Below are 109826 nucleotides of genomic sequence, written 5' to 3' on the forward strand. Positions count from 1 at the left end.
GCGTTCTTCACCGGCAGCGCCGCTGTCTTCTACCTGATCGGCCACGAATACCCGAAGGCCCAGGCGGACATGAAACGGATCCCCCGCAGATTCGTGCCGGTCCTCGGGTCGCTGCTGGCGGCCGGCACGATAGGACTGCTGGCCGGTTTCGCCGTACCCCTGCTCGGGACCCTGGCCGCTGCCGGCCTCTTCCTGTATTTCACCGGCGCCCTCGTCGCCCATCTGCGGGTCGGCTCCCGCAACCTGGTCGGATGGGCGATCTTCTACGTCACCGTGATCACCGACCTGGCGATAAACGTGCTGCATCACCACTGACCGCGGCCTACGCTGCCCGGTGATGCCGAACCTCGTGCACATCACCCCGCACCGCCACGCGGCCCGTCTGCTACGTGGCGGTGTCGCCGCACGCAGCCGCGGATGGGACGGTGGCCGCGGCGTCTACACGATGGCGGTGCTGCCCGACTTCACGCTCACCCACCAGTGGGTGCGGGAGCTGCGCCGCTGGCAGCCGGGCGTCCTGGTCGCCGTCGACCTGCGCGTCCCCGACGACGAGCCGGTCACCGTCGGCCGCTACGGCCGCGAGCCGCTCCGGCTCACCGCAGCGAGGGCCGCCGGCCATCTGCGGGAGCTGGCCGATCCGCGCGGCTACGAGATCTTCGTCCCGCGATCGATCACACCCGCGGAGGTACGCCGGGTCCGCGCTCTACCGCAGGGCGTGGGCTGGCGGCACGTTCCCGGCGCACACGGCCCGCGCCCCTGCACCTGCCCGGGTTGCCTGCAGCCCGGCACGCCGGGTTCCGCCAGGCTCCGCCGTCGTTTCCCCTACGACGACCCGCCGATGACGAAACCACAGCTCATGGCCGAGCTCCGCGCGGCCGTCACGTCCGAGCAGATCATCGACGCGCTGCTGGCTCTCTCCGGCCCCCGCCGCGGCGGCGCCGAGGAACTCGCCCACCTAGCCGATCACCCCGACCCGGAGGTCCGCAGCACCCTCGCCGACCTGCTGCTCCACTACCGCGGCCGGGCCGCCCGCGACCTCCGGGCCCGCCTCGCCGCTGCGCCGTAGCCGATGCCCTCCGCACCCACGCGGGCGCCCGATCGACGGCTCACGCTCACGCGCTGACGCAGAAGCGGTTGCCCTCCGGGTCGGCGAGCACCACGAACGGCAGCTCGTCCGGATGCCGCTCCCCCGCCGCCGGGTAGAACGGCCAGTCCACGCGGGTCGCGCCGAGAGTGAGCAGCCGTTCCACCTCGGCCTCCAGACCGGCGTCGCCGGCGGCGAGGTCGATGTGGACGCGGGGGAACTCCTCGGCGGGGCTCTCGCTGTCGTCCATCGCGATCGGCGCGCCCGGCTGTCCCGGCGGCGGGTCGAGGACGATCCAATCGTCGCCGTCCCAGCGGGTTGGCCGCCGGATCCAGCCGAGCGCCGCCGCCCAGAAGGCGCCCGCGCGCTCGCAGTCGTGCACACCGAGGGAGAGTTGGGCGAAGACGGCCATCCGCCGATCCTAGGCCGGGCCGTGGGCGCCGTCCGCGAGCACGTTCTCCTATGCTGCGACGGTGGCCCACACGCCACCCGTACCGGCCCTGCACCGACTCTCCGCAAGGGATCAGCCGTGGCGCACACCGACGTGTTCGACGATCTGGAAGCCGAGCAGCAGCAGCTGGAGACGGTTCTGGCCGCGCTCACACGGGACGACTGGGCGACACCGTCGGCGGCGGCCGGCTGGACGGTCGCCGATGTCCTGCTGCACCTGGCGCAGACCGAGGAGGCGGTGACCGCGACCGTCGGCGAGCACGGCGACCCGGTCCGCTGGCACGAGCTCGGCGCCACCGTGGACGAGGCGATGGCGGCTCTCGTCGAGACCGAGCGCGGCGACGGCCCGCAGATCCTCGACCGGTGGCGGGCGGCCCGGCGCGATGCGGTCGCTGCGCTGCGGTCCGCCGACCCCCACCAGGCCGTACGGTGGGTCGCCACCCCGTTGAAGCCGCGCACACTGGCCACCACCCGGCTGGCCGAGCACTGGGCGCACGCCCTCGACATCACCGTCCCGCTCGGCCTCGACTATCCCGACACGGCCCGCCTGCGGCACGTCGCCTGGCTCGGGCTGAGCACCCTGCCGTACGCGTTCCGCCTGGCCGGCCTGCCACCGGCGCCGGTGCGTGCCGAGCTGACCGCACCGGACGGCGCCTCCTGGCAGCTCGGCGACCCGGCCGCGGAGAACGTCGTCACCGGTCCGGCCGGCGACTTCTGCCGTGTCGGAGCCCAGCGTCTCGCTCCCGCCGACACGAGACTGCGGACCACCGGCCCGCAGGCGGCGACGGCCCTGCGGCTGCTGCGCAACTACGCCGTCAGCTGACCGCGTCTAAGATCGGCCGGATGACGACGGCGCGGTGGGCCCGGGACTGGGCGGCGACGTGGCGGACCGGCTGGCCGGCCCAGGGCGTGGAGGCGCTCGCGGCGCTGCACGCCCCGCACGGCGACCACCGGGCCGGGATCGGGCGGCACTTCCGGGGCCGCGACGGGCTCCGCGCGTACCTCGAAGAGTGTTTCGCCGAGGAGACCCGGCCGGCCGAGGTGTGGTTCGCGGAGCCGGTCGTCACCGGATCGACCGCGAGCGTCGAGTATTGGGCGATCACCTGGCCGGGCGGGGCGCCGCTGACCATCGCCGGGTGCACGATTCTGCTGTTCGGGCCGGACGGCCTGGTCGTCGAGGCCCGCGACTACTCACACGCCGAGGCGGGTGAGATCCGCCCGCACAGCGGGATGTTCCTGCCCGAACACCTGCGTTCCGCCCTCGAGGACCTGCGCCGGGCGTACCCTGACGGGCTGCCGCAGGCCGACTACCTGCCGCTGCTGGCCGCCGTCGAGGACGATCTCAGCGACCGCAACCGGGCCGCGGTGGTCGCCGCGCTGATCGGCGGCGATCCGCTGCGGGTGGCCAACGACGCCGCGGGAGACCGGCCGGCACCGGCCGAGGTGGACCGGGTGCGAGACCTCCTGCGGCGCGCCACCGGGTAGGGCGCCGGTCAGCGCAGAGCGAGCAGGGCCGCGCCGGCGAACACCAGGACCGCGCCGACGGCGGCCGAGCGGGCGAACGTCCGGTCGATCAGCCAGGACAGCGGGATGACGAACAGGACGCCGGTCTCGCGGAGGGCGGCGATCGCCGGGACCTGGGCCGGTTCCACCATGGCCAGCGCCGCCATCAGCAGCCCGCCGGACACGACCATCCCGGCGCCAGTCGCGACCGTGCCCGGCCGCAGCGCCGGACGCAGCTCGGCGCGGGCGGTGACCAGGGCGATCGCCAGGGTTCCGACGGTCAGCGGCGCCGTCGACAGCCACAGGTAGGTCGCCGGATCGGCGTGCCGCAGACCGTACCCGGCGACGAACGGGTAGGCGGCCGCCGAGACCGCCACCGGGAAGGCCGCGGCGAGGACCCGCCCGTTCACCGCGCCGGTGGCGGTCGTCGCGATGCCGGTGCTGATCAGCGCGACCGCGAGGAACGCCGACCACGGCACCGGGGCGCCGCCGGCGGTCGTGGCCGCCAGCACCAGGACCGGCCCGAGACCACGGGCGACCGGATACACCGTGTGGGCGGGCACGCGGGTGTAGGCGCGGCGCAACACCACCAGGTAGTAGACCTGGCAAGCGGCGCTGACCAGCAGATACGGCCACGCCTCGGCCTCGACGCGCCAGCGGGCCAGCGCCACCGGCGCCCACACCACCAGGCCGGCCGCGTTGGTCACGGCCAGCGCCGCGACGCCCCGCGACTGCCGGGCGAACAGGACGTTCCACAGGGCGTGGACGAACGCCGACGCCAGGACCAGCACCAGCGCACCGACGGGAACCATGCGACCTCACCGGCGGGAAGAGAACGGGCGGACGGGTTAGCGTGGGGCGATGAGCCTCGACAGCACGATTCTGGTGCTCGGCGGGACCGGCACGGTGGGCAGCCGGGTCGTCGCGCGCCTGCGGGACGCCGGGCGGGACGTCCGGGCGGTGTCACGTCATACCTCGCCACGGTTCGATTGGGCGGATCCCGGCACGTGGGAGGGGGTGCTCGCCGGCGTACCCGTCATGTTCGTGCTCCTGCCCGATCAGACCGCGATGCCGGAGGCGTTCCTTCCGGCGGCGCTGCGCGCCGGGGTGCGGCGGGTGGTGCTGCACTCCGACCGGGGCCTGGAGGTGATGGGTCTCGATCACCTGCGAAAGGCCGAGCAGGACGTACGCGACTCCGGCGCCGAATGGACCATCGTGCGCCCCGACTGGTTCCACCAGGACTTCGAGACGTTCTTCCGGCAGCCCGTGGTCGACGGGCGGCTGTGCGTGCCGGTCGGTGACGCCGCGCAGGGCTTCATCGACGCCGACGACATCGCCGCGGTCGAGGTGGCCGCCCTGACCGGCGACGATCTGCTCGGAGAGCTGGTGGAGGTGACCGGCCCGCGGGCGCTGTCGTTCGGTGCGGCGGTCGCCGAGATCGGCGCCGCCACCGGCCGGGAGATCACCTTCGACGGCACCCCCGGCGCCTACCGCGAGACGATGCGCGCCGACGGCCTGCCGGACGAGGTGATCGAGGCGTTGATCAGCGGTTTCGGCCGTCTCGCCGCCCGTGGGGACACGAAACCCACCGGCGTGGTCGAGCAGATCCTGAAGCGTCCCGGCCGCGACTTCACCGACTACGTCGCCGACGCGGCCGCCCGTGACGTCTGGAGCCGGGCCCGGTAGGACGTAAGCCCCCCTGTCCGGTGAGACCGGTGAACCGGCAGGATCGAGGCGTCCCCATCGATCGGTCACAACGGGAGTGGACTGTGGGTGAGGTTCCGGCCGCACGCCGGCATCAGGGCGGGCACGTCACGGACACACCGGGCGGGTCTACTCGGGCGGTGCACATGTCGTGGCCGGAGGCCTACGCCACCGCGCGGGACACCGCCAAGCCCCTGGCCTCCGAGCTGACGCCGGTGGTCGAGGCCACCGGCCGGGTGCTCGCCGCGGCGGTGCGGTGCGAGCGGCCGGTCCCGGCGTTCGACAACGCGGCCATGGACGGGTATGCGATCGCCGGTGACGGCCCGTGGACGGTGCGGGGGCGGGTGCTGGCCGGGCACGCCGTCGACGGCGAACGGCTCCTGCCGGGCACGGCCGTGGAGATCGCGACCGGGGCGCTGCTGCCGGCCGGAGCCGAGGCGGTCCTGCCGTACGAGGACTGCCGCATCGAGAACAACCTGGTCACCGAGCTCCGCGACCCGCCCGGCGTTCGGCCGGCCGAGGCTCGGACGGCCCCCCGGCGGAGACGGCACATCCGCCGGGCCGGCGACGCCCTCTCCCCCGGCACCCTCATCGCGCCCGCCGGGCGGATCGTCACCGCGACCGTGGCGGCGGCCGCGCTGCAGGCCGGAGCCGAGCAGGTGCTCGCCCACCGGCAGCCGACGGTCACGATGCTGGTCACCGGCGACGAGGTGATCACCGAGGGGACACCCGGACCCGGCCGGGTGCGCGACATCTTCACCGGGCTGGTCACCGCGATCACCGCCCGAGCCGGTGGCCGTATGGAAACGTCCCGCCGGCTGCCGGACGATCCGGGCACGCTCGGCGAGGCGCTCGCCGGGGCCTGCTCCGACGTGATCGTGGTCAGTGGATCGTCGTCGGCCGGAGCGGCGGATCACCTGCACCGGCTGCTGACCGAGGCGAACGCGACGTGGCTGGTCCGCGGCGTGGCCTGCCGGCCCGGACATCCGCAAGCACTGGCGGCGCTGCCCGACGGGCGTTTCGTGGCCAGTCTGCCCGGTAACCCGTACGCCGGCCTGGTCGCCGCCCTGACCCTGCTGGAACCGTTGGTGGCCGCGCTCGCCGGCCGCCCTCCCACCGCCCTGCCCGTGGCGACGGTGACCGGCCCCGCGAAGCTGATGCCCGGCGGTGTCCGCATCGTCCCGGTCGGCCCGGGCGGTGATCTCGCCGCCGCCGGATCGGTCGGGCTGCACGCCGCCGCGGTCGCCGGGACGCTGGCCGTCCTACCCGACGCCTGGACCGACGGCGACCCGGCCGTCATCCTGACCGTCCCCTGAAAACCGGGTGTGCCGTGGCCGGCGGGTTGCCTATGATCGGCGGCAGCGGTGGGCGGCTCCTGCGGGGCTTCCTTCTCACACTTCCAGGTTCTAGCTCCGCGTCTCTCCGCCCGCCGCTTCCTTTCCGCCGCCCGCCGGGCCGGCGTCACCTCGCCCTCCACCCGGCAGGTCCGGTGGGCTTGCTCCTCGCCCTTCGCCCGGCTCATCCCGTGGGTGGCTCTCGCTCTCCGCCCCGCTCAACCGCCAGGCGGCCCTCACCTTCCGCGGCCCCGCTCCCGCCGCCCTGCTCCCGCGGATGGCCCTCGCCCTCCAACCCGCTCAACCGCCAGGCGGCCCTTCGCCCGTCAAGCGACCCAACCGGCAGGCGTCTCTTCGGGAGGCGTGTGGCTCCACCGCGGTCCGTGCCGCCTGCTCCGCGTCACCCGGTTGCCGGTCGCGCCCACGCCACCAGGTCGTGCCGGAGCGGGTTCTTCGGCTCGACGATCAGAGCCGGGCTGGATTCCGATGGCGCGGCTCCGGCTACTTCGGTGGATCGTCGCCGAGGACCAACTCGTAGAGGAAGCTGTCCTGCCAGCCGCCGTTGAGGAAGAGGTGGCTGTGCGCGGTGCCGTAGTGGACGAAACCGTTCTTGGTGAGCACCTTCTGCGAGGCCACGTTCGCCGGTGAGGTGGCGGCCTCGATCCGGTGCAGTCCGCGATCCCGCGCCACCCGCAGCAGATGCTCGACGGCCGCGCTGGCCAGCCCCCGTCCCTGCTCCCCGGCGTCCATCCAGTATCCGAGATCGGCGCCGCACAGGGGCACCGGCGTGATCCTGGTCAGACAGGCGAAGCCGACCACCGTGCCGCCGCGGACCATCACCCGGCTGACCACCTCGCCGGCCCTCTCCTTGCCCACGATCGACCGCAACCGGTCACGCTGGCCGTCGAGGGTGAAGAACGACTCGGGCCGGGGGAACTCGTAGGGCGCCAGATGATCCCGGTTACGAACGTGCACGTCCAGCATCGCGGCGGCGTCGTCCTCGCGGAGCGAGCGCAGCAGAATACCGGACGGCAGAAGCTCCGAATCGGACATCGACGCATCCTAGCCCGGTAGAGCCAGGCAGACCGACCGCCGTGGAGATCCTCCTCCATGGTCACGTAGCCGTTCCGGAACACCGCCGCGCGCTGCTCCCACCGAGGACCAGAACCGGTCCGGAACACCGCCGCGTCTGGCCGCACATATCGAGCCGGGCCGGGCCGAGAACCCGGTCGTAGATGTCGGCCGCGGTTCGGGAAACGGCTGCTGACCTGGCGGTACCGGGTTTGTCGTACCCCTGCTCTAGGGTTCCCGGCATGGTCGATGTCGAGGTGCGCAGCCGGGTGACCGGCACGTCCGATGGCCTGCCGCCGGTGCTGGTGCGGCTGGCCGGGGAGAGCACGACCGCGCGCGAGCTGATCCGCCGCGCGGTCGAGGAGCAGATCCGGCTCACCGGGGCGGACGCGTCCCGCTGCCGGCGCGCTCTGGACCGGCAGTTCCTGTCCGACGACGACCTCCGTGCCCAGGCCGCGACCGGCGTCATCCGCATGCCGTCCCGGCCGCCCTCTCCACCCGATGCCGGCGCTGAGGTCGCGCGGGCGCACCGGGCGTTCAGCCGGGGCACGTTCGTCATGTTCCACGGGGGCCGCCAGGTCGCCGAGCTGGATGAGGAGATCACCGTCCGTCTCGGCGAGCCGGTGGTGTTCCTGCGCCTGGTCGCCCTGGTGGGTGGCTGATGGCCGACCCGATCGACTTCGTCCCGCCGTCGTGTGCCGACGGGGTCCGCCGCGGGCGGGAGGAGCTGCTGGGCCTGCTGGAGCGGGCGCGGGCCGCCGACCCGGCCGCCCTGACGCCGCTCGCCGACGAGATCCGCCTCTCGATGCGCCGGGGTGGGCAGGCTTCCGGGGGCCACCTGCGCTCCTGTTCGGCCGACATCGTCGAGGCTCTCGACGCGGTCTACGACGAGGCGTTCCCGGTGCGCGATCCGGCCGACGTCGCCGGGCTGCTCGACGTGCCGTGGGCCGGTGCGTCCCGCCGAGCCCTTCTGATCGAGGCGGTCGGCTCCCACTTCCTGCTCGACGAGGTGACGCGGCGTGCTTTCGAGACCCGCGACGTCCGTCTGCTGCGGATCGTGCTCCACACGCCCCATGGCCGCTCACCCCGGCACACCGTCGCCCGCATCCTCGACGCTCTGCACACCGCGGGCGCCCTGGACGCGGCCGCGGTCGCCCGCGCCTTCACCGACGACCGGTATGTGTGGCGCGACATCGCCGGCCTGCCCTGCGCGGACGCGGTCCGCTCCCACATCGACGCGATGATCTGGCACCTGATCAGCACGCCCGGCAACGTCCCAGTGCAGACCGGGCCCGAGGCCGGGCTGGCCGAGTTCCCGGAGGGTCCAGCGCCTCGTGGGCTGCGGTTCGTCCGCGCCGCTCTGGACCGGGCCGCCTCAGACCGGGCCGCCTCGGATCAGACTGCGTCGGACCAAGTTCACTTGGACCGGGCCACCCCGGACCCGGCCACCCCAGACCCGGCCACCCCAGACCAGGCCACCCCAGACCCGGCCACCCCAGACCCGGCCACCCCAGACCAGGCCACCCCAGACCGAGCCGCCTCGGACCCGGCCGGCGAGGCGGAGGTCGCTGACTATCTCGGCACGGCGGAGCTGACCGTCGCCGAGCAGAACGAGCTCGTTGCCCTGCTGCGGGAGCGGCCCGCCGCCGACCGGGAGCAGGTCTGGCGGTGGCGGGTCAAGGCCGGTGACGACGCGGCGATCCTGCCGCTGTTCGGCCTGGAGGGTGGCGCGCCCCTGCTGCGGCTGATTCGGCGGATGCCCACCGGGCACGAGCCGTTCCGGCAGGACCGGGCCGAGATCCTGGCCATCGTGGAGTCGGTCGGCCACGAGACGGCCCGGCGGCTGCTGAGACGGCAACCCCACGAGCTGGTCTCAGCGGTTCTCGGTGACAACCGGGCCGCCGTCCTGAAACGGGTGAAGAACAACGCCTTGCAGGGCATAGCCGCGTTCGGGATGCTCCCCCTCGCGCCGGACGAGACCGTTCTCGACCGCTACCTGGCGTTGCGAGAGGTCGCGAAGAAGGGCCCCGCCCTGGGACCGAACCGTCGCCTGTCGCACGCCGCGGCGGTCGACGTCGCCCTCGACCACCTCGCTCAGGTGACCGGAGCCGCCGACGCGAGCCGCCTCGAGTGGGACTGCGAGGCCCAGGTCGCCACCGGGACGCCGACAGCCGCCGACGCCGGCGACTACCGGATCGAGCTGCTCTTCGACGGCGCCGAGCCGATGCTCGCGGTGAGCCGGGCGGGTCGAGCCCTGAAATCGGTGCCGGCCACGGTCCGGGCGCACCCGTCCTACCGGGAGCTGCGCGACCATCAGGAGCGGCTCCGTGAGCAGGCCCGGCGGATGCGGACCGGCCTGATCGAGCGGCTGGTCGCGTCCGGGGCGACGCTCACCCCGGACGAGCTGACCCGCCTCCGTTCGCTGCCGGCCGGCGCGGCGATGCTGCCGGGCCTGATCTGGCGCGACCACACCGGCGCCGTCGGGCTGCTCGACGACATCGACACGAGCGGGCCGGTCACCGCCGTGCACCCGTTCGACCTGCTGACTGCCGGGACGCTGGCCCGCTGGCAGGAGGAGGTCGTTCGGCGCCGGCTGCGGCAGCCGGTCAAGCAGGCGTTCCGCGAGCTGTATGTGGTGACCCCCGCCGAGCGTGAGACGGTCGACGTGTCACAGCGGTTCGCCGGGCAGAGCGTGACCGGCCGGGTCGCCGCCCAACTGCTGGCCGGCCGCGGCTGGAGCACCGGCCACGAGTACGGGGATCACCAGGCGACCCGCCCGGCCGGTGACGGGCTGACCGCGGCGCTGAGCGCGGACCTGCACGGGTTCTGGGGCATGAGCGACGTGCTGATCGGTGGCTTGCGGTTCCTGCGTGGCGGCCGCCCGATCCCGCTCGTCGAGGTGCCACCGGTCGTGTTCTCCGAGGTGATGCGTGACCTCGACCTGGCCGTCTCGGTCGCCGGCACCGCGGACGAGCGCTGGGGCTCACCGGCGCAGGCGGAGAGCCGGGCCCGGGTGCTCGCCGCCCTGATCACGGATCTGGGCCTGACCCGGGTCACCATCGACGGGGCCGCCGCCGTGGTCCGCGGCACCCGCGCCACCTACCGGGTGCATCTGACCAGCGGCAGCATCCACGTCGAGCCGGCCGGCTACCTGTGTGTGGTCCCGGCCGGTTTCGGGGCGACCGCTCACCACCGGCTGTTCCTGCCGTTCGCCGACGACGACCGGATGACCAGCGTGATCCTCAGCAAGGTCCTCCTGCTGTGCGAGGACGACCGCATCACCGACCCCTCGATCCTCCAGCAGCTGAAGGCTCTGACGTGACGATCCCCGGCATGCCCCCGACGGAACGCCTCGCCGTCACCCTCTCCGGGGCGCAGGTCACCGGTTTCGCCGCCGACAGCGACACCGCCCTGGACTGGTGGCGCCGGCTGCGGTCGGCGTACCCGGAGACCGGACTGTGGCCTCTGCTGATGGACGGCGATGCTCCCGAGTATCTGCAGGATCCGTGCACCCATGTCACCGTCGAGGAGTCGCTGGCGCAGGCGTACGCCCTCGACGGGGCGGCGGTGCTGGCCGGGGCCGGCGAGCGCCAGTTGGCCAGCTACGACCGGGCGTATGCGGCTGAGATCCGTGCCGAGCTGGCCGGTGGCGGCAAGTGGCGTGACGACCCGGAGCGGCCCGGTCTGGATCTCGGCTACGACTGGAACGGCCGTCCGCTCGCGATCACGGTGGCCCTGGTCCCCGCCGCAGAACCGTGGCTGGTGCCGGTGACCCTGCACTACGGCGGCTGGAACGGCTACCCCGACCCGGGCGAACACGCCGCGATCATGCGCCACTTCCTCGAGGAGTACGGCGCGGAGCCGGTCTACTGGAGCGGCCCGAACCTCGACTACACGGTGGCCCGCCCACCTGCTACCCGCCCGGATGCCTTGGCCCTGGCTTGGAAATACCGCCAGTACAACGACGGGGAGTACGACTTCTACCTGGCCGACACCCTCACCGACCTGGCCGCCGCCCTGCTGGACAACCCGGTCTGGCGCACGTGGTGGGACTGACCCGGCCGCCGACCGGTCCGACCCATGCAGTGGGACCGGGCCCGTAGGCCCACGCCGGACCGCCCGAAGGGCACCCCAGCGGTGAGACCGGCCCGCCACCCGCGCCAGGCCACCGAGCGCCGGTTATGGCCAGGCGGTCCATCAAGCCCGACCGGGACGGCCCAGGCGATGCACCGGTCCACGACCCGCGCCAAGCCAGGCAAACGGTGCTTGCGGCCAGGCCGTCCGTCACGCCAGCCGGGACGATGCAGGCGGTGCACCGGTCCAGGCCATGCGAACGGCGCCTGCGGCAGGTCAGGCCGCGGTGCGTGGGGCGTACATGATGACGGCGACACCGAGCAGGCAGAGGCCGGCCCCGATCAGGTCCCACCGGTCCGGGCGGAAGCCGTCCACGAGAACGCCCCACAGCAGCGACCCGGCGACGAACACCCCTCCGTAGGCGGCCAGGATCCGCCCGAAGTCAGGATCCGGCTGGAGGGTGGCGACGAAGCCGTATGCGCCCAGAGCGATCACGCCGGCGGCGATCCACCACAGGCCACGATTCTCCCGCCAGCCCTGCCAGATCAGCCAGGCGCCACCGATCTCGGCCAGCGCGGCCAGGGCGAACAGCAGCAACGACCGGACAGTGATCATGACCGAACCCTACCGAGCCGAACCGGCCGCCCCCGAGGGCGGAGCCGTCGTCGGCCGGCCCCGTCGACGGAGTCGGCCGACGCGGCGCCCACCGTGCGCCGGAGGGCGGCGGAACGGGACAGGCGCCGCCGTGCGCCGGAGGGGCAGAAGAAGAGAACCGAGGCGACCGTGCGCCGAAGCAGCGGAGGCACGGAACAGGGACGACCGTGCGCCGAAGGGGCCGAACGGGGTGACCGCCGGTCAGCGGGCGACCACCGGGACCGGGTCGGCGGTCGCGGCCCGGGCGTGTGCGACCAGGTGGGACAGGGCCGCCGGCAGCTTGCGGCGGAACTGGTCGGACAACCGGGCGCGGTCGCGCGGGTTGCAGGTGTCGAGGACGAACGCGTCGAGCCCGGTCGCCAGGATCAGGCCGGCGAGCATCAGGTCGGCGATGTCGAGGCTCTCGTTGTACGACAGGTGGGTGCGGATCCGGGCGGCCGGCTCGCCGGGGCTCTTCGGGTCGGCGAGGACCAGGGACGTGGTGCCGGGGCCGAGGAGCCGCCGGCGGGTCTCCTGTCGCAGGACACCGGCCGCGAGGAGCCGGCGCTCGACGAGCTCGGCGGCGGCGCCGGTGGAGAGGTGGGTGATCCACTGGCCGAGCCCGTGCGGGCCGGGGCTGCCCGCCATGCGCTGTAGGACGGCGGAGGTGGCGGGGTCGCCGGTGGGGGTGGCGTCGATCAGGTGCAGCAGGTCACCGTCGGGGCGCAGGCGCCGCCAGAACATCAGCTCGCCGAGCAGGGCGGCGGCGAGACCGACGCCGAGGACGCGGTCGGGCAGCAGCGGCCGGCCGCCTATCCCGTCGTGGGCGGCAAGGTAGAAGTCGTCGGCCGGCGCGAGTTTCGGCGGCGATGTCATCGGCTCAGCCCCAGAGATCGACGTCCGTGTCGGATCGCCAGAATATCCGCAAATGGTTGCCGCAAGGTTGCCGCCCGGTGAGAGGTGCCTGGGGAATCGCGTCGTAGGGTGAGCAACGGCTCTCACGTGCGGCACTGACGTGTCGATACGGCAAGAGGATCACCTGGTCGCATCGGAGCGGAGGTCGGATGGACGAGTACGGAACGGATTCCGCCGGAGTCGGGGCGGCTCCCTCGGTGGCGCGGCTGCTGCTGGAGCTGCGCAGCCGGGCGACCATCGACGTGAAAACACTGGGTAAGGCGCTGCAGGTGCGCCCGCAGGGCAAGACCGGCGTGGCGGTGCGCATTCACCCGGGTGGGGTGGATTTCGCCGTCGACCGTGAGCGGGCCAACGATGTGGCGCTGAGCATGCCGGGCTCGTTTGTGATCGACCCGGACGACCCGGACTGCTGGGTGTCGGTCCAAGCGGACTACATCGACGACAACTACGACACGCTGCTGGACGCCGCTGCCGAGGCGGTGGAGTTGCGGGCCGCGGGCAAACCGGCGCCGGTGAAGCGGGTCCGGGCGGCCGCGGCGCCCAAGGCGGCCGGCACGAGCGCGACGAAGACGCGGGCCGCGGCCAAGCCGGCGCCCCGCCCGGATCCGCCCCGCTGCCCGAAGTGCCGTCAGTACGAGCTGCTGGCGAGCGGGGAGTGTCCGTCCGGCTACTGCTGACCCACCGTCGGCGACAGCCGGACCAGCGACGAGCCGGTCACCGGTGGCGTCACGCGCGCCACCGGTCGCACCGCGCGGGTCGAGGTCCGTTTTGCACAGGTCTGTCGTCCTAGAGCGGCCCCGAGGTGTGATCGGGCGACTCCGGTGCCCCCGCGCGGCCCCGACAGGCCCTATCCTTGCGCTTTCCGCACGGCGCGAGAGATTCACGTCACTGAGACGGCACGGAGTTCGACGATGAGCACGGGCGGGCGGCGCGCGCGGACCGAGCAGGCAGAGCAGACGCGGGCGCTGATCCTGGCGACGGCCGAGCGGCTGTTCGCCGAGCGGGGCGTGCACGCGGTCTCGAACCGGCAGGTCGGCGAGGCGGCGGGACAGGGCAACAACGCGGCGGTCGCCTACCATTTCGGGACCAAGACCGATCTGGTGCGGGCGATCATCCAGCGCCACGCGGTCCCGACCGAGCGGATCCGGCGGCGGCTGCTGGCGGTGCATGCGGGCAGTGCCGACCTGCGCGACTGGGTGACCTGCGTGGTCCGGCCGATCACCGACCATCTCGCCGATCTGGGGCATCCGAGCTGGTATGCCCGGTTCTCCGCGCAGTTGATGACCGAGCCGGCGCTACTGGAGGTGGCGGCCGAGGAGTTCCGGGACGCGATGGGGCTGCACACGGTCATCGACGGGCTCCAGCGCTGCCTGCCGGATCTCTCCGAGGAGGTACGCCAGGAGCGCACCCACATGGCGCACACCCTGCTGGTCCACTTCTGCGCGCAACGGGAGCGGGAGGCGGCACCGGTGTGGGGCGCGACGGCTGCCGGGCTGATCGACGCGATCGTGGGGCTGTTCACCGCACCGGTGACCTGACGACGCCTCTTGCGCGGGGCGGCACGCGGGCGATCGTACGATATGAGGCTTTTGAATTGCCCTTGACCGACGTTCACGATGATTTTTCGGATATCGCTGCCGTGGAGCACGCTTTTGGTAAGACAAGTGCTTTAAATTGTGGCCTCTGAGTTTGGTCGCACCACCGGATCAACCCCGCGAAAGGGCCCGCATGTCCCCCTCAACCCCCATTCCCCGCCGCCTCAAGCCCGAGGACCTCGCAGCGTTGCGCGAGCGTTACCGGCTGGAGCGGGACCGGCGCATCCGGCCGGACGGCGCCGCGCAGTACCGGCGGGCCGCCGGCGAGTTCGGCTACTACGCGCAGGACCCCTACACCGAGCGGACCGAGCGGGATCCGAAGACCGACCGGGTCGAGGCGGTGGTCATCGGTGGCGGATTCGGCGGGCTCCTCACCGGCGCCAAGCTGCGGCAGGCGGGCGTCCAGCAGATCCGGACGATCGACGAGGGCGGCGATTTCGGCGGTACGTGGTATTGGAACCGTTATCCCGGTGTGCACTGTGACATCGAGGCCACGATCTACATGCCGCTGCTGGAGGAGGTCGGTTACGTCCCTAAATGGCGATACGCGCCGGGCGAGGAGATCCGGCAGCACTGCATCAACATCGCGAAGCGCTTCGACCTCTACACCGACACGATGTTCCACACCCGCGTCACCGGCCTGACCTGGGACGAGGAGAACGCCGAGTGGCAGGTCACCACCGACCGCGGCGACGACTTCCGGGCCCGCTACGTGGTGATCTCATCGGGCACGCTGACTCAGCCGAAACTGCCCGGCATCCCCGGTGTCGAGGACTTCAAGGGGCACACCTTCCACACCAGCCGCTGGGACTACGGCTACACCGGCGGTGACCAGACCGGCAAGCTCACCGGGCTGGCCGGCAAGCGGGTCGCCGTGGTCGGCACCGGCGCCACCGGCATCCAGGTGATCCCGCACCTGGCCGAGGCCGCCGAGAAGCTCTACGTCTTCCAGCGGACCCCGTCGACCGTCGACGTGCGCGACAACCGGCCCACCGACCAGTCGGTGCTGGACAGCGTGCGGCCCGGATGGCAGCGGGAGCGGATGGAGAACTTCCTGCTCAACGTGACCGGCGGTTGGGCCGACGAGGACCTGATCGACGACCGGTGGACGTCGACGGCGAAGCTGCAGCGGCAGATGCTCACCGGTAGCGTCGACGTCAACGTCTCCGACGAGGAGCGCGAATACCTCGACGAGATGGCGGACTTCCGCAAGATGGACGAGATCCGGGAGCGCATCGACACGATCGTCACCGACCCGGCCGTCGCCGAGACGCTCAAGCCCTGGTACCGCTACATGTGCAAGCGGCCCACCTTCAGCGACCAGTACCTGCAGACCTTCAACCGGCCCAACGTGACGCTCGTCGACACCGCCGACCACGGTGGCATCACCCGGATGACGGAGACCGGCGTCGTCGTCGGCGACACCGAGTACGAGGTGGACTGCGTCATCTTCGCCACCGGCTTCGAGGTCGGCATCTCCGGCGTGCTCTCCGGGACGCTGCCGGTCACCGGCCGGGGCGGGATGCCGCTGCTCGGGCACTGGCGCAACGGGCCGCGCACGCTGCACGGCTTCTACAGCCACGGCTTCCCGAACCTGTTCCATCTCGGGGCGCTGCAGAACGCGGCCGCCGTCAACTTCGTGCACGTGCTGCAGGAGCAGGCCATCCACATCGCGGCGGTCGTCGCCGAGGCGCAGAAGCGGGGCGCCCGCTGGATCGAGCCGTCCGCCGAGGACGAGGAGGCGTGGGCGCAGGTCATCTTCCAGACCGCGCCGAAGACCTTCCGGTTCCAGTCCGAGTGCACGCCCGGCTACTACAACGGCGAGGGCAACCCGCGGCCGGTGATGTTCTCCTACGGGCCGGGGCCGGTCGCCTTCCACGAGCTGCTGCGCGAGTGGCGGGCCGACAGCATCGACACGGTCCTGCGGTGATCTTCGGGCCCGGGGCGGCACCCCGGGCCCCTCTCTCCTAGGCCTGGATCTTCACGGTCTTCTTGGCCAGCTCGTAGGCCGGCTGCATCGACGTGTACTCGCCGGTGTCCAGCGGGGCCAGCTGCACCACGGCGATGCCCTTCTTGGTGTTCAGGGCGAACGCCGTGTACTTGCTGCGGATGTCGTACTCCTTGTCGAGGGTCTCCCAGGACGCCTCGGCGGCCTGCGCCGCGCCGATCTGCACGTCGGTGACATCGGTGTTGGAGGCCTCGCGCTTGCCGATCGACACCTTCATGAACTCCTGGAGGTGCTCGGCCGGCGCCCCGCTGAGCCCGTCGGCCAGGTGCACCCGGATGAACCCGATGCTGCCGGCCGGCTTGGCGTCGATCTCGCAGACCACGGTGAAGTCGCCGACCTTGGCCAGATCCGCCAGCTCGCCCATCTTCTTCAGGTCGATGGCCTTCGGCTTCCAGTCGGCCGCGGCCTGGAACTCGAACGGCAGCTCACAGGCCGAGCCCTTGGCCCCGACGGACTCTCCCGCGACGGCCGCCGGCACCCCGGCGGGCGCCGCCGGGGCACTGCTCACCACCGTGGTCGGGCTCGACGGCGTGGCCGGGACGTCGGAGTCGGAGGAACAGCCTGCGACGGCGAAAAGAAACGCGAGCGCGATGCCCGCCGATGTGTACGTGGTCTTCACAGTCGGGGAACCTACAGGGCGGGTACGACATTCACGGATCAGAGACGGGCCGCCCAGTCCAGGACTCGGTCGACATCGGAACGGGTCCAGCCGACCGCCGGGTCGATCGACACCAGCAGGGTGGGCGCCGGTCGTGCCGCCGCCCACCGCAGACCGCGAGGCGTGTGGTCGTCGTCGATCCAGGCGGCCGGCCGGCCGGCGGTGACCAGGTCGACCGCGGGCACCTTCAGCTCCGGGTCGAACGGGACCGCCGGGAACTCCACCACCGGCAGCGGGTCCACGCCCAGCAGCGGCAGGAACCGCTCTCTCCCACACCCGCACACTATGCCGACACCGGGCGGCAGAGGCCGGTGACGACGCGGTCGATCTCGGCCAGGGCGTACGCGGCCAGCCGGCGCTGTGCGGTCTCGGCCGCCGGGTCGGTCTCCTCGAGGTCGCCGAGCACCACGATGTTCTCGTCGTTGAGGGTGTTCGCCGGTGCGGTGAAGTTGAAACTGCCGGCGACCACCAGCCGCCGGTCGATGATCATGAGCTTGTGGTGGACCTTGCGGACGCCGTTGCCGGGAGTGTTCTCGTAGAGCTCGGCGCCGGCCGCCTTCAGGCGCTTGGTGGCGGCCCACTCCTGGGAGCCCTGGCCCCGGTCGAGGACCCCGCGGATCGGGATGCCCGCCTTGAGCAGCCACTCCATCGTGTCGTCGATGCCGGACGACTGGGCGAACGTGAACATCGCGAAGTCGACCCGCTCGGCCGCCTTCAGCATCTGCTTCATGATCTCCATCTCCGGCCCGTGGTACGGGGCGAAGATCGGCTTGACCCGGATCCGCCCGAGCCGGAACTCCGCCGGTCGCGGGTTGACCCGTTCCTGCAGGGCGCCGAACGTGCCCGACCGCATCCGCTGGAACTCGGCCAGGTAGAGGCTCGCGGCCGTCTGCCCCCGCAGGATCACCAGGTGGTTGAGGTTGTTGCCGGGCTGCCCGGGATTGTCCGGCGGGTTGACGCCGGTGTCGGTACGGGTGAAGTTCGTCGACCCGGTCAGCACGGCGGCGGTGTCGAGCCCCGGGTCACGGACGATGAACTTCTGGTGGAAGATCTTCGGGTTCAGGTCGGTGATCAGGTCCACCCCGGCCCGCAGCAACGCGGCGTGGATCACCCGGTTCTCCTCGTTGTCGCCGGTCACCGCCCACGGGTCGGCCCGCGGCGGATCCTCCCGCAGGTAGTCGCCCTCCAGGATGACCTGGATGCGGATCTTGCGGCGCTTGGCGGCCAGCACCGCCTCGGCGATCGGGCGGGAGTCGAGCTCCTGCACGGCGATCATCAGCGTCTCGGCGGCGCCGTCGATGAACTCGCGGATCACGCCGTCGAGGTCGTCCGGCCCGCCGAGCACGGGTGGTCCGGTGTAGAACTCGACACTTCCCAGGTCCAGGCCCATGGCTTCAGTGTCGGCCCCGCCGCCCGGCGCGTACCTCGTTTGATCGGATCGTCTGATCGTAGGATCCGGGCCATGTTCGACACGGCAGCCGGGCTGCGACCGCGGATCGGCGACCGGGCCGGGGTGTGGGAGTTCCTGCGCCTGTTCACGGAGGCATGGGGGCTGACCGGTTCACCGTGCTCGTTCGACCGGCCGCTTCCGGCGGCGCTGCGGGAGGCGTACGCGCTCGGGACCGTCCTCGACGGCGGCGGGCCGGACGTGGAGGACGACGTGCTGGTCTTCCACTGGGCCGACCCGGAGATCACCGAGACGGCGTGGGGTGTGCCGCTCGACGTGGCCGGCCGCGACGATCCGCCGGTCGTGATCAACACCGGGGGCGGGTGGGAGGCGTACGTCGATCGGGTGTCTCTGGCCTGTGTCGACATCGCCCTGACCACCGTCGTGCAGGAGCATGACTTCGAGCTCTGCAACGCCGCCGAGCTGCCGCCCGAGGTGGCCGGGCCCGCGCTGGCCGTCTTCGACCGGCTGCCACTGCCCGACCTGCCCATGTGGATCGACGTCGAGGAGTCGCCCGTCCGCTGGTACTCCGCGCCCGGCCGGTTGCTGCGCACCCACGGCGACGACGGGGTGTGGCTCTGGGTCAGCGCGCAGTCCGCAGCCGCACTGGACGATCTCTACGCGGCGATGCCCGGCGCGCGGGGCCACTGGAGCAACTAGCGTCCGGCGTCCACGGCATACTGATCGACCGACCATTCCATGAAATCGTTTCATGGCGGTACGGGTCACGCGGAACGACCGAAGGAGGGCTCGATGGAGCCTGAGCAGACGGCGGCGCTGGTACGGGGTGCGGCAGCCGGTGACGCGTCGGCCTGGGAGGAGCTGGTCCAGACGTACGCGGGACTCGTCTGGTCGGTGGCCCGTGCCTATCGGCTGGGCCGCGCCGACGCCGAGGACGTCAGCCAGACCACGTGGGAGCGGTTCGCCCGCTCCCTGGACAAGCTGACCGACCCGGGCCACGCCGGCGCCTGGCTGTCCACGACCGCACGCCGCGAGTCGCTGCGGGTGCTCGCCGCCCGCAACCGGACCGTGCCGACCGGCGATCTGGCGTGGATCGGCCCGGCCCGCGAGGACGAGTCGCCGGAGGAGATCGCCGTCGCCGCCGACGAGGAGGGCCGGCGCGACGCTCTGGCCGGCCGGCTGTGGCAGGCGCTCAACCAGCTCGGCGACAACTGCCAGCGGTTGCTGCGGGTCCTGATGGGCCAGCCGCCACCCTCGTACGCGGACGCCGCCGCCGCCCTGGGTGTGCCGATCGGCTACCTGGGCCCGACCCGGCGGCGCTGCCTGGAGAAGCTTCGCAAACTCGCGGATGTATCAGAGCCGGCGGAGCAGGGTCATGACTGGTGACGAAGACCTGCCGCCGTCCGAGGAGGGGGCCGACGCCATGAATGTGGACGCGGCACTGAGCGCACTGATCGCACGTATGGACCCGATGCCACCCGAGGTGGCACGGTATGCGGTCGCCGCGTTCGCGTTCCGCTCCGACGGTGAGGACTTCGCCGATCTGGAATGGGATTCGCTGACCGACGCCGAGGTCCTCACCCGGGGACCGGACGACGTTCGGATGCTGGTGTTCGGTCCGGCCGGGCCGGACGGCATCCGCGTGCACCTCGGCCTCTCCCGGACCGCGACCGGGTTCGAGGTCGACGGTTTCGTCGAGCCGGCCGGGCACACCGAGGCGGAGCTGCTCCACGACGGGGGCGCCGTCCGCCGGCCGATCGACACGGCGGGCAGGTTCTACAGTGACCTGCCCAGCGTGCGGTCGATCCGGCTGCGGCTCCGGGGCACCGAATCCGCGCCGATCGTCACCGGCTGGGTGGCGCTCGGCTGACCGCGAGAAAGCGAGACGACGATGCCCGGAGAGACCGGTTTCCCGAACCCGTGGGCGCTTGATCCACGAGTCCGGCGTACTGGCAACACCTACTACATGGCCAATGAGATCCTGGTGGCCGCCGACGATGCCGGAATGGTCCGCGGCGCCATGCGGGGCCTGGGCGCGCAGCGGACCGAGGCCCCGGACGGGATCGACGAATATGTTCACCGGTACGTGCTGCCCGAGATGGGTGACGACCCGACGGCCGTGCCCGGGGTGGTGGGTCAGCTCCGAACGCTGGGCAACAGCCCCCGGGTCGGGCTCAACCACGTGTTCGCGGCCAACGCCATCCCGATCACCGGGCAGCCGAAACTGCACGGCGGGACGGCCACCGACCCGGCACCGGCGCCGCATCCGGAGGTCAGCGGGACGGTGACGGACAGTCGTGTGGTGCGGGTCGCGGTCATCGACACCGGCCTGGACCCGGCGGCGATGACGCTTCCGGTCTTCTACCAGCATCAACGGCACGGCCGGCACGAGCCGGACGCCGTCTACGAGAATCCGGCGGTGCGGCGGATCGGCCTGATGGGCGGTCACGGCACGGCGGCGGCGGGGATCGTCGCGCGGTACGCCCGGCGCGCGCACCTGACCTCCATTCAGGTGCTCAACGTGCACGGGATCGCCGACGAGTGGACTCTCGCCGCCGGGATCCTGCGGGCCCGCGACGCCGGCGCGGAGATCATCAGCATGTCGCTGGGCGGCACCTACGTCGGCGACGACGAGCCGCTGGCGCTGAAGGCCGTCCTCGACGACCTGCCGGCCGGGACGGTCGTGGTCGCGGCGGCCGGCAACGTGGACGCGGCGACACCGAACTTCTATCCGGCCAGCCGGCCCGGGGTGATCTCGGTGGCGGCCATCGACACCACCGGCACCGCCGGCGAGGTCCCGGCGACGTTCAGCAACACCGGCGACTGGATCACCGCGTGTGCTCCGGGCGTGCGGGTGCATGCGCCGTACGTCTTCGGCACCTGGACCTACGGGACCAACCCGGTCGACTTCACCGGGGCTGTCGCGTGGAGCGGCACGTCGTTCGCGACACCGTTCGTGGCGGCGCAGATCGCGGCGAACACCACGGAGAAGGAGACGTGCGCGGAGGCGGCCCAGCGGCTGCTCGGGGGCTCCCAGCGGACGTTCCCCGGCTACGGACGGTACATTCCAGCGCCGACCGGCTTCATCCTGCAGTGACCGATCAGCATGCTCCGCTGATCGATCACCCGGCCCCGCGGCCGGGGACGCCGGCCACGGGAGCCGGTCAACCGGCTCCGTCGGTCGCGACGCCGGCCACGCGGGTCGGTCACCCGGTTCCGTCGGTCGGGACGCCGGCCACGCGGGCCGGTCAACCGGCTCCGTAGCAGACGTACGCGGCGGCGGCCGGGTCGTCGCCGGACTCCCGCTGGGCCTCGGCCAGAGCGGTGGCCGGTGACCTCCCGGAGCGCAGATGCTCGTGCAGGCGCAGCATCACGTCGCGGGCGGCACCGTCGCGCACGGGGGCGACGGTGGCGATCACCGAGCGGGTGCCCATCGCCAGCAGCGCGGCGGCGAATCCCATGATCTCGTCGCCGCGGTGCACGGTGGACATGCCAGAGTCACACGCCGACAGCACCACCAGGCCCGGTGGCCTGCGCAGACTCTCCAAGTCGTAGACGGTCAACGGGCCGTCGTCCAGGCGCAGCGCCGAGAACTGCGGGTTGTCGGCCCGGAAGGTGCCATGCGCGGCGATGTGCGTACGCCCGGCGCCGTCCATGGCCCGCAGCACCGCCGACACTCGCGCGTCGGCGCCGAGCAGGGCGGACGTCGCGCCGTACCGTCCGGAAAGTGCGGTGATCTCGTCCGCCGCGCCGGGCAGTCCCGGGCCCGCCACCAGGACCGTCGCGTCACCCGACGCCTCGGCGGTGACGGCCCGCAGCCAGGCGGCGGCGCTCGGCGCCACCGCGACGGTCCGATCCCGGCAGAGAGGAAGAAGCCGCCACGGTACGCCGTGCAAGCGCCCCGACGGCACGATGACCAGGTCGGCGTCCCCGATCCGGTCCCGCAGCGGCCCCAGCAGGACCGCGTCGAGCCGCTCCCCGCCCACCCCCGACCCGCCGGGCCGCAGCGACATCCGGTGCAGCGCGAACCGTAGCCCGCGCACCTCGGCGTCCACCGCCGTGACCGGGCCGAGCTCGTGCCGGGTGAGCCGGCCGCCGGCCAGCACCACCGCGTACAGCACGTCCCCGACGGTGATCAGCTCGACGAGCGCCCGGTCCCCGAGGCATGAGGCCAGCGAGGGAATGTCCCATCCGGCCGTTCGTGTCCTGGTGATCCCGGCCCGGCGTCCCGATACCGGGTTCGCGGGGCGGCCGACTGCCCCGGCCGCCCCGCGGCCCTCCCCCACGCCCCGAACCATCGAGCTGCCCGCCACGTCTCCCCGGCGTCCCTGCCGGATGAGCCGGTCACCCACACCGGCCGCCGGAGCGGGGGCGGGACGCCCCTCGGCGAGGCGGTCGTCCGTCCCGGCCGTCGGGGTCCCGGCCGCAGGCACCTCGTTGAGGCGGTCGTCCGTTCCGGCCGTCGGGCTCCCGGCCGTCGGGCTCCCGGCCGAATGTCCCTCGGTGACGCCGGGGCGGGCGCGGCGGGCCCGCTCGCGGATGGAGCGTTCCAGCTGGGTCTGGCGCTGGCTGTGGCGGCGGGCGTCGCGTCCCTCAGCCAGGGCCTGCTCGCGTTCGGCGGCCACCGCGCGCAGCTCGGCGATCTCGGCGGCGAACCCGTCGTCGGCCGGCGGGTAGGCGGGCCGGGCCTGCTGCGCGGCCGCCCGGCCACGCTCGGCCCAGGTCAGCAGCGCCCGCGCCGAGCCGTCCGCCACGGCGGCCTCCATGGCGGTACGCACCAGCTCCAGCCCGTGCTCGGCGGCGTGCACCCGCAGCTCGGTGGCGCCGAGCGTGAGCCGGTGCTCGTCCAGGGCGCGCAGTCCCGCCCGCAGCGCCGCGGCCGCTCCCCGGCGGTCCCCGCCCGCGATCCGCAGCAGAGCCTCGGCGTGCCAGGCGCTGACCCGTTGAGCGGCCGGGCTGCCCGCCCCTCGCGTCCGGCCGGTGTGCCGCAGCAGCTCGGTGGCCTCGGCGGTCCGGCCGGCGGCCAGCGCGCACCGGGCGGCGATCAGCGCCGCGTCGGCCGCCGCCACCGCCCAGCCTCCGGCCCGCAGCTCCTCGGCGCCGGCCACGGCGGCGCGCTGCAGGTCCGGCCCGTGCCGTCCGGCGGCCCAGTCGGTACGGATCAGCATGTACCGCGCCACCGCCGCCCACCCCGGCCGTCCCTGCTGGTCGAAGGCCCGCCCGGCCAGTCGCGCCGCCTTGCGCGCCTCGGTCGTCTCCCCGCAGGCCAGCGCGGCGGCGGCCAGCAGCAGCCGGGCTTCGGCCAGGTCGGCGGCCATCCGGCGGCCGGCGAGCTCGCGCACGGCCGCGGCTGCCACCTCCCGCGCCTCCTCGTGCAGGCCCGCGGAGAGCAGCACGTCACAGCGGTCCATCATGATCAGCGCGGCGGAGAGGTTGTTACGGACGTAGTGCTCCTCGGCCGCGGCCAGATGGGTGAGCGCGGCGACGACCCGCCCGGCCCGCCCGGCGGCGAAACCACGGTTCCAGCGGACGTCGGCGACGGCGAGGTCCTGCCCGAGCTCGGCGTACAGCTCCTCGGCGCGCAGCAGGTCCGTCTCCGCCGGGCCGGGCCGCCCACGGTAGGCCTGCAGGACCCCCCGGTTGTTGAGGACCTTCGCCTGCCACAGCCGGTCGCCTTCGCGCCGGAACACCGCCAGCGCCCGGCCGTACTCGCGCAGGGCCTCCTCCAGCAGCCCCTGCCGCTGGGCCACGACGGCGAGCTGATGACGCAGCCGGGCGGCTTCGAGGCCTTCGAGGTACGCCGCCGCGGCCTCGCCCAGTCGTACCGCGCCGGGGATGTCGCCCTGGTCGGCGCGCACCAGGGCCAGCGTCATCCGGGCGCGGGCCGCGGGCACCGCGAGCCCGGCCTGGTCGGCGACCGCGACGGCCCGCCGCAGGTGCAGTGCCGCCGAGCGCATCCGGTTGCTCTCCCTGGCCGCCAGCCCGAGCACGCGCTCCGCCGCCGACTCGGCCCCGGCGTCCCCGACCCGGCGGGCCGCCGCCCGTAGCCGCAGCGCCTGCCCCTTCGCCACCCGCGGATCGATGTGGACGAGCCGCATCGCCTCCTCGGCGATCTCGGGGAGCCGCGCGTCACCGGCGGGCGGGACGAGATCGGCCACGATTTCACCGGCATCCGGATGTATCAGGGTGGACACTGGCCCCTCCTTCTGTACATGACACCGGATGAGAAGGCGAACTGGATCATCACATCGATGGTCCGGGGTGGAGTCACCGAGGGCAGTGTGCCGGTGCTCGCGGTGTTGTCCTCCCGCGGATCGCCGACGGTTCATCCGTGATTTCTGTATAGCGGCCGGGCCGCCCGCCCGTCGCCTCTGTTTCGTGACCGGTTACCGGGTCAGTGGCTGGTTCAGCCGCTGACCACGACCGGCTGTCACCTGCACCGCCGGCCATGATGCGCCGGGGCATCGCACATTCACCGTTCCAAGGAGCTGATGTGATCGACGCTGACCTGATGGACAGGATTCTGATCGGCCTGATCGGAGTCACCGCGGACGTCTCCGACCGGGTCCTCGACCTGGTCTCCGAGTTCGCCGACGAGCTCGGTGACCTCTCCCACGACGACGTCGTGAAACTCGTCGAGGCCGCGGTGACCGCGACCGCCGCCACCGCGGTGACGGCGGCGTTCAACAAGCGCCGCTCGCTCGCCCCGGCCTGCGGGACGGCCCCCATCGGCTGAGGCCACACAGCGCGGCCGCCCCGAAGGGGTGCGGCCGGATCCAGGGGATCGGTCAGGCCGAGGGGGGCTCGGTCGGATCGAGGGGGCCCGGTCGAGTCTGCGGGCTCGGCCGGGCCAGGGGTCCCCACGGACGGGTCAGGTCGCCGGCGGGCCGCACAGACCGGCGGCCGTCAGCGTGCCGAGCACCGCGGTGACCGCCGGATGGCCGGGAACCAGCGTCTCCAGGGCGTTCGCGAGGGCGTCCCACGGCCTCAGATGGCGGTAGTGCTCGAAACTGCGGACGAGGGCGAACAGCTCCAGCCGGGCGGCGTTGTCGCGACGGAGCTGGTGCACGATCACCGGCGGCAGCAGCTCGTAGACCTGGTCGCGGAAGGCCGGCTCGGTCATCCGGGGCACGTCGAGCAGGTGGTCCACCAGCACGCGGTACAGATCGGCGGCCGGCCGGGCCGGGGTCGGTGGCACCCGGTCGTCGGGCATGGACAGCGCCTCCTTCAGATGCCGTTTCAGGGCCACGTAGGAGCGATGCTCGGGCGAGTCGGGTTTGATGATCGTGAAGTGGTCGCCGGGCAGCACCCCGGTCTCGGGGAAGACGCTGCGGGCCGAGACGGGTGTCACCACGCCGTCGCTCTCGCCGGCGTAGGCGGCGATCGGGATCGGGCAGGTCGTGGCGGTGACCGTGGTGGCGTGGACGACCTGGTTGAGGACGGTCCGGTGGGCCTCGGTGATGGCCTGGCCGAGCGGGCGCAGGTCACGCTCCTGCGGGTGCCGCCACAGGCCGCGGCGCAGCAGCAGGGCCAGGTCGGAGCCGGAGTTGGGGCAGGCGAAGAGCACGACGCGGCGGATGCGGGCCAGCTCGGGTCCTCTGCCTGCCGCAAGCGCACGGGCCAGCATGCGCTGCACCACGAGACCGCCCTGGCTGTGCGCGACCAGGACGAGTCCGGTGTGGTCGGCCAGGTCGTGGGTCAGATGGGTGCGCAGGCTGTCGGCGACGTCGTCGATGTCGGGGATCCGGCGCAGCGGATTCAGCGAGACCGGTGGACTCGGATAGGCGAAGGCGTCCGTCTCGTACGACGCGAGATCGGGATCGTCCTCGATCAGGTGCAGGAACGCCGACCACGTGGCCGCCGACGACAGGAATCCGTGCACGAACACGACCCCGAGGCGCTGGGACATGGTTGACAACCTACCGTGGGCGGGCAACTCCGATGGGTGCCCGAGGTGGTGCCGGTCGCGCCGCATACCGCTTCCGGGATCGTCACCGCGTGCGACATGATGAGTGAACATTCGGTCCGGGCCGAAGCCGGGTGGAAAATGTTCGGTACGGGACCCGTAACGACGTGAGGAGACGCCGGCAGTGAGCCGATCGATCGACGACATCGAGTCGGACCTGGTAGACCTCACGGAGGTGACCCTCGCCGATCTGCCCACGTATGACGAGCGGATCCTCGCGCCGACCATGCGGCGCCTATTGCAGCGCATCGATGATCCCGAAAGCATCACCAGCGGCTACAATCCTCAACGCATTGACTGAGATGATTGGGTCGGAGTTTCTGGATGGGCAATGACGGCGCCGTGAACCAGTCGCCCCCCAACATCGGCTCGACCAGCGGCACATGAGCGCCCTCGCCTCCGGCGGCGGCGACGCGAGCACGGTCGACCAGCTCCTCGCCGTCGAGCGCAGCTGGCGTCTCCTGCAGTTGCGCGCCCTGCTCGACCAGGTCGGGCCCGTCCACGACACCGGTCCGCTCCCGCCCGTCCGTACCGCTTGGGACCTGCTCATCGAGGCCGAGCGGCACGACCCGGCCGGAGTCGGCGACCTGCTGCTGCACCCGCAGGCGGGCGTCTGGGCCGGTTACACGCTGCGGCGCCTGCGCGGCACCGCCCGCTCTCAGGCGCCACTGTGGGTGGACCTCGGCTACCTGCACGGCCTGGCCGCCGTGGCGGCGCTGCGGGCCGGCCTCGACTTCCGCATCACCGTTGTGGTCCGGGACGGATTCGTGGTGCTGCCCACACTCGGGGCCGTTCCGGTGCCGGGAGCGGAGCAGTGGGGCCACACCGAGGTGCGGGGGTCCGGTGGGGACGGTGCCGTCGACACTCCCGCCGGCGCCGTGCGGATCGGCGGCGACGGGTGGCAGCCGATGCCCGCCGTGCATCTCCGGGCCGGCGGGCACACCCTCGCGGTCCGGCTGGACTGCCTCGACCCGTACCGGAATCTGCGCGGCCCGACCCCACCGCGGTCGCTGAGCGAAGCGGAGCTCGATCACTGGCGTGGTCTGCTCGCCCAGGCGTGGGAGCTGCTCGTCCACCACGGCCCGGCGCTCGCCTCACCGATGGCCCGTGGCCTGTTCTCGGTGGTGCCGCAGCCGCCGGCCGAACGGTTCCGCACGATGAGCGCGTCGGCCGGCGACGCCTTCGGCAGCATGATCATGTCGGAGCCCCGGGACGCCACCGAGCTCGCGGTGACCATGGTCCACGAGTTCCAGCACATCAAGCTCGGGGCTCTGCTGCACCTGGCGCCCCTGCACAGCGGCGAGCCCGACCAGCGACTGTACGCACCCTGGCGCGACGACCCGCGGCCCCTGGGCGGGCTGCTCCAGGGGGTGTACGCGTTCGCGGGCATCACCGAGTTCTGGCGAGCCTTCCGCCACGGGGCCACCGACAGCGCGGCGGCGCTGGCCCATTTCGAGTTCGCCCGGTGGCGCCGTCAGGTGGCCACCATCCTGACCATGGTGGCCCGGCTGCCGCAGTTGACCGAGGTCGGCCGGCGGCTCGTGGACGGCCTCACCGCGACCGCCGAGCAGTGGCAGGCCGACAGCGTCCCCGCGCGGCCGCTCGCCGCGGCCCACGACGCCGTCGCCGACCACCGGGGCCGGTGGCGCCTGCACCACCTCCAGCCACCGGCCGAGGTGGTCACGGCATACGCGGAGGCCTGGACCGCCGGCGCCGCCCGTCCGGAGCCGCCCTCGCACGCCATCGCTACGGTCCTGCAGGCCGACCCGGCCGCTCGCGGGCTGGACGCACGTGCGGTCCTGGAGCTGTGGCGGCTGACCGACCCGGCCGGGTTCGAGCGGCTCAGCGACGATCCGGAAGCGGTCGGCGACGTCGTGACCGGGGCCGGGGCCGCCGATCTCGCCCTGGTGGCGGGCGACCACGACGCCGCGCGGCACGGATACCTGGCCGAGCTGTCGGCGGGCTCCGACCGGCCGGGCGCCTGGGCCGGGCTCGGGCTGATCCTCACCGGCCCGGCCGCGGAGGCGTTGCAGACCCGCCCAGAGCTGGTACGAGCGGTGCATCAGGCGCTCCGCAGCTCGGGCGGAGCCGTCGACCTGGAGAAGCTGGCCGCCTGGATTGGGCCTGCCTGACGGGCCGCCCCGCAAACGCCGGCCCGAGCCGGCAACACCCGGCCACCCTGCATCACGGCCCCTGCGCGTCCGGGCGGCGAGGGCCCGGTCGGCCCCATCAACCAGGACCAAGCCGTCCCCCAAATGCCGAGCGAACCGACTCGACCCGGGCCGAACCCGGGTCAGGCCGAACCGGCCAGGCCAGCCAAGCCGAGCCAGGCCGAGCCGAGCCAGGCCGAGCCGAGCCAGGCCGAGCCGAGCCAGGCCGAGCCGGGGCCAAAGGGCGAACGCGGGCCGCACAGCGAACGCGGGCCGCACAGCGAACGCGGGCCGCACAGCGCCGGGCGGGCCGGGGGCAATCCGTCCGGCCGAGGGTGACGGGCGGGGCAATCCGTCCGGCCGAGGGTGACGGGCGGGGCAATCCGTCCGGCCGAGGGTGACGGGCCGGATCGGGGTGGGATGTCTACAGGGGCAGCGGGTCCATGTCGCAGTTGGCCCGCCGATCGAGGTCGATGGCGGCGGCCGTGGCCGGGTGATCGTCGCCGAGGATCCGCTGGAACGCCGCCACGGTTCGCGCGTGCGTCTCCGCGGAGTCCCTCTCGCGGCCGAGTTTGAGCAGGTCGCTGGCGAGGTTTCCGTATCCGGCGAGGGTGGTCGGATGCTCCGGTCCGAGCACGCGCGACAACCGTGACGTGGCGTCGACGTCGCGCGCGTACGCCTGCTCGTAAAGCCCTTCGGAGTAGAGATCACTCGCGAGGTTGAGCGCCGCGGCCAGGGTGAGCGGGTGGTCGTCGCCGAGTTGTTCGCGCAGCTGGGCGAAGCCTTCCTCGTCCATCCGTCGCGCCTGGGCCACGTTGCCGCGCATCCGCTCGGTGACCGCCCAGTTGAGCCGGGCGGCGATCGTGTGCGGGTGCCGGTCGTTGCCCAGGAGACGCTGGTAGCTGCCGTACACCCGCTCGCCGAGCTCGGCCGCGCCGTCGAGGTCGCCGGTCTCGCGCAGGTCGCTGGAGAGGTTGAGCGAGGCGGCGATGGTGTCCGGGTGGTCCTCGCCGTAGCGGGTGAGGAACCCGTCGCGTACCTCCTCGGAGATCTGCCGGGCGGCCTGGTGGTCGCCGGCCTTGCGCAGCGCCACCGCGAGGGTCCGCATCGCCCGCAGGGTCTGGGGGTGGCCGGGGCTGAGCTGGTGGCGCAGCTGGTCGGCGACGGCCTGGGCCGCGGCGCGGGCGCCCACGTAGTCGCCGAGCTCGCGCCGGTCGGTGATCAGGTTGCGGGTGCTCTCCAGGGTGATCGGGTGGTCGGTGCCGTAGAGCTGGATGCGCAGTTCCTGGTTCTGCTGGTCGATGTCGGAGGCCCGCTGCAGGTTGCCGGAGAGCCGCAGGCTCACGGCGAGGTTGTGACCGGCCGTGATGGTCTCCACGTCATCGGGGCCGAGGGCGCGCACGTGCCGCTGGTAGATGTCCTCGGCCAGCTCCAGGGCGCCTTTGAAGTCGCCGGCGACCCGGCGGTCGGCGGCGACGGCCCCGAGGGCGCGCAGTAGGTCCTCGTTGTCCTCGTCGACGATCTCCTGGTACGCGGTGAGCACCTGCTCGTTGAGCTGGGCCGCCTCGGTGAACCGGCCGAGGACGAACAGCAGCCAGCCCATCCAGTGGCCCATCCGCAGCGTGGACGGATCGTTGGCGCCGAGCTGGTCGCGGCGGGCCTCGTAGGCGCGGTCGGCCAGGTCGAACGCGGCCCGGTGGTCGCCCCACCAGTAAAGGTAGCGGGACAGGTTGTCGACCAGTTGCTGCACCCACGGGTCGGTGGAGCGGAACGCCTGTGCCTGCATGGCATGCGGGTACAGATCGGCGTAGGCCCGCCAGGTGTCCGGCGAGTTGGGGTCGTTGGGGTCGCCGTCGGCGAGCATCAGGTGCGCGCTCTGCCGCATCGACGTCTGCTCGGTGTCGTCGAGGCGGTCCATCAGAACCGCCTGGACGAGGCGGTGCATCTGGATCGAGTTGGTCCGGTGGTCGATCTTGGCCAGTGCATACCGGTTGATCTCGCGGATGGCCCGGTTGAGGCGCATCGGGTCGCGGCGCACGGCGTCCAGCTCGGGGTGGACGTTGCTGGCCCGGCCGCGGCTGAACAGGGTCCGCGGGATCGGCTCGGGGCGAAGAACGAGCACACCTGCAGCAGCCGCAGCGCGCCGGGGCTGGACTCGGCGAGGCGGTCCAGCGACACGTTCCACGCGGCGGCGACCGGCAGCTGGTAGTCGAGCGGGACCGACACTTCGAGCAGCTCGGTGCGCTTCTCCTCGAACAGCCGCAGATACTCGTCGGTGGGCATGCCCGTCTCGGCCCGCCACGCCGCAGCCTGGTCCAACGCCAGCGGCAGGTCACCGAGCGCCTCGGCCAGCCGGCCCGCGTCGTGGTCGCTGAGCTCCGGGCCGCGACGGCGCAGCAGCTCGACGCTCTCCCGCCGGGCGAAGACGTCGACTTCGAGCTGACGGGCGATGTTGGACCACTGCGGGTTACGCGAGGTGACCATGATGCGGCCGGGACCGCCGTTGGGGAAGTAGCGGCGCACCGCCTCCGGGCTCTCCGCGTTATCGAAGATCAAGAGCCAGTTGGGGTACGGCTGACCGAGGCGCAGTGCCTCGCGGACGGCCGGGATCGCCGCGTTCGCCTCGAGGCCGACCGGTAGTTGCAGTCGCTGGGCGAGCTCGGCCAGCGCGTTGCCGATCTGGGCCGGCCGCTCCGACGGGATCCACCAGATCACGTCGTACTCGTCCTGGTGGCGATAGACGTACTCGACGGCCAGCTGGGACTTGCCGACGCCGCCCATGCCGTGCAGCGCGTGCGGCAGGACCGCGGTGGTGCCCACCCGCATCTGCTCGTGCAGGTGGTCCAGCAGGGTCTCCCGGCCGGTGAAGTTCGGGTTGCGAGGCGGGACGCTACCCCAGATGACGGGCGCGCCGGCCGGTGTTCTCGGTGGTGCAGCCACTTCCGACACCCTGCTCGACACTGCCGCTCCTCCTGCTGTCCGGTCATCGGCGCCCGTCTGTCCCATTGTCACAGCGGGCGTGCTCTCCGTAGTAGTGGCGGACGGCGTGTCCGCGTCGAAGCCGAGCGCTTCGTGCAGATGGCGCGCACGAGCCAGGTAGGGGCCGGACAGGGCGTGGCACACCGCCTGCTCGACCCGGACGAACGGGGCGGTCTCCGGCGTCACCGGCGGCATCGGTGTGGCGTCCGGGTCGTCGAGCATCCGGCGGAGCCCGCGGACCGCCGGGACCGTTGCGCCCAACTGCTCGTCGACGACCCGCAACACGCGTACCGCGTCGGCCCGGCGACCGGCCGCGAGCAGCTCCTCCCGGACGCCGCGGTGGAACTCGTAGGTGACCTCGGCGCTGTCGGACGCGCCGGGTGAGGGGTCGACCGGGTGCAGCAACTCGCTGTTGAGGATCTCGGACAGGTGTGACGTCTCCGAGTCCGGGATCAGCGCCCGCTGGACCCAGCGCATCACCGCCAGGTTGAGCGGGGCCGCGGCGAGTTGCGTGGCGAGGGTGACCGCGGTGGGGGTGGCCCATGCGGTGAACTCGCGGACCCGCATCCGCGCGGTGGTGGCGGCGTCCATCCACGGCGGCACGACGGTGTCCGGGCGCCGGTCGGCGGCCAGCACCGCGGGCAGCTGCGCCTCGCCGCCGGTGACCAGCCGCACCCAGGCGGCGAGCCACCGGGCGTCGAGCTCGAGGACGGGCACCGGGACCGGGTCACCGCCGACCGGCTCGGGCTCGTCGAGGACGTCGGGGACCGGGTTGTGCATCTCCCACGCCAGGCCGGCGTTGGCGCCCGCGCGCTGGGACCCGGGCTGCCACAGGCGCAGCCGGCGCGGCCGGATCCCGGTCCTGTACCACTGCAGTTGGGGCAGCAGGTGCAGGATGGCGATCGGGGCGCGGCGGCCCCAGGCGCGCAGCAGGGGCTGCATCGCCCCGGCGTGCCAGGCGGCGCCGGTGCCGTCGGTCAGCACCAGCACGATCCGCCCGTCGACGTCGATCTGCCCGGACGGCAGGGTCACCTCGGCCGAGGCGGTGTCGAACGGCACCACCTCGACATCACTCAGGTCCTCGTGGGCGCGGAGCACCGCCACGCCGTGGTCGACGGTGTCACGCCACACCGCCATCGACGGCCCGGCGTCGACCAGCACCGTCACACGCCACCGGGACAGCGGTCGCAGCGCCCGGGAGATCGCCTCCCAGGTCTCCGCCGTGTCGTCCCCGGTCACCAGGTCTCCCCCGTCCCGCGGTCCGGAGCGCCGAGCGTGTCGGGCCTGCGCACCGGGTCGTCCCAGAGGATGGTCAGCCGGTGGCCGATGTGACCGTCCCGGAGATCGGGTTCGAGCCGAAGCGCCTGATGCCGCAATTCTTTCGCACGCTGCGGCAGTTGTCCTATGCCTCCGTCGGTGACCAGACCGGTGACCGCTTCCCGGAACTCGGCGCTGGTACAGTCCCCGCGATGCCAGATGATCACCGGCAGCCCGGCACGAAGGGCCGCCTCGATCTCCAGCTGGCCGGTCGCGCCCATCTGTGCCGGCGGCTCGCTCAGGACCAGCGACACCACCCGGTCGTCGGCTTTCAGCTCCGCCTCCAGCCGGGTGAAGTAGTCCTTGCCGCTGGGATGGCTCCAGTAGACGACGCTCTGGGCGGGGGCGGTGAGGAGCTGACGCCAGCGCTGGTTCCAGGCGCGATGCCAGCGCTGGGTGCGCAGACGCTCGAGCGAGCGCACCACCACGGGGTAGTCCATGGCCAGTGCGATCGGCCGTGAGCTGCCGGTCTCCTTGCGCCAGCGGTCGACCCCGACGTTGAGCAACTCCCACGGCAGGACGAACTCCACCACCACGGTGCCGGTCCGGGCCGCCCAGTCGATCTCCATCTGCTCGATCAAGCGTTCCACCTCGCGTTCCAGGTCGCTGAGGCGGACCAGGAGGGGCTCTCCCCGCCGAGAATGCCAGGAATCTGCCCCATACCACTGCCGGAAGTGCGACAACGCATACATGTCGTCGCCGCCGCCCGGGTCCAGGTGCGGCTCGATCTGAACCACCAGGTACGAGGTGGTGTCCATCGGCTGCTCGCCGCCGCGCTCCAGGTGGGCCCGCCGGTGTGCCAGCTCCGCCGTCAGTTTCTGATCGGTGGCCAGCCGGTCGTTGCGGAGCCTGATCGACCGTTTGCCCTGCGCGTCGACCTGGTCCTCGAGCAGGGCCAGGAAGGCCATGCTGGGCGGCAGCCCGTCGGGCCCGGCGTTCTGCCCGGCGAGGTGCACGAACGCCTGCCAGGCGTTGGAGCACCAGGAGGGTGGGCCGGGCGAGCGGTGCTCGGTGGCGCGCTGGTAGAGAACGGTCAGATTGGTGGGCGTGAGGGTCTCCAGGAGCGGGCGCAACCGGGTCCAGTCGTCCGGGGTGAGGACCTCGGCCGCCTCCCACTCGTCACGCAGGCGCCGCAGCTGGACGACCTCCTCGGTGCCGGGCTCCAGGTGCTCGACCGTCTCCACCAGGATCTGGAGCCCGTCGGTGAGCTTGCGGCAGGCGCGCACCAGCTCGGCCGTCTGCAACCGCAACTCGGCGTGCTCGCGGAGCGGGAACTGGCCGAGGCGGTCCCGGAGCTGCTCGACGAGGAGCTGGCGGCCGGGCTGCCCCTGCATGAGCCGGGTGCGTTCGAGCACGCCGACAAGCACCGTCTGAAGCCGGTGCCGCACCTGGTCACCGCTGGTCTGCGCAGTCTTCATATACCCAAAGGTCGATGGCGTGGCGGTCGGAGCCCGGGCCGGGCCTGGCCGTCACAGGCTACCCTCTGGCGCTCCCGGAGGGGACCTTCGACCACGATCAGGGACGTGTCGGCCCGTGCCTGGGCGAATGCGGTCATCGGGCGGTCGAGGCGCGGATGTGGGCGATGATCGCGTGGCGGCCGGCGCGGGCCTCGGGGACGGGGAGCAGTGGATAGACGTGCACGGCGCCCCGCTCCTCGTGGTAGGTCAGGGGCACCGAGGACGGCAGCCGGTCGCGGAGCAGGCGGCAGTCGGGCAGGGTGATGTCGCGGGTGCCGACCAGGATCTGCAGCGGTGGCAGGCGGGTCAGGTCGCCGAAGAGCGGACTCAGACGCGGATCCTGTAGCTGGATGCCGCCGGCCCAGGCGTCGGCCAGCGGGCGCAGACCGGGACGGCGCAGCCACGGGTCGTGGGGCTCCACCCGGTCGACCTCGGGGTTGCTGATCGACAGGTCCAGCCAGGGGGCGATCGCGGTCACGCCGGCCACTCCCCCGGCCGTGCCGGCGACCGCCTGGGCGGCCAGCAGGGCCAGACCGCCGCCGGCCGAGTCGCCGGCCAGATAGCAGCGGCGGCCGCGGGCCGTCTCGGCGGCGATCACGGCGGTCACGAGCTCCAGCGCCTGCAGACCGTGGTGGGCGGGGGCCAGGCCGTAGATCGGGACGGCGACCTCGTGGCCGGTGCCGTCGGCGATGTGGTCGATCAGTGACCAGTGCTGGCGGACGATCTCGCTCGTGTAGGCCCCGCCGTGCAGGTAGATCACGGTCATGCCGGTGTCGTCGCCGTGCGGGCGGACGCGGTGCACGTCGAAGCCGTGGTCACGGGTGGTGCTCACCGCGAACCTCCGCCGGATCGCCGCGGGCGGCTGCGAAGGGCCCTTGGGGCGCGCGAGGTTGCGCAGCCCCGCCTGCTCGGTCTCGTAGTTGCGCCGCCGGGTGAGCCTGACGAAGGCGGCCACCGCGGACATCTGCCAACTCGTCACGGTGCCTCGCTCACATCGCGGTGAAGATGACGGCACGGCCCGCGGCTGCGGCGCGCTGGTAGAAATCCCGCAGGTCGGCGAGGTTGGACCAGGTATACGCGAAGTCCTGCTCGTCGGCGGCCCCGGCGTAGTCGTCGTCGAAGTCGCCGAACCGCTCGCGCAGCCACGGCTCGTCGATGTCGAGCAGGGCCGCCGCCACGTCGCGCACCTCGCCGGCGGTCACGTGCACCACATACGCCTCGTCGTGCAGGTGACGGCCGCCCGCGACGGCCAGCGAGAGCGGTGGGCTGCCCGCCTCGGGGTCGAGGGAGCCGTCGGTGAGGCAGCGGTGGATCGCGTCCCACGCCTTGTCCGTGTCGACCTTGAGGGCGTCGTCGGCCCACTCCTCCTCGAGGTCGCCGATGATCTCACTGACCGTGTCGTCGTCGCCGTCGGCGTCGAGCAGCCGCTTCTCCTGCTCCGCGGTGATCGCGAAGTGCACTCCCAACATGGCGCCGATATTAGGTCGCCCGTATGACAGGAACGTTCCCGCCCGAGCGACCCGCGACCCCGGAGGCAGCGGCGCACGGCTGTGCCAGTGGAGTCGCGCGCCCGCCGGGCCGAGTGGGGCTCACCCGTCCCGGGGCTCCAGGACGATCACGGCGGTCGGGGTGGCCCGGCGCGACGCGTACGCCTCCAGGTCCTTGTTGTTCTCCCGCCACAGCGTCCAGAGGCGCTCACGTTCGGCGCCCTCGGCGGCACGGGCCCGGACCAGGCGCTCGCCGTCCGGCCAGACGACGTGGGCGTCCGGGTGGGCCTGCAGGTTGAGCCACCACGCCGGGTCGCCCTCGCCCCAGCCGTTCATGGCCAGGGTGGTCAGGTTCGGGCCGTCCTCGACGTAGGCGAGGATCACCGGCCGTTCGCGGCCGGTGCGGCGGCCGGTCACGGTGAGACGCATCGTCCCCCAGTGCTCCGGTCTGGCCCGCTGCAGGGCGAACCGGCCGCCGGTGACGCGGTAGAGGGCCCGGTGCACCACCCAGGCGGTCCGGATGAACCATCGCGGCGGCAGCCACGGAGCTTTGGTAGGCGGATTCTCTGACAACACCGATCACCCCAGACGGAGTCGTTGGCGATGCTCTGACCATCCACTGTGTCACCGCTGGGCCAGCCCGGGACCGGCGCGGCGACTGCGCGGTCCGGGCGGATATCACGATCGCGGGGCGGGTGGTGCGTACGCGAAGATCGTCGGATGTCGGCAGTGAGATACCTCAAGGGTGACGCGACCAGCCCGCAGGCCAAGGGGCCGAAGATCATCGCGCATGTGTCGAACGACATCGGCGGATGGGGCAAGGGTTTCGTGGTGGCGATCTCCCGGCGCTGGAAGGAGCCGGAACGAGCGTTCCGGCAGTGGCACCGGGAGCGGGCCGGCAACGACTTCGGGCTGGGCGCGACCCAGCTCGTACAGGTGCAGCCGGACGTGTGGGTGGCCAACATGGTCGGGCAGCGCGGCATCCGGACGGGCAGCGGCGGGCCGCCGGTGCGGTACGACGCGATCGGGCGCTGCCTGCACACCGTCGCCGAACACGCCGCCGAGCTGGGCGCCTCGGTGCACATGCCACGGATCGGGTGCGGGCTGGCGGGCGGCCGGTGGGAGCGGATCGAGCCGATGATCACGGCCGCGCTGTGCGCCCGCGACATCCCGGTGACCGTTTACGACTTCGACTGACCGGTGGCCGCCCTGTCGACTGCCCGCCGGGGACATCGCGGCGTAAGGTGGCGGTGACACCTTCAGCAGTGAGGGGCTACCGCCGCGTGCCTGACAGGGGTCCAGATGAAGTTCGCACACGCCACCAGCCGGCTCACCGTCGTGGTGGGCGAGGCCGACTCCGACGGCTGTATCCGGGTTGCGCTGATCGGTGAGTTCGACTACGACGAGACCCGCCAGGTCACCGAGGCGGTCTCCGGCGTCGTCGACCGGTGTGTGCCGACGCACGTCACGCTGGACGCCACCAAGCTGACCTTCCTCGACTCCGCCGGGATCCGGGCCCTGCTGGAGTGCCGCGCCCTGACCGACAAGGTCGGGGCCGGGCTGTCCGTCGAGGGAGTGACCCCGATCGTGTTCCAGGTGCTGCGCGTCACCGAGCTCGTGGACTATCTGGCCGTCACCACGGTCCGGTCCGGCGGTGTGCGCGACGCTCCCACCTCATCCCGGCGCGGCGGCTGACCCGCCGCCGTCCTGACCCGCCGCTGTCCCGACCGGCGGCCGTCCCTGGCGGCGCCGTTCCGTGTCTTGACCCGGCGAACCGTGCAGCGCGGCGGCGCCGTTCCGTGTCCTTACCCAGCGGCCGTCTGGCCCGGCGGCGCCGGATGATCGGACCGCTCGACTTCCGGGCGTTGTCCATGCGCGGCGGTGAGCGACAATGGGTGGATGACGGCCATCCGATGCGACGTCGAGTCGATCGGCACGCGGCTGCTGGTGCGAGTCACCGGCCAGCTCTCCGTGTCGTCGGCGCCGCAGGTCCGGATGACCCTGATGAAGTGCCTCGTGGAGCAGCCCGACGCGGTCGTCCTCGATCTGGGCGGTCTGGGCCTGGCCGAGTCGGCCGCCGCGTCGGTCTTCCTGGCCGTGTCCCGGCAGGCCGCGGTGTGGCCGGGCACGCCACTGCTGTTGGCGGCGCCCGCTCCGGAGCTGTCCCGGTTGCTCGAGGGCGGCGGCTACGGCCGGCTGCCGGTGTTCGGCACGGTCGACGCGGCGATGAGCGCCGATCCGGGGCCACGCCTGCCGACGATCAGCGACATGATGCTGCCGGCCAGCGGGGCGTCACGCCGGGCGCGGGACGTGGTCGCCGACGCGTGCCTGCGCTGGGCCCTGCCGCATCTGACCGACCGGGCCTCGGTGATCGCCGGCGAGCTGGTGACGAACGCGGTGGTGCACGCCCGGACGATGCTGAGCCTGCGGCTGACGTTGAGCCACCGCTATCTGCTGCTGGCGGTCCGTGACGGCTCGGCCCAGGTGCCGCTGCTGCCGGGCCGGGCGTCGACCGATCCGGACGCGCCACGAGGGATGCTGCTGGTGGACGCGCTGTCGACGCGGTGGGGAAGCCAGTCCACCCATGACGGCAAGGTGGTGTGGGCCACCCTCCCGCGATCATGATTTGGCGCACGGCCGGGTGGATGGCACGGTGTGCGCCATGGACCTGACCGTGATCCTCGGCCCGATGAAGGGCGGCAAGTCGCTGGAGATGATCAGCCTGCTGTCGCCGTTGCAGTATGCGAACATCCCGCATCGGGTGTTCCAGTCGGCGCGGCACGGGCGGGACACGGCGGTCATGTCACGGTCGGGCGGCAGCCTGCAGACGGTGAAGGTGCACACGCTGGCCGGGGCGGCCGACGGCGACGTCGAGGTGATCGGCGTCGACGAGATCCACATGTTCACCGTCGACGACATCGCGGTCCTCGGGGCGGCGGTCCGCTCGGGGGTGCGGGTGGTGGTCGCCGGGATCGACCTCGACCACCGGGGGCAGCTGTTCGCGCCGGTGCGGGCGCTGTTCGAGCTGGCGCCGGCCGAGGTGATCTACCGGCGGGCGGTCTGCGACGTGTGCCGCTGCCTGGACGCGACGCACACGCAGGTGCTGGAGCACGGCAAGCCGATGATCCGCGAGCTGGCCCCGTCGACGGCACTGCCCGACGACGGCACCTACACGTACGAGGCCCGCTGCCGTCGATGTGTCGTTCTCCCGTGAGGTCGGCGCTCCGACGAGGCCGGCCGGCAGCCGGATGACAACCGTGGGTCATTCCCGGGCGGCCCGGATCACGTCGTAGAGCCGGGCCGCGTCGCTCTTGTCCGGCAGGGGCACCGTCCGCCCTCGCCGCAGCGCGGTCAGCGGTGCCGTCGGCGGGTCGTCGAGCAGGGCTTTCAACGGGACGGCGGCCCTTTCCACCGACTGGCCGAACACCTTCGCGGCGCCACCGACGAGGGTGCGTACCGGCTGGTCGAAGTGGCGGTGCATGCCGCTGTCGACGAACAGCGGGTTGTAGAGGACGTACCGGATCGGGCTGCCCGGAGCGTGGTCGGCGAACCCGGCGCCGAGCAGGTCGTTGGCCCGTGCCACCTGCATCGTCGCGGTCAGCAGCGAATAGCCCCGGGTCAGGGTCAGGTCATCCCAGTGGACGCGGCCGGCCCGGATGCCGGCGACCCCGCACAGGTTGAGGATCATCGGGTTCGGGCTGCGCTCCAGGGCCGGGCGCAGGCCGTCGGCGAGAAGGTACCGGGCCAGCACGCCGATCGCGAACGTCCGCTCGTGCCCCTCGGCCGTGACGATCCTCCTCCGGGAGAACTGGCCGGCCGACAGGACCAGGGCGTCGATCCGGTCCGGCAGCCGTTCGATCAGGGCGCGGGTCTGCGCGACCGACGTGAGGTCGGCGTCGGCGCTGCCGAGCGCGATCACGTCGCCGTCGAGGGACGATGCCAGGGCCCGGCCGATTCCGCGGGTCCCGCCCGCGATCACCACAGTGCGCATACTGGGATCGTCGACGACGCCGGCCGCGCCCGAAAGAAGGCACATTCATGTCACCGGTCCTGCCGCTGCCCGTCACCACGGCCGATCGCGAGACGTGCACCGCCACCGATGTGCTGCGGCTCGTCGGGGAGAAGTGGAACGTCCTGATATTGGTCGTCCTGCGCGACGGCGGGCCGGCCGGCTTCAACCGGCTGGACCGTACGGTCGAGGGGCTCAGCCGCCGCATCCTGACCCGCACGCTGCGCAGCCTGGAAGCGGACGGCCTGGTCAGCCGCAGTGTCACCGCCTCACACGTCGAGTACGCCCTCACCGATCTGGGCGCCTCGCTCCTCCCGTTGGTCCTCGCGGTCGGTGAGTGGGCGGTCGAGCACGCCCCGCGGATCGCGGCCGCCCGCGCCGCCTACCACAGCGGCTTGCGGTAACGGTGGTGGCTGGTCACCACCCGGAATCCGAGCTTCTCGTACAACGTGCGGGCGCCCGCCGGATCGTGGCCCTCGGTCCGCAGCCGGGCCGGGCCGCCGAGATCCGCCAGCACGCGGCTGAGCAGCGCCGACGCCAGGCCCCGCCGCTGGAAGTCCGGATCGACGCCGACGTCCTCGATCTCGTCGCCGTGCGCGGCCACGAACCCGGCGATCCGCTCCCCCGACATCGCCACCAGGAACGACGACCGGTCCGACCGGCACAGCCAATCCCGCAGACGGTCGGCCGAGGGCAGGATCACGAACGGCCGCCCGGCCCACGCTCGCTGCGCGAGGCGCCACAGATCACCGGCATCGTCCACGGTCGCGGTCCGCACGGCGATCCCTTTCGGCAGATCCCTCGGCGGTACGGGCGAAGCGTCCCGCCTCATCCAGACCATCGTGAAGATCCGTGCGTACCCCCGGCTGGCCAGCAGCGCCGCCCGGTCGTCCTGGCCGTCGTCGGCGTTGCCGCCGAGCATCACCGTCCCGCTGAGCCGCCGCTGCTCGGCGAGCCGGGCCGCGGCCGCCTCGCTGGCGTCGAGCAGCATCCCGCCGAGCCCGCGCCGCCGGTGCGCCGCGCGCACGTGCCCCTGTGTGAGGAACAGATGCACCCCGTCGTCCTCGGTCCACGACCGCAACGAGGCCCACCCGGCGACGGTCCCGTCGCCGGCCGCCGCGACCAGCGACCACTCCGCGGGCTCGAGCCGCTCGTCGACCGCGTCCCCGGCCCGCAACGGCCGCAATTGATACCCCGCCATGTCTTCGCACTCTAGGGCGCTTCCGACGGCGAGGTCCGCAGCCACCCGGCCGCGACCTTGCCGCTCAACCAGCGCGGCGGGGCTTGCGTGGTATCCGTCCAGAAGACCGCGGAACACCTCCGGGTGCAACTCCACGACGGTCGAGGCAGCTCGGAAGGTGTCACGCATGTCGACCCAGCGGACCGGGCCGGAGTCTTCCAGCACGTGTCGCGCGCGGTGGTGCAGCGGGCCGTGAGCGAGCTCCGACAGGCGGTCATCCCTCGCGAGACGGCGTGCATCATCACCGATCAACGCGACGTACGCATTCCGCGGCATGGCTCGGTCTACGGCTGCGTCCCCGCTGCGTCGTCCGAGTGAGGCGCATCGAACGTCGATGTGAGCATGCTGCGGTAGACCGCAGAGCCGCCGCCCTCAGCTCGAGGTTCGTCGGGCGGCTCGACACCCTCCGTCCAGACCTTCACTGCCCGGTAGTCGAAGCCGTCCTGGCTTGCAGCCTCGTAACGGAATGAGACATGCCGGCCGTCCGTCAGCTCTCGATAGCCGTCCATGGCAATGACGGAGAAGTGCACCCAACACCCGCCCGGCACATCCGGCCCGTCAATGACGCCCCAACCTTCGTCGGCGTGGAAGATGCGCACTGAGCCAACGCTCGCCATCCACCCAGTGTGCACGACTGCCGGTGCCGCGCCCGTCCTGCTCTGCCGCGATCCGCTCGCTCACGAACGGGTCTCGACCTCGCCCCGCTGACACAGACCAGGCGAGCCTTTTGTACCTTTTGTAGGCATTATCTCTTTTCAAGATTGCCCCAGCTGAACGCGTAGAGCAGGCGAGGACAAGTTATGGCAAAGTACACGATCTTGCGCGATATGAGCCGACAGAACGTGGCGGGCCCGTTCGAGGCCGCGATCTCGGACCGGGAGGGAGCAGCGCCCAGCAGCGCCAGGATCGAGGTCGAGTCGCTGGACAAGCGGGACATCCGCACACTCGCGCGCGATCCGCAGGTGCGGGCCATCGCGCCGGTCATGCCGATCGCGCTGGTCCGGCCGGTGGACATGGAGGGCCACCAGCCGGAACCGGAAGCCGCCGCGGCCGGCCCGACCTGGGGCGTCGAGGCGGTCGGCGCCGACGTCTCGGCCTTCACCGGTTCGGGCGTCACGGTGTGTGTTCTGGACACCGGGATCGACGCCGGGCACAAGGCGTTCAGCGGTGTCACGCTGGTGCAGAAGGACTTCACCGGGTCCGGCAACGGCGACAAGCAGGGCCACGGCACACACTGCGCGGGCACGATCTTCGGACGCGACGTCGACGACACCCGGATCGGCGTGGCGCCCGGGGTCACCAGGGCGCTCATCGGCAAGGTCCTGGGCGACGACGGCAGCGGCAGCACCGACGGGATCCTCAGCGGCATCCAATGGGCGGCGGTCGAGCAGAACGCCCACGTCGTCTCGATGTCGATCGGGATCGACCTTCCTGCATTCGTACGGCGGCAGGTGGAAGGCGGCATGCCGGCGGATCTGGCCGCGTCGGCCGCGTTGCAGGCGTACCGGGCGAACGTGCGGGCCTTCGACGCGTTGATGGAGATGATCCGTAGCCGAGAGGTGTTCGAGAACGGCAGCGTGATCGTCGCAGCGGCCGGAAACGCCAGCCGCCGGCAGGTGAACCCGGACTTCGAGATCGGCGTCGAGATGCCGGCAGCCGCTGATGGCGTGATCTCGGTGGCCGCCCTGCAGCAACCGGCCAGGGCCCTGCAAGTCGCCCCCTTCTCCAACACGTTCGCGAACATCAGCGCTCCCGGTGTCGGCGTCGTCTCCGCCAGGCTCGGCGGCGGCCTGGTCAGCCACAACGGCACGAGCATGGCCGCGCCGCACGTCGCCGGAGTCGCCGCGCTGTGGTGGGAGCAGGTCCTGACCACCGCAGTGCCCGCGACGACGGCCCGCGCCGCAGTGGTCGCCAAGCTGCTCGCCGGCGCGACGACGAACGGATTCGCGCCGGGTGTCGACCCGGCCGACCGCGGGGTGGGCCTGGTCCAGGCCCCGTAGTTCGCCGGAGCAGTTGCTCGGCAAACCGCGGCGGTGGCCCGGTTCGGGCGTGCAGCGGGGGCGGTCCCACGTCGACGGCGGGCCGCCGCCGGTGTCATTCTCCGAAGGCGTCTGTACGGAAGTCCGCACTCCTCTCCACAGGTAGGTGCGGGGCCGGCTCCCGCCGTACAGCGCGGGATCCGGCACGGGGCAGAGTTGGTCGCCGGCCATCAGATGGTCGAGGAGCCGACCGGTCACCGCTCCGGCTGACGAGATGCCGAGCGTCGGGTCGTCGCTCGGAAGAATCTCCCGTAGGTGCACCGCTGCCCTGCACCCGGAATCGTGGGCGCCGCGCCCTGCGCGGGCACGACAACGATCCTGGCCAGCGCCAGTTGGTCGAAGCGTGGGGTGTGACTACCTCGACAGCACCCCAGTCCACCGTTGCCGCGTCTGATGGCGGCCGCGGTGGCCGCGTACCTCGGCCGTTACCGGGGTCAGTCTCGGCTGCACACCGACTCCCACCTGAAGGTGTTCCCGCGCTGGCCGGCTGACCAGGTGTCGCTACCCCGACGGTGGCAACGGGCGATCGACCGCGCCGTCGAGGAGCGTGATGACGGCCCGATCTCAGGTAGCTCGTGCGGCGCTCGGATGGACCGGCACGCGGCGAGGCGGCGGCTCAAGCACCCGGCCGAGACCGCCGAACTACGGATCCCGAAGATGCACCAGCACATGCTGCGCCACATTCTCCCCGCTTAGTTCCCGTGTTGCGATTGCCTGCCACAGGGTGATTGAGCTGGGGATTTGGCGGTTGCGCTGAGGCGTGTGGTGTTTCTACCGTCGGCAGCCGTGATCTTGACTTTCTTCTCTGCCCGGGGCTGGCAGTCGTGGGATGTGGAGCATCGGCCGTTGATCCCGGAAGGCATGCCGGTGCTCGTTGACGACGATCTGCGGTTCGAGGACGGTCCTGCTGCTCAGCGTCCGGTGGTGGTAGTGAACCGGTGGTTGCGGGAGTTACCGGCCAGTGGTGCCCCCGCGGCGAGTTCGTGGGCGACGTATGCGCGGGTGGTGAAGGACTGGGCGGAGTTCCTGGCCGCGCATGGCGTCGGGCTGTTCGAGTCGCGGGAGCGGCTGAAAGCGGGGTTGCGCCGGTACGCCGAGCACCGGGCCGCGGGGCCGGTGAAGGTGCGGTTCGCGGCGACGACGCGGGGCCAGCACGGGAGCATCCTGTCGCTGTTCTACCGGTGGGCGATGGCCGAGGGCTACGCGCCGGCGGAGCCGTTCACCTACCGCGCCGCGCGGGCGCTGTTCGCCGGGCCCGGGCGGGAGGTGCGGGTGAACCTGGCAATGGATCGTGGTCGAACCCGCCTGTCAGGCCGTCGAACTCGCCGAACAACTACACCGCAGCCCACACGACGAAGCCTTGCTCTTCGGCCGCTTCGCGTTCACCGTCCGCTACACCTGGTTCAAGAACTGGGTCAACTCGCCGGCCGGGCAACGGCTCGGACTCGCCGCGATCCCGGACGGCCCGGTGAACCTCAGAATGCTACGCAGAACCCTGGCCCTGGAACTGGCTTACCGACCCGGCGGCGTCCTCGCCTCCAAGATCCATCTCAAGCATGTCGCCGTCGCCACCACGGAGGGCTACGCCTGCCGCCCCGGCGGCGCGCAAGCCGAGCTGCTGTCCGAGGTCAACAAGCACGAGTCCGACCGCAACCTCGACCTGGTCCTGGCCGAGTTCCGCAACTACCAACAGGGCATCCTGCCCGCCGGCCCCGGCGCCCGCAGCCTCACCGCGTTCTTCGCCAGCATCGATACCGAGATCACCGCAGCGTTCGAGACCACGCCGAAGATCCAGCACAACGACCGCGACATCCTCAACCTGCTCACCAAACGCGCCAAAGTCCTACACCTGGGCCCGGCAAACTACTGCTGGTTCACCGACCCATCCCGCGCCCTCTGCCTCAAAATCGCCGGCACCCCGACCGCCGACCGACCGCTCGTCGGAATGTGTGACTCGGCCCGCTGCCCGCAAGCCACCCACCACCCCACCCACCGGCCGGTCTGGGCCGAGCACGCCGAGCGGACCAAAACCTTCATCGGCCAGCTCGGCAAGACCCGGACCGTTGAACGCGACCGCCTGCGCGCTGACCACGACCGGGCCCTGCGCGTCATCGCCGAGATCGACGCCGCGACCACACCCCAACCCAACCAGGACATCCCATGAGAATCACTACGCAGCAGCGAACCGAGAACCAGAACCGCGTCCGAGCAGCAATGGACCGGCTGCTCCGCGGCGAAATCCCACCCGGCGGCAACTGCGACATCAAGACCCTCGCCCGCGAAGCCGGCGTCGACCGCACCGCATTCTACGGCAACCGGCCCTACGCCCATCTGCGCGAAGAGTTCGAAGCCCGACTCCACACTCTCCAACAGCAAGGAACCCTCCCCGACCCGCGACTGGCACAAATCACCCGGCTGAAAGCCGAGAACACCGCCCTGCGTCAACGGCTGACCGAACGCGACGAAACGATCGCCGAACTCGCCGCATTCAGAAACGAGGCGCTGTCCCGGCTCGCCGCTCAACACGACGAGATCACCCGTCTGCGGACTGCCGGCCCGGCAGCAGCCAACGTGCGGCGCCTACCGACGCGCAGCACCCAGATCGGCCCGTGCTGAGCCCGGCCCCGAGCACTATCGTGCTGACGGCAGCGCATCGAAAGGATCAACCGCGAATGAGCCCAGACCGAACGGTCATGCCAGGGCAGGTCTGGGGCCTCGCGACCCATGACCCGGCCGGCCCGATCTTCGTGACCAGCTTCGCCGGACGCAACCTCGACGCCACGGTGCTCACCGCCGTCGACCTCGCCGGCGGGGTCATCTGGCAACGAACCTTCGACGGGCGTCCCCGCCCGCCGCGAGTCACCCCGGCCGGCACGGTCTGGCTGTCGCACCGTGATCCCACGGGTCACACCTTCATCGAGGTGGGCCCCGATGGCCAGGTCCTCCGCTCGGTCGTTCCTGAGCATCAAGCACATGAACACCTCGGCGCCTTCGTCCTGCTTCCCGACGGCTTCTGCACGATCTGGCTACCAACCAGCCCTTACCGCCAAGTTCCACCCGGTCAGGCTCCCCGCGTCGCCCGCCACACCCAGGCCGGCGCCACCACCTGGTCCACACCGCTGCCGCCTGCTGAACTGTCCTTCCCCGGCGTTGTCGAAGCGGGCGTGGAAACCGGCTGGCAACTGCGTCCGAAGAAACCGTGGCGACCACAAACCATTTCGGTCGGCCACCAAGAGCCGCTGCTGGTGTCCGCCAACCGAGTGCTGGTCGAGATCACCGACGGCCGGGGCGGCATCGGCGTCTGCACGATCATCGATGCCACCACCGGCGGGATCCTGATCACCACCCCGCCCGGCCCTTACCAGCACAAAGCCATCACCGGACCCGGGTCCTTCCTCATCGGGCAGCAAGGCTACGGCGCGTTCACGACAACGCATTACGACCCGGACGGGCACGCACGACAGACCTGGCCCAGCCACGGCATGATGCTCGTCGACCACCACGGCACCATCAGCGCCGCCGAATCCGAGAACGTCACTCCGTCGCGATCCCGGTTCCGTGTCCTCAACCCCGACAGTTCCGTGAGCGACGGCCCGGTGCTGAGCGGCTACTACACTACCTATCCCGCGCTGGACGCCCAAGGCACGGCCGTGCTCTGGCGCGACGGCAAACTCCTGGCCATCAATCCCGACCTCCAATCCCGGACGTTGTTCGCCCAGGACGACGACCGAGCCGTGATGAGCAGAATCCTGCTACTCGAACGCGGCCGCGTCGCCTTCAGCCTGCACGACGAACTGCTCCTCTTCAACAGCACCGGCCTTGCCCCGCTCGGCAACGGCCCCTGGCCCTGCGGCGACGGCAACCTCCACGGCAACCCCGTCCACACCTGAATCAGACCGTGACCTCGATCACCGCAGCGACCCCGAATCGCGACACGAACGGCCATCTGAATGCTGTTCTGACCGCCCGGAGTTGCCCCAGCCGAATCGCCACACGACGGCGTCCGCACACGATCAGTGCGGATAGAAGCCACACCTTCGTCACCGCCAGGCTCGACGCCTGCGTCGGCCTCCGCGACGTCCAGATCGCCGCGCGCCACGCCGACCCGCGCGCCACCATCCGCTACGACCGCCACCCCAACCACATCCTAGCCACCTTCATGGCCTCCGGAACTCAGCCATGATCAAACGTGCGGTCGTGGCCGATGAGAGTGTGCTGGGGAAGGCTAAGAACACCGATGCGTGTCGATCAGCAGTTGGGTATCGTCACCGAGTGAGTGATCTTCTAGGTGCCACGAAACAGTCATTCGCGGGCCTCGACTTGCGACACCGAAGCTTCGACCGACACTTCTTCAAGCTTTGCGACTTCCGAGGCGCCAACCTTCGAGGCGCCTCCATGAGGGGGGTGCGATTCGCCGGCTGCGACTTGCGGAACGCTGACCTACGCGACACGGACCTGTCTTACGCCAGGTTCAGCAGCGTTCGTACCCACGATCGTTCGTATGGCCGCACTGATGTCACGGGTGTGTTGTGGCAAGCGGCGAACCTGCGAGGGGTCTCCGCCGAGGACGTCATCGGGTGGCCTGACTGTTCGTGAGGTCCAGCGACCTACACCGGTGAGACGGATAAGCGGATCTGCCGATGTGAGTGCATCTCTAATCGCAGAGAGACTCACTCGAAGAATGGCGAATCCCACCGGTCGCGTCCGCGATGTGCTCCACCTCGACGACGCCTGGGTTACCTGCTCGAATACGCGAGGCCAGGCGGGGGTCGGCTTTCACATCAAGGTCGGAGAGCGGGAAGGGCAACCGCAGCGGGCCGCACAGGCAGCTATCTGCTGGTCGGGCCGGTCCGGACGAAGACGAGCCGCACCCCGCTGCTCTGGACGGCCAACTTGTTCGCGGTCCGCTGAAACAACAGTGGCTTTGCGCACGCCGAACAGATTCGAGTCTCCCTACAGCAAAGGCGCCGACGCTCAAGGCGTCAACGTTATGGGAGTCGGAACTAGATGAAATTCAGAAAGAACCGAAGAACCGGTCCCACCACCTAGGTTGATAGGAACCGTGAAAAAGCAAGGGAGTGGCTCCGTCATAGTGATTCGCGAGAAGCTCTTCCGGGATCGCGACGTACCCCGATTCGGTAAGAGCTTGTTCTACCTTTTCCAGGTCACTCGCGGCGAGGGCACCTTCAGCGCAAGCTTCATCCGTGCCAAGGAAAGCGCCCGGGTTGTCGGCCGCCACCATGGCCAACGGGTGGAATCTGCTCACTAGGACAACGATCCGCGTCCTGCGGGCTGTAGCTTGCGCCGGTACCTCGATTCGCCCGTACTGAGCGGAATCCTGGATGTTTTGATCAATCTCGCAACTTATCGAGAAGTGAAGATCATTCTGTATGACGAGACGGCCGAATGAAGCTGCGGTTCGGGCTTCATCATAGTCAGATGGGAATTCGCCCCCTTCGGGATCATCCAGCCGACGCAACGTTTCCATCAGACTTGCATCTCTCTCCATGATCCGCCAACTTTCGATGATGCTGCATCCGGTTTCGCTGAGCCGAATCTTCAGATGCGGAGCGTACCGAGGCCACCAACTGGTGCATGGTTGAGCGTCCCGCCGGCAGCCGTGAGTGTCGTCGCGATGGTGAGGACCACCGCCGTTTGCCGTGCGTTCTCGAAGGCTTTCGCCCTCACGTGAAGTGGATGGATCATCGCGGCGGCGTCGTGCCGCAGGACCCCTTGATCGATGCTTTCGGTCGCGTGATGGTTCGTGCGCCGGTAAGGACCGAGATGGCCGGCGGTGCTGCCTCGGGGCCAGCAGGGCCGATGACGTTTCATCCCCCTGCCCGGAGGTATTCCGCAGCCATGGGTGAAGATGCAGGTGACGGGCCCGGCTTCGTCGTAGTCGCTAACCGGCTACCGGTCGACGAGGTAACCGACGACGACGGGCAGCGCCGATGGGAGCGCAGTCCTGGAGGGCTGGTCAGCGCTCTGCAACCGGTCGTGCGTCAGATGCGCGGAGCCTGGGTCGGGTGGACGGGCAGCGCGGGCGAGGCGCCTGATCCGTTCGACATCGACGGTATGCAGTTGCAGCCTGTGCCGCTGAGTGCCGAGGAGATCGACCTGTACTACGAGGGCCAGTCCAACGCCACCATCTGGCCGCTGTTTCATGACCTGGTCGAGCAGCCGACACACCGCCGTGACTGGCGACAGGCCTACGAGGCGGTGAATCTCCGCTTCGCACGAGGCGCAGCGGAGGTGGCTGCCCCGGACGCGACGGTCTGGGTGCACGACTATCAGTTGTTGCTGGTGCCGGGGATGCTGCGCGAGTTGCGACCGGATGTACGTATCGGGTTCTTCCTGCACATCCCCTTCCCGCCGGTTGAGTTGTTCATGCAGCTGCCGCGCCGCCGCGAGCTGTTGCAGGGACTGCTCGGCGCCGATGTGGTCGGCTTCCAGGGCGCCCTGGCAGCGCAGAACTTCCTACGCCTGACGCGGCTGCTGTTGGGACTGGAGCCGAAAGACGATCGGGTCGAGGTCGACGGACGTACCGTCGTGGCGCGAGCTTTTCCGATCTCCATCGATGTGAACGAGGTGGATCAGCTTGCCGCCGACCCCGCGGTGCAGGAGCGGTCCCGGCAGCTACGGACCGAACTCGGCGGCGACCGGCGCCTGCTGCTGGGTGTCGACCGCCTGGATTACACCAAAGGCATCGAACAGCGACTTGAGGCCTACCATGACCTGCTCGCGGACGGTGAGATCTCCAACGACGACGTGGTGCTGGTGCAGGTGGCAACGCCCAGCCGGCAACGCATCACGCAATATCAGCAGTTACGCGAGCGCGTCGAACGCGAGGTCGGGCGCACCAACGGCGAATTCGGTGATGTCGGCCGCGTCCCGGTGCACTACCTGTTCCAGTCCTTCGGCCGCGCCGAACTCGTCGCCCTCTATCTCGCCGCCGACGTCATGCTGGTCACCCCACTGCGCGACGGCATGAACCTGGTCGCCAAGGAATTCGTCGCGGCGCGCCGTGACGAGCAGGGCGCATTGGTTCTCAGCGAATTCACCGGCGCCGCAACCGAACTCGGCGACGCCTTCCTGATCAACGCTCACGACACCGACGACATCAAACGCGGGATTCTCGAGGCCCTCAACGCCGACTCTCGGGATCTTGCCGCGCGGATGCGGTCCATGCGGGAACAGGTCCGTGCTTACGACATCGACTACTGGGCCCGCGACTTCCTGGAAGTCCTCGGTGTTCCCCGAGCACCCCACGAGACCCGGCAGGCCGCGACAGCAAATTCCTGATCATTCACCGGAGAGGCTTTCTGATGTCCAAGCAGTCGTACGAACCCGAGAACAATGGTGATTCCCGTCAGCGAGAGTCGACGGTCGAGGCCGACAGTTACGGCAGTCTCACCGTGGAGGACGATCCCGATGGCACCGTCAACCCCGCCGACCTCGCCGGTTCGGCCAGTAAGGACGACGCCCAGGTCGGCCCGTCGGCCAACGAAGCGGACGATCTCTGAGTCCTCCGGCTGCCCGCGGCGACGGAGGTATGCGGACAGCCGAGCAGCCGTTCGAGGAAGTAGCGGAAGACCCCGGAGACGTGGCGGGTGATCCAGGCGCGAATGGTCTTGGGGTCGTAGGCGGGCCGGGGCAGCGGTCAGGCAGCCCCGGCCGGTGACGGATCAGACGGGTTCGATCGCGAGGTCGGTGACCTGGTCGTCCTTGATGCCGAATACGAATGCGAAGGACAGGGGCCCGCCGGGGAAATCACCGTCTCCCGAGGCCACCAGCCGGTCGTCCGCGAACGAGGTCGGCGTCAGCACGATCCTGGGGTTGATCAGGTGCCCGTGGATCCACTCGCGGATCTCGGTTCCGCCGGCCCAGGTCTTCCCGTCATCGCGTACGGTGGCGCCGTCGCTGAAGACCGCGGCCAGCGCGTTCGCGTCGTGCGCGTTGGTGGCCGCGATGAAGGTGCCGACGGCGTCGGGCAGCGTGATGTCGTCCATTTCTGCTCTCCGGTTCTCTCGGGGTGCCAGGACGCGGGGCTCAGAAGTCCGCACTGCGTGAGAGCTTCTCGTTCGCGCGCAGCTCCGCGAGTGCGTTCTCGTGCATGGCGACGACGACGTCGTAGCCGGAGTTGCCGAGCACGATCCGGTGCGGTGGAACGGGTGCGTTCATCGCGCTGATCACGGCCTGCACGCCACGGACGGGGTCACCTGCCTGCTTGCCGTCATGGTCCACGAACGCCGCTTTGACGCTCTCGACCATCGGCACGTAGGCGTCGACGGTCTCGTTGACGGGCTCGTTCTGGAAGTAGGCGAAGGCTTTGGTACGGAACGCTCCCGGCTCCACGACGAGCACACGCACACCGAACGGCTCGACTTCCTGGCGCAGTGTCTCCGACAGTCCTTCGATCGCGAACTTCGCCGCCGCGTAGTAGCCGAAACCCTGTGCGCCGACGAGGCCTGCCACCGATGACATGTTCACGATCCAGCCGTCGCCGCGTGCCCGCATACCCGGCAGGACGGCGCGGATCACGTCGACGGCGGCGAACAGGTTGAGGTCGAACGTTCGGCGGATCGTCTCGTCGGGGGCCCCCTCGATCGAGCCGTACCAGCCGCGGCCCGCGTTGTTGACGAGCACGTCGATGCCGCCGAACCGTGCCTCCGCCGTCTTGACCGCCGCACGCACCTGCTCGGCATCGGTGACGTCGAGCTGGAGAACCAGCACACGGTCGCCGTGCGGTGCGGCCCATTCCTGCAGCTCGGAGGGTCGACGCGCGGTCACCACCACCTGATCGCCCTGTTCCAGTGCAGCCTCGGCATAGAACAGGCCGAATCCTCCGGGCGTCCCACCGGTGATGAACCAGGTCCTCATGGACTTCTCCTCTCGATATAGAGAGCAATGTAGCGCTATGTAAGTTACTATAGCAACCATGCAGAACGCACGAGATCGCCTGCTGCTCGCCGCAGCGGAGTTGCTGGAGAACGGCGGCACGGTGTCCACCAGAGCGGTGTGCGATCGCGCCGGGGTGCAGGCCCCGACGCTGTACCACCACTTCGGCAGCAAGCAGGGCCTGATCGACGCCGTGGTCAACCACGGCTTCACCCAGTACACGGCGGTCGAGAGCTCCGGCGATCCGCTGCACGACCTGCGGGAGGGCTGGGACAGGCACGTGCGGTTCGGGCTGGAGCATCCGTCGTTCTACGGGCTGCTCTACGGCCGCGCCGAGCCGGGGAAGCCCTGCGCCATCACCGCTCCCGCGCACGCCGCGTTACGCGAGCGGTTCACCGGCGCCGCCGCCCGGGGCCTGCTCAAGGTGCCGGCGGACGATGCCGCCGAACAGTTGCTCGCCGCCAACGTCGGCATCACGCTCACTCTGATCAGCCAGCCAGAGCCTGACTTCGGGCTGTCCGGACGCGTCCGCGAGGCCGCGCTGGCCGGGGTCCTGCACACGCCCTCCGCCGACGCCCCGGCGAACCGTGCGAGCGCCGCACTGACGCTGCGTGCGCTGGTCGGCGACGACCCGGGCGACCTCACCCCTGGCGAACACGCGCTGCTCGGCGAACTGCTGGACCGCCTGGCGCGTTAGAGCACGCGTCACGGCACGGTCGGATCGGCGTCACGATGACGCCGATCCGACCGCGGGACGAGAGGTCCGCACGATGACGCCGATCCGAACGCCGGACGAGAGGTACGCACGATGACGCCGATCCGAACGCCGGTCGAGAGGTACGACGGTGCCGGATTCGCGCTCGGCGGTCGCCAAGGAGTCAACGACGGCCGTGGAGCGCCGTTATCAGCCGGTCGGCCAGCGGCCGTTCGACATACCGGCTCACCAGGATCGCCACGCCGATCAGCGCCACGGTGACCGCGGTCAGCAGGGGGACCGAGCCGACCGCCGTGTGCCGCACCACGAAGTGGACGAGCGCGAACCCGGCGACGTAGTGCAGCAGATAGAACGGGTAGGTGGCGGCGCCCAGCGTCGCGAGGGGACGCCAGCGGAGCCGGTCGAGGTGGCCCAGCGAGAGCAGTGCCAGGGCCGCGAAGCAGATCGTCACCAGGATGCTCGACGGGGTGTAGGACATGCCGTGACTCGCCTGCCAGGGGTTGCCCTCGTAGTAGTGGATCGACAGGGCCCAGCTGAACGCGACGAGCAGCCACAGCTCCGGCCGGGACCCGCGACGGTGGATCAGATGGAACGCGATGCCCGCGACGAAGTAGTGCGAGTTGCCCCGCATCACCAGCGCGTCGAGCCACGGCTGCCCGACCTCGGCGGCCAGCACCGACGCCACGCTCCAGAGCAGGCAGAAGGCGACCACGTTGCGGTACGTGACACCGATCCACACCACGACCAGGAAGAGCAGGTAGAACTTGAGCTCCAGCCAGAGGGTCCAGTAGACGTCGTCGACGCGGGGCACGCCGAGCGGATCGGCCAGCAGGAACATGTTGGCCAAAAATGCCCGGAACGGCACCGGCGTGAACACCCGGGGGTAGACGGTGGCGACCAGGGTGGTGATCGTCATGCAGACCCACAGCGCCGGGAACAGGCGGACGAACCGGGAGCGCAGGTACTGCCCGGGGGTGCGGTCCCAGGCGGTCATGCAGATGACGAAACCGCTGATCATGAAGAAGAACGGCACGCCGACCCAGCCGTACGACGCGATCCGGTAGAACCCGCCGAAGACCGCCACGGGCGGGCCGTCCCAGATGCGTACGCCTCCCGTGCCCGCGACCGCGACCAGGTGGAACAGGGCGACCCCGAGCGCCGCCGCGAACCGGAAGAGGTCCAGCGCCGCCAGGCGCGTGCCCGGATGGGCCGGGGCCGCCGGTCTCACGTGCCGGGCCGGTCCGAGGCTCACGCCGGTGACGGTCAGCGTCATGGCGCCGGCTCCGCGAGCGGTACGGGGATCACGGCGCGCAGCAACCGCACCCAGGGTGACCAGCGAGCGGGGTGGCGGACCCGGCCGGTGACGGCTCGTTCGGCGTTGTCCAGCAGGTCGGCGACGAGCGCCTGGTGCGTCCAGCGCGCCGCCAGTGGCCAGAACAGCAGCATCGCGCCGCGCGGCCGGGCCACCAGGATGTGCACCATCTCGGCGCGGTCCGGGGCGAGGGCGCGGACCCACAGCTCGTGGAAGCCCTCCAGCGGGGAGCCGGCCGCGAACTCGAAGCGCACCCGCAGGCCCGGCTGGTAGGAGGTGACGGTGTAGCGGAGAGTCCCGTGGCCACCGGTCGCGCCGGCTGAGAGCGGGCGGTCCAGCCGCAGTGGCTCCCAGTCGACCGGCCACAACAGGTCGCCGGGACCGGCGAGCCGCTCGAGCAGGCTTCCGAGAGCCGTGACGGGGGCGTGGATGATGCGCCGTTGCAAATTGATCATGAGAGCTCCGTACGGGCATGGCGAAGCGATTCGCCACCGAGGGGTGTGAATGGAGGGGTGTCGCGTGAAGTTCGGTGATTACCGGCCGGGCAGCGCCTCACCGAGCTCGGACCAGGTGGCGGTGTCGTCGGGGTCGGCGAGCCGTGTGCCGCGCAGCACCTGGATCAACTCGGCGTCCGGTTCCGGCGCGGTGGCCGTCACCTCGATCAGGTACGCGCCGTCGGCGGTGTACCGGAAGCAGCGGCTCTGCCCCGGCACGCAGAACGGGTCGACCAGCGGCGCCTGCGCCGACGGATCGGACGTCGGGCGGTCCGAGGAGCCGGCCGACGGTTCGTGGGAGGGCCACATCGAGGGGTCGAAGGACGGCTCGTGCGACGGCTCGAAGGACGGCTCGAAGGACGGCTCGAAGGACGGCTCGAACGAGGACGATCCCGAGGGCCCGGCGGACGGCAGGACGGATGTCCCACCGAAGGCGATCGAGAGCTGGTTCTCGCCGTACCACCGCGGATAGACCTTGACCCGCAGGTTGTCCAGGCCCTGGCCGGTCAGCGGATCGGTCAGTCCCGAGTAGCTCTCCGGCTCCCGGGTGAATCGGGCGTCGCCCTGTTGCAGGTGCGGGCCGGTCAGCTCGTCGTCCGCGACGAGGCCCATCGAGCTGAGCTGATAGCCGGCGGGGAGGTAGGCCATCCGCCACGGCAGTGCCGCCGGACGGCTCGGTCCGACCCGCAGCGCCTCGGCCAGGAGCACCATGTCGGTCCGGCTCAGGTGCCCGTCGCCGGAGTGGATCACCGCCCAGGCGTCCGGCCGGTACTGCCATGCCAGCGCCCCCTGCGGGAGGTACCGTCCGGTCGTCCCGCCGATCGGGACCGGCTCGCCCGCGCTCAGCGCCGCCGGATCGAAGACCCCGTCCCGGTACACGGTCAGCACCGAGCCGCTGACCTCGACCTGCTGGAAGGTGCCGTCGCCGCGGTTGTAACGGCTGTCCTCGTCGTTACGCCTGATCCGCGACTGCTCATAGCCGGGTGTGACGTTGACCGGATCGCTGACCTCGATGTCACCGACCGTGTAGCCGGTCACGGTGTAGTCGAACGCCGTCGCCGGGTAGCGCATCGCGTCCCGGCCGGCAGCCGGGACGGTCCGGTTCCCGGCGATGATCTGCGGCACGACCGTCACGCCCACGACGGCCAGCATCGCCCCGGCGGCGCCGGCCGCCCAGGACGCGCGGCGGCGGGCCCGGCGGCTGCGGCCGGCGGCCACGAAGTCGTCGGTGCTGTGCCGCATCGGCGGCTCGCCCGCGTACGCCGCCTGCATCAACTCACGCATGTCGAGTGGCATAGCGCTCCACCTCGTCTGACTCTCCGGCCGGCAGATCGGCGTCGGCACCCAGCACCTCACGAAGCGTCCGCAGGCCGCGGACGGTGTGGCTCTTGACGGTCGCCTCCGGGCAGTCGAGCGCCTCGGCGGTCTCCTGCACGGTCAGGCCCTCGAAATAGCGGAGCACCAGCACGGCCCGGCGGCGCAGTGGCAACCGGTCGAGCGCGGCGTGGATGCGCAGGCGCTCGTCGACCTCGTGGGCGCTGTCGGGCGCGGCGCGCTCCGGGATGGCGTGGCCGGCCGGCTGCTCGCGGCGCCACCATGGCCGGCGGACCTCGTCGATGGCGGCGCGCACCACCATGCTGCGGGCGTAGCTGTCCGGGCGGTCGACGCGCCGCCATCGGGTGTACAGCTTCGCCAGGGCGGTGAAGACCGCGTCCTCCGCGAGCTGCCAGTCGCCACAGGTGAGGTAGGCGAGCCTGCGCAGCGAGTGGGCCTGCGCGTCGACGAAACTTCGGTAGTTCGCCTCTTCATCTCTGTTCACCAGCCGGGGCTCCTGTCTGTCCGAGCACTAGACGGCCGGAAGGCCCCGCCGCGGATGCAGCGAGGCCGAACTAATTTCGGAAAAGATCCGCCCGAGCTTATTCGCCCTGGTCGGCGTCGAGGGGACGGACCGCTCCGGCGATCATGGTGGCCAGTCCGAGGAGGGCGGCGACCACGATCAGGGCGCGCAGCACGGTGATCCGGTCGCCGAGGAAGCCGATGACCGCCGGCCCGGCCAGGAACGCGCAGTACCCGATCGAGGCGATCACGCTGACCCGGGCGGCGGCGCGGGCCGGGTCGTCGCCTCCGGCGCTCATGCCGACCGGGAAGCCCAGGGACGCGCCGAGGCCCCAGAGCAGGGCGCCGGCGTAGGCGAGGGCCAGGCCTGGGGCGAAGACGAACAGGGCGACTCCGGCGGTGCCGATCAGGGCGAGGACACGGACCACGGTGGTACGCCCGTAGCGGTCCAGCAGTGCGGGGCCGTACCACCGGCCGACGGTCATCGCGGTGAGGAACCCGGCGAACGCCAGGGTGCCGAGGGCGGGCGACACGTGGTGGCCGTCGATGGCGGCGATGCTGATCCAGTCGTTGCCGACGCCCTCGGTGAACGCGAAGGCCAGAACGAACACGCCGATCAGCAGGGTGCGCGGCTCCTTCCAGGCGGTGAGCGCGCCGGCTCGTGGTGCCGTGTCGTCGGCACCCGGCCCGGCGCCGTCGTGGTCGGCGACGAAGTGGCGGGCCTGCCAGAGCACGGCGGCCACGACGAGGACGGCGACACCGGTCAGGTGCGCCGCGACCGGCACGTGCAGGGCGACCATGGCGGCGCCGAGAAGGGCGCCGGCGACGGTGCCGAGGCTGAACCCGGCGTGGAAACGCGACATGATCGACCGGCCGAGACGGCGCTCCACGACGGTGCCCTGCACGTTCATGCCGACGTCCCAGGCGCCGTTGGCGAAGCCGAGCAGGAACAGCCCGATGACGACGGGGACGACGCCGGCCAGGGAACCGAGGGCGGCGGTGATCAGGCCCACGCCGAGCAGCAGCGCCATCGCCATGACCGTGCGGGAGGAGCCGATCCGGGTGACGACCGGGCCGGAGAGCGGGAGCGCGAGCAGCGAGCCGGCGGCGATCGCGAGCAGCACCAGGCCGAGCCCGGCCGGGTCGAGGCCGAGCTGGTCGCGGACCTGCGGGATGCGGGAGGCCCAACTGGCGAACGCGAAGCCGGAGCCGATGAAGGCGGCGTAGGTGGCCGTGGTGGCTGCCCAGACCGTTTCCGGCCGTACGGTTGTGAACATGTTTCCGAACATAACAAACGTGTTGCGCGTTCGGAATGTTGATACGAGGTCGGTCTTGATGTTCAATGGCGGGCATGACGATCACTGACCGCCATCGTCGGATCCTCGATGCGGTGCAGCAGGCCGGCCAGATCGGTGTCCCGCGGCTGGCCGAGCTGACCGGCACCTCCGAGATGACCGTGCGCCGCGACCTGGAGCAGCTCGCCGACCAGGGCGTGATCGAGCGTTACCGCGGCGGCGCCCGCAGTCTCACACTGCGCGGCGAAGAGCCACCCTTCACGGTACGCGCGCACGACGGCCAGGAGGCGAAACGCCGGATCGCCGCGGCCGTGGCCGACATGATCGCCGATGGTGAGGCCGTCGCCCTGGACAGTGGCACCACCTGCCTGGAGGTGGCCCGGCTGCTCACCGACCGCCGGCTCACCGTGATGCCGATGTCGCTGCACGCCGCGAACGCGCTGGTCGGAGCACCCCGGCTGCGGCTGTTGCTGCCCGGTGGCGAGCCCCGGCCCGGTGAGCTGGCACTGACCGGGCCGCTGGCTCTGGCGTCACTGGGCGCGCTGCGTTTCGACACGGCGGTCCTGGGTTGCTGCGGCCTCACCGCGGACGGGCTCACCGCGTACGACCTGGACGACGCCGCGGTCAAGCGTGCGATCATCGCCTCCGCGCACCGGGTCGTCGCGCTGGCCGACCCGGCCAAACTGACCCGCACCGCCCTGGCCCACGTGGCGCCGGTCTCCGCGCTCAGCGTCGTGGTCACCACCGGCGACGCCCCCGAGGAGCAGACCGATGCCCTCGCCGCGGCCGGCACCGTCGTGCGGCGGGTGTGATCGCCCGGCCCGGCGCGCCGCCGTTCGACGGACGCCCGTCTGTCACATTCTGATCCGCCGGCTCGTCCTGGTGGTATGAAGCGCATCCTCGTCACCGGTTCCACCGGCACCCTCGGCCGCCCGGTGGCCGCACACCTCGCCGCGCTCGGCCACGACGTGCGCGGCCTGAGCCGCCGCCCCGGCGCGGCCCATCAGGGCGATCTGGTCACCGGGGCGGGCCTGGACGCCGCCCTCACCGGCGTCGACACGGTCGTGCACTGCGCCAGCGACACCCGCCGGCAGGGCAGGACCGACATCGCCGCCACCCGCAACCTGCTGGACGCCGCCGCCCGGGCCGGGCATCCGCACATCGTCTTCGTCTCGATCGTCGGCGTCGACCGGATTCCCTACCCGTACTACCGGATCAAGCTCGAAGCCGAGCGACTGATCGAGGCCTACGGCGGCACCACCCTGCGGGCCACCCAGTTCCACGACTTCGTGCTGGCCGGGGCACGTCTGGCCGGCCGGCTCCCGCTGGTCTTCGCGCCGGACGTGCAGGTCCAGCCGATCGCCACCCGGGACGTGGCGGCCCGCCTCGGCGAGCTCGTCGACCAGCAGGTTCCGGGCCGCGCCGACGACCTCGGCGGCCCGGAGGTGCTGTTCGCCCCCGACCTGTTCCGCGGCTATCTGGACCGGATCGGCAGTCGGCGGCGGATCGTCCCGGTCCGGCTCCCGGGCGCCGCCTTCCGCGCCTTCCGGCAGGGCGAGCACCTGACCCCGGCGCACCGGTCCGGCGGCGAGCGGTGGTCCGACTTCCTCGGCGGTACGCCCGTCGAGCGCTGATCGCATTCGGGCGGCCCGGTGCCCTCGACCGGGCCGTGATCACGCCGTGTCATCATCACCGATATGAGCGCTTGGGTCTACAACGACCGCCCCGACGGTGTGACGTTCCTGCCCGCCCGGATCACCGGGGCGGCCCGCACCGAGATCGAGGAGGAGATCTGGACCTGGGTCGTGCGCGGCGAGGACGACCCGGCCGAGTTCGTCGAGTACCTCGAGGACGACGAGGAGCGGCACGGCCTCACCGACGAGGAGCTGACCGGGGCGTACGAGAGGGCGCTCGCCTCCCGCCGCGATCAGCAACGGTCGTGGGGTGAGATTCGCAGCAACCTGACGCAGGCCTTCGACGAGCTCAACGCGCGCGGTGTCCTGGCCCGGAGAACTTCAGCTGCTGCGGCACCTGCGCCTCGGCGGAGATCCACGACGAGCGCGACGACTCCCGCCACTGGCGCGGCTATGTCTGGTACCACCAGCAGGACACCGACTCCCTGATCGCCGACCCGAGCGGTTCGGTGTACCTGGGTTACGGCGTGTACCCGCCGGAGGACTTCGACGAGAACGCGTACGAGGCCCTCTCCGACGACGAGAAGCGGGCCGCGTACCAGTCCGACCTGGAGGACCTGATGGACACGGTGGTCTTCCCGGTCCTGCAGGACCACGGCATGCAGGTCGTCTGGAACCGTGACCAGGCCAAGCGCATCCTGGTCACCGGCGCCCACTGGTACGCCCCCTCGACTGACCCGAATGCCGCGGCGCTATCCGGCGAGCGAGAACGCCATCAGGATGCCTAGAGCGAGTCCGAGAATTGCCAGGATGAAACCGACGGCCAGCCAGGACGCGTGCTCGCGTCGCGGCCTGAGAAGGCACCCGGCGAGCGCGACGACGGTCCCGATGGAGGTGGCGACGAAAGGCGTCCAGGCTACGAACCGGAACTGGTCGGGGTCGCATATCCCCGGCTCATATTCGGTGGGGCAGTTGGTGCCGAGCGTCAGGAGTCCGCGCCAAGGTCCCCACGAGCACAGTAGAAGCGTGAACAGAATCATCGCCCCGCCCACGGCAGACGACCTCGGCGGTTCCTCGGGCGAGGGCTCGGAGGGCGGCAGAAAGATCATTGCGACAAAGGTTAAGGTCCTGACGACCTTCCCGGGGCGGGTACTCCTGAGCCGTCCCTCACCCATCTGACCAGCGACGCTCGTGCACACCGATGACTCCGAAAGCCCTCCAGGGCCGGAGGGCGGCGAGAGCGACACCCCCGCGGTGTCGCTTCGGCGGCCCCGCCGGTCGCCTACGAGACGGTTCGGGAGAAGGCGAGGCGGAAGCCACCCGCCTCGACGATCAGGCTGTCGTGATCGGCTGCGAGGACGGTGGCGTGTGCGGTTCGGCCGTCGGTGGGGTCGGCCAACGCGCCGATGCCGGTGATGGCGGCCAGTGCGACACGGTCGTCGCCGGAGTAGCCGGCGAGGGTGCCGAGCCCGGCTCGACGTCGAAACCCGCGCCGGAGGTGACGAAACGGCCGCTGAACACATTGATGTCGTCGCTGGCAGCGAAGGCGCCGTCGGGTGCGAAGTCGATCCACGCGTCGGTCGAATCGCGCATCTCGGTGAACCCTCGCCTGTCGGTCACCGCCTTCAAGCGCCAGCGGCTTCCCACATAGGCGACGCCGGGCTCGGCCGGTGGCAGCGTTGCGACATCGGACGCGGCCGGTGGCAGTGATGCGACGGCTCGCCGGCCGGGGCTGTCCGGGTGGCTACGGGTCAGCGTGACTCCGACCGCGACGGCCACCAGAGCCGCCGTGAGCACGAGCACGGTCCAGCGGGTTCGCGGGGCGGTGGTGTCCGTCATGACGCTGGAGGCTACGCACAAGATCAGCGGCTGAACAGCCGCCCGGAGGACACCAGATCTCCGCGACCGGCCCCGCGCGCTGGGTCGGTCACAGGCGGAACTCGTTGCCCTCGGGGACCCGCTGGAAGAACAGGCGGGGCTCGAGGCCGGCCGGGTCACTGCAGGCGGCCCCGGGCGCGGAAGGCGGAGCGGCCGTCGAGAAGGATCCGGTCCGCGGGATCCATCCGGCCGCTGCCGATCAGGTCATCAACCAGGGGCGTGGTCATCGACGGCCACGCCGAAGACCTGTGCCCAGAAGGCGGCCTGGGCGCGCGGGCCGGCGCAGTCGAACGTCACACCTGGGTCCTCATGTTGACCATCATGCCTACCGGCGGCGGCATAATTCAGCGGAATCGATGGGCGGAGTCTGTTAGACAATCCGGATGCCCGAAAGCCGACGACTGATCCCACTCGCCTGCGCTCTCGCCGTCGACATGTTCGGCAGCGGGCTCTTCCTGCCCATGTCACTGCTGTACTTCACCGAGGTCGCGGGGCTGTCGCTGGGCACCGTGGGTCTGCTGCTGAGCGCCGCCACGGTGGCGTCGCTGCCGGTTCCGCTGCTGGTCGGGCACGTGGCGCACCGGTTCCGGCCGCTGTCGCGGGTGATGCTGGCGCAGGTCGTGCAAGGGGTGGCGTTCGCGGCGTACGGCTGGGCGCACACCGCCACCGGGGTGCTGCTCGTGGCCATGCTCGCCGCGATCGGCCAGCGGCTGTTCTGGTCGTCGTTCTTCTCCGTGGTCGCGGGCCTGGCCGAACCCGGGGAGGACCGCCGGCGCACCGACCGCCGCTACGCGCTCACCGGCATGATCCAGATGGCGTCGATGGGCGCCGGAACCCTGGTCGGGGGCCTGGTCGTGGCGTACGGCTGGTATCAGCCGGTGGTCTGGGCCAACGCGGCGACGTTCCTGGTGTCGGCGGTTCTGCTGCTCGCGGCGCCGCGTGAGCCGCGGACCGCCCCGGCCGAGCGCCCGGCCGACGACTACCGCACGCTGCTGCGCGACCGGCCGTACCTGCTGCTGATCGCGGTGAACACGATCTTCGCGCTGTGCAGTGTGTTCATCGGTGTCGCGCTGCCGGTCTACCTCATCGAGGCACTGCCCGCCCCGGACTGGCTGGTCGGGCCGGTGCTGGCAGTGAACACGGTGCTGCTCGCCTCCGGGCAGACACTGGCGGTACGCCTGGTCCGGCCGCTGTCGCGCCCGCGGGGCCTGGCGCTGGCCGGATTGCTCTGGGTGATGTGGGCACTGCTCTACGCGGCGGCGGTCCGGGTGCCGGGGCCGGCGCTCGTCCCGTACCTCCTGGTGGGGTTGATCTTCTTCGCCGCCGCCGACCTGATCCATGCGCCGCTGTCGAACGCCCTGTCCGCATCGGCCGCGCCACCCGCGCAGCGGGACCGTTACCTGGCGGTCTACCAGTACTGTTTCGCCTTCGCGAGCATCCTCGCGCCGGCGTTCTTCACCACCCTGTACGCCCGCGGCCCGGCCGTGCCGTGGCTGGCGCTGGCCTTGGTCACCACCGTCGCGACCGTGATGGTCCACGCCCTGAACGGCCCGCTGGTCGCGCGGGAGGACGCGGCCCACACATCGGCCGTCCGATAGTGATCATCCGGTGTCCCCGACGGCGAAGCCCGCGCGCCCGGCGAACGGCCATCTCGCGGCCCGATTGATCCGCCGCGCTGATGAATGAGGCGTCCGGTCGTTCTCGGACATGACGACGGCCGACCGGCTCGGCTCCCACGGGACGACCCTCTCACGTCGGCTGTGCCAGGATGGCAGGAATGAGCACCGCTGCGACCTATGTCGAGTTCGCCGACCGGGAGGCCCACGGCGTCTCTCCGACCTATGAGCGGCTGTCCCGGGCGGTGGCCGCGGACGAGACGATCCACCGGCTGCTCGCGGAGGTTCCGGAGGCCAAACGGCAGCCGAATCTGCTGTTCGGGGTCGTGCGGCTGCTCGGCGGACCGGTCGACGACCCGAACGCGTTCCACGACTTCACGGTCGAGCGCTGGGCGGACATCGCGCCTGAACTGCGCGGACGCGCGACCCAGACGAACGAGCCCGGTCGATGCGCGGTGCTCCTGCCCGTACTCGAGAAGCTTCCCCAACCCCTCGCCCTATTGGAGGTCGGCGCGTCGGCCGGGCTGGGCCTCTATCCCGATCGGTACGCCTACCGCTACGGCGACCGGCGGCTCGGGGACGCAGGTCCGCTCCTGGAGTGCGAGCTGACCGGGACCGAGGCGCCGACACGGCTGCCGGAGGTGGTGTGGCGCGCCGGCCTGGATCTCAATCCGCTGCAGGTGACCGATCCTGCCGATGTCGCCTGGCTGGACGCGCTGATCTGGCCGGAGCACGAGCATCGCCGGGAGCGATTGAGGGCGGCCGCCGCGATCGCCGCCGCCGATCCTCCGCAGCTGATCCGTGGTGACCTCGTCGACGATCTGCCGGCCCTGGTCGAGCAGGCGCCGGCCGGGGCGACGCTCGTCGTCTTCCACACGTCCGTGCTCTACCAGGTGCCGGAGCCGAAGCGGCAGACGTTCGAGGAACTGGTCAGGACACTGCCGGGGCACCGGATCTCGGTCGAGGCGCCCGGGCTGGTCCCGCTCGGTGAGCTGCCGCCCGCACCGGACGGCAGCCTGCACAACGTGGTCGCCCTCGACGGCGTGCCCCTGGCATGGGCGCGCGGGCACGGTCAGGCGATGTCCTGGTTCGCGGACCGGCGTTGATCGTCGATCCACCGGCGCAGCTCGGCTGCGGACTCCTCGACCGGCCGGCCGGTCGTGTCGATCACCGTTACCGCCCAGCCCGGCAGGTCGGTCCAGCGGTCCCAGCGCATCCGCTCCCAGCCGCCGGCGGTGATCGCCTCCGGGAGGTGCCACCGGTCGGCGGCGTGCGCCCGCTGCCACCGCGCCCAGCCGATGAACGCGTCGACAGCGCCGGCGTCCCACTTACCCGGGTCACGCTGAGTGAGGCGCTGCCGTCGCACCTCGTCGTCGACGTCGACCAGGCACGCCGCGATGCCGTTCAGCTGCGCCGCCGACGGAGCGGCCACCACCTCGCCGAGCGGCGATTGGCCGGTGAGCAGCATGTCCAGACCGTCGGCCTGGTAGCGCAACGCCCGCCGGATCCACGTCTCCAGGCTGCGCTGCCGCCAGACGACGTCCGCGCCGGACGGCACGCCGATCTCGTCGAAGTCGTGCCACACCAGGCCGTCGACCGGGCCGCACGCACGGACCGTGGTCGTCTTGCCGGAACAGCTCGACCCGGAGACCGTCAACAGCATCGGAGCCTTCCATGGAGCAGGTGAGCAGCCGCGTCGTCTATCAAAACCCGTGGATGACGGTACGGGAGGACGAGATCCGCCGCCCGGACGGCACTCCCGGCATCTACGGTGTGGTGGAGAAACCCGACTTCGCGCTGGTCCTGCCCCGCTGGCGGGACGGGTTCTGGATGGTGGAGCAGTTCCGGTACCCGGTCGGGCGGCGAGCCTGGGAGTTCCCGCAGGGCGGTTGGGGCGCCGGCGCGTCCGGTGATCAGACCGATCTGGCCCGGCAGGAGCTCGCCGAGGAGACCGGGTTGCGCGCCTCCTCGATGATCCATCTCGGTCATCTCTACGAGGCGTACGGCTACTGCACGCAGGGCTTCGACGTCTACCTGGCCGGCGGCCTCACCGAGGGCGAACCCGATCGTGAGGCGACGGAGCAGGACATGATCCACCGCGCGGTCACCGACGACGAGATCACCACCATGATCCGGTCCGGAGCGATCGTCGACGCCCCCTCACTGGCCGCCCTCACCCTGTACCGTCTCGGCGCGTGAACAAGGCAGAGCGGCGGGCCGACACCGCCCGCATCGTCGGCGATCCTTGGACGGTGGTCCGGGGATGACGGCTTGCCCCGGCGGCCGTGGTCGCCATAGCCTGGCCCGACACGACTGGCGCGGGTGGGTCACCACCGGGGAGTGACGTCGGGGCATCGACCGCCTGGGTGCTCATCCATCACCGGATGAGGAGCTGCCCGTGTCCACCCATCGAGTTCTGCACCTGTCCGACCCGCATCTGACCGGGTCCGGCTACGACGAGGACGGGGTCGACGCGGCCGGGGCGCTGGACCGGATCCTGTACGACGCGCGGTTCGTGCCGGACATCGACGTCGTCCTGGTCACCGGGGACATCGCCGACGACGGGTCGGCCGAGGGCTGTGCGGCCGTGCTGCAGCGGGTGGGGGCGTTCGCCCGGGAGCGTGGTGTCCCGCACGTCTACACCACCGGCAATCACGATGCCCGGGAGCCGTTCGCGAAGGTGTTCGGGAGCGCGCATCTCGGGCCGGACGGTGTGGATCTCGGGGAGGGCGGACCGGACCGGGCGGCGGTCAGCGAGGTCGGCGGACTGCGGATCATCACGCTGGACAGTCTGGTGCCCGGCTCGGTGCACGGGATCGTCAGCGACGAGCAGCTGACCTGGCTGGATGGGCTGCTGTCGCGGCCGGCGGCGGCCGGTTCGGTGGTGGCGCTGCATCATCCGCCGATCGCGATCGGCACGTCGCCGTCGATGGCGAACGTCAACCTGCGTGACGCCGGACGGCTCGCCGAGGTGCTGGCCGGCAGTGATGTGCTGGCGGTGCTGTGCGGTCACTACCACTCCCAGGTGTCGGGGTTCCTGAGCGGGATCCCGGTGTGGGTGACCCCGGGCGTGGTCACCCGGATCGATCTGACCGCGCCGTCGCATCTGGTACGTGGGGTGCTCGGCGCGGGCGCGACGGTCGTGGACCTGGGTGGCCCGTTCTCGCCGATGTTCCACGTCCTGCAGGCCCGTGATCCCCGAGCCGGCGAGCAGGTGTATCTGGTGGACTCGACGTCCGGCGCGGACACGGCCGCCGAGGAGTAGCGGCCCTCGCGGCGTCCGGGTGTGTGCTCAGCTCACCCGCCGGGGCGGTAGACATGCCAAAGTCGCCGCCGGGGCGGTAGGGGCGGTGGTCGCGCCCGGTTCCGGCACCGGGGGCGGCCGCCGTCTCCAGCGGGTCCTTCCGCGCCCAGCCGTCCGAATGGCGGCCGGGCATACGGGGTCGTCACGGTGCATGACCGTGGTGGGCGAGGGCCGCCGATCGGGGTGGGTGGTCAGGCGCGGGCACGGCGGGCGGCCCAGATGACCAGGGCGGCGCAGACGGCGGTCAGGGCCAGGGTGGCGGTGGTGACGGCGTCCTGGAAGGCGACGGCGGAGGCCGTACCCGTGGTGATGTCCGAAAGGGATCCGGTGAGGGCGGCGGCCACGATGGTGCCGGTGACGGCCATGCCGATGCTGCTCGCGACCTCCTGGCTGGTGTCGCTGAGGGCCGCGCCGGTGGAGGTCTGGTCCTCGGGGAGGCCGCGCATCACGGTGACGCCGGCGATGGTGGCGACGACCCGCATGCCGCCCGCGGTCAGGGCGAGCGCCACCGCGATCCACGCGTAGTCGTAGCGGCCGAGCAGGGCGTAGACGAGGAGGCCGGTGACGACGGCGGCGGCGCCGATGCGGGCGGCGCGCTGGGTGCCGAGTCTCGTGACGATCTTCTCGACGAACGGGCCGATGGCGAGCATCACGACGATCTGCGGGAGGTTGCCGAGGGCGGCCTGCGCGGGGGTCCAGCCCCAGACGAGCTGCAACTGGAGGGAGACGCTGAAGGCGATGGCGGCCATGCCGAGGCCGACGGCCGACTCGTAGGCGAGGCTGGCCGAGACGGCGGGCCGCTTGATCAGGGCGAAGTCGAACAGCGGGTGGGCGGTGCGGCGCTCGTGCACGACGAAGACGATCGCGGTGACGACGGCGCCGAGCGCGGCGAGCCATGGGGTGGCGTGGCTCCAGCCCTGCTCGACGGCGAGGGTGGCGGTCCACAGGGCGAGGACGATCGTGGCGGTGCCGAGCAGGGCGCCGGGCAGGTCGAGCGGTGACGTGTTGCGCTGGGCGGGGTCGTCGGCGGGGATGCCGGTGCGGATGCACAGGAGGGCGAGCACGGCGATCGGCACGTTTATCACGAGCAGCGTCTGCCAGGGCAGGACCTGCAGGACGAGGCCGCCGACGGTGGGGCCGACGGCCAGGCCGACGAGGCCGACCGTGGTGATCAGGGAGGTGGCCCGCATCAGCAGGTTCTCCGCGTCGAAGAGGCGGAAGCAGAGGGCCATGGTGCCGGGGGCCGTCATGGCGGCGGTGACGCCGATGGCGGCGCGGACGGCGATCAGCTGGCCCGGGGTGTGCACGAACAGGACCGTCAGGTTGGCCAGGGCGAACAGGATCAGCCCGATCAGCATCATCCGGCGGGTGCCGAACCGGTCGGCGATCGCGCCGAAGGCCATCATCAGGCCGCCGAACAGCAGTGAGTAGCCGGACGTGATCCATTGCAGGTCGGTGGCGGAGGCGTGCAGCTCGCGGGCGATGGTGGGCAGGGCGACGTTGAGGATCGAGTTGTCGAGCATCTCGACGAGGAAGACGACGGACAGGCCGAGGATGGCCGGCCAGACCGCGCGGAGTGAGCCCGCGCCGGCCGGCTTGCCGAGGGTTATCGCACTCATTGAGAGCCTTTCGGTCGATATCGTTGGAACGCTGTTCCAGGAGTCAGCTTGGAACGATGTTCCAGCCATGTCAAGATGGGCGCATGGCAACCAGGACCGGGCAGGACGGCCTCTCGCGGGATCGCATCGTCGAGGCGGCGGTCGCGATGCTCGATGACGGCGGTGAGAGCGCGCTGACCTTCCGCGCGCTCAGCACCAGGCTCAAGACCGGGGCGGGCGCGATCTACTGGCACGTGGCCAACAAGGAGGAGCTGCTCGCCGCGGCCACCCAGGCGACCCTCGCCGACGTGCTGCGCGGTGACGAATCCGACACCGCCCCACAGGACGCGATCCGGGCGATCGCGCTAGGCATGTTCGACGCGATCGACCATCACCCGTGGATCGGCGGGCAGCTCGCCGGGCTCGCCTCACGCTCGGCGGCGCTGCGGATCATCGAGCGGATCGGGCAGCAGGTGCAGGCACTCGGCATGCCGCACCGCCATCAGTTCTTCGCGGCGTCCGCGCTGTTCAGCTTCATCCTCGGCGTCGCCGGGCAGAACGCGGCGAACGCACGGGCGCGGGTGCCGGGCCGGAGCCGGGCCGAGCTGCTGGGCGCCGAGGCGACCGTGTGGGCCGGCCTCGATCCGGCCGAGTTCCCGTTCCTGCGCGGGGTGGCCGCCCAGCTCGGCGACCACGACGACCGCGAGCAGTTCCTGGCCGGCATCGACCTGATCCTGGCGGGCATCGGGTCGGCCCGGTGACCGGACGGGCTCCCGGTCACCCGCCACCTGTGGCTAGGACCAGAGATCACGCTGGGTGAGCAGGGCCTCGGCGAAGGCCAGCGGTGACATCAGGCGCCCGCGCTCGCGCTCGGCGTCGGTGATCGGGACGACGTTGAGAATGCGGACCGGACCGTCGCCGGTGCGGACGTAGTCGAGCGCCTCGGGACTGAGCGGTCCGGACAGGAACACCGAGCGGCGGCCCGGGAACGCCGGGAACTCCTCCCCCAGGCCGATCATGTGACCCCAGCTCAGCTGGTCACCGGTGAGGAACGGGTGTACGGCGAGGTTCGCCAGCCGTACCGCGATGGCATGCTCCTCGGAACGCGGCAACCGGCCGCGCCGGGCCAGCCGCAGCTCGGCCCGCCCTCCCCCGCCCGGGCCCGGCGCGGACGGCAACGGCTGCGCCGCCATGCCGATGGTGGCGAACGTCGTCAGGTCCGGCGTCCGGTAGACGAAGACGTCGAGCCGGGACAACGGCCCGTAGGGGTCCTCGAAGAGGAAACCGTCGTGCTCCTCGCCGTCGCGCTCGCGGTAGGCGAGGAAGATGTCGCGGAGAATCGCGATTGCCGGCATAACAGTCTCCGCTCCTCTCGAGCCGGCCCGAGGCCCCGATGATCATCCCCTCGTTCCGGCGGGGCGATACTACGCGGCCGTTCCGGCGTACGATCGCCGCGTGCTGGCATACGTCATCGGGGTCACGCTGTTCGTCGCCGGGTTGTGCGTCTCTCTCGCGCTGCACGAGGCGGGTCATCTACTGTCGGCGCGGGCCTTCGGGATGCGGGTCCGGCGATACTTCGTGGGTCGTGGCCCGACCGTCTTCTCGTTCCGGCGCGGCGGCACCGAGTACGGTCTGAAGGCCCTGCCGGTCGGTGGATTCTGCGAGATCGCGGGCATGACCACGCTCGACGAGCTCACCCCCGACGAGCGGCCGCGGGCGATGTGGCGCTACCCGGCATGGAAGCGGACCGTGGTGATGGCCTCCGGCGCGGTCACGCACGTGGTGCTGGCGATGGCGATCCTCTACGGCATGGCGGTCAGCACCGGCCTGCCCAACCTCCACCCGGTCGCCGAGCCGGTCGTCGCGGCCACCACCTGCCCCGCGACCGCCTGCCCGGCCGCCGACGCGGGGATGCTGCCCGGCGACCGGATCCTCGCGGTCGGCGCGACGCCCACGCCACTCTGGTCCGACGTGCTCACCGCCGTGCAGACCGCGAGCGGGCCGACGCCGGTGACCGTGCAGCGCGGCGGGGCGACGCTGACGCTCACCGTGGACGTGGCCCGGGTCACCCGCGACGGTGCTCAGGTGGGGATGATCGGGGCGACCGCGTCGGCGCCGCCCGCCTATCTGACCCATGGGCCGGTGGACGCGGTCGGGGCCACGCTGGCGTACACGGGTGACCTGTTCGGCCGTACCCTCACGCAGTTGATCGCCTTTCCGCAGCGCCTGCCCGCGGTGGTGTCCGCCATCGGCGGGGCCGAGCGCAGCCCGGACACCCCGATCAGCATGGTGGGGGCGAGCCGGCTCGGTGGCGAGGCCGCCGAGCGCGGCCTGTGGGAGGTCTTCCTGCTGCTGCTGGCGAGCCTGAACCTGTTCATGGCGGTCTTCAACCTGCTGCCGCTGCTGCCGTTGGACGGCGGGCACATCATGGTCGTCTGGTTCGAGCGGATCCGTGACGTGCTGCGCCGCCTGCGGGGCCTGCCGGCAGCCGGGCCGATCGACTTCACCCGGCTCTACCCGATCACGATGGCGCTGGTTCTCGTCGGCGGCGCGGTCATGCTGCTGACCATCACCGCCGACGTGGTGAACCCGATCAGACTGTCGTGAGCACGGGCGTCGCCGGATATCTGCGGTTCAGCCAGATCTGCTGGCCGAGGGCGAACAGGTTCTGCGTGGTCCAGTAGAGGACGACGCCGACCGGGAAGATCAGGCCGGAGGCGAGCAGCGACAGCGGAATGCCGTAGAGCACGACCCGCTGGATCGTGCGCTGCTGAGGGTTGTCCGACCAGCCGGTCTTGAGGATCGACATCCGGGTGGTCAGGAACGTCGTGCTGATCATGGCGAGGATCAGCACGCCGGCGACGAGCTGGACCGTGCCGCCGGCCTGGAAGGTCGCGGCGATCGGGGCGCCGAACAGGTGGGCGCCGGACGCGTCCAGGAACTGGGCCTCCGTCCAGCCGTAGAGGGTGCGGGTGGCGACGTCGGTGGTGGCCGGGTTGAGGTGGCGCAGCACGTGCAGCAGGCCGATGAAGATCGGGAACTGGATCAGCATCGGCAGGAAGGCGCCGAACGGGCTGACCTTCTCCCGCTGGTACAACTCGGTCAGCTCCCGCTGCAACGTGGGCAGGTCACCCTTGTGCTCGGCCTGCAGCTCCCGCATCCGCGGCTGCAACCGCGCGAGGGCCTGCTGGGACCGGACCTGCCGCAGGAACAGCGGGAACAGCGCGACACGGACGGTGAGCACGAGGAAGACGATGCCGAGGACCCAGGCCCAGTCGGTGCTCAGGCTGTGCGGGTCGCCGAGCAGGGTGTCCCAGGCGGAGTGCCAGAACAGGAGCAGGGCAGAGATCAGGGAATAGATGACGGACACGGTGGAACCCCCAGGGGCGCTGGCGACGGATGAACGGTCGGCAGCGGCCACCCGACGCGGGCAGCAGCGAGGTCAGGCGGCCGCGGGGGCCGCCGTCGGTCCTCGAGGGCGGGTGCGCCCGGAGGCGTCCGGATCACGATGGCGGGGCACACCGGCCCGCTCGGAGCGGCTGCGCAGCGCTCCCCCGGCGGCCCGGCCGTCGGGGGCGGGCGCGGGGCGGATCAGCAGCACGCGGGTGAGCACGGCGATCAGGACGACACCGACCAGGGCGGTCGTGCCGAGGGCCGGCTCGGACGTGCCCGCGGCCTCGGCCAGCATGCCGACCAGGCGCCAGAGCGCGTCCCACCATCTCACCGGCACAACCTAACACCCACTGTCGAGGATCCCGTACCGCGCCATGATCGCCGCCCGCCGGTCGCGGTTGACGGCACGCACCCGCCGCCCGACCAGGAAGAGATCGAGCAGCGTCCACACGCCGAGGCCGCCGAGGGTGAACAGCATGGCGATCGAGCGCCCGGTGTCGCCGAGGTAGAAGCGGTGGCCGCCGATCAGACCGGTCAGGACCCAGAGGGTGTACGCCACTCGCGTCTCCTTCTGGACCGAGGCGAACTCGTGCTCGGCCCGCAGGACACGAAGGCGCTCCCACTCGGGCAGCGGTGCGGCGGTCATCCGCGGATGGTAGCCCGTCATAATTCTTGAACTTTCTTAACAGATACCTTGACGGCGGGTATCGGCATCTAGTTGAGTCGATATACCTCTCATCCCTCTCGCACCATGCGTCCCCCGGCGCACGGAAGGTGAACCATGCCCAGAAAACGGATGTTATCGATCCTCGCCACGATCGGCGTCGCGGCGGCCGGCTTCGCCGCGGCGATCCTGCCCATGTCGGCGTCGAACGCCGCCGAGGCGTGCGTCGCGGCCTACAACAACTCGGCCGTCTACACCGGCGGGCAGCGGGCCTCCCACAGCGGGCGCAACTGGACCGCCAAGTGGTGGACCCAGGGCGAGACGCCCAGCACCGGCGGCTCCGGCGTGTGGGCCGACAACGGCGCCTGCGGCGGCGGGACCGGCGGCGGAGGCGGCGGCACCACGTGCACCCACCCGAACTGGGTGGCCGGGCAGTTCTACGCCACCGGCGCGATCGTGCGGTACACCAACGGGCAGTACTACCAGGCCACCCACGACAACCCGGGCTACGACCCGGTGATCAGCACCTGGTACTGGTCGCCGTACACCTGCACCGGCACGGGCGGCGGCGGTGGCGGCGGGAACACCAGCGGCTTCCCGGTCTCCGAGGCGCAGTTCAACCAGATGTTCCCGAACCGGATCGCGTTCTACTCGTACGCCGGCCTGATCGACGCCGTCAAGAAATACCCGGCGTTCACCACCACCGGCAGCGACACGGTGAAGAAGCAGGAGGCGGCCGCCTTCCTCGCCAACATCAACCACGAGTCCGGCGGTCTGGTCTACGTCGAGGAGATCAACCAGGCGAACTGGCCGCTCTACTGCGACCGTAGCCAGTCCTACGGGTGCCCGGCCGGTCAGAGCGCCTACCACGGTCGCGGGCCGATCCAGCTGAGCTGGAACTTCAACTACAAGGCGGCCGGCGACGCGCTCGGCATCGACCTGCTCAACAACCCGGACCGGGTCAAGAACGAGTCGTCGGTCGCCTACCAGACCGCCGTCTGGTACTGGATGACCCAGCGCGGGCCGGGCACGATGACCCCGCACGACGCGATCGTCAACGGCCGTGGCTTCGGCGAGACGATCCGCAGCATCAACGGCTCCCTGGAGTGCAACGGCGGCAACCCGGCGCAGGTCCAGAGCCGGGTCGACGCGTACAACCGCTTCACCGCCATCCTGGGCGTCACCCCCGGCGGCAACCTCTACTGCTGAGTCACGCCCCCGGCGGTCCGGCGCGGTCGTCTCCGACCGCGCCGGGCCGCCGGGAACGCCGTCACTGCGGTGTGCGGCCCGTCCGTGGCGCTATCACGTCGGTGCGGTTGGTCCACAGCCAGCCGGACCAGCCGGTGGGGACGGAGTCCAGGTCCTCCGGCTGGTCGAAGCCCTCGGACCACTCGCCGTCGCCGGCCACCAGGATCACCCGCGTGCCGGCCTCGCTCATGCGGTCGGCGAACAGGTTCGGCCAGCCCCACAGGTAGCGCCCGTAACGCTGTGGCAGGTGCAGCTCGGTGTCGTGGCAGCTGTCCGGGACGTGGCTGGTCCAGCCGGTCGCCAGGTAGTCGATCAGGCAGTCCTTCATGATGGCCTTCGAGGTGGCGCGCACCTGCGGCAGCCGGGAGCGGACCGACTCGACGGAGTTGTCACCGCCGTACACGCTGATCGTCTTCAGCCGGGCTTCCGGCAGGGTGGCCAGGTAGCCGGCCAGGGCCGCGCCGTCGGCCGGGTCGTCGTTCTTCAGGTCGATGAGCAGCTCGCGGTCGGGGAACGCGGCGACCACCTCCTGCGCCGTGGGCAGCAGCCCGACCGCCTTGCCGCGCAACGGATGGGTCGCGCCGCCGTCGGCGGTGTAGCCGTACCCGAGGTCGAGGCGGCGCAGCTCGGCGAGGGTGTGGTCGGCGACCCGGCCGGTCCCGTCGGTACGGCACTCCAGGACCGAGTCGTGGAAGACCGCCAGCTGCCCGTCCGCGGTCAGTTGCACGTCGAACTCCACCATGTCGGCGCCCGCGTCGAAGGCCGCCCGCATGGACACGATCGTGTTCTCCACGTAGGCGTGGTCCGGCGGATGGATCCGGCCGGCCGTGCACGTGTCGGCCTGCACCCCGTCGAGCGGGAACGTCTGGGCGATCCCCCGGTGCGCGAGCAGCGACGGCCGGCCCTCCCCGGAGCCCCACAGCGCCGAGGAGTTGCCGGCCCACAGGCCCGCCGCCACCAGCAGCAACACCACCAGGGAGATCCACAGTCGACGTCGCCACCGGCGTGGCTTCGCATCAGGCATCCGGACACTATGGCAGAGGCCGTCAAATGATCTCGACGAATCCGTCCGTCCCGTGGACCCGGATGCGCTGACCGTCCTCGATCACGGTGGTGGCGTTCTCGACGCCGACGACCGCGGGCAGGCCGTACTCGCGGGCGATCACCGCGCCGTGCGTCATCTGGCCGCCGACCTCGGTGACCAGGCCGGCGATCGTCACGAACGCGGGCGTCCAGCTCGGGTCGGTGTAGGCGGTGACCAGGATGTCGCCCGGCTCCAGGTCGGCGGCGGCGACATCGAGCACGACCCGGGCGCGGCCCTCCACGGTCCCGGCCGAGACCGGCAGACCGGCCAGCGCGCCGGGCGGCAGGTCACCGCGGCGGTACGCGCCGTGCACCGCCTCCCCCTCGGACGTCAGCACCCGAGGCGCCCTCAGCGTCCGGTGGTGGGCGAACTCCTCCCGCCGCCGGCGGATCAGCTCCCGGTCGGCCCGCGCGGTGTGCACGACGTCGCGGAACTCCGGCAGCGTGAGGAAGAAGACGTCCTCCGGATCGTCGATCACGCCGGCCGCGGTCTGGCGCCCGGCTTCCGCCAGCAGCGCCCGCTTGTACGTGAAGTAGCGGTTGACCAGGTAGTACTTCGGGTACTCGCGGTAGCCGATGAAGGTCCGGAGCCGGTCGATGCGCTGTTTCGTCTCGGTCGCCTTCGCCTCGCCGTCCGGCAGCTCACGCAGCCGCGCCAGCAGCTCGGTCTCCTTCGCTGCGGCTTCCCGGCGGCCCTGCTCGAAGCGGCGCGCGGCTTCACCCGGCCGGGCGTTGCGGATGTTGCCGAGCAGCATCGGCACGATCGCGGACGGCTGCTCGCTCCATCGCGGGCGGGTGATGTCGATCTCGCCGACGCAGCGCGCCCCGTACACGTCGAGGAACCCCTGGACAGCCTCCCGCGCCTCACGGCCGCCGGTCACCTCCGGCAGGCGGTCCAGGTCACCGTCCTGCTCGAGAAGATCAACGACGTGGGGGTACGGCCGGAGCACGTCCGCCACGTCCAGCAGCGCCATCCCCATCTCCGAGGTGACGTTGCCGGGCGCCGAGCGGGTGAGCACGTCGGCCGCGTTCTTCTCCCCCAGCCATTCCTCGAGGTGCTCGTTGAGCCACCAGGTGGCCTCCATCCCGGCCATGATCGCCGGCATGTTGCGGGGCTCGAACAGCATCTGCCGGATCTCCTGGACGTCGGCGAGCACGAAGTCCAGCAGCTCCGCGCCGGTCTTCGCGGCGATGTCCCGGTCGAGCTCGGCCAGCAGCGACCGCCGGTGCTCGACCAGCTCGGTGACGACGGCGGCGTCGATCTCGATCGGCTCGGGCGCGGTCGGGACGGGCATCGGCGGGCGGCCGCCGTCCGGCGCGAGCGGGATGAAACCGCTGTCGACGACGCTGCGCAGGGCGTCGCCCATGAGCGGGTCGGACTGGGTCATCGCCGCCAGCAGGCCCGGCCCGACCCGTGAGGTGACCTCCACGAACAGGCGGCCGCCGGCGTCGTGCATCCGCCCCGGCGAGGTCAGCTTCCACACCGACAGGCCCAGCGGCTTCATCGCCTCGGTCATCATCTGCTGGTGGCCGACCGACACGTACACGCGCGGCGTGTCGTCGGGCGCTTGCGGAACGGGGAACAGCGTGGTGATCGGACGGCTCTGCACGATCGCGAAACCGTCGTCGTCCAGGCACCATTCGATGTCCTGCGGGCTCCCGAAATGGGCCTCGATCTGTCTGGCGAGCCCGTTCAGCCGTACGATCTCGGCGTCGTGGAGGACCGGAAGGTCCTGCTGCCCGGGGGCGATCTCCTGCCGTTCGGTGCCGCCTGCCGGCGCGGGTCCGATCCGCAGCCGTTTCGCGGCGATCGACCGCTCGACGATCTCGCCGTCGCGGACCTTGTAGACGTCGGCGTCGACCAGGCCGGAGACCAGCGCCTCACCGAGACCGAAACCGGCGTCGATCGAGGTGACCCGCCGGTTGCCGGTGACCGGATCGGCGGTGAAGGCGATTCCCGAAGCGCGCGGGAAGACCATCCTCTGCACCACGACGGCCATGTGCACGGCCCGGTGGTCGACGCCGTTGCGCAGCCGGTATGCCACGGCCCGTTCCGTGAACAGTGAGGCCCAACACCGCCGCACGTGGGCGAGGACCGCGTCCGCACCCACGTTGAGATAGGTGTCGTGCTGGCCGGCGAAGGAGGCCGCCGCCGAGTCCTCCGCGGTCGCGCTGGAGCGCACGGCATAGGCCCCGCCCGGCTCGACGGCGTCGGTGATCGCCGCCACCAGATCGTCCGGAATCGGGGTGGACTCGACGGTCTCCCGCAGTTTCACGCTGATCTCCCGAACCGTCTCCGGATCGTCCCGGTCGAGCCGGTCCAGCGTCTTGTCGAATGCGGTCGCGATCCGCTCGAATGCCGCGGTCGTCACCACGAATCCCGGGGGTACCCGAAGGCCGTCGATGCGCAGGAGCTGCCCCAGATGTGCGCCTTTACCTCCGGCGATCGCGACCCCGTCCGGGCCGATCTCGTCCAGATTCACGACGTAGCGGTTCACCGCTGACCGTCCTCTCACCTTGCGGGCGGAAACGACCCGATTCTGCGCGCACCCCCGGGTCTTGCGGCAAGATCCCCCGTCCGCTATAGCTTAGAAGTGGGAGGGGTCCCCCTCGGTGAGAGTCAGCTCGTCGCCGTCCTTACCCATCAGGATCCGGTCCGGCCAGGTCATCTTCGCCGCCTGCGGCCGGCCGTCGGCCGGATCGACGTAGTTCACGGTCACCGCGCGGGTCTCCGCCACATACATCATGAGGGTGAGCTCCGCCCCCTCCGGCAGGTTCTCGCCCGCCTCGGGACCGTCCGGGCCGACACTGCTCCAGCGTTGCGTCAGGATCCGGAACGCCCGGTCCGCGTCGTCAGCCGGGCCGTCGGAGGCGGCGAGAGCCCGCGAACCCGCGCCTTCCAGCACCTCGCACAGCTCCGCGATCGGGATCCGGCCCACCTCCTCGGCCCGCCGGACCCGGTGGATACGCCGCATCGCCTCCCGGAACGCGGAGGCCGCATCCCACAGCCGCCCCGACGGCCACTGCCGGGGATCGTCGTCGGGCGCCGGCCGCCGCTTGCGGACCGTGATCCGGTCGACGGCCCGCCCGGCCCGCGACAGGTGCCACTGCGCGTCCAGCGGCAGCACCACCGCCGCACGCCCGCGCAGCAGCCCCTCCGCGCCGATCCTGATCTCCAGGCCCGCACCGTGCCGGCGCACGTCCGCGCCGGTGGCGTCGGCGCTGTCGAACCACACGTCACGCAGCCCGTCGACGGTGAGATGGAGCTGCGCCGCTTCGTGGTCGTAGCGCCGGGGCACGCCCAGGGCGAGGTTGGCGCGCAGGTCACCGCCGGTCCGCTCGACCGTCAGCCAGTCCACCGAGGCCTTCGGCAGGTCGTAGTCGGCGGCGAGCGCGTCGCCGTCCACCGGCAGCACGGCGGGCCGGACGCGCCCGAGGAAGTCCCGGTGGTAGGGCGGCTCCCGCCGCCGACGGCCGATCAGCGGCTCGATCCCGGCCCCGGCGGTCCGGACCATCCAGTCCCGATCGGTGCGGCGGGACGCGGCCATCGCCCGCAGCACACCCCGGGCCCGCGGCTCCCGCAGAAGCCGGGGCCGCATCCCGACCACGGCGAAGAAGCCGTAGGCCCGCTCGTCCCAGGCCCCGGCGATCCGCGCCACCTCGTCCCGGTCGAACGACCGCCCGTCGACGGCCATCCCACCGATCCGCTCCACCGACCGGTCCAACAGCCGCACCAACGTCGCGGCAGCCCCATCAGCTCTCACGCGGGCAGCCTAGGTCGCGGCGTCCACCGGTGGGGGCGGCGACTCACGCGGCCGACACGGCGGCCGACTCACGCGGCCGACACGGCGGCCGACTCACGCGGCCGACACGGCGGCCGACTCACGCGGCCGACACGGCGGCCGACTCACGCGGCCGACACGGCGGCCGACTCACGCGGCCGACACGGCGGCCGACTCACGCGGCCGACACGGCGGCCGACTCAGGCGGCCGACAGGACGTCGACGATGAAGCGGAGGGCGCCGGCAGGGCGGCCACCGCCCGGGTTCTCGCCGTAGGCCAGGTCGGACGGGATGTCGAGCTGGACCCGGCTGCCGACCTTCGCGCCGATCAGGCCCTGGTCCCAGCCCTTGATGACGTTTCCGGCGCCGACCTGGAAGCTGAACGCCTCCTCGCGCTTCCAGGAGTTGTCGAACTCCTTGCCGTCGGCATAGGTGACGCCGACGTAGTTGACCTCGATCGTCTGGCCGGACTGGACCGCGGCGCCGGTGCCCTCGATGAGGTTGGTCGCCTTGAGCTCGGTGACCTTGCCGGTGCCGGCCGAGGTGGCGGGCTTGGTGCCCAGGGCCGGGTCGGCGCCGGCGGGCAACGGCGGGAACGCCCGGCTCGCCATGTCGGTCCCGGCGGTCGTGGTGGCGGCCGCGCTGGGGGCCGCGCCCGTGCCGGTCGGCTCCGAGGACGAGCTGTTGATCCACAGGAAGAGGCCGACCACGAGAGCCAGGACGGCCACGGCGGCGCCGACGATCGTCAGCGTCTGACGGCGTCTCTGCATCACACGGGCGCGGGCCTTCGCGGCCTTGGCCTCCGCCCGTTTCTCCGCCTTCGTCTTGAGCGGCGGCCGGCTCGCGCCGGGGCGGGGCGCGCCCGCGGAGGCACGTCGGGACGCGTTGTCACGGGTCACTGCGGAATCAGGCACGGCCCGACGATACGACACTCGGCTGTGAACCGCTGACACACCGTCGCGAACGATGGTGACCAGTGTGTCCTGACGGTTCGTGGCGGGCGCGGCGATCGAGGGCGTCGATCCGGATCCGCGCGACCGGACGCAGCATCGGACCGCGACGATCGAGGGCGTCGATCCGGATCCGGGCGACCGGACGCGGCATCGGGCCGCGACGCCGGAGCGGATGACCTCGTCCGGGCACGGTCGCCGCCGGGCGTCCAGATAGGTACGCCCTAGGCCGTGTCTTCAAAGGATCATGACCATGGATGATGTACGGCGTGATCCGCCGCTATGAGCTGACCGACGCCGAGTGGGAATCGCTGTCACCACACCTGCCATCGGTGATCACCGGCGGCCGTCCGCGCGAGGACGACCGCCGGGTACTCAACGGCATCGTGTGGAAGATCCGCTCCGGCGCACCCTGGCGCGACGTGCCCGCCCGATACGGCTCCTGGAAATCGATCTACACCCGTTTCCGCAGGTGGGCGTTGAACGGCACGCTCGCCAAGATGCTCGCCGCCGCCCAGGCCGCAGCGGACGCGAACGCCGACATCGACTGGCTGGTCTCGGTCGACTCCACCATCGTGCGCGCCCATCAGCACGCGGCGGGCGCAAAAAGGGGCAGCCGGAAACGGGCAAACCGGATCACGCCCTCGGACGATCCCGTGGCGGGCTGACCACCAAGATCCACCTGGCGTGCGACGGCGCCGGCCGGGTCCTGGCCTTCGTGCTCTCCGGCGGCAACGTCAACGACTGCACCCGCTTCGAGCAGGTCATGAACGCCATCCGCGTCGACCGGATCGGGCCGGGCAGGCCACGCACACGCCCCGATCACGTCATCGCCGACAAGGGTTACAGCAGCCGCGCGATCCGCCGCTACCTGCGCCGCCGCGGCATCGCTCACACCATCCCGGAACGCTCGGACCAGCAGAAACACCGCCGCAACCGCGGGCCTCGCGGCGGCCGCCCACCGACCTTCAACAAGCTGATCTACCGGCACCGCAACGTCGTGGAACGTTGCTTCAACAGGCTCAAGCAATGCCGATCGGTGGCCACCCGCTATGACAAGACCAGCACCTCTTTCCAGGCCACCGTCACCATCGCCGCACTGCTGCAGTGGCTATGACCCTTTGGCGACACGGCCTAGGTATGCCTAGGCGTCCCGAGCACCCCTCCTAAACCGCCCTGAGCTGTGAAGATAGGTAACGGCGCCCCATGTGGCGGCCCTCCTTACGGACGACGATTAACGCATCGACGGACGACGAGGAGATGGTGATGTTCACTCACCCGGAAGTCATGCTGCACCTGGCCCACGACCGCAACCGCGAGATGATCGCCGAGGCCGACCGGGAACGGCTACTGGCCGGCGCCCGGCTGGCCCGCCGTGGGCGTAAAGCCCGCGGCCGCCCCGCCGGTACCCTGGCGTCGTGCGAACCAACCGCGGTGGTGCCAGCCCGGTGATGATCGGGCGGGGTGGCGAGCTGCGCCGGCTGGCCCAGCTCGCCAAGTCCCGGGAGCCGGCGGTGGCGGTCATCGCCGGTGAGCCTGGCATCGGCAAGACCCGGCTGGTCCAGGAGCTGCTGGAGATCGTGGCGGCGGGCCGGATCGTGCTCGTCGGGCACGCCGAGCCGGGGTCGCTCGCCCGACCGTATGAGGTGCTGCTCGACGCCATCGACGGCCGCCCCGAGGTCGACGGTCGGCAGCTGGCTGCTCTGTCCGATGCCGAGCGCAGCCCGGTCGAGCGGCTGCACACGGGGCTGGCGATCCTGTCGGGCCTGATCGGCGACTCGCCGGCGGTCATCGTCTTCGAGGACCTGCACTGGGCCGACTCGGAGAGCGCCGCCCTGTTCGAGCGGATCGCCGACCAGCCGGGGCCGCGGCTGCTGATCGGGACGTACCGGCCGGACGAGGTGACCCGGCGGCAGCCGGTGGCGGGGCTGCTCGCCCAGCTCGAACGCCGGCACGCCGTCACACACGTGCGCTTGGATCGGTTGTCTCCGGCGCAGACGGCCGCGTTGCTCGCGGCCGCCAGCGGCAGCCCGGCCCCGGTGCGTGCCGCGGCGGCCCTGCACCAGCGGACCGGCGGCAATCCGTTCTTCCTGGAAGAGCTTCTCCGAGCCATGCCGGGGTATGACCTGGAGGCGCTGGTCGATCAGCCGCTGCCGTGGAGTCTCGCGGACGTGCTGCGCCGCCAGGTGGACGATCTCGACCCGGTCAGTCACCGGATCGTCGAGGCGGCCACGGTGCTCGGCCACCGGATCCTGTTCGACCTGCTCGCCGACGTGACCGGCACCGGCGAGGACGAGCTGATCGCCGTGCTGCGCGACCTGGTGACCCGGGGTGTGCTGGTCGAGTCCGGTGAGGACGAGTTCGCGTTCCGGCACGCGCTGGTGCGAGAGGCGATCGCCGTGCAGATGCTGGGCCGGCAGCGGCGGCGGCTGCACGAGGCGGCGCTGGACGTCTTGCTGCGGGGCGGCGGCTCGGATCCGGCGATGGTGGCGCACCACGCGCGCGGCGCCGGCCGGTATGAGGACATGATCGCGGCGGCCCGGCACGGCGCGGCGCTGTACCTGTCGATCGGGTCGGCGTATCAGGCGCTGCAGCTGGCCGAGATGGGCCTGGACGAGGTCCCGGAGGATCCCGAGCTGCTGGGGGCTGCCGCCCGGGCCGCGTGGCTGGCCGGTCTGCTCGACGACGCGCTGCGGCACGCCCGGCGCTGGCGGGAGCACGCGCACCATCCATCGGATCAGGCCGAGGCGCTGTATCTGCTGGTCCGGCTGGCGTGGGAGTCGCGAGAGGCGGCCGAGGTGCGGGCGCTGACCGCCGACATCGAGAACCTGATCGCGCAGCTGCCGCCGGGGGCCGGGCAGGCGCGGGCGATGACGGCGATCGCCCAGTCGGCGTATCTGTACGACGAGACCGAGACGGCACTGCTGTGGGCGGACCGCGCGCTGGCGCTTGCCGAGGAGTTCGACCTGCCGGGTGTGCGGCTGACGGCGCTGCTGGAGAAGGGCTCGGCGATGTCGGACTGGCCGCAGACCGCCGCCGACGGCAGCAAGATCCTGTCAGCGCTGGTTCATGAGGCGGAGCAGGCCGGCGAGTGGGTGATCGCGGCGCGAGCGCTGAACGTGCTGGTGCAGGGTGAGCCGCCGACGTCGTCGGCGGAGCATGCCGAGATCCTGGAGCGGATGCGGATCAACGCCGAGCGGGCCGGGTTCGAGTCGTTGTCGGTGGCTGCCTACTTCCAGGGCCGGGCGCGGCTGGCGTTGCGCGCCGGTGACCTGGATGCGGCGATCGCGGCGCTGCAGGAGGGCCGGGCGCAGGACCGGAGTCTGCGCCGCCGGGGGCGGTGGGCCGACTTCCACGGGGTGTTCCTGGCCGGGCTGTCGCTGGAGGCCGGCGACCTCGACCAGGTCGAGGAGCTGATCGCCGACCTGGCGGCCCTGCCGAACAATCCACCGACCGTCATTCCGGGGCTGGCGTTCCATCTGGCGTGCCGCCGACACGATCGGCCGCGGGCCGAGGCGGCGCTCGCCGAGCTGGTCACCGCGTTGGAGGGGCAGGTGTGGCGCAGCGGGGAGCAGGCGCACGACCTGGTCTCGGCGGCGCTGGAACTGGGGCTGCCGGCCGACGAGCTGGACCGGATGGCGGCGATCCTTCTGGACTCGGAGGTCTGGGACGCGCACCGGATGCTCGTGGAAGCCCAGGTCACCGAGGCCCACGGGTTGCACGCCCAGGCGCTGGCCGGTTATCTGTCGGTCACCGACGCCAACCCGCTGGCGCCGGCGGTCCGCGGGACGGTGCGGGTGAGCGCCGCCCGGTGCCTGCTCGCGGCCGACCGGCGGGCCGAGGCGCAGGAGCAGATCGAGGCAGCCGGGTCGCTGCTGGCGGGCTGGCGGGGCTGGCGGGTCGAGCAGTTCGACCGGGTGCGCGCCCAGCTGGGCATGGCACCGGCCGACGCGCCGCCCGCCGTGAGCGGGCCGTCGGCGCTCACACCCCGCGAGCGGGAGGTGGCGGTCCTGATCAGCGACGGGCTGACCAACACGGAGCTGGCGCAGCGGCTCTACATCTCACCGAAGACGGCCGCGGTGCACGTGTCGAACATCCTGCGCAAGCTGGGGGTGTCGTCGCGGACCGAGGTCGGCGAGCTGGTCGGCCGGCGCTAGAGAGCTTTCGGAATCAGGGTGTGCGCCGGCGTCGGCTGGCTATAGCTCAGCCAGGTCATGACGTCGCCGGAAGCCCGTTCACGCCGCGGTTCACGGACTGGTCACCGAGACGTCCGCTGCCCTCGGCCCGAGGGACCGGCCACCAAAACGTCTCCGGCCCCTTGCCCCGAGCCGAGACGTCCGCTGCCCTTGCCCCGGAGGACTACGTCACCAGGACGTTCCCTCCCTTCGCCGAGGACGAGCACGAGGACGAGGACAGGCGCACACGAACACCGATCGTGCGACCCCAGCCACGCCCCCACGACCACCAACGCACACGAAACCCCGATCGTGGGCTCTCACCAACGCCAGGGCGACGACCAACGCACACGCAACCGCTACGTGTGCGCCCATCACCGCCGGCGACCACGGAGAAAATCGCCCACACGGACCACTGACACGCGCGGGCCGGGTCGCCGACGCCGGTGCCGCGCCGCAGTCGCACCCGAGCAGCGGTTCGCGCGGGCACAAGACCCATCACCGGGCCGTCCGGCGCACCCGGTAGGGGAACCCGGGCTCAGCCACCGACCGCAGACGGCGGCGACAACACCCGAACCCGGCAGGTAGACCGGCCGAGGCGGCGGCGACCTGGCACAGACTCTGACCTCGGAGGCTCCCTAGTAGTACTTTGTCACTTCCGGGTGACTGGTGATGATTTCCGATCAGTGGCTTGGTTTCGTTGAGGTATGCGCGTAGTTGGCGTCGAGCGGTTGCGTGAGGATCTCACCGAGTACACCGCGGATGTGTTCGCGTCGTTGTCACGCTCCGGTTGGCAGGACCGGGCGGGTTGGTACCTGTACGGGTTGATGCTCGACGGTCGGCGTAAGTCGATCCAGCCGATGGCCGTCCGCCTCGGCGGGGCTGTGCACGAGCAGGCGCTGAATCACTTCGTGACCAACAGCCCGTGGCCGGTCGAGCCGGTCCGCGCCCGGATCGCCGAACTCATCGACGAGGCGGTAGAGCCGCAGGCGTGGGCGATCGACGACACCGGGCTGCTCAAGTGCGGTACCGCGTCGCCGTGCGTGGCCCGCCAGTACACCGGAACCGCGGGTAAGGTCACCAACTGCCAGATCGCGGTGAGCGTCAGCATGGTCACCGACATCGCGTCGTGCCCGGTCGACTGGCGGCTGTTCGTGCCCGAGTCCTGGGATCCGGCCTCGCCCAAGGCGCACCCGGACGTGCACCAGCGGCGCCGCAAGGCCGGTATCGCCGACGAGATCGGCCATCGGGAGAAATGGCGGCTGGCCCTGGACATGGTCGACGAGTTGATCGGCTGGGGCCGGCAGCCGCCGCTGATCGTCGCCGACTCCGGTTACGGCGACAACGCCGAGTTCCGTTACGAGCTGGAGCGGCGCGGGCTGGGCTATGTGGTGCAGGTCAGCGGTGACCTCAACGCCTACCCGCTCCCCACGCGGCGTACCACTGTCACGCACGGCCGCATCGGCCGCCCACCGGTCCCGCGCTACCGTGATCCGGAATCCACCCTGCTCGCACTCGTCACCGCCGCCGGCGGGCAACAGGCGGCCCGCCGCGTCACCTGGCGGCAGGGCTCACGCCGACGGGGCGGACAGCCGCAGATGATGTCGTCGCGGTTCGCGATCCTGCGCATCCGCCCGGCCGGACGGGTGCTGCGCCGCTTGCATCGCGGCCACGATCTACCGGCGGCGTGGCTGATCGCGGAATGGCCGCGCGGCGCAGCCGAGCCGGTCAAGTACTGGCTGTCCAATCTGCCCGAACGCATCGCGAGACGGACGCTGGTGCGGCTGGCGAAGCTGCGCTGGCGCATCGAGCACGACTACCGGGAAGTCAAGACCGGTCTCGGCCTCGATCACTACGAAGGCCGCACCTGGCAGGGCTGGCACCACCACGTCACCCTCATCTCCGCCGCCCACGCCTTCTGCACCCTGCAACGCCGGGACCCAAAAACCCGTGCGCCGGAATGACCCTTTACGGCGTACTCCGACGCCTGCAACACCTGCTCGTCTTCCTGCTCGGTACCTGTCCGACCTGCCAAACTCGCTTCCCGCAACGGAAACAGAGCCGACGGCGAAGATCATGACAAAGTACTACTAGATGGTTGAGTCCAAAGTCTGGGCTGGTGAGCGGCGCGGCCGTACCGGCATGGGGAAGGCCGGTCATGCCGGCTACGGCTACAGCGCCTCGTCCAGGCTGACCGCGGGTTCGCCGGCCAGGAGCTCGACCGGTTGTGCGCCCTGACCGACATCCACCTCGTCCGCCCGAAACGCGCCAACGCCAAGGCCGACGCACCACGCACCCCGACCGAACGGGCCTTGCCGCGCTGCCGCCAATGGATCGAGTCGATCTTCCAGACGCTGAAAGGGCACCTCTCCCTGCAACGTCACGGAGCCCGCCGCCACGACGGCCTGTTCGTCCGCGTCGGTCAGCGTCTGCTCGCCCTGGCAGCGGTGATCTGGCACAACACCGACATCGACGCACCCGACCCGAGATCATTCACCGCGTACGACCATTGACCAGCGAGGATTCAGGACTCCATCGTCTAGCGCAAGCGGACCCGGGTGCAGCGCGTGACGTAGGGCATGTGGAGCTGGTCGCCCAGTCCGTGCCGGTCCAGCAGGTCGAGGACACCGTCGAGCAGGGCCCGGCGGTCCGGGTCGGGCAGCAGGATCACATAGCTGCGGGACGCGACCATGTCGAGCAGCGCGGCCCGGTCCAGGGTGTGCCGCCAGCGGAACTCGGCTCGCTCCGGCTCGCCGAACGGGCCGCCGACGGCCGGGGCGGTGTCGATCTCCTGGCGGGTGTGCCGGTGCAGGACGTCGTCGAGTGCGGCCACCCACGGCTCGGTGTGGTCGCGGATGTTCCAGATCAGGCTCAGCGTGCCGCCGGGCCGCAGCACGCGGGCCATCTCTGGAACGACGCGGGCCGGGTCGACCCAGTGCCAGGCCTGCGCGCAGACGGCCGCGTCCACCGACGCGTCGGGAAGGGGGACGCGTTCGCCCGTACCCTCGAGGATGTGAGCCCGGCCGGCGGAGACCGCGAGTCGATCGCGCATCTGCGCCGAAGGCTCGACCGCGTCGACGTCGAACCCGGCGTCCAGCAGCACCCGGGTCAGCTTGCCGGTGCCGGCGCCGAGATCCAGCACGCGGCCGGCCCCCGGCGGCACCGCCCACGCCACCACCTCGGCCGGGTAGGGCGGCCGGCCCCTCTCGTAGGCCTCCGCCGCGATCCCGAACGATGACGCATGAAGGTCAGCAGACATGAGCCGAGCCTAGGCGTCCGCTAGGCCGTGTCGCCAAAGGGTCATAGCCACTGCAGCAGTGCGGCGATGGTGACGGTGGCCTGGAAAGAGGTGCTGGTCTTGTCATAGCGGGTGGCCACCGATCGGCATTGCTTGAGCCTGTTGAAGCAACGTTCCACGACGTTGCGGTGCCGGTAGATCAGCTTGTTGAAGGTCGGTGGGCGGCCGCCGCGAGGCCCGCGGTTGCGGCGGTGTTTCTGCTGGTCCGAGCGTTCCGGGATGGTGTGAGCGATGCCGCGGCGGCGCAGGTAGCGGCGGATCGCGCGGCTGCTGTAACCCTTGTCGGCGATGACGTGATCGGGGCGTGTGCGTGGCCTGCCCGGCCCGATCCGGTCGACGCGGATGGCGTTCATGACCTGCTCGAAGCGGGTGCAGTCGTTGACGTTGCCGCCGGAGAGCACGAAGGCCAGGACCCGGCCGGCGCCGTCGCACGCCAGGTGGATCTTGGTGGTCAGCCCGCCACGGGATCGTCCGAGGGCGTGATCCGGTTTGCCCGTTTCCGGCTGCCCCTTTTTGCGCCCGCCGCGTGCTGATGGGCGCGCACGATGGTGGAGTCGACCGAGACCAGCCAGTCGATGTCGGCGTTCGCGTCCGCTGCGGCCTGGGCGGCGGCGAGCATCTTGGCGAGCGTGCCGTTCAACGCCCACCTGCGGAAACGGGTGTAGATCGATTTCCAGGAGCCGTATCGGGCGGGCACGTCGCGCCAGGGTGCGCCGGAGCGGATCTTCCACACGATGCCGTTGAGTACCCGGCGGTCGTCCTCGCGCGGACGGCCGCCGGTGATCACCGATGGCAGGTGTGGTGACAGCGATTCCCACTCGGCGTCGGTCAGCTCATAGCGGCGGATCACGCCGTACATCATCCATGGTCATGATCCTTTGAAGACACGGCCTAGGCCACCACGCGATCGCGGCCCGCGCGCTTGGCGATGTAGAGGTTGCGGTCGGCGGCGGCGAGCAGCGGCGGCGCGGTGGGGAAGCCGGCGGCGACACCGATGCTGGCGGTCACCGTGTGCGGGCCGGTGATCGCCGCCCACGGGAACTCCCGGATCGCCCGGTTGACGTCCTCACAGAACCGTGCGGCCGCCGCGGCGTCGAGGCCGGGCAGGATCAGCAGGAACTCCTCGCCGCCGAGGCGGGCCGCCATCCCGGCGCCGGTCACCGCGTCGTCGAGCAGGCGGCCCAGCTGCTGGAGCACCGCGTCGCCGATGGCGTGCGACAGCGAGTCGTTGATCTGTTTGAAGTGGTCCAGGTCGACGATCGCCACCGACAGCGGCCCGTCGCGGTCCAGCAGGGCCGGTAGCTGCTCGTCGACGTAGCGGCGGTTGTAAAGGCCGGTCAGCGCGTCGCGGTTGGCCAGCTCGCGGAACTGCTCGATGGTCTGACGGGCCTCGTCGGCCTCGAAGACGGCCTGCATCGCCCGGGCTCGGACCTCGCGCTCGGTGCTCTGCAGGGTGGCCATGCTCTCCTGGTAGCGCAACAGCTCCTCGTAGGCGTCGCGGAACCGGTCGGTGGCCGCGAACAGCGCCGCCTGCTCCCGGCGCAGCTGCACCCGGGCTCGGGCCAGGCCGCCGCGCTCGCACAGCTCCGCCACGCGGTCCAGCGTGATCTGAGCCGCCGCCGGACGGCCGTTCAAGCGGCGTGCCTCGGCCAGCGTGAGCAGGCACTCGGCCCGGCCGTCACCGTCCGGGTCGCCGACCGTGCCGTCCAGGACCCCGGCCAGGGTGTCCTCGACGGCGGCGAACCGGCCGGCCATCATCTCCACCCGCGCGATCGTGTCGAGCTCCTTGGGGGCCAGACCGCGATCGCCGTCCGCGACGTCGCGCATGCGTACGATCAGCGCGCTCGCGGCGGGCTGATCGCCTCGCTCGTACGCGTTGTAGGCCAGGTTGTTGAGCGCGCGCAACGCCAGACCGTTGTCGCCGGTCTCTGCGGAGATCCGCAGCACCTCGCGGTAGCGCACGTCGCTCTCGTCGAAGGAGCCGTTGTCGTCCAGGGCGCATCCCAGCATCAGCAGGTGCCGGGCCCGCACCCCGGCCGGCGCATCGGCCGGCAGCTTCGACACCGACTGCACGCCGTGGGCGAGTGACTCGGAGAAGTCGCCGAGCATGCGGTAGAAGTTTCCCAGCACCCGGTGGGCGCGAGCCTGCACGTAGAGGTTGCCGCGCTTCTCGGACCACTCCAGCGTCTCCCGGGCGCTGTGCCCGCCCGGCCCGAGGTGCCCCTCGCGTACCAGCACGTCGGCGATGATCAGGTCGCAGCGGCGGACCGACTCATCGTCGCCGGCCGCGGCGGCCAGACTCCGCAGTTCGGCGGCGCGCTGCCGGGTCTCGGCGAACTCGTCGATGCTGCTGGAGCTCTCCAGCCGGGCGATGAGCGCCACCAGGTCACGAACTGCCACGTCCGCCGTCATCGCCACCTCCCCGGGCGCCCCGGCCTCCCAGCTTGTCACAAACCCGAGGGTCGACAGCCTTGTTCGGTACGCCGTGGGCCGTCCCGGAACCCAGACCCGCCCGTGGCCACGACGCGGCGCGGGCGGCGGGTCCCGCCCGTCACCGCGTCTCACGGGCGAAGCCGCTGGTCACCGCTCACGGCGATCCGGGTGGGCGTGGATCGGTCGGGTGTGAGTGGCCGGCGGCTCGGGGAGCCGCCGGCCACGGGCCGAGGGAAGCGTGGGCGCTGTATGCCAGATCCCCCGCATGGCGGAGGTTCCCGATTTGAACGGAAATAGAAGGAAGCGCCCGCATGACCTCGGTGGTCACTATGCCGGGATCAGCTCACCGAGCCGGTCCAGCGTGTAGGTCTCCGAACCCTCCGGCAGACCCTCCGGCGCCTCGATGCCGATGAAGGTCACCGGCTCGTCCGGCAGTACGCCGTCCCACGTCGTCACGCCGGCCGGCGTACGCAGACGGTCGAGGAGGTACGACACGGTCAGGTAGCGCCGCTCCACCAGGGCACGCACCCGGTCGGCGGTGCTGAGCGCGTTGCCTTCGACGCGGTTGAACGCCGGGTCCCCCTGCAGGTAGAGGTGCAGCCAGATGGCCTGCCAGCCGGTCTCGCCGCGGGCGAACACCATCGGCAGAGCGACCCGGCCGCGGCCGCGCATCTGCGAGCGGGCCCGCACCGCCCGTGGCTCGAACGGGGCGCCCTTCTGCTCGGCCGTACGCGTCTGGTAGCCGAACATCGACTCGGCCACCTCCTCGAACGACTCGCCGGAATAGATGTTGACCTGCGGCACCACGTACGCGTCGCCGATCGTCAGCGGCACGTCGATGAACTCGGTCGCGCCGTTCGTGGCGTCGGTGATGTCACCGGAGTGCACCATGCCGCCGCGGCGCAGGTTCGTGTACGACACCTGCCCGGCGCTGTGGAACCCGTCGTCGAGCAGCAGCATGGACAGGTCGTAGTCGGTCCGGCGGGTGGTCTGCCGCCAGTGCATGAAGAACCGCAGCAGTTCACCGGAGACCGGCGCCCGCGAGCCCCGTGGCAGCACCGCGAAGCCGCTCTCGGACGCCTTGCCGGACAGCGGCAGCGCCACGTCGAGCACGTCCGGGTCGACGAGCAGCGGCCGCTCCCACTCCGGCAGCCGCGCGCTGATCTCGGCGTCGAGCAGCGCCGACAGCTCGTCCACCAGCTCCGCCGGCAGCGGGGCGCGGGTGTCCGGGCCGACCCAGGCACGGCGGGACCGGTTCACGTACATCCTGGCCGCGTCAGGCGTCAGCCGGTTGCCGACGTGCTCGCGCAGCGACAGCAGCACCCGTCCCGACGCCGTGCCGAGAGCACCGGTGACCGTGTCGACCACCGTGGCGCGCTCGGCTTCCGGCGCGATGCGCAGCAGCCGGTCCGCGGAGCGCAGCAGCTGACCCGGCGCGCTGGACAGCACCCGCGCCGCCTTAGCGACATCGCCGGCACGGATCGCCGTCTCGGCCCGCCCGGCGAGCGTGGTCGCCCGCCGTTCCCCACGAGCGACGGCGAAGACCTGCTGGGCGTACGGCCACTGGCCGTACTCGTGCGGGTGGAGTCGTTCCCGAGCCGCTTCCACCGCTCGGCATAGCGGTTGACGTCGGCGAGCTTGGCCGGGCTCGCGCCGATCACCGTATCGAGGGCGGCCAGCAGTACCCGCCGCTCCGGGCGCCGGAATGCACGGAACCGGGTCGCCTCCGCCAACGACACGTCCCCGCCGGACACCTGGCAGGCGAGGCGCAGCACGTCGGTCGTCGTGTCGACGGCGACCAGCGGACGGCCGAGCACCAGGCGGACCCCGTTGAGGACGGCACGGTTCTCCCGCACCGCAACGGTCTCCGGCTGCGGCCCGTCGGCGCAGGTCACAGCCAGCTCGCTGAGGATCGCCAGGTCGGCCTCGCCGTGCGGCGTGACGCTCGTGGCCATGGCGAGGTAGAGCTTCTCGGCCTCCCGGTCGGCGGTGTCGCCGAGGTGCAGGACGGTCAGCCGGTCACCGGCCGAGGCGATCAGCTCGTCGTGGGCGGCGAGCATGTCGGCGTAGGTGTGCTGGTAGGTGCCGTACCCCGGAAGCTCCAGAAGGTTGAGCCACCCGGACAGGGCCGCCTCGCCGCCGCCGGTCAGCGCCGCGGCGCGCAGCCGCTCGGTCCAGAACTCGATGGTGTCCGGCACGCCGGCCGGGAAGTCGATGAAGTAGGCGTTGTGCTGCACGTGGTCGCCGACCAGCTCCCGCACCGCCGACACGGCGGTCGCGGCGAGCTCCATGGCCGGCGCCGGCGCCAGCGCGCCGATGTGGTCGAGCAGCGCCCGCGACGCCGCGAACCCGACGTCGAGCAGCGCCGCGTCGAACTGCCGCGCCACCGCCGTCCCGTCACCGGCTTCGCCGATGCTCGCGGGCACGCGCAGCGTCTTCTGAATGATCGTCTTCTCGTGCACGTGATTCCTCCGTTCCCCGCCGGCGGTGGTTCCGCTGTCCGAAGTGGGCCGCCGGGGACTCGAACCCCGAACCCTTCGATTCCATCGGAGAAGGAAGCGCCCCCATACCCGCGAAGACGCGGAGGGCGGACGCGCTACCAGCCGAATGCTCTGCCAGTTGAGCTAGCGACCCGCCGCAGATCTTGCCACCGCCCGCCGCGGCGCGGCCATCGAGTTTCGCGGGCGCCGGTCGGCGGTCACCGGGGCGAAACCGGCGGCGGCCCACCCTGGCCGCATGAGGAAGCTGGTCTGTGTGGTTGCCGTGCTGGGGCTCGCGCTGTTCGGGTGTGCCGTCACCGATGAGCCGGAGGGTCCCGGGGACACGCCGCCGTCCGGGGTGGCGGATCCGTTCACCAAGGTGGTCGCGTATGTGGAGTGTCTGCGGAAGCAAGGTTTGCCGGTCAAGATCAATCCGGGGGACGGCTACACCATGCCGCTCGGCACGGACCGGGCGAAGATCGCCGCCGCCGAGACCGCCTGCCGGAGTGTCGCGCCGCCCGGGATGTACCAGAAGCCGTCCGCCGAGGAGCTCGACCGGTACGTGAAGGTCGCCCAGTGCCTGCGCGGCAAAGGGATCAAGGTTAGCGACCCGACGGCGGAGCGCCCGCAACTGCAGATCGACCAGCAGGCGCCGGCGAACCTGAAGGAGCTTCAGGCCGAGTGCGAGGAGGAGGCCGGCGGGTGAGCCGGCAGGTCGACCCGGACGGTGAGGCCGCCGTCCGGGTTGGGCGTCAGGGCGGCGGCCCCGCCGTGCGAGCGGGCGATCGCGGCGACGATGGACAGGCCTAGCCCGGCCGAGGCGGACCCGGCGGTACGGTCGGCGTCCAGGCGGCGGAACGGCTCGAACAGCTCGCCGGCCCGGTCCGGTGGGATCAGCGGGCCGGTGTTGACGACGGTGAGCCGGGCGGCCGGGGTCAGGGTGATCGTGACGATCCCGCCGGGCACGTTGTAGCGGACCGCGTTCTGCACCAGGTTGGTGACCAGTTGCGCGAGCATCACCTCGTCACCGGGCACGACCACCGGGCCGGGCGGCGGCGGGAAGCTCACCGGGACGTCGCCGCGGTCGCGGGCGATCACCTCGGTGACGACGGCGGCCAGATCCACCGGGGTACGCACGTCCGGCCCCCGCTCCCCCTTGGCGAGCAGCAGCAACCCGGCGATGAGGCGTTCCGAGCGCAGCGTGTTGCGCAGCAGCTCGGCACGGATCATGGCGAGCCGCTCCGGGGTGGGATCGGCGAGCCCGACCTCGATGGCGGTGCGCTGCACGGCCAGTGGGGTGCGCAGCTCGTGGGAGGCGTTGGCGACGAATCGGCGCTGGCTGTCGACGGCATGCTGGAGCCGGTCGAGCATGGCGTCGAAGGTGTCGGCGAGCCGGCGCAACTCGTCGTCGGGTCCGTCGAGGGCGATGCGCTCGTGCAGCGTGGACAGCGACAGCCGCTGGGCGGTCGCGGTGATCCGGTGCAGCGGCCGCAGCAGCCTGCCGGTCAGCCACCAGCACACGGCGAAGCCGAGCACGGCGATGACGGCGATGGCGGCCAGCGTGACCAGGCGCTGGCTGTCGCGTACCCCCTCTTGAAGGTCCTGGACCGGCGGCGCGTCGCACTCGGCGCCCTGGCAGACGGCGCCGCCTCGGCCGAGGGCGACCGCCGTGACCCAGCCCTGCAGGCCGAGGGCCACGAGCAGCACGGCGACGGTGATGACGGTGAAGAAGCCACCGTAGAGCAGGGTGATCCTGGTCCGGACGGAGCCGCTCACAGGCGGTAGCCGCTTCCGGGGACGGTGACGATGACCGGCGGGTCGCCGAGTTTGGCGCGGAGTTTGCTCATGGTGACCTTCACGGCCGTGGTGAACGGGTCGATGTGCTCGTCCCAGGCGCGTTCGAGCAGCTCCTCGGTGCTGACGACGGCGCCTTCGGCACGCAGCAGGACCTCCAGGACGGCGTACTCCTTGAGGGCGAGCCGCAGTGGCCGGCCGTCGCGGGACGCCTCGCGGACGGCGGTGTCCATGGTGATGCCGTGGCGGCGCAGGACCGGCGGCAGCGGGCGGCCGGAGCGGCGGCCCAGCGCCCGCACCCGGGCGACCAGCTCCTCGAACGCGAACGGTTTGGCCAGGTAGTCGTCGGCGCCCAGGTCGAGGCCGCCGACCCGGTCGTGCAGCTCGCCGGAGGCGGTGAGCATCAGGATCCGGGGGCCGCCTCGGCCGGTCACCTCGCGGCACACGTCGTCGCCGTGCACACGGGGCAGGTCACGGTCGAGGACGAGCACGTCGTAGTCGTTGACGGCCAGGCGCTCCAGGGCGGCGGCGCCGTCGTGGGTAACGTCGACGGCCATCGCCTGCGCGCGCAGGCCGTCGGCGACCAGATCGGCGAGGAACCGCTCGTCCTCGGCCACGAGTATCCGCATCGCTCGATTCTCACAGGGCCGGGGTTTCGTCACGGTCACCCGGCGGAAACCTCGGCAGCGGCACGCTCGGCGCATGTCTCACAGGTGTTGTCTGATGGTGGCCGTGCTCTGTCTCGGCGCGTGCAGTGCGCCGGTGGCCGAAAAGCCGGCGATGCTCCCGACCGTTTCTGTTCAACGTACTGACCTGTCCAGCGCGACCCGGGTGGACGGGACGCTCGGCTACGCCGGGGTGTTCACGGTGCTGGGGCCGGGCGCTGGGCGGATCACCTGGCTTCCCGGGCTCGGTGACGTCATCGGGCGGGGGCGGGCGGTGTTCCGGGTGGACGGGCGGGTGGTGCCGCTGCTGTTCGGTGGGGCGCCGTTCTTTCGTACCCTCTCATCAGGGGTTTCTCGTGGCAGCGACGTGAAGGCCCTCGAGCAGAACCTCAAGATCATGGGGTACGGCCCGCGCCTGACCGTCGACACGCGGTTCACGCCGGCCACCCGGACGGCGATCCGGCGCTGGCAGCGGGCACTGGGTGTCCCGGTGACCGGCACGGTGCAGCCCGGCGACGTCGTGGTGATGCCCGGTCCGATCCGGATCACCGCCGTGGAGGCCGTTCCGGGTGGCCCGGCGGCCGGGACGGTGCTGACCGCCTCCGGGACCGGACGCCAGGTGACGGTGAAGCTGCCGGTGGCGTCGCAGCGGTTGGCCGTGCCGGGCGCGCGGGTGACCGTCGAGCTGCCCGGTGGCACGTCGACGACCGGCCGGGTGACCGAGGTCGGCACGGTGGCGACCGCCGAGCGGACCGACGCGCGGGCGCAGACCGGCGTGGGCACCGAGTCGGCGACCATCACCGTGCTGATCGGCCTGGACCGGCCGTCCGACGCGGGCCGGCTCGACGGCGCCCCGGTGACCGTGGCCTTCACCAGCGACGAGCACCGTGGTGTCTTCGCCGTCCCGGTGAACGCGCTGCTCGCCACGGCCGACCGCACCTACACGGTCAACGTGGTCGGCGCCGGCGGCACGGTGACCGCGGTCCCGGTCACGCCGGGTGTCTTCGACGGTGACCTGGTCGAAGTGGCCGGCGCGCTCACCGAGGGCGCGAAGGTGCAGGTGCCGGTCTCGTGAACAGTCCCGTCGTCGCCGTCGAGAACGCCACGAAGACCTATCCCGGCGGGGTCCACGCCCTGCACGCCGTGTCACTGACGGTGCACGCCGGGGAGTTGGTGGCGGTCGTCGGGCCGTCCGGCTCCGGCAAGTCCACGCTGCTGCAGCTGATGGGCACCCTGGACTCCCCGACGAGCGGACGGGTACGGATCCACGGGCACGACGTGGCGCTGCTGCCGGATCGGCGGCTCGCCGCGGTCCGGGCCCGCTGGGTGGGCTTCGTCTTCCAGCAGTTCCACCTCACCGCCCACCTGTCCGCCCTGGACAACGTCGCCACCGGCCTGCTCTATCACGGCTGCTCCCCGCGCCGGCGGCGGATCCTGGCCCGCACCGCGCTGGAACGGGTCGGCCTCGGGCACCGCCTGGAGCACCGCCCGTACCAGTTGTCCGGTGGGGAGAGACAGCGTGTCGCGATCGCCCGTGCGGTGGTCGGCGAGCCGGCGCTGCTGCTCGCCGACGAGCCCACCGGCAACCTCGACTCCGCCGCCGGCGCCGGGGTGCTGCAGCTGCTGGCCGGACTGCGCGGCGACGGGGCCGCCGTCGTGGTCATCACCCACGACCGCGACGTGGCCGCCGCCCTGCCCCGCCGGGTGGAGATCCGCGACGGCCGGGTGATCGCATGAGCGCCGAACTGCCCGAACCGGCCCGGCTGCACGCCGGCGACCTGGCCCGGACCGGCCTGGAAGGTCTGCGCGGCCGTCCGCTGCGGGCGGTGCTGTCGGCGCTCGGCATCACCATCGGCGTGGCCGCCATGGTCGGGCTGGCCGGAATCAGCACGGTCAGCCGGGCCGGGCTGATCGCCGAGATCCGGGCGCTCGGCTCCGACCTGCTGACCGCTTCCCCCGGTCGCAGCCTCACCGGGCAGGACGCCGAGCTGCCGGGCACCGCCGAGAGCATGGTCGGCCGAATCCCGGGTGTCACCGACGTGTCCGCGATCGGGCTGGTCGGCGAGGCGACGGTCCGGCGCAGCGACCTGATCGACCCGGCCGACACCGGCGGCATCGCCGTGCAGGCGGCCCGCGACGACCTGCTCACCACGCTGCGGGGCACGGTCCGGTCCGGGGCGTTCCTCAATGCCGCCACCGCCCGCTATCCGGTGGTGGTCCTCGGCGCGGTCGCCGCCGGCCGGCTCGGCATCGGCGCCGCCGGCGGGCACGTCTGGATCGCCGGGCGCCCGTTCGTGGTCACCGGTGTCCTGAACACGCTGCCGCTGGCGCCGGAGATCGACCGGTCCGCGCTGATCGGCTGGTCCTACGCCGCCGATCTCGGCTTCCGGGGCCACGCGAGCACCCTCTACACCCGGGCCGATCAGGAACGGATCGATGCGGTGTACGACCTGCTGGCCCCCACGATCAACCCGCGGAACCCGGCCGAGGTCGAGGTCGGCTCCCCCACCCGGGAACTGGAGGCGGAGGCGGCCACCGAGGAGACCTTCGACGCCCTGTTCCTCGGGCTCGGCGCGGTCGCGCTGCTCGCCGGTGGAGTCGGCGTCGCCAACGTCATGGTCATCTCGGTGCTGGAACGCCGCCGGGAGATCGGGCTGCGCCGCGCGCTCGGGGCCACCCGCGGGCAGATCCGGGCGCAGTTCCTCACCGAGTCGGTCACCCTGTCGACTGCGGGCGGCCTGGCCGGTGTCGCCGCCGGCCTCGCCATCGCGGCCGGATACGCGCTGGTGATGGGCTGGCCGATGGCGCTGCCGGTGACCAGCGCGGCGACCGGAGCCGGGGCGGCCGTGCTGATCGGGGCGCTGGCCGGGCTCTACCCGGCCCGGCGGGCGGCCCGGCTCACGCCGACCGAGGCGCTGGCGACCGGATGACTGGCGGGCGCGGGTTACGGTGCCCGGGTGCGATTCCAGACGGGACAGACCATCACCCGCCGTTACGTTCGCGGCGAGTGGGTGATGTGGGAGCAGGCCATGCGGGTGATCCGCGACGACGCCGACGGGCTGCTGCTGTGGCAGCCCGTCGGTGGTGACTTCGCGAGACTCGTCGACGCCGACGGCAGCACCGCGCACGAGGTGTCCCCCGACGCGATGACCGCGCCGGTGATGGTCAACAGCGGCTGGCTCTACTCGGACGTGCTGATCCTGATGCCGGCGGGCGCCGCCCACTCGGTGTGGTGGTTCTTCACCGACGGCGTCTTCACCGGCTGGTATGTGAACCTGGAGTCGCCGTACACGCGGCGCGGCGACGCTGTGGAGACCACCGATCACGTGCTCGACATCGTCGCCACACCGCGGCGGGAGTGGCGGTGGAAGGACGAGGACGAGCTCACCGGCCGGATCGGCCACCCGCTCTACTTCGACGCCGACCAGGCCGTGGTGATCCGCGCCGAAGGGGAACGGATCATCAAGCTGATCGAGGCGCCCGAGTTCCCGTTCGACGACACGTACACCGGGTTCCGGCCGGACCCGTCGTGGCCGGTGGCACGGTTCCCGGACGTGGGCTGACCCGTGGAGCAGACACTCGGCGTGCTCGCCCACCGCGGCGGCCTGATCGCCGACCGGCCGGAGCTGACGGTCGGTGTGGTGCAGGTGATCTCCCGGCCCACCGGGCTCGACCTCGAACTGATCGCGCGCCGCCCCCTGGACCGGCGCAGCGCCGCCGAACGGCAGGCCGACATCCGCGCCGGACGGCCCGGTCCGGAACCGGCGGCACGGCGGCTGCTTCCGCGGTACGACGAGGGCCTCGATCTGCGGGTGGGCCGGCTCGACGACGACGGCCGGGCCCACTGGCAGTTCGCCGTCAGCTCGTCGTCGGCCAGCGGCGACCACTCCGGTGGGGTGCACGGGCCCTGGCTGCGGATGACCGTACGGCTGCCGCCGCTCTTCGACAGGCTCGCACTGGTGCTCGCCTGGCCGGAGATCGGCTTCCCGGAGACCGTGGTCGAGCTGCCGCTACCGGACCGGGCCACCGTGGACCGCGACACCGTGTCGGTGTGGGACGCCCCGGTGCGCTCCGTCCCACCGCCGGCAGGTCTGCGCTACCGGACCGGGAGCTTCCCGGCCGACGAGCCGTATGCCGAGACCGGCCGGATCGTCGTCCCACCCCGGGTGCTGGCCCGCAGCGACGACGCCGTCGTGGTACTGAGCCGGCTCACCGAGGTCGGTGACAGCCTGTCGCTCGAACTCGCCTGCCTCGCCAACGCCTACATCCCACCGGGCCCCTCCATCGACACGTTCGCCGGAGCGGCCGTCGCGGTGGTTCGGGACGGCGAGGCCACCTGGATCTCCGCACACACCGCGGGCGCCGGCGGTGGCGTGCTGACCTTCCAGTCCACCGCCGAGTACACGATCACCCGCCCGCCCGGTGACGTTCTCCCCCTGCTGATCTCCTGGCCCGCCGCGGACCTGCCGGACGCATACGTCGACCTGCCCCTGGATTACAACGAGATCCAGTAGCGGCGTTTGAGCCCTACCGGGGTGTCGCGGACGTCTTCGAGCACACCGCCGCACTTCTCGATCACCCGGGCCGAGGCGGTGTTGTCCACGTCGCAGGTGATGAGCACCAGTGTGAGAGATCGGCGCCGTGCCACCTCCAGCACATCGCCGAGGGCCCAGCCGGCCACGCCGCGACCCCGCGCGGACGGGCGTACGGCGTACCCGATGTGGCCGCCCGCCTGGAGCAGGAAGTCGGTGAGCGAGTGGCGCAGCGAGATGGTGCCCAGGATCGTGTCGTCCTCGACCATCCACCAGTAGGTGGCGTGCACCAGCCCCGGCAACGGCGGCACGGTCTCGTCGCCCTCGCGGTGCAGCCGGGCCACCCACGCGGCGAAGCCCTCCGGCGAGTCGACGTCGTCGGCGGGCCGCAGGCCGCTGCCGGGCTGATGCACCCCGCGGCCCCATTCGTCGCGGGAGTCGAGCCAGGAGGCGTGCCGGGCCGTCGTCGGTTTGATCAATTCGAGCACGGCCGAGGATATCGGTCAGTCCCGGACGTCGGCGGGGCCGGCGGTGGTGGGCAGGCCGGCGGCGAGCCACGCCTCGACGCCGCCGGTCATGTCGGTGGCCCGGTGCAGGCCCAGCGCGCGCAGGCCGGCGGCCGCCAGGCTGGAGCTGTAGCCCTGCCGGCACACCACCACGATCAGCCGGTCGTGGTCGGTGGCCTCCGGGATGCGGCTGTCCGAGGCCGGGTCGAGACGCCATTCCAGGACGGTGCGGTCGATGACGATCGCGCCCGGCAGGTCGCCCTGGGCGGCCCGCTGCCGGTCGGTGCGGGTGTCGACGAGCAGTGCCCCGGCTGTCACGGCCGCCCACGTCTCGGCCGGGTCGAGACGGCGTATCCCGGCGCGGGCCTGTCGTAGCAGGTCCTCCACTCCCCCGGTCGTCATCCGGTGATCGTTCCCCGGATCAGTGCGGGTACGCCTGGGGAATCCGGGTCGTCGGGATCTCGTTGCGGAACTTCTCGATGCGGGCGATCACCTGGCGGCGGCTGATGGTGTCCTCGAGGCGGTCCAGGTAGAGGCAGCGGGCGGCCAGTCTGTCCAGGTCGACGGTGAAGTAGATGGCCATCAGCGGGTTCACGAACAGGGTGCTGCCGCTGGTGCGGCGGGTGAACTGGACGTCGCCGAAGGCGCCGGCGACGGCGGCGGCGATCTGCCCGTTGACGATGCTCGGCCGCTCGGGGGTGGCGGCCTGCGCGTCGGCGACCGCGTCCCGGTAGAGGCGTGCCTCGCGGCTGTCGCCCGGAATCGACAGGGCGCCCAGGTAGCCGCCGTCCCGGTCGAGGGCCGCGAGGTTCTCCAGCACCTGCACGTGATTGACGCCGTGGTACGCGTCGATGCCGAACCCCAGGCAGGTGACGAGCTTGACCGGCACGTCGAGGGCGGTGACGGCGGCGACGCTGGTGATGTCCTCGACCGGGGTGCCGAGGGCGTTCTCGTCGCCGCGCATCAGGATGTCGGTGCCGCCGTCGACCAGCACGATCGCGTCGATGCCGTGACGGTCGATCAGGATCTGGTACGCCGCCCGCAGCGCCCGCACCCCAAGCGGCGGGAACGCGTACACGGTCGACGGCATGTCGTGGGCGGCGAGCCAGCGGGCCAGTGTCCGCTCCGGGAAATACCAGTCGGGGCTGGCCGTGTCGGGGGTGATCGCGGCGACGTCGCGGTCCAGCCACGACTCCTGGTCGATCAGCTCCAGCTGGGAGAAGGACAGGCTGGCCAGGTGCACCTCGGCGCCGGTCTCGCGCAGCGCGAGGGCCAGCGGCAGCCCGGCGTAGACGTCGAAGCCGCCGCCCGCGCCGGCGATCAGGATCCGGCGGGCCGGTGCCAGCGCGGCGAAGAGGGGTGGGGTCTTGAGCTCGCGTTCGATCGGCATCGAACGGCAATCCTAGACGGTGGTCCGCAGCAGCAGCTCAGCGTGTGCGGCGGCGGTGGCCAGTCGCGCCAGTGTGCCCTCGTCGAAGGCGAACGGCACCCGGTCCAGCACACACAGCGTGCCCACCGGGATGCCGGCGGCGTCGTGCAGCGGGACACCGGCGTAGGACCGCACGCCCAGACGGACGACCACCGGGTTGTCCCGGTGGGCCGGGTCGTGGTGGGTGTCGGTGATCAGGACCGGTTCGTCCCGGCCGACCACCATCGAGCAGGGCGCCCACTCGGCCGGCACCCCACCGGCCGTGGCCAGTGGCTCGGGCACGCCGACCGACGCCACGTAGGCCACGGCGTCGCTGAGCACGAGGGTGACCGCGGCGGTCGGCGCGCCGGTCAGCGCGGCCACCTCGGCGGCGAGCGCCGACAGCATCCGCAGCGCCACCGGGTCGGTGCGGTCCAGGAGCCGGCCCACGGCTCTGATCCGGCCGCGGTTGGTCAACGGCGGCCCGGCGGGTGGTACGACGTCGCGGCTCGACGACAGCAGCTCGTGAGCCGCCGCGGTGACCGTGCGCATGCCGGCCGGCTTGGTCATCACCCGGTCCACGACCTCGCGCGCCTGCTCGGGCGGCTTGGCGGCCAGCATCATCAGCGGCATCGTCGCGGTGGCGGCGCCGGCCCGCAGCAGCCGGGCCGTCTCCAGCCCGTCCATCCCCGGCATCCGGTGGTCGAGGATCATCAGGTCGGGTCGCTGCCACTCGACCAGGTGCATGGCCTGCTGCGGGCTGTCGGCGACCCGGACGGTGTGTCCCGCCGAGGACAGGGCCGCGGCGAGCATCCCGGCCATCTCGTTGTCGTCCTCGACCGTCACGATGAGTGCCATAGCCGCGCCCTACTCTCGTCTGCAGACGGCCCTTCCGCCTGCAGACGATCGTGCCCGGCGCATGTCGTAGGCCCGTGGCCGCCGAGTTTCCGTCCGGTTGTCGTCGCCGGCAGCGCTCAGCCGGCCGGCAGGATGCGGAAGTCGTTGCCGTCCGGGTCGGCGAGCCGGACCCATCCGGGCCCGTCGGCGAGGTGGGTGGCGCCGAGGGCGATCAGGCGGCGGGTCTCCCCCTCGTCGGAGACGACGATGTCGTACGCCCACCGGTTCTTGCCGTGGCGCGGCTCCAGCGGCGGGCCGCCCCAGGTGATCTTGGTGCCGCCGTTCGGGGACTGGATCGCGGTCTCCTCGTCCTCGTCCCAGACGAGCGGCCAGCCCAGCGCCCGCGCCCAGAAATACCCGACCGCCTGGCTGCCGTCACTGGCCAGCGCCCCGACGAACCCGCACCGGGCGAGGAATCCGTTGCCCGGCTCGATGACGTCGAACTCGTTGCCCTCCGGGTCACCGAGCACCACGTGGTCGACGTCGCCCTGCCCGATGTCGAGGTGCCGGCCCCCGAGGGCGAGCGCCTTGGCGACGGTGCGCTCCTGGTCCTCGACAGACGTGCTGGTCAGATCGAAGTGCATGAGGTTGGCGACGGTCTTGGGCGCCTGCTCCGGCACGAACCGCAACCGGAACCCGCCGGCACCGCCGATGACGATCCCGTCGAGCGGGTCGTCGACGACCTGATAGCCGAGCATGGCGGCCCAGAAGTCGGCGAGCCGGGCCGGCTCCCGCGCGTCGATGCAGAGCGCGTGCAGATCAAGGGTCATGGTCACGTCCGTTCGCGGAGGATGTCGGGTCGACGGGTGCCCAGCCAGGCCAGCAGCGCCTTCGCCTGGGCTCGCTGGAAGTCGCGGACAGCGGGCGCCGACGGGGGCGGCAGCAGCAGCGACCGGCTGACGAACAGCCCGGCCGCGATCGACCAGGACGGTGTCCAGATCGTCCTGGTCGATCGCGCGGGTGAGCGGGTGCCGTGCTGCCGCCGACCTCCGGTTAGGAGTCGGTGACGGCCGGCCACGAACCGGCCTCGGCGGTCTCGGCACGGCTCCGGAGGGAGAGCGGGATGTCGGTCCACCGGAGCCGGGTCAGGTTCATGACCCGGCACGCTACCGCCGCGCTCCCCCACCGGCACCGCAATTACGCCAGGCCCAGGGACTGGCGCAGGAAGGCCAGCTCGAACTCCCACAGACCGTCGACGGCACCCATGTGGGACGCGCCTGGCAGCGGCAGGACGGTGTGCGGACGGCCGGCCGCCAGCAGAGCTGCGGAGAGCCTCATGGTGTGCACCGGGAGGACGTTGTCGTCGACCAGGCCGTGAATCAGCAGCAACGGGCGTCGCAGGCCGGGGGCGTCGTCGATCAGCGACGACTGGGCGTACATCTGCGGGTTCTCGGCCGGCAGGCCCAGGGTGCGCTCCTGCCAGTGCGAGCTGTAGAGCAGCATGTCGGTGACCGGCGCCCCGGCGATGCCGGCGTGGAAGACGTCGGGACGGCGCAGCACGGCCAGGGCGGCCAGGTAGCCGCCGGCCGACCAGCCGCGGATGCCGACCCGGGTCAGGTCCAGGTCGTAGTGGGAGGCGGCGGCGTGCAGCGCGTCCACCTGGTCCTGCAGACGCGGGCCGGGATGGTCGTCGCCGCGGGCCCGGTCCCAGGCGGGGCCACGCCCGGGAGTCCCGCGGCCGTCGGCGATGACGACGGCGAACCCCTGGTCGGCGAACCACTGCGACGCCCAGTAGCGGGAGCGCGCGGCGACGGCACGCTGGGCGGCCCGGCCACCGTACGGGTCCATCAGCACCGGCAGGGGCCCGCCCTCGTAACCGGTGGGCAGCAGCACCGCGGTCCGCAGCTCCCGTTCGCCCAGACGGTGCAGTCGCGGCACGGGCACCACCTCGGGGACGGCGGCGAGACTGCGTAGCGGGCGGCCGCCGACGGTGACCGACTCGCCCTCGAGGGTACGGGCGTCGACGACCGTGACACCGCCGCGCCGCCGGCCGTCGTGCAGGCCGGGAACCGTGGTGACCTGCTCCAACGACGTCGGCGACCAGGTCCACAGCTCGCGCGACGCCGGGTCCTGGAAGGCCGAGAACAGGACGGTGTCGCCGTCGACCGACAGCAGCCGGTCGAGTTGCAGGCCGGGCGGGGTCACCGGCACCCCGTCGACGATGAGCCGGCGGGTGTCGCCGTCCTCGACGGTCCACAGCAGAGCACCCGACGCGGTGTGCGCGGGCAGTCCGGAGACGATCGTCGTCCAGTCGGCGGCGGTGTCCTCACGAAGCACCGTGGTCCGGCCCGTGGCGGGGTCGACGGCCAGGATCCGCATCACGGTCTGCGGACGGTTCTGGACGGTGACCAGCAGGTCGGTGGCGTCCCAGGTGACCCGGGTGACGTACTCGAAGGCCTTGCGGTCCCAGTCGACCTCGACGCGGCTGCCGTCGAGGCCCAGGACGTGCAGGCTGACGTCGGCGTTCGGGGTGCCGGCGGCCGGGTAGCGCAGCGCCGTCGGCGGCTTCTCCGGGTGCGCCGGGTCGCTGATGTGCCACACCTGCACCGGGCTGTTGTCGACCCGGGCCGCGATCAGCGACCGGCCGTCCGGCGCCCACCAGTAGCCCTCGAAGCGGTCCATCGACTCCGACGCCTCGTGTTCGGGCAGACCCCACGTGACCTCGGGGCCGTCCGGTTCGGCGAGCGGGCGGTCGTCCTTGCCGTCACGGCTGATCACACGCAGCCCGTCGTCGTGGACGTAGGCGATCCAGTGACCGGTCGGGTCGATGCGCGCCTCGGCGACCGGCTCCCGCGCGCCGACCTCGGTGACCTCACCGGAGGACACGTCGGCCACGAACAACCTCATGTCGAGGGTGAACGCGATCGTCCGTACGTCCGCATCGGTGTTGAAGGCGCCGATCCCCGCGGACCTGTCGCGGGCCCGCTCACGCCGCGCCCGTTCCCGCTCGGACATCTCGCCGGCGGTGGTGGCGCCGAGCGCCGCCGCGTCGGCGAGCAGCCGTTCCTCGCCGGTCGCGACGTCGTAGACCCAGAGGCCGGCGACCGGATCCTCGCCGCCGGCGGTGCGCAGGAAGAGGACCCGCGAGCCGTCCGGGGCGATCGCGAAGTTACGGGCCAGACCGAGTGTGAACCCCTGGGTGCGGGCGACCTGCCCGGGAAACGTGTACGCCATTCGGATACTCTGCCGCAAATGTGGCGAGGAGTGTGAGCTTGTCGGCGGCTTCGCTGCCGGTGTCGGCGTGGTAGATCACGAGCATGATGCCGTCGGTGCCACTGACCAGCAGTTTCTCCCGGTTGAGGACGAGTTCGCAGACCTGTGGGTGGTCGAAGGTGATGACCGCGCCGGCGCGGGGGCGCACGTCGTGGCGGGCCCACAGTCTGCGGCGAGCCGTCCGCCGGGGTTTCGGGCCGGTCAGGCCGAACAGGTAGGCGCGGGTGTCGTCGTCGAAGTACCCGAACGCGGTGGTCCAGTTGATCACCCGGTCGAAGCGGCCCGACCACGCCGGTAGTGCCCGCATGTCGCCGGCCACGTATTCGACGTCCACACCGGCCGCTGTCGCGTCGGCTCGGGCCCGGTCGAGGAAGACCGTGGACGAGTCGAGGCCGGTGACCCGGCAACCGCGCGCGGCCAGGGTGTTGGCGAGCGTGCCGTGTCCGCAGGCGAGGTCGAGCACGTTCATGCCGGGTGCCAGGTCGAGGAGCCGCCAGATCAGGTCGGCGGCGGACTCGCCCTGGTATGCGGTGCCCACGAGAGCGCCGTGGGTCGGGGTCGCGACGCCGCCCGGCGCGGCGAAGAAGTGCAGATAGTCATCGTCGTACATGGACGACGTGTCGAAGAGATCCACCGTCACGGCGCCGACGTCATGGGCCCTCGTGCCGGCCCGCAACCGGAGCCGCCGTCACCTACCGTGGCCGGATGCCCGTCAGTCTCGTCATCCGCTTCCCCGTCGACGATCGCGAGTTGAGCGCGCTGCACGCGGAGGCGTTCGGCGCCGATCCGTCGATCGTGCGGCCGTGGTCGGAGCGTCTCGAACGACACGCCCTGACCTGGGTCGGTGCCTTCGACGACGGCCGGCTGGCCGGGTTCGTCCAGGTCTGCTGGGACGGCGGCAGCCACGCGTTCCTGCTCGACACCGCCGTCTCCCCCGGCCTGCAGCGTCAAGGCGTCGGCGCCCGTCTGGTCGCCGCCGCCGTCGCCGAGGCCCGGGCCGCCGGCTGCGAGTGGCTGCACGTCGACGGCTGCGTCTTCGGCAGCGGCGGCTGGCCGGGCCTGGCGTCGATGGCTCATCGTCGGATCTGGTGACCCGCAGCCTGGTCGACGAACCGGCGGTCACCGATCCGCGGCTGGTCACGTTGGGCCGAGCCCTCAGCGGCGCCACCGACACGCCGATCGGCGAGCTTCGCGCGCTGTTCAGGTAGGCGGGTCGGGAGAGCCAGCGCTCCGACCGCGGGCGGTGGCCGGCTAGCCGGCGATCTGGGCGTCGGCCACCGTGCCGGTCTCATCGATCCAGGCGCGGATCGAGTGCCCGCCGAACATCCCGTCGTCGTCGAAGTAGAGCTGGATGTCGCCATCGCCCGCCGCGGTGAGGCAGTCGAGGCGGATCCGGCGGGCGAAATCGGCGCCGCTGACGATGGACTCGCCGTCCTCCCACACCTCCACCTGGTCAGGCCCCTCCGGGGTGAAGGCATTCGCCAGCTCGGTCGCGACCCGCCGCGCGAACCCGTCGAGGTCACCGATCGTCGTGCTCACCCGCTGGGCGAGCACGACCGCCGCGTCCGCGTCGTCCACGTCGAGCGCGATCGCCACGTCACCGAGCCGGCCCTCGAACTCGAATCCGCCGTCGGGGCGCCGCAGCTCGCCGAGCACCGTGTCCACCGAGACTGCCATGAGGCCTCACTCCAGGTCGGGCGGTCGGGTTCCGGCATCGATGCGCCGGGCGAGCCGATCCCGGTCAGCCCTTTCTCCGGCGCAGCGTAACCGGCTTGCTCTGCTGTCGGCGCTGGTCGCGTTCGTCGGCCTTCCAGCGTTGTCGTCGACGCTCACGTCGCCGGTCGGCCAGCCGGGATCCCACGAGGATCACCATGGCCACGAAAAGGACCAGGCCGGCCATGCCGATCCCACCCTGAAGGCGTCCCCGATGGCCGCTGAGCACGCCGAAGTCGGTCACGAAGTCACCCGGGTCGTGCGGGCTGACCCAGATCCGCACCGCCGTCCCGGCCGGGTGGCAGACCTGCCGGCAGGCGACCTCGGCCCGGTGCCGGACATCGGCCACGTCGTAGCCCAGATGCATGGTGCGGCTGTTGCGCGGACCGTACTCGGTCTCGAAGACGACAGCCTGGACCTGCACCCCTTCGGTCCGGAGCCGATCACCCCAGGCATCGTTGTCGAGAGAGGTCTTGAACGGCACCGCGATCAGCACCAGCCCGGCGACGATGCCGAGCACAGGGAAGAGGTGACGGGCGTGCTGCCGGCGCCGCAGGATCTCCACGGGCACCATCATCGCAATCGATCTCCACATCGGCCGCCGGCGGCGACGTGCGGACCCGCCGTCACGGATTCGAGAGGAAGACCGCGGAGCACCTCAGCCGGGAACCCGGTAGCGGGCGGCGATCGCGGCGGCCCGGTCGTGCAGGGCGGCGCGCAACGACGGCGGGGTCAGGGCCTCCGCGTCGGCGCCGAGCTGCCACAGCACCCAGACGGCGTGCCGCAGGTCCTGGAAGGTCACCTCCAGCCGGACCTGGCCGTCGGAGTCGGGCTGCTCGGCACGTACGGCGACCGCACTGGCGAGGAGCTCCTCCCGGCGGCCCGGCGTGACCCGGACCCGAACGGCGATGTGGTCGCCGGACAGGAACCGGGCGCAGCGTTCCCGCCAGGCCCGATCCAGGTCGACCCGGTTCGGTCGCTGCGCGGGCTCGGGGAGCTCCTCGGCGGCCAGCACCCGGGACAGCCGGTAGGTGCGGTCCTCCCCCGCTCGCGTGGCGAGCAGATAGACCCGGTCGCGGACGGTGACCAGGCCGATCGGGTCGACGGTGCGCCAGCGGGCCGGCTCCCCGGTGGCCGCGTAGTGCAGGCGCAGGCGGCGACCGGCCAGCACGGCGCGGCGGACCTCGCCCATCGTGGTGCGGGGCACCTCGTCGACGGCGGTCCGGCGGGGCAGCAGGTCGGTGTCGGGTTCGACGAGCAGCCGCTGGGCGGCGTCACCGGCGGTCACCCGATGGCCCTCGGGTAGCGCGTCGACGATCTTGCGCATCGCGGAGTCGAGTGCCGGTCCGAGGCCGAACGCCCGGCCGGATCCGGCGGTGAGCAGGGCGAGGGTCTCGTCGTGGTTGAGGCCGGTCAGCTCGGTGCGGAAGCCGGGCAGCAGCGCGAAGCCACCGTGCCGGCCGCGCTCGGCGTAGACGGGGACACCGGCGGTGGACAGGGCTTCGATGTCGCGCAGCACGGTACGTGTCGACACCTCGAGTTCGCGGGCGAGCGCGTCGGCGGTGAGCCGTCCCCGCGAGCGCAGCAGCAGGACCAGGGAGACCAGCCGATCGGCACGCATCCGCGAACCGTATCGGAATACACGACAGAGGATGTCGTGATTCGCGGGCAGGGTCGACCGCAGGGCACCATCAACGAACGGAGCAGAAGTGGCAGTGCAACGAGTGGCGGTCAACCCGTGGCCGTGGTCGGTAGAGCTGGGGTTCAACCAGGGTGAGGTGGTCTCCGGTCACAGCCGGACGCTGTACTGCTCCGGGCAGACCGCGATGGACCCCGACGGCAAGCCGCAGCACGACGGCGACATGGCCGCGCAGGTGGCGCTGAGCCTGGCCAACCTGGAGGCCGTGCTCGACGGGGCGGACATGTCACTGGCGAACGTGGTCCGCCTCAACGTCTACACCACCGATGTGGACGCGCTGTTCCCGCACTACGGCGTGCTGGCCGGCCGGCTGGCCACGGCGGGGGTGGCGCCCGCGACCACGATGCTCGGCGTGACCCGGCTGGCGATCCCCGGTCAGATGATCGAACTGGAGGCGACCGCCGTCGCCTGACCCACCACGCTGCTCGTGTCGGGCCGCTCCGGCACGAGCAGCGCCGGCGTCCGCCGTGTTCGGACCGGCTGCGTGGGTAGTTCAGCGACCGCTGAGAATCCGCGTGAATGGGTGCGTGCTCGGGCGTACCGCTAAAGGGTCGGAATCACCAGGAAATCGGTGACGAACCGGCAAACCGTGCCATCGGCAGCGAAGCCGACGAAGGTCGGATAGACCCCGTCGCCCCATCCGGAGGAAACGCTGATCACGTTGGCGCCGGTGGCCTCGTCGACGACGCCGTCGATCGGCGCCGGGCCCGGCGGGATCCGCGCCGGGATGTAGACCTCCTCGAGCTGGTCGTAATCCCAATCGGCCAGCGCGGTGACGGCGGACAGGTCGGCGAGCGTGCCGACCCCGGCGTCGACCGGGTAGCCGAAATAGCCGTCGGCGTCGAGGACGCCGACGTCCTGGCCCTCGTTGAGGGCCATCTCCCAGCGCACCACAGGCTGATCACTAACGGTCAATGCCAATGCGGCGGTACGGTGGTCAGGTGCCGTGCCGTCGCGGCTGACCACGGCCACCCAGGCGGTCAGGGAATACCGCCCCGGCGCGATCGTGACGGTGAACGCCTCCGCGCCGGCCGCCCCGGTGAGCGGATCACAGGCGGTGATCTCCCCCGTCGGGGCGACGACCGTCCCGACCGGCAGGCGCTCGATGACGTAGGCGATGCCGTCGGCCTCGAACCGCGCCCCCTCGGTCAGGATCGTCGCGAGATCAGGCGAATACGGCACACATCCTCCAGCCCTAGGCGTCCCCATTCCGGTCCGTGATCATGTTCCCATGTCCCGGGCCCGCAATCGTTTGCCCGCCGCCGATCCGCGAGAACGGCGCCATGGCCGAGCCCTTCGCGTCGAGGGCTGGCCTTGTTCGAGCTGCGCAATGGTCTCCCCCTCGGCGACGTTGCGCATTCGTTCCGCAGATGGGCGACGGCTCCTCGAAGGCGGGCACCGCAGCATTCTGACGGGCCTGCGACTTCGATGATCCCGAGGAATGGCGGAGCGGAGACTGCCATGTACGGACCCTCAACAATCCCTTCGCTCGTAGAGAGTCGCCCTGGTGGAAGCGTCGATTCGAGCCGTGACCGCTTCTGCCGTCATCCGTATCGATGAAGGGGACGTGACCGGCTGTCGTGGTGGCGAGGGCGGTGTTGGCGTGGGCTGCATCGAGGCCGGCGCCAGGTGCGCTTTCACCGATCGGAATCGGCTGGCGAGCCCTTGGCGGTTGCCCGGCGGCGGGCCCGAGAGGCTCGCAGATTCAGGGTGTTGCCGCAGGTTTTCATGTCGTGCCAGACGCGGGTGGCGTTGCGTGACAGGTCGTAGAACACCGCGCCGCAGGACGGATTCATACAGGCTTTGAGCCGGGCCAGCGTGCCGGTGTGTGAGGCCAGCAGCGCCTCGAGGTGAACCAGCGACGTGACGGCGGCGGCACCGTCGCCTTTGGGCTGAAAGGAGAAGCGGCCGTCGCGGAACGACAGGTCGACGTCGACCGGATGCGGCGTGGGGTCTTCGGCTTCGCTGGTGAGCCAGCCACGGACATCGTGGCGGAGGTCGCGAAGCGCGGGGAGATCGTCGCCGGACAGAGCGATCCGCCGCGCGGTCCGGCCGGTCTGCTCGCTCCAGGTCTGCATCGAGGCATCCAGCCAGGTCTGCGCTGCGGACTCGTTGTCGAGCAGGTCCGGGACCGAAGCCTCGGGCATGCCCGCCGAGTTGAGCAGGTCCTGAACGAGGCACAACCCTCCGGGAGCCGCGGCCAACAGCAGTCGCCCTGTGCTGCGCGAGGTG

Annotated in this window: 108 protein-coding genes, 1 tRNA gene, 5 pseudogenes and 1 riboswitch (2 of these 115 only partly in view); of the genes and pseudogenes, 57 read left to right on the forward strand and 57 right to left on the reverse strand. The window is 71.5% G+C overall.

The features are described from left to right. Both ACQPZW_RS24860 and ACQPZW_RS24865 read left to right on the forward strand, forming a co-directional pair. Positions 1-315, forward strand: the 3' portion of a protein-coding gene (locus ACQPZW_RS24860; protein ID WP_433797361.1) for a DoxX family protein. The gene continues 36 nt to the left of window position 1, outside the view; only the last 315 of its 351 coding nucleotides appear in the window; the start codon falls outside the window, past its left edge; it ends in the stop codon at positions 313-315. 22 nt (positions 316-337) lie between these two features. After that, entirely contained in the window at positions 338-1066 is a 729-nt protein-coding gene (locus ACQPZW_RS24865; protein ID WP_433797362.1) for a HEAT repeat domain-containing protein, read from the forward strand. Between the two features lie 46 nt (positions 1067-1112). Here the strand turns inward: ACQPZW_RS24865 and ACQPZW_RS24870 are convergent, their stop codons facing one another. Further along, complete coding sequence (locus ACQPZW_RS24870) at positions 1113-1496, reverse strand: VOC family protein (protein WP_433797363.1); 384 nt, start codon at positions 1494-1496, stop codon at positions 1113-1115. Positions 1497-1613: 117 nt separating this feature from the next. On the opposite strand from ACQPZW_RS24870, the gene ACQPZW_RS24875 reads away from it, so the two are divergent. Together ACQPZW_RS24875 and ACQPZW_RS24880 are read left to right on the forward strand one after the other, a co-directional pair. Beyond that, on the forward strand, positions 1614-2357 hold the full coding sequence (locus ACQPZW_RS24875) for a maleylpyruvate isomerase family mycothiol-dependent enzyme (protein WP_433788428.1): 744 nt from the start codon (positions 1614-1616) through the stop codon (positions 2355-2357). Between the two features lie 20 nt (positions 2358-2377). Further along, positions 2378-3019 carry a nuclear transport factor 2 family protein gene (locus ACQPZW_RS24880; RefSeq protein WP_433788429.1) on the forward strand — a complete coding sequence of 214 codons (642 nt, stop codon included), beginning with the start codon at positions 2378-2380 and terminating at the stop codon, positions 3017-3019. 8 nt (positions 3020-3027) lie between these two features. Here the strand turns inward: ACQPZW_RS24880 and ACQPZW_RS24885 are convergent, their stop codons facing one another. Further along, complete coding sequence (locus ACQPZW_RS24885) at positions 3028-3849, reverse strand: hypothetical protein (RefSeq protein WP_433788430.1); 822 nt, start codon at positions 3847-3849, stop codon at positions 3028-3030. Positions 3850-3898: 49 nt separating this feature from the next. On the opposite strand from ACQPZW_RS24885, the gene ACQPZW_RS24890 reads away from it, so the two are divergent. Together ACQPZW_RS24890 and ACQPZW_RS24895 are read left to right on the forward strand one after the other, a co-directional pair. Further along, positions 3899-4723, forward strand: coding sequence for an SDR family oxidoreductase (locus tag ACQPZW_RS24890; protein WP_433788431.1), 825 nt, complete (start codon positions 3899-3901; stop codon positions 4721-4723). 164 nt (positions 4724-4887) lie between these two features. Continuing rightward, entirely contained in the window at positions 4888-6057 is a 1170-nt protein-coding gene (locus tag ACQPZW_RS24895) for a molybdopterin molybdotransferase MoeA (RefSeq protein ID WP_433797617.1), read from the forward strand. A 519-nt stretch (positions 6058-6576) separates the two neighbouring features. Here the strand turns inward: ACQPZW_RS24895 and ACQPZW_RS24900 are convergent. Beyond that, positions 6577-7128 carry a GNAT family N-acetyltransferase gene (locus ACQPZW_RS24900; RefSeq protein WP_433788432.1) on the reverse strand — a complete coding sequence of 184 codons (552 nt, stop codon included), beginning with the start codon at positions 7126-7128 and terminating at the stop codon, positions 6577-6579. Positions 7129-7388: 260 nt separating this feature from the next. Between ACQPZW_RS24900 and ACQPZW_RS24905 the strand changes: the two genes are divergently transcribed. Genes ACQPZW_RS24905 through ACQPZW_RS24915 form a run of 3 tightly spaced genes read left to right on the forward strand, consistent with a single transcriptional unit; the run spans position 7389 to position 11202 of the window. Further along, complete coding sequence (locus ACQPZW_RS24905) at positions 7389-7808, forward strand: hypothetical protein (protein WP_433788433.1); 420 nt, start codon at positions 7389-7391, stop codon at positions 7806-7808. Continuing rightward, positions 7808-10468, forward strand: coding sequence for a DUF4132 domain-containing protein (locus tag ACQPZW_RS24910; RefSeq protein ID WP_433788434.1), 2661 nt, complete (start codon positions 7808-7810; stop codon positions 10466-10468). The genes ACQPZW_RS24905 and ACQPZW_RS24910 overlap by 1 nt, the downstream gene beginning before the upstream one ends. Positions 10469-10479: 11 nt before the next feature. Next, positions 10480-11202, forward strand: a complete 723-nt coding sequence (locus ACQPZW_RS24915) for a DUF4253 domain-containing protein (RefSeq protein ID WP_433788435.1) — start codon at positions 10480-10482, stop codon at positions 11200-11202. A gap of 294 nt (positions 11203-11496) precedes the next feature. Here ACQPZW_RS24915 and ACQPZW_RS24920 read toward each other — a convergent pair whose 3' ends face one another. After that, positions 11497-11835 carry a YnfA family protein gene (locus ACQPZW_RS24920; RefSeq protein WP_433788436.1) on the reverse strand — a complete coding sequence of 113 codons (339 nt, stop codon included), beginning with the start codon at positions 11833-11835 and terminating at the stop codon, positions 11497-11499. A gap of 240 nt (positions 11836-12075) precedes the next feature. Beyond that, positions 12076-12729, reverse strand: a complete 654-nt coding sequence (locus tag ACQPZW_RS24925) for a GOLPH3/VPS74 family protein (RefSeq protein WP_433788437.1) — start codon at positions 12727-12729, stop codon at positions 12076-12078. A gap of 188 nt (positions 12730-12917) precedes the next feature. Between ACQPZW_RS24925 and ACQPZW_RS24930 the strand changes: the two genes are divergently transcribed. From ACQPZW_RS24930 to ACQPZW_RS24940, 3 genes are all read left to right on the forward strand, one after another. Then, positions 12918-13445, forward strand: a complete 528-nt coding sequence (locus ACQPZW_RS24930; RefSeq protein ID WP_433788438.1) for a hypothetical protein — start codon at positions 12918-12920, stop codon at positions 13443-13445. A 234-nt stretch (positions 13446-13679) separates the two neighbouring features. After that, positions 13680-14306, forward strand: a complete 627-nt coding sequence (locus ACQPZW_RS24935; protein WP_433788439.1) for a TetR/AcrR family transcriptional regulator — start codon at positions 13680-13682, stop codon at positions 14304-14306. A gap of 190 nt (positions 14307-14496) precedes the next feature. Then, entirely contained in the window at positions 14497-16293 is a 1797-nt protein-coding gene (locus ACQPZW_RS24940; RefSeq protein WP_433788440.1) for a flavin-containing monooxygenase, read from the forward strand. A gap of 37 nt (positions 16294-16330) precedes the next feature. Here the strand turns inward: ACQPZW_RS24940 and ACQPZW_RS24945 are convergent, their stop codons facing one another. The 3 genes from ACQPZW_RS24945 to ACQPZW_RS24955 are packed head-to-tail and all read right to left on the reverse strand — an operon-like array spanning position 16331 to position 18419. Further along, complete coding sequence (locus ACQPZW_RS24945) at positions 16331-16990, reverse strand: lipoprotein (RefSeq protein WP_433788441.1); 660 nt, start codon at positions 16988-16990, stop codon at positions 16331-16333. A 38-nt stretch (positions 16991-17028) separates the two neighbouring features. Further along, entirely contained in the window at positions 17029-17271 is a 243-nt protein-coding gene (locus ACQPZW_RS24950; RefSeq protein WP_433788442.1) for a hypothetical protein, read from the reverse strand. Between the two features lie 41 nt (positions 17272-17312). Continuing rightward, positions 17313-18419 (reverse strand): phospholipase D-like domain-containing protein, encoded by a 1107-nt coding sequence (locus ACQPZW_RS24955; protein WP_433788443.1) that lies wholly within the window; start codon positions 18417-18419, stop codon positions 17313-17315. 72 nt (positions 18420-18491) lie between these two features. On the opposite strand from ACQPZW_RS24955, the gene ACQPZW_RS24960 reads away from it, so the two are divergent. The 4 genes from ACQPZW_RS24960 to ACQPZW_RS24975 all read left to right on the forward strand — a co-directional run bounded on the left by ACQPZW_RS24960 (position 18492) and on the right by ACQPZW_RS24975 (position 21534). Next, a complete protein-coding gene (locus ACQPZW_RS24960) occupies positions 18492-19136 on the forward strand; it encodes a hypothetical protein (RefSeq protein ID WP_433788444.1) in 645 nt (214 codons plus the stop codon). Between the two features lie 93 nt (positions 19137-19229). Continuing rightward, positions 19230-19823: an RNA polymerase sigma factor gene (locus tag ACQPZW_RS24965; RefSeq protein ID WP_433788445.1), complete on the forward strand. Its 594-nt coding sequence runs from the start codon at positions 19230-19232 to the stop codon at positions 19821-19823. Further along, positions 19813-20307 carry a hypothetical protein gene (locus tag ACQPZW_RS24970; RefSeq protein ID WP_433788446.1) on the forward strand — a complete coding sequence of 165 codons (495 nt, stop codon included), beginning with the start codon at positions 19813-19815 and terminating at the stop codon, positions 20305-20307. The genes ACQPZW_RS24965 and ACQPZW_RS24970 overlap by 11 nt, the downstream gene beginning before the upstream one ends. A gap of 21 nt (positions 20308-20328) precedes the next feature. Continuing rightward, positions 20329-21534, forward strand: coding sequence for a S8 family peptidase (locus ACQPZW_RS24975; RefSeq protein WP_433788447.1), 1206 nt, complete (start codon positions 20329-20331; stop codon positions 21532-21534). Positions 21535-21685: 151 nt separating this feature from the next. Here the strand turns inward: ACQPZW_RS24975 and ACQPZW_RS24980 are convergent, their stop codons facing one another. Continuing rightward, positions 21686-24595 (reverse strand): CHAT domain-containing protein, encoded by a 2910-nt coding sequence (locus tag ACQPZW_RS24980; RefSeq protein WP_433788448.1) that lies wholly within the window; start codon positions 24593-24595, stop codon positions 21686-21688. Between the two features lie 335 nt (positions 24596-24930). Between ACQPZW_RS24980 and ACQPZW_RS24985 the strand changes: the two genes are divergently transcribed. Then, the gene (locus tag ACQPZW_RS24985) at positions 24931-25173 is read left to right on the forward strand and encodes a hypothetical protein (RefSeq protein WP_433788449.1); all 243 of its coding nucleotides are present in this window, start codon (positions 24931-24933) and stop codon (positions 25171-25173) included. Positions 25174-25308: 135 nt separating this feature from the next. Here ACQPZW_RS24985 and ACQPZW_RS24990 read toward each other — a convergent pair whose 3' ends face one another. After that, entirely contained in the window at positions 25309-26346 is a 1038-nt protein-coding gene (locus tag ACQPZW_RS24990; protein WP_433788450.1) for an effector-associated domain 2-containing protein, read from the reverse strand. Positions 26347-26527: 181 nt separating this feature from the next. Between ACQPZW_RS24990 and ACQPZW_RS24995 the strand changes: the two genes are divergently transcribed. Together ACQPZW_RS24995 and ACQPZW_RS25000 are read left to right on the forward strand one after the other, a co-directional pair. Next, positions 26528-26704, forward strand: coding sequence for a hypothetical protein (locus ACQPZW_RS24995; RefSeq protein WP_433788451.1), 177 nt, complete (start codon positions 26528-26530; stop codon positions 26702-26704). Between the two features lie 82 nt (positions 26705-26786). Next, a complete protein-coding gene (locus ACQPZW_RS25000; RefSeq protein ID WP_433788452.1) occupies positions 26787-28535 on the forward strand; it encodes an HEXXH motif domain-containing protein in 1749 nt (582 codons plus the stop codon). Between the two features lie 442 nt (positions 28536-28977). On the opposite strand, the pseudogene fxsT reads toward ACQPZW_RS25000, so the two are convergent. From fxsT to ACQPZW_RS25025, 5 genes and pseudogenes are all read right to left on the reverse strand, one after another. Beyond that, positions 28978-32669: pseudogene (gene fxsT, locus ACQPZW_RS25005) on the reverse strand (FxSxx-COOH system tetratricopeptide repeat protein). Positions 32670-32767: 98 nt separating this feature from the next. Then, positions 32768-34267 (reverse strand): effector-associated domain 2-containing protein, encoded by a 1500-nt coding sequence (locus ACQPZW_RS25010; RefSeq protein WP_433788453.1) that lies wholly within the window; start codon positions 34265-34267, stop codon positions 32768-32770. 133 nt (positions 34268-34400) lie between these two features. Continuing rightward, complete coding sequence (locus ACQPZW_RS25015) at positions 34401-35285, reverse strand: alpha/beta hydrolase fold domain-containing protein (RefSeq protein ID WP_433788454.1); 885 nt, start codon at positions 35283-35285, stop codon at positions 34401-34403. A 10-nt stretch (positions 35286-35295) separates the two neighbouring features. Continuing rightward, positions 35296-35775 (reverse strand): YfbM family protein, encoded by a 480-nt coding sequence (locus tag ACQPZW_RS25020; RefSeq protein ID WP_433788455.1) that lies wholly within the window; start codon positions 35773-35775, stop codon positions 35296-35298. A 120-nt stretch (positions 35776-35895) separates the two neighbouring features. After that, entirely contained in the window at positions 35896-36366 is a 471-nt protein-coding gene (locus ACQPZW_RS25025) for a nitroreductase/quinone reductase family protein (RefSeq protein WP_433788456.1), read from the reverse strand. Positions 36367-36513: 147 nt separating this feature from the next. Between ACQPZW_RS25025 and ACQPZW_RS25030 the strand changes: the two genes are divergently transcribed. The 4 genes from ACQPZW_RS25030 (at position 36514) to ACQPZW_RS25045 (ending at position 39007) form a co-directional block, all read left to right on the forward strand. Next, positions 36514-36990 (forward strand): macro domain-containing protein, encoded by a 477-nt coding sequence (locus ACQPZW_RS25030; protein ID WP_433788457.1) that lies wholly within the window; start codon positions 36514-36516, stop codon positions 36988-36990. 105 nt (positions 36991-37095) lie between these two features. Then, positions 37096-37488 carry an STAS domain-containing protein gene (locus tag ACQPZW_RS25035; protein WP_433788458.1) on the forward strand — a complete coding sequence of 131 codons (393 nt, stop codon included), beginning with the start codon at positions 37096-37098 and terminating at the stop codon, positions 37486-37488. A 204-nt stretch (positions 37489-37692) separates the two neighbouring features. Continuing rightward, positions 37693-38418 carry an STAS domain-containing protein gene (locus tag ACQPZW_RS25040; protein WP_433788459.1) on the forward strand — a complete coding sequence of 242 codons (726 nt, stop codon included), beginning with the start codon at positions 37693-37695 and terminating at the stop codon, positions 38416-38418. A gap of 37 nt (positions 38419-38455) precedes the next feature. Beyond that, positions 38456-39007 (forward strand): thymidine kinase, encoded by a 552-nt coding sequence (locus ACQPZW_RS25045; protein ID WP_433788460.1) that lies wholly within the window; start codon positions 38456-38458, stop codon positions 39005-39007. A 48-nt stretch (positions 39008-39055) separates the two neighbouring features. Here ACQPZW_RS25045 and ACQPZW_RS25050 read toward each other — a convergent pair whose 3' ends face one another. Beyond that, complete coding sequence (locus ACQPZW_RS25050; protein ID WP_433788461.1) at positions 39056-39784, reverse strand: short-chain dehydrogenase; 729 nt, start codon at positions 39782-39784, stop codon at positions 39056-39058. Positions 39785-39831: 47 nt separating this feature from the next. Here ACQPZW_RS25050 and ACQPZW_RS25055 point away from each other — a divergent pair, with 47 nt between their 5' ends. Continuing rightward, positions 39832-40206 (forward strand): winged helix-turn-helix transcriptional regulator, encoded by a 375-nt coding sequence (locus ACQPZW_RS25055; protein WP_433788462.1) that lies wholly within the window; start codon positions 39832-39834, stop codon positions 40204-40206. Here ACQPZW_RS25055 and ACQPZW_RS25060 read toward each other — a convergent pair. Together ACQPZW_RS25060 and ACQPZW_RS25065 are read right to left on the reverse strand one after the other, a co-directional pair. Next, entirely contained in the window at positions 40185-41003 is an 819-nt protein-coding gene (locus tag ACQPZW_RS25060) for a GNAT family N-acetyltransferase (RefSeq protein ID WP_433788463.1), read from the reverse strand. The two genes, ACQPZW_RS25055 and ACQPZW_RS25060, sit on opposite strands and share 22 nt — an antisense overlap. Positions 41004-41326: 323 nt before the next feature. Beyond that, entirely contained in the window at positions 41327-41659 is a 333-nt protein-coding gene (locus ACQPZW_RS25065; RefSeq protein WP_433788464.1) for a cold shock domain-containing protein, read from the reverse strand. 210 nt (positions 41660-41869) lie between these two features. On the opposite strand from ACQPZW_RS25065, the gene ACQPZW_RS25070 reads away from it, so the two are divergent. The 7 genes from ACQPZW_RS25070 (at position 41870) to ACQPZW_RS25100 (ending at position 47677) form a co-directional block, all read left to right on the forward strand. Further along, positions 41870-43042 carry a S8 family peptidase gene (locus tag ACQPZW_RS25070; RefSeq protein WP_433788465.1) on the forward strand — a complete coding sequence of 391 codons (1173 nt, stop codon included), beginning with the start codon at positions 41870-41872 and terminating at the stop codon, positions 43040-43042. 420 nt (positions 43043-43462) lie between these two features. Then, complete coding sequence (locus ACQPZW_RS25075; protein ID WP_433788466.1) at positions 43463-43777, forward strand: hypothetical protein; 315 nt, start codon at positions 43463-43465, stop codon at positions 43775-43777. Positions 43778-44441: 664 nt separating this feature from the next. Further along, entirely contained in the window at positions 44442-45245 is an 804-nt protein-coding gene (locus tag ACQPZW_RS25080) for a hypothetical protein (RefSeq protein ID WP_433788467.1), read from the forward strand. Continuing rightward, positions 45242-45697 (forward strand): hypothetical protein, encoded by a 456-nt coding sequence (locus ACQPZW_RS25085; protein ID WP_433788468.1) that lies wholly within the window; start codon positions 45242-45244, stop codon positions 45695-45697. The genes ACQPZW_RS25080 and ACQPZW_RS25085 overlap by 4 nt, the downstream gene beginning before the upstream one ends. Before the next feature lie 77 nt (positions 45698-45774). Beyond that, positions 45775-46971, forward strand: coding sequence for a hypothetical protein (locus tag ACQPZW_RS25090; RefSeq protein ID WP_433788469.1), 1197 nt, complete (start codon positions 45775-45777; stop codon positions 46969-46971). An 8-nt stretch (positions 46972-46979) separates the two neighbouring features. Beyond that, positions 46980-47264: a hypothetical protein gene (locus tag ACQPZW_RS25095; protein ID WP_433788470.1), complete on the forward strand. Its 285-nt coding sequence runs from the start codon at positions 46980-46982 to the stop codon at positions 47262-47264. Beyond that, on the forward strand, positions 47261-47677 hold the full coding sequence (locus tag ACQPZW_RS25100) for a pentapeptide repeat-containing protein (protein WP_433788471.1): 417 nt from the start codon (positions 47261-47263) through the stop codon (positions 47675-47677). Before ACQPZW_RS25095 ends, ACQPZW_RS25100 begins: the two co-directional genes overlap by 4 nt. Before the next feature lie 418 nt (positions 47678-48095). On the opposite strand, the gene ACQPZW_RS25105 is transcribed toward ACQPZW_RS25100, so the two are convergent. After that, entirely contained in the window at positions 48096-48569 is a 474-nt protein-coding gene (locus tag ACQPZW_RS25105) for a hypothetical protein (RefSeq protein WP_433788472.1), read from the reverse strand. Between the two features lie 371 nt (positions 48570-48940). Between ACQPZW_RS25105 and ACQPZW_RS25110 the strand changes: the two genes are divergently transcribed. Together ACQPZW_RS25110 and ACQPZW_RS25115 are read left to right on the forward strand one after the other, a co-directional pair. Then, on the forward strand, positions 48941-50383 hold the full coding sequence (locus ACQPZW_RS25110; RefSeq protein WP_433797618.1) for an alpha,alpha-trehalose-phosphate synthase (UDP-forming): 1443 nt from the start codon (positions 48941-48943) through the stop codon (positions 50381-50383). Between the two features lie 23 nt (positions 50384-50406). Further along, positions 50407-50604: a hypothetical protein gene (locus tag ACQPZW_RS25115; RefSeq protein WP_433788473.1), complete on the forward strand. Its 198-nt coding sequence runs from the start codon at positions 50407-50409 to the stop codon at positions 50602-50604. A gap of 162 nt (positions 50605-50766) precedes the next feature. On the opposite strand, the gene ACQPZW_RS25120 is transcribed toward ACQPZW_RS25115, so the two are convergent. Further along, a complete protein-coding gene (locus ACQPZW_RS25120) occupies positions 50767-51090 on the reverse strand; it encodes a nuclear transport factor 2 family protein (RefSeq protein WP_433788474.1) in 324 nt (107 codons plus the stop codon). 40 nt (positions 51091-51130) lie between these two features. Then, the gene (locus tag ACQPZW_RS25125) at positions 51131-51961 is read right to left on the reverse strand and encodes an SDR family NAD(P)-dependent oxidoreductase (protein ID WP_433788475.1); all 831 of its coding nucleotides are present in this window, start codon (positions 51959-51961) and stop codon (positions 51131-51133) included. Positions 51962-52019: 58 nt separating this feature from the next. Between ACQPZW_RS25125 and ACQPZW_RS25130 the strand changes: the two genes are divergently transcribed. Continuing rightward, positions 52020-52676: a TetR/AcrR family transcriptional regulator gene (locus tag ACQPZW_RS25130; protein WP_433788476.1), complete on the forward strand. Its 657-nt coding sequence runs from the start codon at positions 52020-52022 to the stop codon at positions 52674-52676. Between the two features lie 181 nt (positions 52677-52857). On the opposite strand, the gene ACQPZW_RS25135 is transcribed toward ACQPZW_RS25130, so the two are convergent. The 5 genes from ACQPZW_RS25135 to ACQPZW_RS25155 all read right to left on the reverse strand — a co-directional run bounded on the left by ACQPZW_RS25135 (position 52858) and on the right by ACQPZW_RS25155 (position 57613). Beyond that, complete coding sequence (locus ACQPZW_RS25135; protein ID WP_433788477.1) at positions 52858-53967, reverse strand: acyltransferase family protein; 1110 nt, start codon at positions 53965-53967, stop codon at positions 52858-52860. Then, positions 53964-54461, reverse strand: a complete 498-nt coding sequence (locus ACQPZW_RS25140; protein WP_433788478.1) for an SRPBCC family protein — start codon at positions 54459-54461, stop codon at positions 53964-53966. Before ACQPZW_RS25140 ends, ACQPZW_RS25135 begins: the two co-directional genes overlap by 4 nt. 78 nt (positions 54462-54539) lie before the next feature. Further along, positions 54540-55796: a hypothetical protein gene (locus ACQPZW_RS25145; protein ID WP_433788479.1), complete on the reverse strand. Its 1257-nt coding sequence runs from the start codon at positions 55794-55796 to the stop codon at positions 54540-54542. Then, positions 55777-56319: a SigE family RNA polymerase sigma factor gene (locus tag ACQPZW_RS25150; protein ID WP_433788480.1), complete on the reverse strand. Its 543-nt coding sequence runs from the start codon at positions 56317-56319 to the stop codon at positions 55777-55779. Before ACQPZW_RS25150 ends, ACQPZW_RS25145 begins: the two co-directional genes overlap by 20 nt. Before the next feature lie 97 nt (positions 56320-56416). Then, positions 56417-57613 carry an MFS transporter gene (locus tag ACQPZW_RS25155; RefSeq protein WP_433788481.1) on the reverse strand — a complete coding sequence of 399 codons (1197 nt, stop codon included), beginning with the start codon at positions 57611-57613 and terminating at the stop codon, positions 56417-56419. A gap of 74 nt (positions 57614-57687) precedes the next feature. Between ACQPZW_RS25155 and ACQPZW_RS25160 the strand changes: the two genes are divergently transcribed. From ACQPZW_RS25160 to ACQPZW_RS25170, 3 genes and pseudogenes are all read left to right on the forward strand, one after another. Continuing rightward, entirely contained in the window at positions 57688-58443 is a 756-nt protein-coding gene (locus ACQPZW_RS25160; protein ID WP_433788482.1) for a DeoR/GlpR family DNA-binding transcription regulator, read from the forward strand. A 75-nt stretch (positions 58444-58518) separates the two neighbouring features. Beyond that, positions 58519-59265 (forward strand): SDR family oxidoreductase, encoded by a 747-nt coding sequence (locus ACQPZW_RS25165; protein ID WP_433788483.1) that lies wholly within the window; start codon positions 58519-58521, stop codon positions 59263-59265. Positions 59266-59328: 63 nt separating this feature from the next. Continuing rightward, positions 59329-60053: pseudogene (locus ACQPZW_RS25170) on the forward strand (DUF6891 domain-containing protein). A gap of 544 nt (positions 60054-60597) precedes the next feature. On the opposite strand, the gene ACQPZW_RS25175 reads toward ACQPZW_RS25170, so the two are convergent. Further along, entirely contained in the window at positions 60598-61104 is a 507-nt protein-coding gene (locus tag ACQPZW_RS25175) for a hypothetical protein (RefSeq protein ID WP_433788484.1), read from the reverse strand. A 422-nt stretch (positions 61105-61526) separates the two neighbouring features. Here ACQPZW_RS25175 and ACQPZW_RS25180 point away from each other — a divergent pair, with 422 nt between their 5' ends. Beyond that, positions 61527-62741 carry an MFS transporter gene (locus tag ACQPZW_RS25180; protein ID WP_433788485.1) on the forward strand — a complete coding sequence of 405 codons (1215 nt, stop codon included), beginning with the start codon at positions 61527-61529 and terminating at the stop codon, positions 62739-62741. Between the two features lie 179 nt (positions 62742-62920). Next, positions 62921-63865 carry a DUF2332 domain-containing protein gene (locus ACQPZW_RS25185; protein WP_433788486.1) on the forward strand — a complete coding sequence of 315 codons (945 nt, stop codon included), beginning with the start codon at positions 62921-62923 and terminating at the stop codon, positions 63863-63865. Here the strand turns inward: ACQPZW_RS25185 and ACQPZW_RS25190 are convergent. After that, the gene (locus ACQPZW_RS25190) at positions 63832-64422 is read right to left on the reverse strand and encodes a hypothetical protein (RefSeq protein ID WP_433788487.1); all 591 of its coding nucleotides are present in this window, start codon (positions 64420-64422) and stop codon (positions 63832-63834) included. The two genes, ACQPZW_RS25185 and ACQPZW_RS25190, sit on opposite strands and share 34 nt — an antisense overlap. Before the next feature lie 11 nt (positions 64423-64433). Between ACQPZW_RS25190 and ACQPZW_RS25195 the strand changes: the two genes are divergently transcribed. After that, positions 64434-64958, forward strand: a complete 525-nt coding sequence (locus ACQPZW_RS25195; protein WP_433788488.1) for an NUDIX domain-containing protein — start codon at positions 64434-64436, stop codon at positions 64956-64958. Positions 64959-65058: 100 nt separating this feature from the next. After that, a riboswitch (ZMP/ZTP riboswitch) is annotated at positions 65059-65134 on the forward strand. A 23-nt stretch (positions 65135-65157) separates the two neighbouring features. Next, entirely contained in the window at positions 65158-66024 is an 867-nt protein-coding gene (locus ACQPZW_RS25200; RefSeq protein WP_433788489.1) for a metallophosphoesterase family protein, read from the forward strand. A gap of 230 nt (positions 66025-66254) precedes the next feature. On the opposite strand, the gene ACQPZW_RS25205 is transcribed toward ACQPZW_RS25200, so the two are convergent. After that, positions 66255-67682, reverse strand: coding sequence for an MFS transporter (locus ACQPZW_RS25205; RefSeq protein ID WP_433788490.1), 1428 nt, complete (start codon positions 67680-67682; stop codon positions 66255-66257). Between the two features lie 83 nt (positions 67683-67765). Between ACQPZW_RS25205 and ACQPZW_RS25210 the strand changes: the two genes are divergently transcribed. After that, a complete protein-coding gene (locus ACQPZW_RS25210) occupies positions 67766-68422 on the forward strand; it encodes a TetR/AcrR family transcriptional regulator (RefSeq protein ID WP_433788491.1) in 657 nt (218 codons plus the stop codon). Positions 68423-68455: 33 nt separating this feature from the next. Here ACQPZW_RS25210 and ACQPZW_RS25215 read toward each other — a convergent pair whose 3' ends face one another. Next, positions 68456-69016 (reverse strand): suppressor of fused domain protein, encoded by a 561-nt coding sequence (locus ACQPZW_RS25215; RefSeq protein WP_433788492.1) that lies wholly within the window; start codon positions 69014-69016, stop codon positions 68456-68458. 100 nt (positions 69017-69116) lie between these two features. Between ACQPZW_RS25215 and ACQPZW_RS25220 the strand changes: the two genes are divergently transcribed. Then, positions 69117-70268: a M50 family metallopeptidase gene (locus tag ACQPZW_RS25220; protein ID WP_433788493.1), complete on the forward strand. Its 1152-nt coding sequence runs from the start codon at positions 69117-69119 to the stop codon at positions 70266-70268. Here the strand turns inward: ACQPZW_RS25220 and yidC are convergent. From yidC to ACQPZW_RS25235, 3 genes are all read right to left on the reverse strand, one after another. Next, a complete protein-coding gene (gene yidC / locus ACQPZW_RS25225; RefSeq protein ID WP_433788494.1) occupies positions 70255-71031 on the reverse strand; it encodes a membrane protein insertase YidC in 777 nt (258 codons plus the stop codon). The two genes, ACQPZW_RS25220 and yidC, sit on opposite strands and share 14 nt — an antisense overlap. A gap of 72 nt (positions 71032-71103) precedes the next feature. After that, positions 71104-71385 carry a DUF6412 domain-containing protein gene (locus ACQPZW_RS25230; RefSeq protein ID WP_433788495.1) on the reverse strand — a complete coding sequence of 94 codons (282 nt, stop codon included), beginning with the start codon at positions 71383-71385 and terminating at the stop codon, positions 71104-71106. Between the two features lie 9 nt (positions 71386-71394). Continuing rightward, positions 71395-71700 carry a TM2 domain-containing protein gene (locus tag ACQPZW_RS25235; protein ID WP_433788496.1) on the reverse strand — a complete coding sequence of 102 codons (306 nt, stop codon included), beginning with the start codon at positions 71698-71700 and terminating at the stop codon, positions 71395-71397. Positions 71701-71835: 135 nt separating this feature from the next. Here ACQPZW_RS25235 and ACQPZW_RS25240 point away from each other — a divergent pair, with 135 nt between their 5' ends. Beyond that, positions 71836-72927 (forward strand): glycoside hydrolase family 19 protein, encoded by a 1092-nt coding sequence (locus ACQPZW_RS25240; RefSeq protein ID WP_433788497.1) that lies wholly within the window; start codon positions 71836-71838, stop codon positions 72925-72927. Positions 72928-72988: 61 nt separating this feature from the next. Here the strand turns inward: ACQPZW_RS25240 and ACQPZW_RS25245 are convergent, their stop codons facing one another. From ACQPZW_RS25245 to ACQPZW_RS25260, 4 genes are all read right to left on the reverse strand, one after another. Then, positions 72989-73990, reverse strand: a complete 1002-nt coding sequence (locus ACQPZW_RS25245) for a glycerophosphodiester phosphodiesterase family protein (protein ID WP_433788498.1) — start codon at positions 73988-73990, stop codon at positions 72989-72991. A 22-nt stretch (positions 73991-74012) separates the two neighbouring features. Beyond that, complete coding sequence (gene rph, locus ACQPZW_RS25250; RefSeq protein ID WP_433788499.1) at positions 74013-76547, reverse strand: rifamycin-inactivating phosphotransferase; 2535 nt, start codon at positions 76545-76547, stop codon at positions 74013-74015. A gap of 90 nt (positions 76548-76637) precedes the next feature. Continuing rightward, positions 76638-77813, reverse strand: coding sequence for a hypothetical protein (locus ACQPZW_RS25255; RefSeq protein ID WP_433788500.1), 1176 nt, complete (start codon positions 77811-77813; stop codon positions 76638-76640). A 218-nt stretch (positions 77814-78031) separates the two neighbouring features. Then, positions 78032-78745: an FKBP-type peptidyl-prolyl cis-trans isomerase gene (locus ACQPZW_RS25260; protein ID WP_433788501.1), complete on the reverse strand. Its 714-nt coding sequence runs from the start codon at positions 78743-78745 to the stop codon at positions 78032-78034. 296 nt (positions 78746-79041) lie between these two features. Here ACQPZW_RS25260 and ACQPZW_RS25265 point away from each other — a divergent pair. From ACQPZW_RS25265 to ACQPZW_RS25285, 5 genes and pseudogenes are all read left to right on the forward strand, one after another. Continuing rightward, positions 79042-79898, forward strand: a pseudogene (locus ACQPZW_RS25265) (IS5 family transposase). A 149-nt stretch (positions 79899-80047) separates the two neighbouring features. Continuing rightward, positions 80048-80233: a hypothetical protein gene (locus ACQPZW_RS25270; protein WP_433788502.1), complete on the forward strand. Its 186-nt coding sequence runs from the start codon at positions 80048-80050 to the stop codon at positions 80231-80233. Then, entirely contained in the window at positions 80200-82938 is a 2739-nt protein-coding gene (locus ACQPZW_RS25275) for an ATP-binding protein (RefSeq protein ID WP_433788503.1), read from the forward strand. Before ACQPZW_RS25270 ends, ACQPZW_RS25275 begins: the two co-directional genes overlap by 34 nt. 725 nt (positions 82939-83663) lie before the next feature. Then, positions 83664-84920 carry an IS701 family transposase gene (locus ACQPZW_RS25280; protein WP_433788504.1) on the forward strand — a complete coding sequence of 419 codons (1257 nt, stop codon included), beginning with the start codon at positions 83664-83666 and terminating at the stop codon, positions 84918-84920. Between the two features lie 213 nt (positions 84921-85133). Then, positions 85134-85469: pseudogene (locus ACQPZW_RS25285) on the forward strand (IS982 family transposase); the annotation flags it as partial. Positions 85470-85495: 26 nt separating this feature from the next. Here ACQPZW_RS25285 and ACQPZW_RS25290 read toward each other — a convergent pair. The 5 genes and pseudogenes from ACQPZW_RS25290 to ACQPZW_RS25310 all read right to left on the reverse strand — a co-directional run bounded on the left by ACQPZW_RS25290 (position 85496) and on the right by ACQPZW_RS25310 (position 91321). After that, positions 85496-86215: a class I SAM-dependent methyltransferase gene (locus tag ACQPZW_RS25290; RefSeq protein WP_433788505.1), complete on the reverse strand. Its 720-nt coding sequence runs from the start codon at positions 86213-86215 to the stop codon at positions 85496-85498. A gap of 41 nt (positions 86216-86256) precedes the next feature. Next, a protein-coding gene (locus tag ACQPZW_RS25295; RefSeq protein ID WP_433797502.1) for an IS5 family transposase occupies positions 86257-87101 on the reverse strand; the annotation gives its coding sequence in 2 pieces (ribosomal slippage) (positions 86257-86760 and positions 86763-87101; 843 coding nt in all). Between the two features lie 44 nt (positions 87102-87145). After that, positions 87146-88705, reverse strand: coding sequence for a diguanylate cyclase (locus ACQPZW_RS25300; RefSeq protein WP_433788506.1), 1560 nt, complete (start codon positions 88703-88705; stop codon positions 87146-87148). A 309-nt stretch (positions 88706-89014) separates the two neighbouring features. After that, a pseudogene (locus tag ACQPZW_RS25305) lies at positions 89015-91149 on the reverse strand (hypothetical protein). Between the two features lie 44 nt (positions 91150-91193). Then, a tRNA-OTHER gene (locus tag ACQPZW_RS25310) sits at positions 91194-91321 on the reverse strand. Positions 91322-91423: 102 nt separating this feature from the next. On the opposite strand from ACQPZW_RS25310, the gene ACQPZW_RS25315 reads away from it, so the two are divergent. Continuing rightward, entirely contained in the window at positions 91424-91873 is a 450-nt protein-coding gene (locus tag ACQPZW_RS25315) for a hypothetical protein (protein WP_433788507.1), read from the forward strand. On the opposite strand, the gene ACQPZW_RS25320 is transcribed toward ACQPZW_RS25315, so the two are convergent. Both ACQPZW_RS25320 and ACQPZW_RS25325 read right to left on the reverse strand, forming a co-directional pair. Continuing rightward, positions 91840-92943: a sensor histidine kinase gene (locus ACQPZW_RS25320; protein WP_433788508.1), complete on the reverse strand. Its 1104-nt coding sequence runs from the start codon at positions 92941-92943 to the stop codon at positions 91840-91842. The genes ACQPZW_RS25315 and ACQPZW_RS25320 overlap by 34 nt on opposite strands. Continuing rightward, positions 92940-93590: a response regulator transcription factor gene (locus ACQPZW_RS25325; protein ID WP_433788509.1), complete on the reverse strand. Its 651-nt coding sequence runs from the start codon at positions 93588-93590 to the stop codon at positions 92940-92942. The genes ACQPZW_RS25320 and ACQPZW_RS25325 overlap by 4 nt, the downstream gene beginning before the upstream one ends. Before the next feature lie 94 nt (positions 93591-93684). On the opposite strand from ACQPZW_RS25325, the gene ACQPZW_RS25330 reads away from it, so the two are divergent. The 5 genes from ACQPZW_RS25330 to ACQPZW_RS25350 are packed head-to-tail and all read left to right on the forward strand — an operon-like array spanning position 93685 to position 98140. Further along, positions 93685-94701, forward strand: coding sequence for a peptidoglycan-binding protein (locus ACQPZW_RS25330; protein WP_433788510.1), 1017 nt, complete (start codon positions 93685-93687; stop codon positions 94699-94701). Further along, entirely contained in the window at positions 94698-95363 is a 666-nt protein-coding gene (locus ACQPZW_RS25335; RefSeq protein ID WP_433788511.1) for an ABC transporter ATP-binding protein, read from the forward strand. The genes ACQPZW_RS25330 and ACQPZW_RS25335 overlap by 4 nt, the downstream gene beginning before the upstream one ends. Next, the gene (locus ACQPZW_RS25340; protein WP_433788512.1) at positions 95360-96556 is read left to right on the forward strand and encodes an ABC transporter permease; all 1197 of its coding nucleotides are present in this window, start codon (positions 95360-95362) and stop codon (positions 96554-96556) included. Before ACQPZW_RS25335 ends, ACQPZW_RS25340 begins: the two co-directional genes overlap by 4 nt. Before the next feature lie 27 nt (positions 96557-96583). Next, positions 96584-97189, forward strand: a complete 606-nt coding sequence (locus ACQPZW_RS25345; RefSeq protein WP_433788513.1) for a DUF402 domain-containing protein — start codon at positions 96584-96586, stop codon at positions 97187-97189. A 3-nt stretch (positions 97190-97192) separates the two neighbouring features. Then, the gene (locus ACQPZW_RS25350; protein ID WP_433788514.1) at positions 97193-98140 is read left to right on the forward strand and encodes a hypothetical protein; all 948 of its coding nucleotides are present in this window, start codon (positions 97193-97195) and stop codon (positions 98138-98140) included. On the opposite strand, the gene ACQPZW_RS25355 is transcribed toward ACQPZW_RS25350, so the two are convergent. From ACQPZW_RS25355 to ACQPZW_RS25390, 8 genes are all read right to left on the reverse strand, one after another. Further along, positions 98122-98646: a GNAT family N-acetyltransferase gene (locus tag ACQPZW_RS25355; protein WP_433788515.1), complete on the reverse strand. Its 525-nt coding sequence runs from the start codon at positions 98644-98646 to the stop codon at positions 98122-98124. The genes ACQPZW_RS25350 and ACQPZW_RS25355 overlap by 19 nt on opposite strands. A 15-nt stretch (positions 98647-98661) precedes the next feature. After that, complete coding sequence (locus ACQPZW_RS25360) at positions 98662-99066, reverse strand: rhodanese-like domain-containing protein (RefSeq protein WP_433788516.1); 405 nt, start codon at positions 99064-99066, stop codon at positions 98662-98664. 19 nt (positions 99067-99085) lie between these two features. Beyond that, entirely contained in the window at positions 99086-100054 is a 969-nt protein-coding gene (locus ACQPZW_RS25365) for a DUF1152 domain-containing protein (protein WP_433788517.1), read from the reverse strand. Positions 100055-100066: 12 nt separating this feature from the next. Further along, positions 100067-100930: a response regulator gene (locus ACQPZW_RS25370; protein WP_433788518.1), complete on the reverse strand. Its 864-nt coding sequence runs from the start codon at positions 100928-100930 to the stop codon at positions 100067-100069. A 116-nt stretch (positions 100931-101046) separates the two neighbouring features. Further along, a complete protein-coding gene (locus ACQPZW_RS25375; protein WP_433788519.1) occupies positions 101047-101739 on the reverse strand; it encodes a VOC family protein in 693 nt (230 codons plus the stop codon). Between the two features lie 2 nt (positions 101740-101741). Then, positions 101742-101987 carry a hypothetical protein gene (locus tag ACQPZW_RS25380; protein ID WP_433788520.1) on the reverse strand — a complete coding sequence of 82 codons (246 nt, stop codon included), beginning with the start codon at positions 101985-101987 and terminating at the stop codon, positions 101742-101744. 119 nt (positions 101988-102106) lie between these two features. Beyond that, a complete protein-coding gene (locus ACQPZW_RS25385; protein WP_433788521.1) occupies positions 102107-104143 on the reverse strand; it encodes a prolyl oligopeptidase family serine peptidase in 2037 nt (678 codons plus the stop codon). Further along, a complete protein-coding gene (locus ACQPZW_RS25390) occupies positions 104079-104822 on the reverse strand; it encodes a methyltransferase domain-containing protein (RefSeq protein ID WP_433788522.1) in 744 nt (247 codons plus the stop codon). The genes ACQPZW_RS25385 and ACQPZW_RS25390 overlap by 65 nt, the downstream gene beginning before the upstream one ends. Positions 104823-104887: 65 nt before the next feature. Here ACQPZW_RS25390 and ACQPZW_RS25395 point away from each other — a divergent pair, with 65 nt between their 5' ends. Further along, positions 104888-105274 (forward strand): GNAT family N-acetyltransferase, encoded by a 387-nt coding sequence (locus ACQPZW_RS25395; protein ID WP_433788523.1) that lies wholly within the window; start codon positions 104888-104890, stop codon positions 105272-105274. A gap of 159 nt (positions 105275-105433) precedes the next feature. Here ACQPZW_RS25395 and ACQPZW_RS25400 read toward each other — a convergent pair whose 3' ends face one another. The 3 genes from ACQPZW_RS25400 to ACQPZW_RS25410 all read right to left on the reverse strand — a co-directional run bounded on the left by ACQPZW_RS25400 (position 105434) and on the right by ACQPZW_RS25410 (position 107516). Next, the gene (locus tag ACQPZW_RS25400; RefSeq protein ID WP_433788524.1) at positions 105434-105859 is read right to left on the reverse strand and encodes a DUF2262 domain-containing protein; all 426 of its coding nucleotides are present in this window, start codon (positions 105857-105859) and stop codon (positions 105434-105436) included. A 64-nt stretch (positions 105860-105923) separates the two neighbouring features. Further along, entirely contained in the window at positions 105924-106460 is a 537-nt protein-coding gene (locus ACQPZW_RS25405) for a DUF3592 domain-containing protein (protein WP_433788525.1), read from the reverse strand. A 93-nt stretch (positions 106461-106553) separates the two neighbouring features. Next, entirely contained in the window at positions 106554-107516 is a 963-nt protein-coding gene (locus tag ACQPZW_RS25410) for a helix-turn-helix transcriptional regulator (protein WP_433788526.1), read from the reverse strand. A gap of 88 nt (positions 107517-107604) precedes the next feature. Between ACQPZW_RS25410 and ACQPZW_RS25415 the strand changes: the two genes are divergently transcribed. Beyond that, a complete protein-coding gene (locus tag ACQPZW_RS25415; protein WP_433788527.1) occupies positions 107605-108006 on the forward strand; it encodes a RidA family protein in 402 nt (133 codons plus the stop codon). Positions 108007-108137: 131 nt separating this feature from the next. On the opposite strand, the gene ACQPZW_RS25420 is transcribed toward ACQPZW_RS25415, so the two are convergent. Together ACQPZW_RS25420 and ACQPZW_RS25425 are read right to left on the reverse strand one after the other, a co-directional pair. Beyond that, positions 108138-108776, reverse strand: coding sequence for a DUF4241 domain-containing protein (locus tag ACQPZW_RS25420; RefSeq protein ID WP_433788528.1), 639 nt, complete (start codon positions 108774-108776; stop codon positions 108138-108140). A gap of 455 nt (positions 108777-109231) precedes the next feature. Next, positions 109232-109826, reverse strand: partial view of a CGNR zinc finger domain-containing protein gene (locus ACQPZW_RS25425; RefSeq protein ID WP_433788529.1) — the 3' portion only. The gene runs 14 nt beyond the window's last position; only the last 595 of its 609 coding nucleotides appear in the window; the start codon falls outside the window, past its right edge; the stop codon is at positions 109232-109234.

Source organism: Actinoplanes sp. CA-252034 (genome assembly GCF_050956125.1).
Taxonomy (GTDB): Bacteria; Actinomycetota; Actinomycetes; order Mycobacteriales; family Micromonosporaceae; genus Actinoplanes.

What these genes read in the sequence shown, in the direction of transcription:
- ACQPZW_RS25020 (WP_433788455.1), bottom strand. Translation starts at nt 35,775, where the DNA reads ATGTTGGGAGTGCACTTCGCGATCACCGCGGAGCAGGAGAAGCGGCTG.
- ACQPZW_RS25330 (WP_433788510.1), top strand. Translation starts at nt 93,685, where the DNA reads ATGGTGGCCGTGCTCTGTCTCGGCGCGTGCAGTGCGCCGGTGGCCGAA.
- ACQPZW_RS25270 (WP_433788502.1), top strand. Translation starts at nt 80,048, where the DNA reads ATGTTCACTCACCCGGAAGTCATGCTGCACCTGGCCCACGACCGCAAC.
- ACQPZW_RS24960 (WP_433788444.1), top strand. Translation starts at nt 18,492, where the DNA reads ATGTTCGACACGGCAGCCGGGCTGCGACCGCGGATCGGCGACCGGGCC.
- ACQPZW_RS25365 (WP_433788517.1), bottom strand. Translation starts at nt 100,054, where the DNA reads ATGCCGATCGAACGCGAGCTCAAGACCCCACCCCTCTTCGCCGCGCTG.
- ACQPZW_RS25315 (WP_433788507.1), top strand. Translation starts at nt 91,424, where the DNA reads ATGAGGAAGCTGGTCTGTGTGGTTGCCGTGCTGGGGCTCGCGCTGTTC.
- ACQPZW_RS24885 (WP_433788430.1), bottom strand. Translation starts at nt 3,849, where the DNA reads ATGGTTCCCGTCGGTGCGCTGGTGCTGGTCCTGGCGTCGGCGTTCGTC.
- ACQPZW_RS25115 (WP_433788473.1), top strand. Translation starts at nt 50,407, where the DNA reads ATGTCCAAGCAGTCGTACGAACCCGAGAACAATGGTGATTCCCGTCAG.
- ACQPZW_RS25045 (WP_433788460.1), top strand. Translation starts at nt 38,456, where the DNA reads ATGGACCTGACCGTGATCCTCGGCCCGATGAAGGGCGGCAAGTCGCTG.
- ACQPZW_RS25235 (WP_433788496.1), bottom strand. Translation starts at nt 71,700, where the DNA reads ATGACCGCCGCACCGCTGCCCGAGTGGGAGCGCCTTCGTGTCCTGCGG.
- ACQPZW_RS25195 (WP_433788488.1), top strand. Translation starts at nt 64,434, where the DNA reads ATGGAGCAGGTGAGCAGCCGCGTCGTCTATCAAAACCCGTGGATGACG.
- ACQPZW_RS25100 (WP_433788471.1), top strand. Translation starts at nt 47,261, where the DNA reads ATGATCAAACGTGCGGTCGTGGCCGATGAGAGTGTGCTGGGGAAGGCT.
- ACQPZW_RS25385 (WP_433788521.1), bottom strand. Translation starts at nt 104,143, where the DNA reads ATGGCGTACACGTTTCCCGGGCAGGTCGCCCGCACCCAGGGGTTCACA.
- ACQPZW_RS25325 (WP_433788509.1), bottom strand. Translation starts at nt 93,590, where the DNA reads ATGCGGATACTCGTGGCCGAGGACGAGCGGTTCCTCGCCGATCTGGTC.
- ACQPZW_RS25210 (WP_433788491.1), top strand. Translation starts at nt 67,766, where the DNA reads ATGGCAACCAGGACCGGGCAGGACGGCCTCTCGCGGGATCGCATCGTC.
- ACQPZW_RS25160 (WP_433788482.1), top strand. Translation starts at nt 57,688, where the DNA reads ATGACGATCACTGACCGCCATCGTCGGATCCTCGATGCGGTGCAGCAG.
- ACQPZW_RS25055 (WP_433788462.1), top strand. Translation starts at nt 39,832, where the DNA reads ATGTCACCGGTCCTGCCGCTGCCCGTCACCACGGCCGATCGCGAGACG.
- ACQPZW_RS25395 (WP_433788523.1), top strand. Translation starts at nt 104,888, where the DNA reads ATGCCCGTCAGTCTCGTCATCCGCTTCCCCGTCGACGATCGCGAGTTG.
- ACQPZW_RS25060 (WP_433788463.1), bottom strand. Translation starts at nt 41,003, where the DNA reads ATGGCGGGGTATCAATTGCGGCCGTTGCGGGCCGGGGACGCGGTCGAC.
- ACQPZW_RS25290 (WP_433788505.1), bottom strand. Translation starts at nt 86,215, where the DNA reads ATGTCTGCTGACCTTCATGCGTCATCGTTCGGGATCGCGGCGGAGGCC.
- ACQPZW_RS25090 (WP_433788469.1), top strand. Translation starts at nt 45,775, where the DNA reads ATGCCAGGGCAGGTCTGGGGCCTCGCGACCCATGACCCGGCCGGCCCG.
- ACQPZW_RS25040 (WP_433788459.1), top strand. Translation starts at nt 37,693, where the DNA reads ATGACGGCCATCCGATGCGACGTCGAGTCGATCGGCACGCGGCTGCTG.
- ACQPZW_RS25215 (WP_433788492.1), bottom strand. Translation starts at nt 69,016, where the DNA reads ATGCCGGCAATCGCGATTCTCCGCGACATCTTCCTCGCCTACCGCGAG.
- ACQPZW_RS24975 (WP_433788447.1), top strand. Translation starts at nt 20,329, where the DNA reads ATGCCCGGAGAGACCGGTTTCCCGAACCCGTGGGCGCTTGATCCACGA.
- ACQPZW_RS25130 (WP_433788476.1), top strand. Translation starts at nt 52,020, where the DNA reads ATGCAGAACGCACGAGATCGCCTGCTGCTCGCCGCAGCGGAGTTGCTG.
- ACQPZW_RS25105 (WP_433788472.1), bottom strand. Translation starts at nt 48,569, where the DNA reads ATGGAAACGTTGCGTCGGCTGGATGATCCCGAAGGGGGCGAATTCCCA.
- ACQPZW_RS24940 (WP_433788440.1), top strand. Translation starts at nt 14,497, where the DNA reads ATGTCCCCCTCAACCCCCATTCCCCGCCGCCTCAAGCCCGAGGACCTC.
- ACQPZW_RS24935 (WP_433788439.1), top strand. Translation starts at nt 13,680, where the DNA reads ATGAGCACGGGCGGGCGGCGCGCGCGGACCGAGCAGGCAGAGCAGACG.
- ACQPZW_RS25190 (WP_433788487.1), bottom strand. Translation starts at nt 64,422, where the DNA reads ATGCTGTTGACGGTCTCCGGGTCGAGCTGTTCCGGCAAGACGACCACG.
- ACQPZW_RS24920 (WP_433788436.1), bottom strand. Translation starts at nt 11,835, where the DNA reads ATGATCACTGTCCGGTCGTTGCTGCTGTTCGCCCTGGCCGCGCTGGCC.
- ACQPZW_RS25140 (WP_433788478.1), bottom strand. Translation starts at nt 54,461, where the DNA reads ATGATCAATTTGCAACGGCGCATCATCCACGCCCCCGTCACGGCTCTC.
- ACQPZW_RS25030 (WP_433788457.1), top strand. Translation starts at nt 36,514, where the DNA reads ATGTCGGCAGTGAGATACCTCAAGGGTGACGCGACCAGCCCGCAGGCC.
- ACQPZW_RS25000 (WP_433788452.1), top strand. Translation starts at nt 26,787, where the DNA reads ATGAGCGCCCTCGCCTCCGGCGGCGGCGACGCGAGCACGGTCGACCAG.
- ACQPZW_RS24955 (WP_433788443.1), bottom strand. Translation starts at nt 18,419, where the DNA reads ATGGGCCTGGACCTGGGAAGTGTCGAGTTCTACACCGGACCACCCGTG.
- ACQPZW_RS25155 (WP_433788481.1), bottom strand. Translation starts at nt 57,613, where the DNA reads ATGTTCACAACCGTACGGCCGGAAACGGTCTGGGCAGCCACCACGGCC.
- ACQPZW_RS25280 (WP_433788504.1), top strand. Translation starts at nt 83,664, where the DNA reads ATGCGCGTAGTTGGCGTCGAGCGGTTGCGTGAGGATCTCACCGAGTAC.
- ACQPZW_RS25135 (WP_433788477.1), bottom strand. Translation starts at nt 53,967, where the DNA reads ATGACGCTGACCGTCACCGGCGTGAGCCTCGGACCGGCCCGGCACGTG.
- ACQPZW_RS25240 (WP_433788497.1), top strand. Translation starts at nt 71,836, where the DNA reads ATGCCCAGAAAACGGATGTTATCGATCCTCGCCACGATCGGCGTCGCG.
- ACQPZW_RS24865 (WP_433797362.1), top strand. Translation starts at nt 338, where the DNA reads ATGCCGAACCTCGTGCACATCACCCCGCACCGCCACGCGGCCCGTCTG.
- ACQPZW_RS24970 (WP_433788446.1), top strand. Translation starts at nt 19,813, where the DNA reads ATGACTGGTGACGAAGACCTGCCGCCGTCCGAGGAGGGGGCCGACGCC.
- ACQPZW_RS25185 (WP_433788486.1), top strand. Translation starts at nt 62,921, where the DNA reads ATGAGCACCGCTGCGACCTATGTCGAGTTCGCCGACCGGGAGGCCCAC.
- ACQPZW_RS25370 (WP_433788518.1), bottom strand. Translation starts at nt 100,930, where the DNA reads ATGGCACTCATCGTGACGGTCGAGGACGACAACGAGATGGCCGGGATG.
- ACQPZW_RS24895 (WP_433797617.1), top strand. Translation starts at nt 4,888, where the DNA reads ATGTCGTGGCCGGAGGCCTACGCCACCGCGCGGGACACCGCCAAGCCC.
- ACQPZW_RS24870 (WP_433797363.1), bottom strand. Translation starts at nt 1,496, where the DNA reads ATGGCCGTCTTCGCCCAACTCTCCCTCGGTGTGCACGACTGCGAGCGC.
- ACQPZW_RS25145 (WP_433788479.1), bottom strand. Translation starts at nt 55,796, where the DNA reads ATGCCACTCGACATGCGTGAGTTGATGCAGGCGGCGTACGCGGGCGAG.
- ACQPZW_RS25400 (WP_433788524.1), bottom strand. Translation starts at nt 105,859, where the DNA reads ATGGCAGTCTCGGTGGACACGGTGCTCGGCGAGCTGCGGCGCCCCGAC.
- ACQPZW_RS25085 (WP_433788468.1), top strand. Translation starts at nt 45,242, where the DNA reads ATGAGAATCACTACGCAGCAGCGAACCGAGAACCAGAACCGCGTCCGA.
- ACQPZW_RS25125 (WP_433788475.1), bottom strand. Translation starts at nt 51,961, where the DNA reads ATGAGGACCTGGTTCATCACCGGTGGGACGCCCGGAGGATTCGGCCTG.
- ACQPZW_RS25050 (WP_433788461.1), bottom strand. Translation starts at nt 39,784, where the DNA reads ATGCGCACTGTGGTGATCGCGGGCGGGACCCGCGGAATCGGCCGGGCC.
- ACQPZW_RS25340 (WP_433788512.1), top strand. Translation starts at nt 95,360, where the DNA reads ATGAGCGCCGAACTGCCCGAACCGGCCCGGCTGCACGCCGGCGACCTG.
- ACQPZW_RS25180 (WP_433788485.1), top strand. Translation starts at nt 61,527, where the DNA reads ATGCCCGAAAGCCGACGACTGATCCCACTCGCCTGCGCTCTCGCCGTC.
- ACQPZW_RS24905 (WP_433788433.1), top strand. Translation starts at nt 7,389, where the DNA reads ATGGTCGATGTCGAGGTGCGCAGCCGGGTGACCGGCACGTCCGATGGC.
- ACQPZW_RS25410 (WP_433788526.1), bottom strand. Translation starts at nt 107,516, where the DNA reads ATGCGTGCCGATCGGCTGGTCTCCCTGGTCCTGCTGCTGCGCTCGCGG.
- ACQPZW_RS24965 (WP_433788445.1), top strand. Translation starts at nt 19,230, where the DNA reads ATGGAGCCTGAGCAGACGGCGGCGCTGGTACGGGGTGCGGCAGCCGGT.
- ACQPZW_RS24880 (WP_433788429.1), top strand. Translation starts at nt 2,378, where the DNA reads ATGACGACGGCGCGGTGGGCCCGGGACTGGGCGGCGACGTGGCGGACC.
- ACQPZW_RS25110 (WP_433797618.1), top strand. Translation starts at nt 48,941, where the DNA reads ATGGGTGAAGATGCAGGTGACGGGCCCGGCTTCGTCGTAGTCGCTAAC.
- ACQPZW_RS24925 (WP_433788437.1), bottom strand. Translation starts at nt 12,729, where the DNA reads ATGACATCGCCGCCGAAACTCGCGCCGGCCGACGACTTCTACCTTGCC.
- ACQPZW_RS25175 (WP_433788484.1), bottom strand. Translation starts at nt 61,104, where the DNA reads ATGACGGACACCACCGCCCCGCGAACCCGCTGGACCGTGCTCGTGCTC.
- ACQPZW_RS25120 (WP_433788474.1), bottom strand. Translation starts at nt 51,090, where the DNA reads ATGGACGACATCACGCTGCCCGACGCCGTCGGCACCTTCATCGCGGCC.
- ACQPZW_RS25375 (WP_433788519.1), bottom strand. Translation starts at nt 101,739, where the DNA reads ATGACCCTTGATCTGCACGCGCTCTGCATCGACGCGCGGGAGCCGGCC.
- ACQPZW_RS24990 (WP_433788450.1), bottom strand. Translation starts at nt 26,346, where the DNA reads ATGTCCCAGCGCCTCGGGGTCGTGTTCGTGCACGGATTCCTGTCGTCG.
- ACQPZW_RS25065 (WP_433788464.1), bottom strand. Translation starts at nt 41,659, where the DNA reads ATGGCGAGCGTTGGCTCAGTGCGCATCTTCCACGCCGACGAAGGTTGG.
- ACQPZW_RS24915 (WP_433788435.1), top strand. Translation starts at nt 10,480, where the DNA reads ATGCCCCCGACGGAACGCCTCGCCGTCACCCTCTCCGGGGCGCAGGTC.
- ACQPZW_RS25035 (WP_433788458.1), top strand. Translation starts at nt 37,096, where the DNA reads ATGAAGTTCGCACACGCCACCAGCCGGCTCACCGTCGTGGTGGGCGAG.
- ACQPZW_RS24910 (WP_433788434.1), top strand. Translation starts at nt 7,808, where the DNA reads ATGGCCGACCCGATCGACTTCGTCCCGCCGTCGTGTGCCGACGGGGTC.
- ACQPZW_RS25010 (WP_433788453.1), bottom strand. Translation starts at nt 34,267, where the DNA reads ATGAAGACTGCGCAGACCAGCGGTGACCAGGTGCGGCACCGGCTTCAG.
- ACQPZW_RS25205 (WP_433788490.1), bottom strand. Translation starts at nt 67,682, where the DNA reads ATGAGTGCGATAACCCTCGGCAAGCCGGCCGGCGCGGGCTCACTCCGC.
- ACQPZW_RS25360 (WP_433788516.1), bottom strand. Translation starts at nt 99,066, where the DNA reads ATGACGACCGGGGGAGTGGAGGACCTGCTACGACAGGCCCGCGCCGGG.
- ACQPZW_RS25070 (WP_433788465.1), top strand. Translation starts at nt 41,870, where the DNA reads ATGAGCCGACAGAACGTGGCGGGCCCGTTCGAGGCCGCGATCTCGGAC.
- ACQPZW_RS24930 (WP_433788438.1), top strand. Translation starts at nt 12,918, where the DNA reads ATGGACGAGTACGGAACGGATTCCGCCGGAGTCGGGGCGGCTCCCTCG.
- ACQPZW_RS25245 (WP_433788498.1), bottom strand. Translation starts at nt 73,990, where the DNA reads ATGCCTGATGCGAAGCCACGCCGGTGGCGACGTCGACTGTGGATCTCC.
- ACQPZW_RS25165 (WP_433788483.1), top strand. Translation starts at nt 58,519, where the DNA reads ATGAAGCGCATCCTCGTCACCGGTTCCACCGGCACCCTCGGCCGCCCG.
- ACQPZW_RS24900 (WP_433788432.1), bottom strand. Translation starts at nt 7,128, where the DNA reads ATGTCCGATTCGGAGCTTCTGCCGTCCGGTATTCTGCTGCGCTCGCTC.
- ACQPZW_RS24890 (WP_433788431.1), top strand. Translation starts at nt 3,899, where the DNA reads ATGAGCCTCGACAGCACGATTCTGGTGCTCGGCGGGACCGGCACGGTG.